The sequence below is a fragment of the Polynucleobacter sp. 30F-ANTBAC genome (assembly GCF_018882385.1).
Taxonomy (GTDB): domain Bacteria; phylum Pseudomonadota; class Gammaproteobacteria; order Burkholderiales; family Burkholderiaceae; genus Polynucleobacter.
This window is the reverse complement of record NZ_JACVON010000001.1, coordinates 281,956-397,298: the sequence shown is the minus strand read 5'-3', so window position 1 is coordinate 397,298 and position 115,343 is coordinate 281,956. Positions and strand designations below refer to the sequence as shown.

96 protein-coding genes, 1 tRNA gene, 1 other RNA gene and 2 pseudogenes (2 of these 100 only partly in view) are annotated in these 115,343 nt (G+C 44.2%); 74 read left to right on the top strand and 26 right to left on the bottom strand.

Features of this window, described 5'->3' with window-relative positions; genetic code table 11:
- Window positions 1–1,247 carry the 3' portion of a PD-(D/E)XK nuclease family protein gene (locus tag ICN28_RS01630; protein WP_216285746.1) on the top strand. It extends 1,531 nt beyond the left edge of the window, so only the last 1,247 of its 2,778 coding nucleotides appear in the window; its start codon lies beyond the left edge, outside the window; it ends in the stop codon at window positions 1,245–1,247.
- Window positions 1,244–4,600, top strand: coding sequence for an exodeoxyribonuclease V subunit beta (locus ICN28_RS01625; protein ID WP_216285744.1), 3,357 nt, complete (start codon window positions 1,244–1,246; stop codon window positions 4,598–4,600). The genes ICN28_RS01630 and ICN28_RS01625 overlap by 4 nt, the downstream gene beginning before the upstream one ends.
- A gap of 61 nt (window positions 4,601–4,661) precedes the next feature.
- Here ICN28_RS01625 and ffs read toward each other — a convergent pair.
- An RNA gene (ffs, locus tag ICN28_RS01620) (signal recognition particle sRNA small type) lies at window positions 4,662–4,759 on the bottom strand.
- 39 nt (window positions 4,760–4,798) lie between these two features.
- On the opposite strand from ffs, the gene dnaX reads away from it, so the two are divergent.
- The 9 genes and pseudogenes from dnaX (at window position 4,799) to rlmD (ending at window position 13,193) form a co-directional block, all read left to right on the top strand.
- Window positions 4,799–6,493, top strand: coding sequence for a DNA polymerase III subunit gamma/tau (dnaX, locus tag ICN28_RS01615; RefSeq protein ID WP_216285743.1), 1,695 nt, complete (start codon window positions 4,799–4,801; stop codon window positions 6,491–6,493).
- Between the two features lie 21 nt (window positions 6,494–6,514).
- The gene (locus tag ICN28_RS01610) at window positions 6,515–6,838 is read left to right on the top strand and encodes a YbaB/EbfC family nucleoid-associated protein (RefSeq protein WP_216285742.1); all 324 of its coding nucleotides are present in this window, start codon (window positions 6,515–6,517) and stop codon (window positions 6,836–6,838) included.
- A 54-nt stretch (window positions 6,839–6,892) separates the two neighbouring features.
- Entirely contained in the window at window positions 6,893–7,519 is a 627-nt protein-coding gene (gene recR, locus ICN28_RS01605; RefSeq protein ID WP_216285741.1) for a recombination mediator RecR, read from the top strand.
- A gap of 182 nt (window positions 7,520–7,701) precedes the next feature.
- On the top strand, window positions 7,702–8,484 hold the full coding sequence (gene surE, locus ICN28_RS01600; protein ID WP_216285740.1) for a 5'/3'-nucleotidase SurE: 783 nt from the start codon (window positions 7,702–7,704) through the stop codon (window positions 8,482–8,484).
- 56 nt (window positions 8,485–8,540) lie between these two features.
- Window positions 8,541–9,173 (top strand): annotated as a pseudogene (locus tag ICN28_RS01595) (protein-L-isoaspartate(D-aspartate) O-methyltransferase); the annotation flags it as partial.
- Window positions 9,174–9,197: 24 nt separating this feature from the next.
- Window positions 9,198–9,998, top strand: coding sequence for a peptidoglycan DD-metalloendopeptidase family protein (locus tag ICN28_RS01590; RefSeq protein WP_216285738.1), 801 nt, complete (start codon window positions 9,198–9,200; stop codon window positions 9,996–9,998).
- 3 nt (window positions 9,999–10,001) lie between these two features.
- Entirely contained in the window at window positions 10,002–10,958 is a 957-nt protein-coding gene (gene rpoS / locus ICN28_RS01585; RefSeq protein WP_216285736.1) for an RNA polymerase sigma factor RpoS, read from the top strand.
- A gap of 46 nt (window positions 10,959–11,004) precedes the next feature.
- A complete protein-coding gene (locus ICN28_RS01580; protein WP_216285734.1) occupies window positions 11,005–11,838 on the top strand; it encodes a 3'-5' exonuclease in 834 nt (277 codons plus the stop codon).
- Window positions 11,835–13,193, top strand: a complete 1,359-nt coding sequence (rlmD, locus tag ICN28_RS01575; protein ID WP_216285732.1) for a 23S rRNA (uracil(1939)-C(5))-methyltransferase RlmD — start codon at window positions 11,835–11,837, stop codon at window positions 13,191–13,193. Before ICN28_RS01580 ends, rlmD begins: the two co-directional genes overlap by 4 nt.
- Window positions 13,194–13,286: 93 nt before the next feature.
- On the opposite strand, the gene ICN28_RS01570 is transcribed toward rlmD, so the two are convergent.
- Window positions 13,287–13,988 (bottom strand): Bax inhibitor-1/YccA family protein, encoded by a 702-nt coding sequence (locus ICN28_RS01570; RefSeq protein WP_216285730.1) that lies wholly within the window; start codon window positions 13,986–13,988, stop codon window positions 13,287–13,289.
- Between the two features lie 262 nt (window positions 13,989–14,250).
- Between ICN28_RS01570 and ndk the strand changes: the two genes are divergently transcribed.
- The 15 genes and pseudogenes from ndk (at window position 14,251) to rlmB (ending at window position 31,498) form a co-directional block, all read left to right on the top strand.
- Entirely contained in the window at window positions 14,251–14,676 is a 426-nt protein-coding gene (ndk, locus tag ICN28_RS01565) for a nucleoside-diphosphate kinase (protein WP_216285728.1), read from the top strand.
- A 19-nt stretch (window positions 14,677–14,695) separates the two neighbouring features.
- Window positions 14,696–15,853 (top strand): 23S rRNA (adenine(2503)-C(2))-methyltransferase RlmN, encoded by a 1,158-nt coding sequence (rlmN, locus tag ICN28_RS01560; RefSeq protein WP_216286830.1) that lies wholly within the window; start codon window positions 14,696–14,698, stop codon window positions 15,851–15,853.
- Window positions 15,850–17,100, top strand: coding sequence for a flavodoxin-dependent (E)-4-hydroxy-3-methylbut-2-enyl-diphosphate synthase (gene ispG, locus ICN28_RS01555; RefSeq protein WP_216285726.1), 1,251 nt, complete (start codon window positions 15,850–15,852; stop codon window positions 17,098–17,100). The genes rlmN and ispG overlap by 4 nt, the downstream gene beginning before the upstream one ends.
- 13 nt (window positions 17,101–17,113) lie before the next feature.
- Complete coding sequence (hisS, locus tag ICN28_RS01550; protein WP_216285724.1) at window positions 17,114–18,448, top strand: histidine--tRNA ligase; 1,335 nt, start codon at window positions 17,114–17,116, stop codon at window positions 18,446–18,448.
- 11 nt (window positions 18,449–18,459) lie between these two features.
- Window positions 18,460–19,107, top strand: a complete 648-nt coding sequence (locus ICN28_RS01545) for a tetratricopeptide repeat protein (RefSeq protein WP_216285723.1) — start codon at window positions 18,460–18,462, stop codon at window positions 19,105–19,107.
- Window positions 19,104–20,252 carry an outer membrane protein assembly factor BamB gene (bamB, locus tag ICN28_RS01540; protein ID WP_216285722.1) on the top strand — a complete coding sequence of 383 codons (1,149 nt, stop codon included), beginning with the start codon at window positions 19,104–19,106 and terminating at the stop codon, window positions 20,250–20,252. The genes ICN28_RS01545 and bamB overlap by 4 nt, the downstream gene beginning before the upstream one ends.
- Window positions 20,253–20,254: 2 nt before the next feature.
- Window positions 20,255–21,613, top strand: coding sequence for a ribosome biogenesis GTPase Der (der, locus tag ICN28_RS01535; RefSeq protein WP_216285721.1), 1,359 nt, complete (start codon window positions 20,255–20,257; stop codon window positions 21,611–21,613).
- 99 nt (window positions 21,614–21,712) lie between these two features.
- Entirely contained in the window at window positions 21,713–21,958 is a 246-nt protein-coding gene (hfq, locus tag ICN28_RS01530; protein WP_216285720.1) for an RNA chaperone Hfq, read from the top strand.
- A gap of 6 nt (window positions 21,959–21,964) precedes the next feature.
- Window positions 21,965–23,188, top strand: a complete 1,224-nt coding sequence (gene hflX, locus ICN28_RS01525; protein WP_216285719.1) for a GTPase HflX — start codon at window positions 21,965–21,967, stop codon at window positions 23,186–23,188.
- Window positions 23,181–24,515: an FtsH protease activity modulator HflK gene (gene hflK / locus ICN28_RS01520; protein ID WP_216285717.1), complete on the top strand. Its 1,335-nt coding sequence runs from the start codon at window positions 23,181–23,183 to the stop codon at window positions 24,513–24,515. The genes hflX and hflK overlap by 8 nt, the downstream gene beginning before the upstream one ends.
- 11 nt (window positions 24,516–24,526) lie before the next feature.
- Entirely contained in the window at window positions 24,527–25,423 is an 897-nt protein-coding gene (gene hflC / locus ICN28_RS01515; RefSeq protein ID WP_216285715.1) for a protease modulator HflC, read from the top strand.
- A complete protein-coding gene (locus ICN28_RS01510) occupies window positions 25,423–26,589 on the top strand; it encodes an ATP phosphoribosyltransferase regulatory subunit (protein WP_216285713.1) in 1,167 nt (388 codons plus the stop codon). The genes hflC and ICN28_RS01510 overlap by 1 nt, the downstream gene beginning before the upstream one ends.
- Before the next feature lie 48 nt (window positions 26,590–26,637).
- On the top strand, window positions 26,638–27,984 hold the full coding sequence (locus tag ICN28_RS01505) for an adenylosuccinate synthase (RefSeq protein WP_216285711.1): 1,347 nt from the start codon (window positions 26,638–26,640) through the stop codon (window positions 27,982–27,984).
- 167 nt (window positions 27,985–28,151) lie between these two features.
- Window positions 28,152–30,698: pseudogene (gene rnr, locus ICN28_RS01500) on the top strand (ribonuclease R); the annotation flags it as partial.
- 65 nt (window positions 30,699–30,763) lie between these two features.
- A complete protein-coding gene (gene rlmB / locus ICN28_RS01495; RefSeq protein ID WP_255536142.1) occupies window positions 30,764–31,498 on the top strand; it encodes a 23S rRNA (guanosine(2251)-2'-O)-methyltransferase RlmB in 735 nt (244 codons plus the stop codon).
- A gap of 92 nt (window positions 31,499–31,590) precedes the next feature.
- Here the strand turns inward: rlmB and tal are convergent, their stop codons facing one another.
- Window positions 31,591–32,538 (bottom strand): transaldolase, encoded by a 948-nt coding sequence (tal, locus tag ICN28_RS01490; protein WP_216285705.1) that lies wholly within the window; start codon window positions 32,536–32,538, stop codon window positions 31,591–31,593.
- 116 nt (window positions 32,539–32,654) lie between these two features.
- On the opposite strand from tal, the gene rpiA reads away from it, so the two are divergent.
- Window positions 32,655–33,347, top strand: coding sequence for a ribose-5-phosphate isomerase RpiA (gene rpiA / locus ICN28_RS01485; RefSeq protein ID WP_216286829.1), 693 nt, complete (start codon window positions 32,655–32,657; stop codon window positions 33,345–33,347).
- 84 nt (window positions 33,348–33,431) lie between these two features.
- On the opposite strand, the gene ICN28_RS01480 is transcribed toward rpiA, so the two are convergent.
- Complete coding sequence (locus ICN28_RS01480) at window positions 33,432–33,704, bottom strand: oxidative damage protection protein (RefSeq protein ID WP_216285703.1); 273 nt, start codon at window positions 33,702–33,704, stop codon at window positions 33,432–33,434.
- Window positions 33,705–33,735: 31 nt separating this feature from the next.
- Window positions 33,736–35,073 (bottom strand): amino-acid N-acetyltransferase, encoded by a 1,338-nt coding sequence (gene argA, locus ICN28_RS01475; RefSeq protein ID WP_216285701.1) that lies wholly within the window; start codon window positions 35,071–35,073, stop codon window positions 33,736–33,738.
- A gap of 31 nt (window positions 35,074–35,104) precedes the next feature.
- On the opposite strand from argA, the gene hrpA reads away from it, so the two are divergent.
- From hrpA to ntrC, 11 genes are all read left to right on the top strand, one after another.
- The gene (hrpA, locus tag ICN28_RS01470; RefSeq protein WP_216285700.1) at window positions 35,105–39,079 is read left to right on the top strand and encodes an ATP-dependent RNA helicase HrpA; all 3,975 of its coding nucleotides are present in this window, start codon (window positions 35,105–35,107) and stop codon (window positions 39,077–39,079) included.
- Window positions 39,080–39,204: 125 nt separating this feature from the next.
- The gene (locus ICN28_RS01465) at window positions 39,205–39,480 is read left to right on the top strand and encodes a DUF1640 domain-containing protein (RefSeq protein WP_216285698.1); all 276 of its coding nucleotides are present in this window, start codon (window positions 39,205–39,207) and stop codon (window positions 39,478–39,480) included.
- Between the two features lie 66 nt (window positions 39,481–39,546).
- Complete coding sequence (locus tag ICN28_RS01460) at window positions 39,547–39,843, top strand: coiled-coil domain-containing protein (RefSeq protein WP_216285696.1); 297 nt, start codon at window positions 39,547–39,549, stop codon at window positions 39,841–39,843.
- A gap of 124 nt (window positions 39,844–39,967) precedes the next feature.
- Window positions 39,968–40,993: a YncE family protein gene (locus tag ICN28_RS01455; protein ID WP_255536078.1), complete on the top strand. Its 1,026-nt coding sequence runs from the start codon at window positions 39,968–39,970 to the stop codon at window positions 40,991–40,993.
- A gap of 43 nt (window positions 40,994–41,036) precedes the next feature.
- Window positions 41,037–41,810 carry a polysaccharide deacetylase family protein gene (locus tag ICN28_RS01450; RefSeq protein WP_216285694.1) on the top strand — a complete coding sequence of 258 codons (774 nt, stop codon included), beginning with the start codon at window positions 41,037–41,039 and terminating at the stop codon, window positions 41,808–41,810.
- On the top strand, window positions 41,811–42,767 hold the full coding sequence (locus ICN28_RS01445; RefSeq protein ID WP_216285692.1) for a sterol desaturase family protein: 957 nt from the start codon (window positions 41,811–41,813) through the stop codon (window positions 42,765–42,767).
- Window positions 42,768–42,782: 15 nt separating this feature from the next.
- On the top strand, window positions 42,783–43,586 hold the full coding sequence (locus tag ICN28_RS01440) for an EI24 domain-containing protein (protein ID WP_216285690.1): 804 nt from the start codon (window positions 42,783–42,785) through the stop codon (window positions 43,584–43,586).
- Complete coding sequence (locus ICN28_RS01435) at window positions 43,579–44,415, top strand: molybdopterin-binding protein (RefSeq protein ID WP_216285688.1); 837 nt, start codon at window positions 43,579–43,581, stop codon at window positions 44,413–44,415. The genes ICN28_RS01440 and ICN28_RS01435 overlap by 8 nt, the downstream gene beginning before the upstream one ends.
- A gap of 196 nt (window positions 44,416–44,611) precedes the next feature.
- Window positions 44,612–46,030, top strand: a complete 1,419-nt coding sequence (glnA, locus tag ICN28_RS01430) for a type I glutamate--ammonia ligase (RefSeq protein WP_216285686.1) — start codon at window positions 44,612–44,614, stop codon at window positions 46,028–46,030.
- A gap of 31 nt (window positions 46,031–46,061) precedes the next feature.
- A complete protein-coding gene (gene glnL, locus ICN28_RS01425) occupies window positions 46,062–47,186 on the top strand; it encodes a nitrogen regulation protein NR(II) (RefSeq protein WP_216285684.1) in 1,125 nt (374 codons plus the stop codon).
- Window positions 47,187–47,204: 18 nt separating this feature from the next.
- Window positions 47,205–48,653, top strand: coding sequence for a nitrogen regulation protein NR(I) (ntrC, locus tag ICN28_RS01420; protein ID WP_216285682.1), 1,449 nt, complete (start codon window positions 47,205–47,207; stop codon window positions 48,651–48,653).
- A gap of 18 nt (window positions 48,654–48,671) precedes the next feature.
- On the opposite strand, the gene ICN28_RS01415 is transcribed toward ntrC, so the two are convergent.
- Complete coding sequence (locus tag ICN28_RS01415) at window positions 48,672–49,079, bottom strand: acyl-CoA thioesterase (protein WP_216285680.1); 408 nt, start codon at window positions 49,077–49,079, stop codon at window positions 48,672–48,674.
- A gap of 74 nt (window positions 49,080–49,153) precedes the next feature.
- Here ICN28_RS01415 and xth point away from each other — a divergent pair, with 74 nt between their 5' ends.
- Complete coding sequence (gene xth, locus ICN28_RS01410; protein WP_216286827.1) at window positions 49,154–49,984, top strand: exodeoxyribonuclease III; 831 nt, start codon at window positions 49,154–49,156, stop codon at window positions 49,982–49,984.
- Here the strand turns inward: xth and ICN28_RS01405 are convergent, their stop codons facing one another.
- From ICN28_RS01405 to ICN28_RS01390, 4 genes are all read right to left on the bottom strand, one after another.
- Entirely contained in the window at window positions 49,985–52,084 is a 2,100-nt protein-coding gene (locus ICN28_RS01405) for a M3 family metallopeptidase (RefSeq protein WP_370626452.1), read from the bottom strand.
- A 77-nt stretch (window positions 52,085–52,161) separates the two neighbouring features.
- Window positions 52,162–53,007 carry a bifunctional methylenetetrahydrofolate dehydrogenase/methenyltetrahydrofolate cyclohydrolase FolD gene (folD, locus tag ICN28_RS01400; protein ID WP_216285677.1) on the bottom strand — a complete coding sequence of 282 codons (846 nt, stop codon included), beginning with the start codon at window positions 53,005–53,007 and terminating at the stop codon, window positions 52,162–52,164.
- 7 nt (window positions 53,008–53,014) lie between these two features.
- On the bottom strand, window positions 53,015–53,638 hold the full coding sequence (locus ICN28_RS01395) for a response regulator transcription factor (protein ID WP_216285675.1): 624 nt from the start codon (window positions 53,636–53,638) through the stop codon (window positions 53,015–53,017).
- Between the two features lie 5 nt (window positions 53,639–53,643).
- A complete protein-coding gene (locus ICN28_RS01390) occupies window positions 53,644–56,142 on the bottom strand; it encodes a PAS domain S-box protein (RefSeq protein ID WP_216285673.1) in 2,499 nt (832 codons plus the stop codon).
- 238 nt (window positions 56,143–56,380) lie between these two features.
- On the opposite strand from ICN28_RS01390, the gene aceE reads away from it, so the two are divergent.
- Genes aceE through lpdA form a run of 3 tightly spaced genes read left to right on the top strand, consistent with a single transcriptional unit; the run spans window position 56,381 to window position 62,492 of the window.
- On the top strand, window positions 56,381–59,077 hold the full coding sequence (gene aceE, locus ICN28_RS01385) for a pyruvate dehydrogenase (acetyl-transferring), homodimeric type (RefSeq protein WP_216285671.1): 2,697 nt from the start codon (window positions 56,381–56,383) through the stop codon (window positions 59,075–59,077).
- 10 nt (window positions 59,078–59,087) lie between these two features.
- On the top strand, window positions 59,088–60,686 hold the full coding sequence (gene aceF / locus ICN28_RS01380; protein WP_216285669.1) for a dihydrolipoyllysine-residue acetyltransferase: 1,599 nt from the start codon (window positions 59,088–59,090) through the stop codon (window positions 60,684–60,686).
- 12 nt (window positions 60,687–60,698) lie between these two features.
- Complete coding sequence (lpdA, locus tag ICN28_RS01375) at window positions 60,699–62,492, top strand: dihydrolipoyl dehydrogenase (protein ID WP_216285667.1); 1,794 nt, start codon at window positions 60,699–60,701, stop codon at window positions 62,490–62,492.
- Between the two features lie 190 nt (window positions 62,493–62,682).
- Here the strand turns inward: lpdA and ICN28_RS01370 are convergent, their stop codons facing one another.
- Window positions 62,683–63,219, bottom strand: a complete 537-nt coding sequence (locus ICN28_RS01370) for a phasin family protein (RefSeq protein ID WP_216285665.1) — start codon at window positions 63,217–63,219, stop codon at window positions 62,683–62,685.
- Window positions 63,220–63,398: 179 nt separating this feature from the next.
- Between ICN28_RS01370 and ICN28_RS01365 the strand changes: the two genes are divergently transcribed.
- The 3 genes from ICN28_RS01365 (at window position 63,399) to ICN28_RS01355 (ending at window position 66,287) form a co-directional block, all read left to right on the top strand.
- Entirely contained in the window at window positions 63,399–64,241 is an 843-nt protein-coding gene (locus ICN28_RS01365) for a histone deacetylase (RefSeq protein WP_216286826.1), read from the top strand.
- Window positions 64,242–65,132 (top strand): DMT family transporter, encoded by an 891-nt coding sequence (locus tag ICN28_RS01360; protein WP_216285663.1) that lies wholly within the window; start codon window positions 64,242–64,244, stop codon window positions 65,130–65,132.
- 99 nt (window positions 65,133–65,231) lie between these two features.
- The gene (locus tag ICN28_RS01355; RefSeq protein WP_255536077.1) at window positions 65,232–66,287 is read left to right on the top strand and encodes a serine hydrolase; all 1,056 of its coding nucleotides are present in this window, start codon (window positions 65,232–65,234) and stop codon (window positions 66,285–66,287) included.
- A gap of 38 nt (window positions 66,288–66,325) precedes the next feature.
- Here the strand turns inward: ICN28_RS01355 and ICN28_RS01350 are convergent, their stop codons facing one another.
- From ICN28_RS01350 to ICN28_RS01315, 8 genes are all read right to left on the bottom strand, one after another.
- Window positions 66,326–67,090, bottom strand: a complete 765-nt coding sequence (locus ICN28_RS01350; RefSeq protein WP_216285661.1) for an IclR family transcriptional regulator — start codon at window positions 67,088–67,090, stop codon at window positions 66,326–66,328.
- A gap of 55 nt (window positions 67,091–67,145) precedes the next feature.
- Entirely contained in the window at window positions 67,146–68,174 is a 1,029-nt protein-coding gene (locus ICN28_RS01345) for a quinone-dependent dihydroorotate dehydrogenase (RefSeq protein WP_216285658.1), read from the bottom strand.
- Window positions 68,171–68,932, bottom strand: coding sequence for an arginyltransferase (locus tag ICN28_RS01340; RefSeq protein ID WP_216285656.1), 762 nt, complete (start codon window positions 68,930–68,932; stop codon window positions 68,171–68,173). Before ICN28_RS01340 ends, ICN28_RS01345 begins: the two co-directional genes overlap by 4 nt.
- Entirely contained in the window at window positions 68,929–69,669 is a 741-nt protein-coding gene (gene aat / locus ICN28_RS01335) for a leucyl/phenylalanyl-tRNA--protein transferase (RefSeq protein WP_216285654.1), read from the bottom strand. Before aat ends, ICN28_RS01340 begins: the two co-directional genes overlap by 4 nt.
- Window positions 69,666–70,247 carry an NUDIX hydrolase gene (locus tag ICN28_RS01330; RefSeq protein ID WP_216285652.1) on the bottom strand — a complete coding sequence of 194 codons (582 nt, stop codon included), beginning with the start codon at window positions 70,245–70,247 and terminating at the stop codon, window positions 69,666–69,668. The genes aat and ICN28_RS01330 overlap by 4 nt, the downstream gene beginning before the upstream one ends.
- Window positions 70,248–70,262: 15 nt before the next feature.
- Window positions 70,263–72,119 (bottom strand): bifunctional chorismate-binding protein/class IV aminotransferase, encoded by a 1,857-nt coding sequence (locus ICN28_RS01325; RefSeq protein WP_216285650.1) that lies wholly within the window; start codon window positions 72,117–72,119, stop codon window positions 70,263–70,265.
- A gap of 2 nt (window positions 72,120–72,121) precedes the next feature.
- Window positions 72,122–72,673 carry a peptidylprolyl isomerase gene (locus ICN28_RS01320; protein ID WP_216285648.1) on the bottom strand — a complete coding sequence of 184 codons (552 nt, stop codon included), beginning with the start codon at window positions 72,671–72,673 and terminating at the stop codon, window positions 72,122–72,124.
- Window positions 72,674–72,773: 100 nt separating this feature from the next.
- Window positions 72,774–72,850 (bottom strand) — tRNA-Met (locus ICN28_RS01315).
- A gap of 260 nt (window positions 72,851–73,110) precedes the next feature.
- Here ICN28_RS01315 and ICN28_RS01310 point away from each other — a divergent pair.
- The 3 genes from ICN28_RS01310 (at window position 73,111) to radA (ending at window position 76,922) form a co-directional block, all read left to right on the top strand.
- Window positions 73,111–75,003, top strand: a complete 1,893-nt coding sequence (locus tag ICN28_RS01310; RefSeq protein ID WP_370626451.1) for a potassium transporter Kup — start codon at window positions 73,111–73,113, stop codon at window positions 75,001–75,003.
- Between the two features lie 66 nt (window positions 75,004–75,069).
- Window positions 75,070–75,558, top strand: a complete 489-nt coding sequence (locus ICN28_RS01305) for a hypothetical protein (RefSeq protein WP_216285644.1) — start codon at window positions 75,070–75,072, stop codon at window positions 75,556–75,558.
- The gene (gene radA, locus ICN28_RS01300; RefSeq protein ID WP_216285641.1) at window positions 75,558–76,922 is read left to right on the top strand and encodes a DNA repair protein RadA; all 1,365 of its coding nucleotides are present in this window, start codon (window positions 75,558–75,560) and stop codon (window positions 76,920–76,922) included. The genes ICN28_RS01305 and radA overlap by 1 nt, the downstream gene beginning before the upstream one ends.
- Here the strand turns inward: radA and prmB are convergent.
- From prmB to dapD, 3 genes are all read right to left on the bottom strand, one after another.
- Window positions 76,919–77,803, bottom strand: coding sequence for a 50S ribosomal protein L3 N(5)-glutamine methyltransferase (gene prmB, locus ICN28_RS01295; protein ID WP_216285639.1), 885 nt, complete (start codon window positions 77,801–77,803; stop codon window positions 76,919–76,921). The genes radA and prmB overlap by 4 nt on opposite strands.
- 23 nt (window positions 77,804–77,826) lie before the next feature.
- Window positions 77,827–78,984 (bottom strand): succinyl-diaminopimelate desuccinylase, encoded by a 1,158-nt coding sequence (dapE, locus tag ICN28_RS01290; RefSeq protein ID WP_216285638.1) that lies wholly within the window; start codon window positions 78,982–78,984, stop codon window positions 77,827–77,829.
- Between the two features lie 67 nt (window positions 78,985–79,051).
- Window positions 79,052–79,885, bottom strand: coding sequence for a 2,3,4,5-tetrahydropyridine-2,6-dicarboxylate N-succinyltransferase (gene dapD / locus ICN28_RS01285; protein ID WP_216285637.1), 834 nt, complete (start codon window positions 79,883–79,885; stop codon window positions 79,052–79,054).
- A 122-nt stretch (window positions 79,886–80,007) separates the two neighbouring features.
- Between dapD and smc the strand changes: the two genes are divergently transcribed.
- Genes smc through ligA form a run of 3 tightly spaced genes read left to right on the top strand, consistent with a single transcriptional unit; the run spans window position 80,008 to window position 86,636 of the window.
- Window positions 80,008–83,523, top strand: a complete 3,516-nt coding sequence (gene smc / locus ICN28_RS01280; protein ID WP_216285636.1) for a chromosome segregation protein SMC — start codon at window positions 80,008–80,010, stop codon at window positions 83,521–83,523.
- Complete coding sequence (locus ICN28_RS01275) at window positions 83,523–84,614, top strand: cell division protein ZipA C-terminal FtsZ-binding domain-containing protein (protein WP_216285635.1); 1,092 nt, start codon at window positions 83,523–83,525, stop codon at window positions 84,612–84,614. The genes smc and ICN28_RS01275 overlap by 1 nt, the downstream gene beginning before the upstream one ends.
- A 12-nt stretch (window positions 84,615–84,626) precedes the next feature.
- A complete protein-coding gene (gene ligA / locus ICN28_RS01270) occupies window positions 84,627–86,636 on the top strand; it encodes an NAD-dependent DNA ligase LigA (RefSeq protein WP_216285634.1) in 2,010 nt (669 codons plus the stop codon).
- Here the strand turns inward: ligA and ICN28_RS01265 are convergent.
- A complete protein-coding gene (locus tag ICN28_RS01265) occupies window positions 86,633–89,197 on the bottom strand; it encodes a [protein-PII] uridylyltransferase (RefSeq protein WP_216285633.1) in 2,565 nt (854 codons plus the stop codon). The two genes, ligA and ICN28_RS01265, sit on opposite strands and share 4 nt — an antisense overlap.
- Window positions 89,198–89,205: 8 nt before the next feature.
- Complete coding sequence (gene map / locus ICN28_RS01260; protein ID WP_216285630.1) at window positions 89,206–90,036, bottom strand: type I methionyl aminopeptidase; 831 nt, start codon at window positions 90,034–90,036, stop codon at window positions 89,206–89,208.
- 173 nt (window positions 90,037–90,209) lie between these two features.
- On the opposite strand from map, the gene rpsB reads away from it, so the two are divergent.
- The 16 genes from rpsB (at window position 90,210) to ICN28_RS01180 (ending at window position 105,042) form a co-directional block, all read left to right on the top strand.
- A complete protein-coding gene (gene rpsB, locus ICN28_RS01255; protein ID WP_216285628.1) occupies window positions 90,210–90,959 on the top strand; it encodes a 30S ribosomal protein S2 in 750 nt (249 codons plus the stop codon).
- On the top strand, window positions 90,959–91,840 hold the full coding sequence (gene tsf, locus ICN28_RS01250; RefSeq protein ID WP_216285626.1) for a translation elongation factor Ts: 882 nt from the start codon (window positions 90,959–90,961) through the stop codon (window positions 91,838–91,840). The genes rpsB and tsf overlap by 1 nt, the downstream gene beginning before the upstream one ends.
- Before the next feature lie 98 nt (window positions 91,841–91,938).
- Window positions 91,939–92,649 carry a UMP kinase gene (gene pyrH, locus ICN28_RS01245; RefSeq protein WP_216285624.1) on the top strand — a complete coding sequence of 237 codons (711 nt, stop codon included), beginning with the start codon at window positions 91,939–91,941 and terminating at the stop codon, window positions 92,647–92,649.
- A 21-nt stretch (window positions 92,650–92,670) separates the two neighbouring features.
- Window positions 92,671–93,231 (top strand): ribosome recycling factor, encoded by a 561-nt coding sequence (gene frr, locus ICN28_RS01240; RefSeq protein ID WP_216285621.1) that lies wholly within the window; start codon window positions 92,671–92,673, stop codon window positions 93,229–93,231.
- Between the two features lie 22 nt (window positions 93,232–93,253).
- On the top strand, window positions 93,254–94,069 hold the full coding sequence (locus ICN28_RS01235) for an isoprenyl transferase (RefSeq protein WP_216285619.1): 816 nt from the start codon (window positions 93,254–93,256) through the stop codon (window positions 94,067–94,069).
- Window positions 94,070–94,075: 6 nt separating this feature from the next.
- A complete protein-coding gene (locus tag ICN28_RS01230) occupies window positions 94,076–94,921 on the top strand; it encodes a phosphatidate cytidylyltransferase (protein ID WP_216285617.1) in 846 nt (281 codons plus the stop codon).
- Between the two features lie 50 nt (window positions 94,922–94,971).
- A complete protein-coding gene (gene ispC / locus ICN28_RS01225) occupies window positions 94,972–96,165 on the top strand; it encodes a 1-deoxy-D-xylulose-5-phosphate reductoisomerase (RefSeq protein ID WP_216286821.1) in 1,194 nt (397 codons plus the stop codon).
- A gap of 2 nt (window positions 96,166–96,167) precedes the next feature.
- The gene (locus ICN28_RS01220; protein WP_216285615.1) at window positions 96,168–97,238 is read left to right on the top strand and encodes an RIP metalloprotease; all 1,071 of its coding nucleotides are present in this window, start codon (window positions 96,168–96,170) and stop codon (window positions 97,236–97,238) included.
- Window positions 97,235–99,559, top strand: a complete 2,325-nt coding sequence (gene bamA / locus ICN28_RS01215) for an outer membrane protein assembly factor BamA (RefSeq protein ID WP_216285612.1) — start codon at window positions 97,235–97,237, stop codon at window positions 99,557–99,559. Before ICN28_RS01220 ends, bamA begins: the two co-directional genes overlap by 4 nt.
- A gap of 18 nt (window positions 99,560–99,577) precedes the next feature.
- Window positions 99,578–100,117, top strand: coding sequence for an OmpH family outer membrane protein (locus ICN28_RS01210; RefSeq protein WP_255536076.1), 540 nt, complete (start codon window positions 99,578–99,580; stop codon window positions 100,115–100,117).
- A 26-nt stretch (window positions 100,118–100,143) separates the two neighbouring features.
- Window positions 100,144–101,199 carry a UDP-3-O-(3-hydroxymyristoyl)glucosamine N-acyltransferase gene (gene lpxD / locus ICN28_RS01205; protein WP_216285610.1) on the top strand — a complete coding sequence of 352 codons (1,056 nt, stop codon included), beginning with the start codon at window positions 100,144–100,146 and terminating at the stop codon, window positions 101,197–101,199.
- A 10-nt stretch (window positions 101,200–101,209) separates the two neighbouring features.
- Entirely contained in the window at window positions 101,210–101,662 is a 453-nt protein-coding gene (gene fabZ, locus ICN28_RS01200; protein ID WP_216286817.1) for a 3-hydroxyacyl-ACP dehydratase FabZ, read from the top strand.
- Between the two features lies 1 nt (window position 101,663).
- Window positions 101,664–102,464: an acyl-ACP--UDP-N-acetylglucosamine O-acyltransferase gene (lpxA, locus tag ICN28_RS01195; protein WP_216285608.1), complete on the top strand. Its 801-nt coding sequence runs from the start codon at window positions 101,664–101,666 to the stop codon at window positions 102,462–102,464.
- The gene (gene lpxB / locus ICN28_RS01190; protein ID WP_216285606.1) at window positions 102,424–103,635 is read left to right on the top strand and encodes a lipid-A-disaccharide synthase; all 1,212 of its coding nucleotides are present in this window, start codon (window positions 102,424–102,426) and stop codon (window positions 103,633–103,635) included. The genes lpxA and lpxB overlap by 41 nt, the downstream gene beginning before the upstream one ends.
- On the top strand, window positions 103,628–104,227 hold the full coding sequence (gene rnhB / locus ICN28_RS01185; RefSeq protein ID WP_216285604.1) for a ribonuclease HII: 600 nt from the start codon (window positions 103,628–103,630) through the stop codon (window positions 104,225–104,227). The genes lpxB and rnhB overlap by 8 nt, the downstream gene beginning before the upstream one ends.
- A complete protein-coding gene (locus ICN28_RS01180) occupies window positions 104,224–105,042 on the top strand; it encodes an RNA methyltransferase (protein WP_216285602.1) in 819 nt (272 codons plus the stop codon). Before rnhB ends, ICN28_RS01180 begins: the two co-directional genes overlap by 4 nt.
- A gap of 13 nt (window positions 105,043–105,055) precedes the next feature.
- Here the strand turns inward: ICN28_RS01180 and ICN28_RS01175 are convergent, their stop codons facing one another.
- A complete protein-coding gene (locus ICN28_RS01175) occupies window positions 105,056–105,880 on the bottom strand; it encodes a pyruvate, water dikinase regulatory protein (RefSeq protein WP_216285600.1) in 825 nt (274 codons plus the stop codon).
- Between the two features lie 128 nt (window positions 105,881–106,008).
- Between ICN28_RS01175 and ppsA the strand changes: the two genes are divergently transcribed.
- A complete protein-coding gene (ppsA, locus tag ICN28_RS01170; protein ID WP_216285598.1) occupies window positions 106,009–108,390 on the top strand; it encodes a phosphoenolpyruvate synthase in 2,382 nt (793 codons plus the stop codon).
- Window positions 108,391–108,430: 40 nt separating this feature from the next.
- Here ppsA and smpB read toward each other — a convergent pair whose 3' ends face one another.
- Window positions 108,431–108,889: an SsrA-binding protein SmpB gene (smpB, locus tag ICN28_RS01165; RefSeq protein WP_216285596.1), complete on the bottom strand. Its 459-nt coding sequence runs from the start codon at window positions 108,887–108,889 to the stop codon at window positions 108,431–108,433.
- 27 nt (window positions 108,890–108,916) lie between these two features.
- On the opposite strand from smpB, the gene ICN28_RS01160 reads away from it, so the two are divergent.
- From ICN28_RS01160 to ICN28_RS01135, 6 genes are all read left to right on the top strand, one after another.
- Window positions 108,917–109,351, top strand: coding sequence for a type II toxin-antitoxin system RatA family toxin (locus ICN28_RS01160; protein WP_216285594.1), 435 nt, complete (start codon window positions 108,917–108,919; stop codon window positions 109,349–109,351).
- Window positions 109,341–109,691 carry an RnfH family protein gene (locus ICN28_RS01155; RefSeq protein ID WP_216285592.1) on the top strand — a complete coding sequence of 117 codons (351 nt, stop codon included), beginning with the start codon at window positions 109,341–109,343 and terminating at the stop codon, window positions 109,689–109,691. Before ICN28_RS01160 ends, ICN28_RS01155 begins: the two co-directional genes overlap by 11 nt.
- 43 nt (window positions 109,692–109,734) lie before the next feature.
- The gene (gene guaB / locus ICN28_RS01150; protein ID WP_216285590.1) at window positions 109,735–111,198 is read left to right on the top strand and encodes an IMP dehydrogenase; all 1,464 of its coding nucleotides are present in this window, start codon (window positions 109,735–109,737) and stop codon (window positions 111,196–111,198) included.
- 24 nt (window positions 111,199–111,222) lie between these two features.
- Window positions 111,223–112,830, top strand: coding sequence for a glutamine-hydrolyzing GMP synthase (guaA, locus tag ICN28_RS01145; RefSeq protein ID WP_216285588.1), 1,608 nt, complete (start codon window positions 111,223–111,225; stop codon window positions 112,828–112,830).
- A gap of 174 nt (window positions 112,831–113,004) precedes the next feature.
- Window positions 113,005–114,741: a ShlB/FhaC/HecB family hemolysin secretion/activation protein gene (locus ICN28_RS01140; RefSeq protein ID WP_216285586.1), complete on the top strand. Its 1,737-nt coding sequence runs from the start codon at window positions 113,005–113,007 to the stop codon at window positions 114,739–114,741.
- 97 nt (window positions 114,742–114,838) lie between these two features.
- Window positions 114,839–115,343: the beginning of an S-layer family protein gene (locus ICN28_RS01135; protein ID WP_216285584.1), read on the top strand. 10,508 nt of this gene lie beyond the right edge of the window; the window shows 505 of its 11,013 coding nt (coding positions 1–505); its start codon is at window positions 114,839–114,841; its stop codon lies beyond the right edge, outside the window.

Sequence of the window (115,343 nt, the reverse complement as noted above, 5' to 3'; positions counted from 1 at the left end):
ATGCCAGTTATATCGAAGTCTCTCCTAGGGGGCATGCAAGCGTGACGATTTTGCCCCTAAGTGCCACGAGATTGAGGCATTTTGATGCATGGGTGATGGTGGGTTGTGATGACAGCCAATTGCCTTCGCTTTCTGAAAGCCCGATGTTTTTATCCGCGGCACTTAAAAAAATAATTGGATGTAAAACAATCGAAGCTGAGTTCTCACAGCAAGCGATGGACTTGTCACAAGTTATGACAACTCATGATGCTTGGACAATGATTTGGCAATCAAAGGGTGCTGCAGGTGAGCCAAGACAACCATCTCCGTGGTTACAGAGGCTTTATATGAGGTCGCCTGAATTACTTCACCAAAATAGCAGAATAGAGCCGGTTCATTTTGAAGAGAAAGTGGTGCGGGCGCCAATGCCCTCATTGGCTTCTGATTATGAAAGACCTCAGCGGATTAGTCCAAGCGCATACAAAGCGCTAAGAGAGTGCCCGTATCGCTACTACGCAACCAGAATATTAGGGCTTCGAGAACAAGCTCAATTGGATTCAGAGGTGGATCTTAGTTTGGTGGGGCAGACGCTGCACGCGGCGCTTAAAAGTTTTTATCAAGGCTTAAAAACAAAGCCATTTCAAGGTGATTTAGTGACCAAGAAAAAGCATCTTGAAGAACTTCTTAAAAGCATTTCATTGAAACACTTTCAACCTTTGCTCGATGCAGATGGTCGATGGCTAGCGGCTTGGGTTCAGTGGGAGCTTCAAATTCCTCAATGGATTGAATGGCAGTTAAAGCGCGAAGCCGATGGATGGCAATTTTTTGACGGTGAAGTTTCCGTTGAGTTTGATTTGGAAACACAATTTGGACCGCTTCAGGTATTTGGTCAAGTTGATCGCATAGATCGCCATCCCGAGCAAGGGGTCGCTGTTATTGATTACAAATACTCCTCTGAGGCTTCTATTAAAAAGAAGCAAAAGAATCTTGAAGATGACCCTCAATTGGTTATTTATGCCAAGGCTTTGGATGGGCAACCCTTCATCAATAGGGATACAGTCCATCAGGCATCTTGGGTTTCGATTAAAGAGTCTGACATTGAATTGTCTGTTGATGATATTGAGAGTCATATGGTGGCATTGCCGGCGCAAATCATTTCTGATATTGAAAAAGTTTGGGGTGGTGAGGTTCTAAAAGCCACTGGCCCAGACAGCGTTTGTCAGTACTGCCAAGTTCGGGGCTTATGTAGAAAAGGGATGTGGTCATGAGCCAAGAATTGATCCATGCCTCCTGTCATCCAGGCCAATCGGTTGTGGTGAAAGCGTGTGCTGGTAGCGGTAAAACTTGGTTATTGGTTTCCAGAATGGTTCGCTTACTCTTGTCTGGAAGTGAGCCGCATGAGATTTTGGCAATCACCTTCACCAGAAAAGCAGCGCAAGAAATGCGCGGCCGTTTGGATGAGGTTTTATTGCATTTTGCCAAATGTGAAGAAAATATTTTGTTAGACGAGTTAATGCAAAGAGGTTTAACTCAGGAAGAAGCACAAGAGGCAATTCCAGTCGCTAGAGGATTATTTGAGAAAGTTTTATCAAGCCCCCGCGGTTTAACAATTGACACATTTCACGGATGGTTTGCTCGCTTATTAGGATCTGCGCCAGTTGGCAGCGGTGTGCCTCAGGGCTTAAAGCTTCGCGATGATTTGAAGCGCTTGCAAGATGACTGCCTGGAGGATTGGTGGACTACGTTGCCTCAGCCAGATAAAAGGCATTTAAGAGAGGCATACGAGTTGTTAATTCGTGAATTAGGTGCACATCATGCCAATGAATTATTGGTTGGGCGCAAAGGTTTTTTAAGTGCTAAATCCGAATGGTTTAGATACATCGATGGTGCTAAGCAAGCTCAGCGTGATGTTCTCAGTGCGATTTCAGATTTATCGAATTTGCTAGATAAAGAAAGCCCGCTAAAAACGGCTATGGACACGCCTGAATCAGTGCAAAGCTTAGAAAAAATAGCTAGCCTACTTGAGAGCGGTACCGCCACCGATCAAAAACATGCGCGATTGTTAAATGAGGCATTGGTTGTTCGGACTCAATCTGCCACTATCAATTTACTGGCTGAGATTTTAAGGCCTGCCTTTTTAACGGCTGAGTTGGAATTGCTTAAAAAGCTTCCTGCTTCTGCCGAGTTGCAAAAGGTCTTAAAAAAACAGGCGAATGGTGAAAATTTAATAACTCAATTCAATGAGTCACGTTTGGCTTGGGCAGAAGTTTTGTTAGGGCACTTTCAATGGCAAGCCGATCATCGGGCCCATCGTATTCACCAGGCATGGGTACTTGTTGGTGCAGACATTCTGAGGCATTACCAAACCAAAAAGGAAGCTCTTCGAGCGCAAGATTTCTCGGACTTAGAGTCTTATACCGCTCAGTTGATGCTGTCGACCGATACAGCTGCTTACCTGCAGGCGAGATTAGATGCTAAATACAAACATTTATTAATTGATGAGTTTCAGGATACGAATCCTATTCAGTGGCAAATTCTGCTCTCATGGTTGAACGCTTATGATCAGGATGACTCAAAACCCTCTGTTTTTTTGGTGGGTGATCCCAAGCAGTCGATTTATCGATTTAGGCGCGCCGATGTTCGCTTATTTGAAGAAGCTCAAAAGTATTTAGTTAATCATTTTGGCGCAAAGGTTTTTTTACATAACGAAACGCGACGCAACAGTCCTGCGGTTCTTCATGCTGTGAATCAAACTTTTAGTTTGGCAGAGTTACCAAAGGCTTACCCATTCGAGTCCCAAACCAGGAGCCCTTCGGTGAAAAACGAATGGGGGGAGGGTGAGGCCTATCGACTGCCTTTAATTCCTTATCCGGAAATTAAAAAATCAAGCTCAAGAAATGCTCTTGATGATGCCTACATCGATTTTAGTTCTGAGGCTAGGCAAATTCAGAGTTACCAAGAAGCGCTTGAAGTGGGGCGGTTAATTGTAAGTATCCAGCAGAAAAAACAAGTTCCATGGAACGAGTTTCTTGTTTTATTGAGGTCTCGTACCCCTCTAGCTTCAATAGAAAAAGCATTTAGAGAGTTGGGTATTCCTTGTGATAGCCCTAGGCAAGGCGGTCTTTTAAAGACTTTAGAGGCTGAAGATTTAATTGCCTTGCTCTCGGTCTTGGTGATGCCAACAGATGACTTATCGTTGGCTCAAGTTTTAAAGTCACCTATCTATGGCTTAAGTGATACAGATCTGATGCAGCTTGTTCAAGAGCGACGTCAAAATAATATGGACTCTCTCTGGCAGTTATTGCAATCGGAGAATTCACCTCATCATTCGATAGAGCGCCAAATGGCTGGCTGGATGGAGAAATCCAAGCATCTGCCAGTTCATGATCTTTTAGACCATATTTACGATGCTGCTCAGATCAGGCGTTGTTATGTCGAGTCTGCACCTCGATTGCAGCGAGAACAAGTCCTATCGAATCTGGATGCGTTTTTGGGGCTTGCCTTGGATTTGGATGGCGGTCGATATCCAAGCTTGACTCGTTTTATTGGTGAACTGAAAAAGATTAAGCGAGGGGCAGAAGAGGAAAGCCCTGATGAGGGTGAGTCATTGTTGGAGGAGGATCGTGAAGATGATGTGGATTCAAACTCTAAACAAGTCCGCATTCTTACGATTCATGCTGCAAAAGGTCTTGAAGCCAGATTTGTTTTCTTAATGAATGCCAACAGTGCCAGAAGTAATCAAGATCATGTGGGCGTTTTGATGAGCTGGTTGCCTGATCAGCCGGCGCCTAGCCACATGTCGCCTTTTTTCTCTGGCAAGCCTCGTGATTTAGCGCGCCAACATTTAAGAGATCAAGAGGATGCCATTGCTGAAATTGAAAATTGGAACCTTCTTTATGTGGCGCTCACGAGGGCTAAAGAGTCGGTCTATATCAGCGGGGTTGCAGCCAAAGCTAATCAAGTTATCAGTGAGTCGAGTTGGTATGGCCGTTTATCACGCGCGGGGATTCCTGAGTTAGAAGCATCTTCTTCTCAGGCAGCGATCCAGGTGCCCGATCAAAAAAATGATCAGGCATTCAAAGATTTTGTAGTGAGTTGGCACGGACAAGCAAGATCACCTCTATTTGCTGAGGATGTTGTTTTAAGCCAGGATCAGCAAATGATTGATCTAGGTGTGGCTTTTCACTTGGTGATGGAGCATGTCACCCGGTTATCGTTAACGCATGTAGATCAGTTACCAAGCGCTGAGGCCTTAATGTCTTGGCTTAATTTGCCAAAACCCCTGGCTGTTGAAGCGCGAGCTTGTGCTTTAACCATCTTGCAATCGCCCGCCACTGAGCCGTTCTTTTTTGATTCTCGTATTTTGAAGCGTTGGTCGGAGTTAGATATTGCTGACTCCGAAGGTCGTTTGCTCAGAATAGATGGTTTGGTTGAGTATCCAAACGAGCTCTTGATTCTTGACTATAAGTTAACTATTCCAGAGTCAGATACGGATCTTTTTAAAAAATATCAAAAACAATTGTCTATTTATAAAGCTGCGGTAAGGACTTTGAGATCTGATAAACCTATAAAAAGCTACTTGATCAGTGCTAAAGGCGAGGTTTTGGAGTTAATCGAGTGAATTTTAGCCTTATCGGACAATTAATTTTGCCTAAAATAATGCTCAAAAACAGAGGGGGGAGGTGGACGAGCCCGACCCCCGGCACTGGCAGTACTTGGCTTTGGCTGCTTCGTTCCCGACCTGACCAGATTACCAAGCCACCATGCGAGGAGGCCCGTCCAATGACATTCTACCGCCATCTACTTGTAGAATGACAATATGACAGCTTTAGCCTTAGCCCGAAAGTGGCGCCCGAGAGATTTTTCAACCCTAGTTGGCCAAGAACACGTGGTCAAAGCCTTGACGCATGCATTGGATCAACAACGCTTGCACCATGCCTGGCTCTTTACTGGAACGAGAGGGGTTGGTAAAACAACGATCTCCCGAATCTTGGCAAAAGCACTCAATTGCACAGGTGCTGATGGTCAAGGTCAAATGACATCTCAACCTTGCGGGAAATGTCCTGCTTGCACTGAAATTGATGCGGGTCGTTACGTTGACTATATTGAAATGGATGCCGCCAGTAACCGAGGTGTTGATGATATGGCTCAGCTTTTGGAGAAAGCGATGTACGCTCCAAGTAGTGCCCGTTTCAAGGTCTACATGATTGACGAGGTTCATATGTTGACGGGGCATGCATTTAACGCAATGCTCAAGACATTAGAAGAGCCACCACCGCATATTAAATTTATTCTGGCAACCACAGACCCTCAAAAAATTCCCGTAACGGTCTTGTCGCGCTGTTTGCAGTTCAATTTAAAACAAATGCCAGTTCCTTCTATTGTGGAACATTTGCAAAAAGTATTGGATGCTGAAACAGTGACCTATGACATGGGTGCTTTGCGTATTTTGGCGAAAGCGGCTCAAGGTTCAATGCGCGATGCTTTATCTTTAACTGATCAGGCGATTGCTTATGCAGCAGGCCCTGTCAGCGAAAGTGCTGTTCGAGCCATGTTGGGAACCTTGGATGAAGCCTATTTAATTGGTGCATTAAATGCCCTTCAGGCTAAAGATGGCGCCTCATTGGTCGCTATTGCAGACGAGATGGCCATTAAGAGTCTCTCATTTTCTTTGGCTTTGCAGGATCTGGCCTCGCTGTTGCAAAAAATAGCTTTAGCTCAAACTGTTCCGTCAGCCGTTTTAGATGATTGGCCAGAGGCTGCTGAAGTGAGACGCTTGGCTTCTTTGTTTAATAAAGAAGAAGTGCAGTTGTATTACCAAATCGCTATTACCAGTAGGCCTGACTTATCCTTAGCTCCTGATGAGCAAACGGGCTTCACGATGGCTCTTCTTAGAATGTTGGCCTTTAAACCGGGAGATGGTTCAGGGTCACCTCGATCGGCTGGCCCAGCAAAATCAGGATCACAACTTAGTGGCCCGGCAGCAGCAAAAGCTGCGACGATGGCAGCAAGACCTGCGGTAGCAGCTCCTGTCTCAGCTCCTGTACCACCTGCAGCAAGCTCTGCAGCTTCAATGCCCGCACCAACCCCTGTATCGCCGCCAGCAAGAGCTAACGTAGTGATTGATTCAAGCGACCCGGATTGGCAGTCATGGATGAAGGCTTTACCCGTGCGTGGTTTGGTTCAGCAATTGGCTTTTCAAACCGAGTTGCAAAAGTGGGAAGAAACGCCATCAGGTATCCGAGCTCAAGTTCTCGTTGGGATGCCTCAGCTAGCAAGTGTTGAAAACGTGAATCGCTTGCAAGAAGCTTTATCTAATTACCTGGGTCAAACGATCAAAATTTTGACTGAAACTGGCAAAGCCAGTCAGTCGATTGCTGCAGTCGAGGCTAAAGTTAAACAAGAGAAGCAAGAGGATGCTGAGCATTCAGTAGCTAATGATGATTTTGTTAAAACAATTCAAGCAGAATTTGGTGCTACGGTAGTACCCGGTAGCATTCGCCCCATTCAATAATTTCATTAAAGGAAATCTGTCATGATGAAAGGTAATATCGCTGGCTTAATGAAGCAAGCTCAGCAAATGCAAGAGAACATGAAGCGTGCTCAAGCTGAATTAGAGGCATTGGAAGTGGTTGGTTCAGCAGCGGCTGGTGCGGTCAAAGTTACGATGACAGGTAAGCATGCTGTAAAACGCGTTGAGATATCTGATGCCGTCATGGATGACCGTGAGACTTTAGAAGACCTCTTGGTCACTGCTTATGCTGACGCTTTCCGTCAAGCAGAAGAAACAGCTAGTCAAAAAATGTCAGGTGCGACAGCAGGTATGCCAATGCCTCCTGGATTTAAGTTGCCGTTCTAAGATTTCATTCAAGAGTTCACCCGATCAATTAAAACGAAAAAATAAAGATAACGCATGTCAGAAAACGTCCCAGTTGATTCATCTCAGGATGCGCTCCAAAGAATGGTTCAAGCATTAAGAGCACTTCCGGGAGTGGGGCCTAAGTCTGCGCAAAGAATGGCATTTCATCTTTTGCAGCATGACCGCAACGGTGCGGCAGTTTTAGGGCAGAGCTTGTTAGATGCTGTGAATCATATTCAGCACTGTACGTCTTGCAATACCTTTTCAGAGTTGGATCTGTGCAAGACCTGCTCGGATGATCGCCGTGATGCAGGTATTTTGTGTGTGGTTGAAACGCCTGCAGACCAATTGATGGTGGAGCAGACTTTAACCTATCGCGGTTTATATTTTGTCTTGATGGGACGTTTGTCGCCCTTAGATGGTTTGGGGCCTAATGAAATTCATTTGGATCGACTTATACAGCGTGTTGAGCAAAGCAAAGAGCCGGTTAGAGAGGTTGTGTTGGCGACCAATTTCACAAGTGAAGGCGAAGCCACCGCCCATTACATTGGTGAAATGATGAAAGTGCGAGGCATTAAGGTATCGCGTATTGCTCGAGGTGTTCCTGTTGGCGGTGAATTGGAATACGTGGATGCCAGCACGTTAGCAAGAGCGATGATGGATCGCCGCTCCGTTAGTTAACTGGATAGTTAGATGAATTTCTCCTGGTTAAAGCATTTTTTGATTGGCTTGGCACTCTTTTTGGCGGGTTATTTCTCTTTTGGTAGCGTAGAACTATTTAAGGAAAAACCCAAAGCAGTAGCAGCCCATCAATCTTTCGCCATACTCACTACTGCAACTCACTTATAAATGGATACCACTTCATGCACATACTAGTTGCAAACGACGACGGTTATTTGGCTCCGGGTTTACTGGCGCTGGTTAATGCGCTTCGCTCATTGGGCAAGGTCACAGTGATTGGTCCAGAGCAAAACCATAGTGGTGCTTCGAATTCATTAACCCTTTCAAGACCTCTTACGGTAAATCGTGTCAACGGTGGTGAGCGAGATGGTTTTATTTACATTAATGGCACGCCCACGGATTGCGTTCATATTGCATTAACCGGCTTGCTTGAGTCAAAGCCCGATATCGTGGTCTCAGGTATCAATCAAGGTGAAAACATGGGTGAAGATGTTCTTTACTCCGGAACTGTTGCTGCTGCGATTGAGGGTGTGATGTTTGGGATTCCAGCGATTGCTTTTTCTCAAGTGGATAAGGGTTGGGTAGGGCTCGAAGATGCTGCTTTAATCGCTAGGGATATCGTGCTTCAGCAAATCAACCATCCAGTGGATGGTGATTTAAAGCCTGGTGCCAAGCCAACTCTGCTCAATGTCAATATTCCGAACCGCTCATACAGCGAACTTCAGTCTTGGCGTGTGACGCGTTTGGGTAATCGCCATCACTCGCAAAATGTGATCATGCAAAATAACCCGCGTGGTGAACCCATTTATTGGATTGGTCCTCCGGGGATTGCTAAGGATGCAACTGAAGGAACAGACTTCCATGCGATACAAAATGGGCAGGTATCAATTACTCCTTTGCAGCTAGACTTATCTCATTTGGCAATGCGTGAGCAAATGAAGATGTCCAATTGGAATAAAGATTAAATTATCAACATCAGTCAATAGTTAGGTTTTTGGTGCATAAGAAAGATCCTGGATACGAAAAAGCGCGATTGCAGCTAGCAGAAAAAGTAGCAGCTAGCGGTGTGCGTCATTCCAAAGTGCTTGAAGCGATTGCAACGGTCCCTCGTCATGCTTTCATTGATCATGCATTGGATGCGCGAGCCTATGAAGACTCGGCCTTACCAATTGGTCATCAGCAAACCATATCCAAACCATCGGTTGTTGCCAGAATGGTTGAGCTACTCTTTAAGCCCAAAAAAGAATTAGGTAAGGTTCTGGAAATTGGCACAGGCTGCGGCTATCAAGCTGCCGTATTGAGTTTGGTGGCTAGCGAGGTTTATTCGATTGAGAGAATCCGTCCGTTACACGATCAGGCTCGAGCAAAATTACGCCCCTTCCGAATTCCCAACTTACGATTGATTTATGGGGATGGGATTCGCGGTTTACCTCAAGCAGCACCTTTTGATGGCATTATTCTTGCCGCTGCGGGCTTGGGCATTCCTGACCCATTGCTTGACCAGTTAGCTATTGGCGGTAGATTGGTAGCGCCAGTTGCAAGAAATGAAGAAGAGCAACAATTGGTAGTTGTTGAGCGGGTCAGTTCTCAGAGATATCAGAGAACTGTTTTGGAGGAGGTTTTCTTTGTCCCTCTCCAATCCGGTACTGTATAAGGTAATTATTACTATAATTACCTTATGAATTTAACTCGCATCAGCCTTTCAGCACTATTAATAGCACTCTCGGTTAGCCATTACGGTTGTGGTACACGTTTAGGTCCAGCACCCGTTGTAGATCGCACTAGTGGTTCTAGCTATGATCCAGTAGCTCCGGGCTACTATCGCATCAAACGTGGCGATACCTTATTAAGAATTGCTCTTGATCATGGCCAGTCGCATCGTGAGCTAGCAGATTGGAATAACATTTCTGATCCTAATGTGATTGAGGTGGGGCAGGTAATCCGTATTGAGTCACCTAAAGGTTCAAGATCAATGGTGAGTAAGGCTGAGGTCAAACAAGAAAAGCCTGCTGATAAAAAGACTCTTAATACAGCTCAACAAGACAAGCTGAAGCAAGAAAATCTATCTCAGGAAAAGTTAAGTCAAGAGAAGCCGAAACAAAGTTTGGCAACCGATACGGGAATTCGTTTGTCATGGCCATCTAAGGGTGAGGTGATTGAGCGTTTTGACGAGGGTAAAAATAAAGGTATTGGAATTGCTGGTAAATCTGGTGATTCTGTTCAATCAGCTGCAGATGGCAAAGTGGTTTACGCCGGCAACAGCTTAAGAGGTTATGGTAATTTGGTTATTGTTAAGCATGACAATACTTATTTAACAGCTTACGCTCATAACAAAACCCTATTAGTGAAAGAGGGTGATGTTGTGAAGAAGGCCCAAAAAATTGCAGAAATGGGCAATACCGATTCAGATCGAGTGAAGCTGCATTTTGAGCTTCGTAAGAATGGCAAACCAGTTGATCCAAGTGCTTATCTCCCCTAATCAATGAAGCCGCTAGATTCAGATAAGCATTCTTCCAATGATATTTCTGATCTGAGTGAGTTTGATGATCAGGGGATGACCCCTGAGGAAATCAAAGAAGTTTTAGCTGCTGAGTTAAGTGCTGATCTAGTTCAGCGTTACCTGCAGCAAATTTCAAGTAAACCGCTGTTAACACCCGCTGAAGAATTAGAAGCAGCCACAAAAGCTAAGGCGGGTGATTTTCTGGCACGTCAAGCCATGATTGAGCATAACTTGCGCTTGGTGGTTAGCATCGCTAAAACGTATATGAACCGTGGCTTGCCTTTTCCTGATTTAATTGAAGAGGGTAATTTAGGGCTCATGCATGCTCTGGATAAGTTTGAGCCTGAACGAGGGTTTAGGTTTTCAACCTATGCTACTTGGTGGATACGACAAAGTGTTGAAAAAGCATTGATGAGCCAAGTGAGAACTGTGCGCTTGCCCGTTCATGTGATTCGAGAGATCAATCAAGTATTAAGAGCTAGGCGTTACTTGGAGCAAGCTTTAGCCTCCGAGGCACGTAGCCCACATATTGAAGATATTGCCAGCTTAACCGGTAAGTCAATTGAAGATGTGGTGGATGCGCTGGCAATGGCAGAGCACACGACCTCCCTTGATGCTCCAACGAACTTAGACCCTGGATCAAGCTTGTTAGATTTTATTTCTGATGAGCGCACGGCCGGTCCCGATCAAGGTGTGGAGCGTTCACAATTAGATGAGATGGTCTACAGTTGGTTAAAAGGTCTCAAGGACGATCAGCGTGTGGTTGTGATTCGACGTTTTGGTTTAGATAACCAAGAGCCAGCTACCCTCGAAGAAGTGGCTAAAGAAATTAATCTATCTAAAGAGCGTGTTCGCCAAATACAGCAAGAAGCTTTAATCAAACTAAAGAAATATTTACATAGCCATGGTTTAGATAAAGACGCTATTCTCGATAAGTAAATCAACGTTTAAGTAAACTTATAAATTAAATCACCGAAAGAAATTTATGGCAGGCGTACTAGTTTTTGATATTGAAACCATCCCCGATGCAGCCGGCATTCGTCGCTTAGAAGGTATTCCTGATTCGGTCAGTGATTTGGATGTGGTTACTCAAGCATTAGCGGATCGCAAAGAAAAAACAGGCACAGAGTTTATGCCGCTTCACTTGCAAAAAGTTGTGGCGATCTCCTGCGTGATTAGAAGAACAACCAAAGAGGGTTTACCTCAATTTAAAGTAGGTAGTTTGGGGGATGCCCATAGTTCGGAGAAAGAAATTGTTCAGGCATTTTTTGATTTAATTGAAAAATACACGCCTCAATTGGTTTCGTGGAATGGTAGTGGTTTTGATCTGCCGGTTCTTCATTACCGTGCGCTGTTAAATGGTGTTACCTCATCGAGGTACTGGGAGATGGGTGAGAGCGGTGATAGCGATAGCCGTGACTTCAAATGGAATAACTACATCAGTCGTTACCACATGCGCCATATTGATCTGATGGATTTGTTAGCGAAATTCTCAGGTCGTGCCAACGCACCATTGGATGCCTTGGCCAAAATGTGTGGCTTCCCAGGAAAGATGGGGATGGATGGTGGCCAAGTTTGGCAAGGTTTCTTGGACGGCAAGATTAAAGAAATTCGAGATTATTGCGAAACGGATGTTGTGAATACCTATCTCTTGTATTGCCGTTTCCAACGCATGCGTGGCGGGGTTACGCCAGAAGAGTACGAGGATGAAATTAAATTCGTCAAAGCCGAGTTGCTTAAAGAATCCAAAACACCATCCGGTGCTTTTTGGCAGCAGTATCTTGAGCTTTTTGCATCTGACCCTAAAGATACCCTGTGACCAGAGTCTTTGTTGAATCGCTTAATTTAGAGGCTCAAGGGGTTGCAAGACCTCTTGATGAAAATGGACGACCTGGTAAGGTGGTTTTTATTAGCGATGCGTTGCCTGGTGAAGATGTCGAGTATGAAACCACCAAGGTGAAAAGTAAGTTTGAAATGGCTCGTCTATTAAAAATTTATAAAGCTTCACCAAGTCGAATCACGCCAAAGTGCCCGTCTTTTGGAGTTTGTGGTGGGTGCTCCATGCAACACTTAGAAACCCGTGCTCAGTTGGCGATGAAGCAACGCGTGCTAGAAGATAACTTAAGGTATTTGGGAAGAACAAAAGCTGGTGTGCTATTGAGACCGATTGCAGGTCCCTCCTGGGAGTATCGCTACCGCGGGCGACTTTCTATTTTTAAAATTCCGAAGGGACGAGTTTTGGTGGGTTTCCATCAAAAGAAAGCTAGCCGGATTACCGATATGGTGTCGTGTGACATCTTGCCGAAACAGCTTTCTGATCTTTTACCTCGTTGGCGCGAGTTAATTGAATCGCTCTCTCAACCCGAGAATTTCCCTCAAATCGAATTTGCCCTGGGAGAGGGTGCCAATTCTGAAGAGCCCATTGCGGCATTTGTTTTAAGGCACATGGCTCCGTTAGGTAAAAAAGACCAAGAGCTGATTAAAGATTTTGCAAAGACCCATGGGATTCACTTGTGGTTGCAACCGGGTGATCTGGATTCAGCACAGCCTTTTTATCCTGAGCAAAGTCAGCTTTGTTATCGCTTGCCTGAGTTTGATATTGAGATGCCTTTCAAGCCAACAGACTTCACTCAAGTGAATCACCAGGTTAATCGAGTCTTGGTTAGCAGGGCGATTCGTTTGCTGGCTCCTGAGCCCCATGAAAGAGTCTTGGATCTATTTTGTGGGATCGGTAACTTTACCTTGCCCTTGGCGCGAGTATCTAAGGAAGTATTTGGTATTGAGGGTAGTGAGGGTTTAACTCAAAGAGCTTTAGAGAATGCTCGGCACAATGAGCTATCTGATCGAGTGACATTTGCTTGCGCCAATCTATTTGAAGTCACTCCAGAAATTATTCGGTCATGGGGTTGCGCCGCCAAATGGTTAATTGATCCGCCAAGAGACGGGGCAATGGCCTTGGCAACAGCCTTAAGTGATTTGGCAAAATCAAGCGACCCTGAGGATCATGCCTATTTACCAAAGCGGATTGTTTACGTTTCTTGCAATCCAGCAACTCTTGCAAGAGATGTCGGTATTTTGGTGGGGCAGGCAGGTTATCAGCTCAAATCAGCAGGGGTGATTAACATGTTTCCTCATACATCTCATGTAGAGTCGATAGCCGTCTTCGAGCGTTGATAGTTGTCAAGCAGTGAAGAAGTGAAGAGTAAAGTGCCAATAAAAAACGGCTTAGAAGACTAAGCCGTTTTTCTTTGATCGCTGATGATCGAGTTACTCTCTATCACCACCAAAAATACCCAAAATAGCTAGTAAGTTGCTAAACACGTTGTAAACGCTTAGATAAATACTTAGGGTAGCAATGACATAGTTTGTCTCACCACCATTGATCACGCGTTGCACGTCAACCAAGATAAATGCTGAGAAAATCGCTATCGCTGCAACGCTGATTGTTAACATCAACGCAGGCATCTGCAACCAAATATTGGCTACTGAAGCAACAATCAATAAGATCACGCCAGCAAACAACCATTTACCAAGACCGACAGATAGGTCTTTTTTAACGGTACCAGCTAAAGTGGCCATACCGGCAAAAATGATCGCTGTGCCGCCAAAGGCAGTCATGATCAGGTTAGCGCCATTGCTAAATCCAAGGATTGAGCCAATAAGACGAGATAACATCAAGCCCATGAAGAAAGTGAAGCCCAAAAGCAATGCAACGCCTAAGCCGCTATCTTTGTTTTTTTGGATGGCCCAGAAAAAACCAAAAGCGATAGCCATAAAGGCAATCAATCCAATGAATGGATTGCCAGCAAATAGTGAAAAACCTGTTGCAACACCAATCCAAGCACCTAAAATCGTAGGAACCATAGTTAATGCCAATAGGGCATAGGTGTTACGTAACACCCGGTTACGGACTTGAACGCTCGTTGTAGCGCCGCCGTGCCCAAAACCATAAGTGTTGAAATCGCTCATTTGAACTCCTTTATGTATTAAACATGTGTCGCCCATTGCTGGACTTGAGTCTTAAGTATAGCCATTTCATAGAAAATTCAAGGGGTTTTCAGATTGTTGATACCTAAATAGGGGTGTTTCTAACCTCTAAGAGCTGGCTCAATTTGAGATTTTGGCGACTTTTCCTTAAAAATCAATGCTTCTAGGCGGCTAAGCTAGGGTTTATGCCCAGTAAAACCTGTATAATTTCCCCTTTTAATCTATCAATTATTGGAGTCTATTCATGGCGATTGAGCGCACACTTTCTATTATCAAACCTGACGCAGTAGCAAAAAACGTTATTGGTCAAATTTACGCACGTTTTGAAGCTGCTGGCTTGAAAGTGGTTGCTGCCAAGATGGCTCATCTTTCACGTCAAGAAGCTGAGCAGTTTTACGGTGTTCATAAAGAGCGTCCTTTCTTTAAAGATCTAGTTGATTTCATGATTTCTGGTCCTGTGATGATTCAAGCTTTGCAAGGTGAAGGCGCGATTGCTAAGAACCGTGACTTGATGGGTGCTACAGATCCTAAGAAGGCTGATAAAGGTACGATTCGTGCTGACTTCGCTGACAGCATTGATGCAAACGCTGTTCACGGTTCAGACGCTCCTGAAACTGCTGCTGTGGAAATTGCATTCTTCTTCCCAGGCATGCAAGTTTTTGCACGTTAATTTTTAATTTGTCACATTGATTGATTCACGCACCAACCTGCTAAATTTTGATCCTGAGGGGCTTAGTGAGTATATTGCTAGCCTCCAGGAGAAGCCTTTTCGCGCCAAACAGTTGTTGCGTTGGATCCATCAGCGAGGTGAGGCCGATATCACTCAGATGAGTGATTTGGCTAAGACCTTTAGAGCAACACTTCTTGAAAAAGCTGAAATCACAGCTTTACCGATTATCAGTGATCAGCACGCAGCCGATGGCACCCGTAAGTGGTTATTGGATGTTGGGGCTGGTGACGCGGTTGAAATGGTTTACATCCCAGAGGACGATCGAGGCACTTTGTGCATCTCTTCTCAAGCAGGATGTGCTGTTAATTGTCGATTCTGTTCTACCGGCAAACAAGGCTTCTCCAGAAATCTCAGCTTGGGTGAAATTATTGGCCAGTTGTGGATGGCTGAGCACACGCTTCGTAGAGAGCCTCATGCAATTCGTCGTATTGATAGTTATGACGGTACACCGATTGTGGAGCACGAAGGTCGTGTGATTTCCAACGTGGTCCTCATGGGCATGGGTGAACCCTTATTGAACTATGAGCCAGTGGTTGGTGCAATGCGATTGATGTTGGATGACCATGCTTATGGTTTATCGCGTCGCCGAGTGACTTTATCAACTTCGGGTGTTGTGCCTATGATGGATCGCTTAGCTAATGATTTACCAGTAGCCTTAGCCGTTTCTCTTCACGCGCCAAACGATGCGTTACGAGATGAGTTGGTACCTATTAATAAAAAATACCCGTTAAAAGAATTGATGGCAGCTTGCATGCGCTATCTACCTTTTGCGCCGCGAGATTTTTTAACATTTGAATACTGCATGTTGGATGGTGTGAATGACACAGATCAACATGCGAAAGAATTGGTTGAGTTGCTCAAGAGAATTCCTTGCAAGCTCAACCTCATTCCTTTTAACCCATTTCCAGAATCAGGCTTGAAACGTTCTTCAACAGCGAGAGTGCAGGATTTTGCTAAGCGTTTAATGGATTCTGGAATTATCACTACCGTTCGTAAAACACGTGGCGATGATATTGCTGCTGCATGTGGTCAGTTAGCTGGTGACGTGCAAGATCGAACAAATGTACGTGAGCGCATGCAGGTTGTTAAGTTTGATCGTGGAGTCTTGGACTCGTGAGTAACTCTGTGAATTCAGCATCGAAGCGCCGCGTATCTCGGCAAGCTGTTGTGCAGTGGCGCGATCAAGTTATCACAGTGGGTGGTGATGCGCCGGTACGTGTTCAGTCCATGACGAATACCGACACAGCTGATGCTATTGGTACTGCCATTCAAATTAAAGAACTTGCTCGAGCAGGGTCTGAAATTGTTCGAATCACTGTCGATACGCCAGCTGCTGCAGCTGCTGTTCCCGCGATTCGTGAGCAGTTAGATAAATTAAATGTTCATGTGCCACTAGTTGGTGATTTTCACTATAACGGCCATACCTTATTAACCGACTATCCTGATTGCGCTCAAGCGCTCTCTAAGTACCGAATTAATCCTGGCAATGTGGGGCAGGGTGCTAAGCGAGATACGCAATTTTCACAAATGATTGAGTTAGCTTGTCGTTATGACAAGCCGATTCGTATTGGTGTGAACTGGGGCAGTTTGGATCAAGACTTATTGGCTAAGTTACTGGACGACAATGCGGCGAAGTCTGAACCATTGGATTTGCGTCAAGTTATGTCTGAAGCATTGATTCAGTCGGCGTTGCAGTCAGCTGCTAGAGCCGAAGAGATTGGTTTATCTGGAGACAAAATTATTTTGTCATGCAAGGTCAGTGCGGTTCAAGATTTGATTGCGGTTTATCGCGATTTGGCGATGCGCTGTGATTACCCTTTGCATCTAGGTCTGACAGAAGCGGGTATGGGAAGTAAAGGCATTGTCGCCTCAACTGCGGCTTTAGCCATTTTGTTACAAGAAGGTATTGGCGATACGATTCGAGTTTCATTAACGCCTGAGCCGGGAGCTCCTCGTGAAAATGAAGTGATCGTCGCTCAAGAGATTTTGCAAACTATGGGCTTGCGTCATTTCACACCAATGGTCATTGCGTGCCCTGGATGTGGTCGCACAACCAGCACATACTTCCAAGAGTTAGCCTCAAATATCCAAAGTTATTTGCGTCACCAAATGCCGATCTGGAAAAAAGATTACCCTGGTGTTGAGGCCATGAATGTGGCTGTGATGGGTTGTATTGTGAATGGGCCTGGTGAAAGCAAGCATGCCAACATTGGTATCTCTTTGCCCGGTACTGGTGAGTCACCAGCTGCTCCTGTTTTTGTGGATGGCGTCAAAGTTAAAACTCTTCGGGGTGACAACATTGCACAAGAGTTCCAAATTATTGTCGATGAGTATGTCAAAAATACTTATCAAACTAAACGTTAAGCGACATCCATTTATGAGTTCTAGTAATCAAAACAATCAGGGTAACCAGGATAAGCTAGCCAAGATCACTGGTGTTAGAGGCATGAATGATCTATTGCCGGCTGAGGCTCCTTTGTGGTCGCATCTAGAGCAGTCCATTCAGAGCTTGGTGAGATCATATGGCTACCAACAAATTAGAACGCCGATTGTTGAGCAAACTGCATTGTTCAAGCGTGGTATCGGTGAGGTGACCGATATCGTTGAAAAGGAAATGTACTCCTTTGAAGATAGTTTGAATGGAGAGCAATTAACGCTGCGCCCTGAGGGGACTGCTGCTGCTGTTAGGGCCGTTATTGAGCACAACTTGTTATACGAAGGACCTAAGCGCCTTTGGTATACCGGACCGATGTTTAGGCATGAGCGTCCTCAGCGTGGTCGTTACCGTCAATTTCATCAGTTAGGTATTGAGGCTCTTGGTTTTGCGGGTCCGGATATTGATGCTGAAATTATTTTAATGTGCCAGAGGCTTTGGGATGATCTTGGTTTATTTGGCGTTCGTTTGGAGTTGAATTCTTTAGGTCAAGCGAATGAACGTGCTGCTCACAGAGAAGCTCTGATTGAGCACTTTAAAAAGCATGAGTCAGAATTAGATGAGGATGCTAAACGTCGCTTGCACACTAATCCTCTACGTATTTTGGATAGTAAAAATCCTGCTATGAAGCCGATTGTGGAGTCTGCCCCACAGTTATTGAACTTTCTAGGTGAGGAATCTCTTAAGCACTTTGAAGGCGTTCAGCGACTACTCAAGGCAAATAATCTCCCCTTTACGATTAACCCACGCCTTGTGCGTGGTCTTGATTATTACAACCTCACTGTTTTTGAGTGGGTGACTGATCAACTTGGTTCTCAGGGTACGATTGCTGGTGGTGGTCGTTACGATCCTTTGATGGCTCAAATGGGGGGTAAACCCTCTCCAGCATGTGGCTGGGCAATGGGTATGGAGCGCGTGATTGAATTAATGAAAGAGCAGGGCCTCACTTCAGATCTTGAAGCTGGTTGTGATGTTTATGTGTTGCATCAAGCAGGTGACACTTTAGAAGCAGCAATGGTAGTTGCTGAGAGGCTCAGAAGTGCTGGTATTGAGGTGATTTTGCATTGCTCACCAGACGGTGCTGCTGCTAGCTTTAAGTCTCAAATGAAAAAGGCGGATGGTAGCGGGGCCGCATATGCGATTATTATTGGACCTGATGAGTTGCAAGCGGGGCAGGCTCAGTTAAAAGATTTACGGGGTAATGGTCAGCAATCGACCGTTGCACTTGACGGTTTAGTTGATGCAGTCATCAACCAATTGGTATCTATTTCAGAATAAGCGATCAAATTATGCATTTCAATCTAGAAGAACAAGAGCAGTTGGCGGAACTAAAAGCCTGGTGGAAGCGATATGGTAAATGGTTGTTGTCGGTGGTTTTAGTGCTGGCAGTCAGTTATGTTACTTATGCAGGATCTGCTTGGTGGAGCAAAAAGAACTCTCTTGGTGCTAGCAAAGTCTATGAGACATTGTTGACTAGTGCTCAAAAACAAGATGTTCCTTCGCTTTTGAAGGCGGTTGGTGAGTTGCAAGATCAATATAAATCGACTAGTTATGCTGGTATGGCCTCATTGGTTGCAGCGCAAGTTGCCAATGCCGCTGGTGATTTAGCTAACGCAGAGAAGAATCTTCGTTGGGCAATGAGTCATGCCAAAGTAGATGCTCATCAAGATGTCGCAAGAGCGCGCTTAGTCTCTTTATTAATTGATCAAGATAAGATGGATGAGGCTCGTAAAGTGTCTGCTGAATCCGTTTCTAAAGCTTTTGAGCCATTAATGCTTGAAAGACGTGGGGATGTTGAATTAGCGCAACAAAAGGTCACTGATGCTCGCCAGTTCTACCAAAAAGCTTGGGATCAGTTACTCAAAAATCCAGATGCTTCAGATGAATCAAAGCGCTTGTTAAAAATTAAATTAGATGCAGTTGGAGGTCGTTCATGAGCCGTTCTATAAATCGTATCTCAGCATTAACTATTCTCACAGCCTTATCTATAGCTATCGGCCTAGCTGGTTGTTCAAGCTCTAATAAAAGAGAGCCTAGTAAATTAGTCTCTGTTGAAGAGAAACTTAGTGTGACCTCTGTTTGGTCAACCAGTGTGGGCAAGTCAGAAACTTTCATCATGCGTCCAGTTGTTGCTGGTGACTATATCTACACTTCTGCAGGTAATGGTTTGATCAGCAAGATCGATATCCTTAGTGGTAAGAAGGTTTGGGAGGTAAAAGCACCTTCTGATCTATCTTCAGGCCCAGGCAGTGATGGCGCTGTGATTGTGGTAGGTACCGCTAAGGGTGTTGTCTACGCTTACAGTGCGCAGGGTGAAAAAATTTGGGAAGAGACCGTTGGCAGTGAAGTCTTAACTGAGCCTTTAGTATTAGGCGGTGTCGCTGTTATTAGAACAATTGACAACCGTTTTTTCGGCCTAGATGCTAAAACTGGAAAGCGTCGCTGGTCCTATCTTCGCCCTCAAACAGCCTTAGCTTTGAGAACAAGTTTTGCGATGGTACCTGTTGCTGTTGATGCTTTTGTGACTGGGTTTTCTGGTGGAAAAATTGGCGTCATGAGTTTGAGCACTGGTAACGTTCTTTGGGAAACCTCATTGGCTTACCCAAAAGGTTTTTCTGAAATTGAGCGCATGACGGATGTTGCTGCGAGACCAACTTTGGTGGGTCGTAGATTGTGTGCGGTAGCCTTTCAGGGGCGTATTGGTTGTGGTGATTTAAACACAGGTAATTTCACTTGGACTAAAGACTTTTCAAGTTATACGGGTACTGCTCAATCGCAAGAGTTTGTCTTTGCTGCGGATGAAAAATCACATTTAGTAGCCTATCGTGCTGATGATGGTGTTGAAGTTTGGCGCAATGAGACAATGACTTGGCGGGATTTAGGCGAGCCTTTAGCCGCCGGCCGCTTGTTAGTGATGGGTGATAAACAAGGTTATTTGCATTTTTTAGAGCAATCCAGTGGTAATCCAATTGCCCGTATTCGAGTCGATAGTAGTGCGATTAGTGCTGCACCGATTATTGCAAATGGCTTATTAATTATTCAATCTAGAAGTGGTTCTTTAGCTGCTTATAAGCCTAACTGATTATGAAACCAGTTATTGCGATTGTCGGCCGCCCTAATGTGGGTAAGTCGACTTTATTTAATCGCCTCACACGTTCTCGTGATGCCTTGGTAGCTGACTTTTCAGGTTTAACTCGTGACCGACATTATGGTAACGGTCGTGTCGGTGAGCGCGAGTTTATTTGTATTGATACAGGCGGTTTTGAGCCTGTTGCTAAGACAGGTATCTTGGCAGAAATGGCCAAGCAAACCAAACAGGCTGTTGTTGAGGCAGATGTGGTTATTTTCTTGGTGGATGCGCGTTTAGGTATGGCACCACAAGATCGAGTGATTGCAGACTTTTTACGTAAAACAGGTCGCCCGATTATTTTGGCTGTGAACAAAGCCGAGGGTATGGCCTACTCCACTGTGACTGCAGATTTCTATGAGTTGGGAATGGGCGATCCTATCGCCATTTCTTCAGCGCATGGTGATGGTGTACGTCAGATGATTGATGACGCATTAGATGCGTTAGGTATCCCTGATGAACCTGAGGAAGAGGATCGCACAGATCGACCCATGCGCATTGCTGTAGTCGGTCGTCCGAACGTAGGTAAATCTACCTTTATTAACACCTTGATTGGTGAAGAGCGTGTGATTGCTTTTGATATGCCTGGAACAACAAGAGACGCTATTGATGTTCCTTTTACCCGCAATGGCAAACCCTATGTGATGATTGATACGGCAGGTCTGCGCAAACGCGGTAAAGTCTTTGAAGCGATTGAGAAGTTCTCAGTTGTTAAAACCTTGCAAGCCATTGCGGATGCTAACGTGGTCATTTTGATGTTGGATGCTCAGCAAGATATTTCTGAGCAAGATGCTCATATCGCTGGATTTATTGTAGATGCAGGTAGAGCGCTAGTCTTAGCGGTTAATAAATGGGATGGCATGGATGATTACAACAAAGAACGTGCCCGTACCGATATCGCTCGAAAGTTACGTTTCTTAGATTTTGCGAATGTTCATCCGATTTCAGCGATTAAAGGCTTTGGCATTAAAGAACTATTTAAAGATGTGGATGCTGCTTATGCCGCAGCCATGTCAAAGTTGCCAACGCCAAAACTGACCAGAATATTAGAGGAGGCTGTGGAGTTCCAGCAGCCTAAACGTGTGGGTATGTCTCGGCCGAAGATGCGCTACGCTCACCAAGGTGGCTCGAATCCTCCGATTGTGGTGATCCACGGTAATGCTCTGAGTGGTGTAACAGATAGTTACCGTCGGTATTTGGAAGGGCGTTTTAGAGAAGCATTTAAATTGCGCGGTACGCCACTTCGACTTGAATTCCGAACTGGTCAAAACCCCTTTGTTGACCAGGATAAGAGTAAGAAAAAACGGGGTAAGTAGCAAATTTTTACAGCTTCGTTATAGTAGCAACTTGCAGTAGACGTTATTAAAAAATAATAGAGTAAGACTCCCAATAAATAAAAAGAAAGAAGGAGCGGCATGAACCCTAATAAAAGCCAACTTTTGCAAGACCCATTTCTCAATGCTTTACGCAAAGAGCATATCCCCGTTTCCATTTATTTGGTAAATGGTATTAAGTTGCAAGGCAACGTTGAATCTTTTGATCAATACGTTATTTTGTTACGTAATACAGTCACCCAAATGGTCTATAAGCACGCTATCTCTACGGTTGTACCAGCAAGAGCTGTGGAGTTCCGAATGGATGAAGGAACTCCTAATTCTTAATTAGGTATGGAAGCCGTTAAAGCAGCCTTAATAGGAATAGATCCTGGCGGTAAACCTGATTTTGCCGACAGTATGGCGGAGCTAAGTTTGTTGGCATCCAGTGCCGGATCGCGGCCGGTTATGACTATGATTGCAAAGCGTTCAAAGCCTGACCCAGCTCTTTATATGGGCTCTGGAAAGGCGACCGAGCTTCGTGAGCAAATGGCTGCTCATGAGGTTGAGTTGGCTATCTTCAATCATGCGTTATCGCCGGTCCAGCAAAGAAATTTAGAGCGACACTTGAATTGTCATGTGATTGATCGCACGGGCTTAATTTTGGATATTTTTGCTCAGCGAGCTAAGAGCCATGTTGGTAAAACACAGGTTCAGTTAGCCAATGTTCGCTACCAGGTCTCAAGGCTAGTAAAAGCTTGGAGTCACTTGGAGCGCCAAAAGGGCGGTATTGGTATGCGTGGTGGTCCTGGTGAAACCCAGATGGAGTTGGATCGCCGAATGCTTGAAAATAAAGCCAAACGACTTCAGGCTGAGTTAGAGAAGTTGCAGCGCCAACAAGCTACTCAAAGACGATCTAGGGAAAAAGGTGGGGTTTTTTCTGTCTCCTTGGTTGGTTATACCAATGCGGGTAAATCCACCTTATTCAATGCTTTGACCAAGGCGGGTTCTTATGCGGCTGACCAGTTATTCGCAACCCTGGATACAACTTCAAGACGAGTGTACTTGCCTGAAGTTGGTAATGCAGTTGTCTCAGATACCGTCGGATTCATAAGGGATCTGCCTCACCAATTGGTGGAGGCTTTCAGAGCTACATTAGATGAAACTGTTCGAGCTGACTTGCTGCTCCATGTTGTGGATGCTTCTAGCTTAGATCGTGAGCAGCAAATGTTAGAGGTCGATAAGGTTTTAGCTGAAATTGGTGCCGATCAAAGCCCTCAGTTAATTGTGGTTAATAAAATTGATCAAGTTCCTGCTTTAATGGAGCGAGGACCAACTCTGCGCTATGACAGAAATGGCAAGGTTGTCGCTATTTATATTTCAGCTAAAGAAGGTTTGGGTTTAGATCTTCTCAGGGAGACTTTGGCGGATTTAGCAAAGAACACTGATAGAATTGAACCCACTGTAGAGCTTGTCCCATCAGTTGCAGATTTAGATCCACAGGCCCCGACAAAGCGTTGGGAATCGTTAGATATTTTTCATACTCGTACAGGAATGTATTCTCCCTTTGATGCGTAAATTACTACAAATATTCTCTGTTAATGATCCCGGTTGGGGTAATAACCATCAGTCAGACCCGCAGCGCGGTCGTGGCGATAAAGATACCAATACTTCTAAGCCGGAGGAGAGACCTCGTCAGCCAGAAAGACAAGATGGTCCTCCTGATCTGGATCAGTTATGGAACGACTTTAATCAGCGTTTAAATGGTTTATTCAAAGGTAAGGGTAAGGGCGGTGGCAATCCTCCTCCTGGATCTAGAGGTCCATCTGGAGATGGTATGAAGTCTGGCATTGGTGCCGGCATCATTGTTTTGGTTGCAGTCGTGGTTTGGGTTTTCAGTGGGTTCTTCATGATCCAAGAGGGCCAGACTGGCGTTGTGCTTCAATTTGGTAAGTACAGCAATACAACCTTACCTGGTATCAACTATCGTTTACCTTGGCCGATTCAATCTCATGAAGTGGTTAACTTATCAGCCATTCGCTCTGTCGAAGTAGGTCGTTCATCGGTGATCAAAGCTTCAAATCTTAAAGATTCATCAATGCTGACAGAAGATGAAAATATTATTGACGTGAAGTTTGCTGTTCAGTATCGCTTAAAGGATGCTTCGGAGTATTTGTTTAACAACAAAGAACCGGATGCTGCCGTTGTGCAAGCTGCAGAAACAGCTGTTCGTGAAATCGTTGGCAAGAGCAAGATGGACAATGTTTTGTACGAGAATCGTGAAAAGTTAGCGATTGATTTGAGCTTGTCTATTCAGAAAATTTTAGACAGTTACAAGGTGGGTATTTTTGTAACTAGCGTGACGGTTCAAAACGTTCAGCCACCAGAGCAGGTCCAAGCTGCATTTGATGATGCTGTTAAGGCAGGTCAAGACCGCGAACGTCTAAAGAATGAAGGCCAAGCTTATGCTAACGACATCATTCCTAAGGCTCGAGGTGCCGCTGATCGTTTGATGCAAGAGGCCGAAGGTTACAAAGCAAAAGTAGTAGCTACTGCAGAAGGTGATGCAACACGCTTCAAGTTGATTCAGACTGAATATGCTAAAGCACCTCAGGTCACTCGTGAGCGTATGTATATCGATACGATGCAAGAGATCTATAACAACGTAACCAAAGTCATGGTTGATCAAAAATCAAACGGAAATAGTTTGCTGTATTTGCCTTTGGATAAACTAATTCAGCAAGTGACACCTTCGACTGTGCCAATGGTTCCTTCTTCCAACACTGTAGGCAATACACCGGCTAACACCACATCACCTGTGGTTAGCGCCCCGAATTTAAACTCTACTCCCGCAGCTGGTAATCCACGAGATGGTTCTAGCGGCTTGCGTAGTCGTGAGCGCTAGGAGTTAAAAAAATGACTAATCGTATATTTCCAATCATCGCTGGGTTTTTTATCATTCTCGGCCTGTTTTCATCGACTATTTTTGTTGTGGATCAGCGTCAATATGCAGCTGTTTTCGCCTTCGGTGAATTAAAGAGAGTTATTGAAGAGCCAGGCTTGCAATTTAAGTTACCGCCACCATTTCAGAGCGTGCAGTTCTTTGAGCGTCGCATTTTGACGATTGATACTCCCGATGCTGAGCGTTTTATTACGGCTGAAAAGAAAAACTTATTAGTGGATTCTTATGTCAAGTGGCGCATTGTTGAGCCACGTCGTTTCTTCATCAGCTTCCGTGGTGATGAGCGTATGGCTCAAGATCGTTTAAATCAGTTAGTTAAGTCAGCATTGAATGAAGAATTCACGAAGCGTACCGTTCGTGAACTTATTTCAGAGCAACGCGAACAAGTGATGCAAAACATTCGTAAAAAAGTTGCGGAAGAAGCCGCTGATATTGGTATTGAGATTGTGGATGTTCGCTTAAAGCGCATCGATTTATTGGCTGAGATCAGTGAATCAGTTTTCCGTCGTATGGAAGCGGAGCGTAAACGCGTCGCGAATGAGTTACGTTCAACAGGTGCTGCTGAATCAGAAAAGATTCGAGCGGATGCAGAACGTCAGCGCGACGTTATCTTATCCCGTGCTTATCGTGATGCACAGAAGATCAAAGGTCAAGGCGATGCTCGCGCAACAGCTTTGTACGGTGAATCTTTTGGACGCGACCCTCAGTTTGCTCAGTTCTATAGAAGCTTAGATGCTTATCGCAATAGCTTTAAAACTAAGCAAGATTTAATGGTGATCGAGCCTAACTCTGAATTTTTAAAGTTCATGAGAGGTAGTCGCTTAAATGGTTCTTCTCCGGTGGCTAAATAATGAATCGTTGGTTATTACCTGAAAACATTGCTGATGTCTTGCCCTCTGAGGCAAGAAAGATTGAAGAACTTCGCCGTATCTTATTAGATCGATTCCAAACTTATGGTTTTGAGTTAGTGATGCCGCCGATGTTGGAATATTTGGACTCATTGTTAACTGGCGCTGGACAAGAGTTGAACCTTAAAACGTTCAAGTTAGTTGATCAGCTCTCAGGAAGAACATTAGGTCTTCGTGCGGATATCACCCCTCAAGTTGCACGAATTGATGCGCATTTATTAAACCGTCAGGGCGTGACAAGACTTTGTTATGCCGGTTCTGTTTTACACACCTTAGCAGCTCCGGGGGCAATGTCTCGTGAGCAACTGCAGTTGGGTGCGGAGATCTATGGACATGCTGGCTGGGAAGCTGATCTTGAGGTTCAAAAACTACTCAATGAGGTATTAACTCTCAGCCAAGTGGGCGAGATTACCTTGGATATGAGTCATGCAGGTTTATTAACAGCTATTTTGGGGGATTTTGAGCCCGGACAAGAAGCTTTGAGTACCCTCTATGGCGCTTTGCAGACAAAAGACCTCCCAGGCTTAAAAGCTTTGTTAGCTAGTTGGCCTGCGCCGATTCAAGCGGCTATTTTGGCTTTGGTAAGCCTCAGTGGTGAACCTACTAGTGTTTTAGCCTTAGCTAGACAAAATTTACCAAAAGTGGCGGGTGTAACAGCCGCTTTAGATGATCTGGAGCGCCTATGCCAGGCTTTGAAGGCCTTGCCTAATGCCCCTAGACTCAACCTAGACCTTTCGGATTTAAGGGGTTATCAGTACCACAGCGGGGTGATGTTTGCCGCCTACGTGGCAGGTTTACCTGCAGCGATTGCTCGAGGTGGGCGATATGACATGGTGGGAGCTGCATTTGGCCGTTCACGTCCAGCAACAGGTTTCTCCTTAGATATCATGACGTTAGCGCGTCTTTCCAATATTAATTCCAAAAAGTCAGCGATTTTGGCTCCTTGGTCTCATGATGCTGCTTTAACTCAAGAAATATCAAAACTACGTGCTCAGGGCGAGGTTGTGATTCAATTGTTGCCAGGTCATGAGCAGGATGGCGATGAGTTTCATTGCGATCGAGAACTTGTTGAGCAAAAAGGTGCTTGGGTCCTCAAGACAAGAGCGTAAAATGCTCTTTTTTGCAGTTTCTAATTAATTCTTTCTTTTTTGGTTTATATGTCAGCTCAGAAATCAGCCAGCAAGTCTGGCCGCAATGTTGTTGTAATTGGTACCCAATGGGGTGATGAAGGTAAAGGCAAGATTGTTGACTGGTTAACAGATCATGCTGAAGGCGTTGTTCGTTTCCAAGGCGGTCATAACGCTGGTCACACGCTTATTATTAATGGCCAAAAGACTATTTTGCGTTTAATTCCTTCTGGCATCATGCGTCCAGGGGTCACTTGCTATATCGGCAACGGCGTTGTGCTTTCCCCAGAGGCTCTTTTCAAAGAGATCGGTGAGTTAGAGGCTGCTGGTGTAGATGTTCGCTCAAGACTGAAGATTTCTGAAGCGACAACTTTGATTTTGCCGTATCACGTGGCGATTGATCATGCCCGTGAAGCGAAACGTGGCAACGCTAAGATCGGTACAACTGGTCGCGGTATTGGCCCTGCTTACGAAGACAAAGTGGCTCGTCGTGCTTTGCGCGTTCAAGATTTATTCTTCCCAGAATCTTTTGCTGAGAAGCTAAAAGAAAACTTGGAATATCACAACTTCGTGTTGACTCAGTACTTTAAAGCGCCAGCTTTGGATTTTGTAGAAGTTAGAGATAGCATGCTGGGCTATGCTGAGCAATTAAGACCTCTCGTTGCAGACGTTTCTAGTGATTTAGATGCCGTTCAAAAAGCAGGTAAAAACCTCTTGTTTGAAGGTGCTCAAGGTGCCTTATTGGACATCGATCACGGCACATATCCGTTTGTCACTTCATCTAACTGCGTGGCTGGTAATGCTGCAGCTGGTTCAGGTGTGGGTCCTGGAAGTCTTCACTACGTTTTAGGTATCACGAAAGCTTATTGCACGCGTGTGGGCTCAGGACCATTCCCAAGTGAACTTTATGACCATGACAATCCTAAGGCACAAGATCCAATTGGCTTGCGCTTGGCTCAGGTTGGTAAAGAGTTTGGCTCTGTGACCGGTCGCCCTCGTCGTACAGGTTGGTTGGATGCTGCTGCACTAAAGCGTTCTATTCAGATCAGCGGTGTTTCAGGTCTGTGCATGACTAAATTAGACGTTTTAGATGGTTTAGAGAAAATTGGTTTATGTGTTGGTTACAACCTAGACGGTAAGAAGTTGGATGTATTGCCACGTGGTTCTGATGCTGTTGCTCGTTGTGAGCCAATTTACGAGACTTTCCCAGGTTGGAAAGGTAGTACTGTTGGAATCCAAGACTGGAATCAGCTACCGAAAGAAGCTCAGAATTATTTGAAACGCGTTGAAGAGGTGGCTTGTGTGCCTATCGCCATGGTTTCAACCGGTCCAGATCGTAATGAAACCATTTTGCTTCAGCATCCTTTCGAAGCTTAATTAACCTACGATTTAAAAAAGCGCGTTGATATAACGCGCTTTTTTATTGCCTCAAATTAATTCGGGGTAAAACCATCTGGCAAGGGTATTCAGGCTTAAATCTAAGTCCTTTATGGATTCCATCATAAATTATTGTGAAATTTCACATTAATATAAGACAATGAGGTATGACTAAAAAAAGCAATAAAGGGACTTTAGCCTTATCAGAAGCAAAAGCCCGCCAACTACCCGAAAAACAAGGAACTGTTCAAGGTCATCGAGATGGCTTTGGGTTTGTTATTCCTGATGACGGTGGAGAAGATGTTTTCTTGAATGAGCGTGAAATGTCACGTGTCATGCACCAAGATAAAGTGGTTGTTAAAGTTTCGGGTTTAGATCGCCGCGGCAGACCAGAGGGTCAAATTAGTGAAGTGATTCACCATGCTAACAAGTTTGTGATTGGACGATTGCTCAACGAGAATGGCGTTTTAATTTGCGCACCTGAAGATAAACGCATCGGTCACGACATTCTGATTCCGCCTAAAGGGCAGGGAAATGCCAAATTAAACCAAGTGGTTTCAGTTGAAATCATTGATTATCCAGATAGCTATCGACAGGCCGTTGGTCGAGTCGTTGAAGTGCTTGGAGAGATTGATGATCCAGGTATGGAAATCGAAATTGCCGTTCGTAAATATGGTGTGCCACACGAATTTTCACCAGCGGCTCTCAAAGAAGCTGAATTGTTGCCAGATGAGATTCGTGAAGAAGATCTTGAGGGCAGAATTGACCTCAGAGACATTCCTTTGGTCACGATTGATGGTGAAGATGCCAGAGACTTTGACGATGCGGTTTATTGTGAGCCTGTGATGTGGGGCAAAGATAAAGCCTGGCGTTTAATTGTGGCGATTGCTGACGTATCGCACTATGTCAAACCAGATCATCCGCTAGATACTGATGCGATTACTCGCGCCACATCCGTGTACTTTCCGCGTCGTGTGATTCCGATGCTCCCAGAAAAAATTTCTAATGGTCTTTGCTCGTTAAAGCCGGAAGTTGATCGTTTGTGCATGGTTTGTGATGCGGTGATTGATCTTCACGGTGAAGTGCAAGCTTATCAATTCTATCCAGCGGTGATGCATTCGGCCCAACGCTTCACTTACAACACCGTTTGGGAAATTCTAAGTAACTCAAATGGCCCTGAGGCTGCAAGATTTAAGCATCTTAAAAAGAATCTAGATCGTCTGTACAGTTTATACAAAATCTTAAGGTCAGCCAGGGATAAGCGCGGGGCAATTGATTTTGAGACTACGGAAACCCAGATTATTAGTAATTCACTAGGTAAGATCGAACGCATTGAGCCTAGGATCCGTAATGAAGCGCATCGCGTTATCGAAGAGTGCATGTTGGCAGCTAACGTTTGCGCTGCTGATTTCTTAGATAAAAATGGTCATGCCTCCTTGTTCCGAGTTCACGCTGAACCTTCTGTGGAGAAGTTGATGACTCTAAAGCAGGTTCTTCGAACTGCGGGTCTTCATTTGGGTGGCTCAGATAAACCAAGACCAAAAGATTTTGCAAAATTGATTGAGGAGATCAAGCCAAGACCTGATGCAAGCATGTTGCAGTCAGTCGTGCTTCGATCCATGCAGCAAGCTGTTTATCAACCTGACAATTATGGCCACTTCGGATTGGCGTACGATGCTTATGCTCATTTCACGAGCCCCATTCGTCGTTATCCTGACTTGCTGGTGCATCGCTCGATCAAAGCTATCTTAGCTAAAAAGAAATACTCCCCAGTTATACCTGGAGATGTGGTTTTGAACTTGGCAATGCCTAAGAGTGGTCCTGGTCGTGTGAATGCGGTGAATGCTAAAAAATCACATGAAGACGCCAAGACTAATCCTGCTGTAAAAACAACTCGTGGCGCTAAAGCCAAGCAAGATGCATCGAAAGCTGTTGCTGCTTGGTCACAGTTGGGGGTTCATTGTTCCTCCAATGAGCGTCGTGCGGATGAAGCTTCACGGGATGTGGAAGCTTGGTTGAAGTGTTACTACATGCGCGATCACTTAGGTCAAGAATATGCAGGCACGATTACGGGTGTTGCAACATTTGGATTATTTGTTCAATTGGAAAGCCTTTTTGTTGAAGGCATGATCCATATTAGCGAATTGGGTGGCGATTATTACCAGTACGATGAAGCCCGCCAAGAGCTAAGAGGGGAGCGAACAGGTATTCGTTACCGTTTAACAGATCGTGTTCATGTGCTTGTAAGTCGCGTTGATTTGGATGCTAGGCGTATTGAATTTAGTCTAGTGAAGCCTGGTGATAAACCAGGCGCTATTGGGGTGGCTACAGCAGGGTCAATCAATCGATCAGGTGAAAGATCTTCTGGTAAGGATCGTAGTCACGATAAGTCATCGACACGCGGCTCAGGATCTGGTTCGCGCTTTGGACAAGGGCCTAGTGCCAAGAAATCATCTTCACGCTCACGAAGCAGTTCCAGATCGAATCCAATCTCCAGCGCTACTCACGCTAGTGTTAAAGGGCCTGGATCAAGCGGTGTTTCAGTAGCTGGTTTTGATAGCCCAGCGGTCAAACCTGCGAGCAAATCAGTCTCTAAGGGTGTAGACGCCGGAACAAAAAAACCAACTGCTGCTAAAGCAGGTAAAAAACCAAAAAAAGCCAGTAATGCCAAATCAAAAGGGCATGAACTTAGTATTCGTAAAGGTCGTCGTTAATGTCTGATAGAGAACAAAAAAACAATTCAAAGCAAGAGTCCAAGCAGGGCAGTGATGGCAAGCAAATGATTTTAGGCTTTCATGCTGTGATTGCTAGATTGCGCCAAGATCCAGAGTCTTTGAGAACGGTTTATGTTGATCCGGCTCGTCGCGATCGACGCATGCAGGACTTCATCAAGTCTGCTGAGCCGATCTTGGGTAGAAGGTTACATCAAGCCGATACGGAACGTTTAAGAACATTGGCTGGTAATGATCGCCACCAAGGTGTCGTAGCCTTTGCTGACAGCATTTCAAAGGTGCAAACCTTGGATGAGCTCTTGGATGCGTTGCAGGGTCCAGCGCTTTTATTGATCTTAGATGGTGTGACAGATCCTCATAATTTGGGAGCTTGCCTCCGTGTTGCCGATGGGGCCGGAGTTGATGCCGTGATTGTGCCTAAAGATCGCTCAGCCCATTTGAATGCGACGGTTAGTAAAGTCGCTAGCGGAGCTGCAGAGACTATGCCTTTAATTGCTGTGACCAACTTAGCAAGAACAATGCGTGAACTTCAAGAGGCGGGTGTTTGGTTGATCGGTACCGATGATCAATCGGAGAAAACTCTCTATGACGTGGATTTGAGTGGACCTGTTGCATTGGTTATGGGGGCTGAAGGTGAAGGCATGCGACGTTTGACGCGTGAAACATGTGATGAGCTGGTGCAAATCCCGATGTCAGGCGGGGTTGAGAGTCTGAACGTTTCTGTAGCGAGTGGTGTTTGTCTTTACGAAGCAAGACGCCAAAGGATACTAAAGGGCATTTAACTTGCTTGATACCAGCGGGAGTTAAGTATTAAAAAAATGGGCTGACTTTTTATCAAAGTCAGCCCATTAACTTTTGAAGCGTTGGAGCTAATTTACGCTTGCAAAACTTTTTCAAGTTTTTCGATATCTACACAGAAAAGGCGGATACCTTCTGATAGCTTTTCAGTTGCCATAGCATCTTGATTCAATTGATAACGAAAAGATTTCTCATCAGCGTTGATAGGTTGAATGGCCATGGATTGGGATGAGGCGACGCTTAAAGCTGGTTGAAGTTCATGGCTATGACCTTGAAGTTCACCTAATAACTCTGGGCTAATGGTTAGTAGATCGCAACCTGCTAAGTGCGTAATTTGCCCAATGTTTCTAAAGCTAGCGCCCATAACTTCGGTTTTAATGCCGAACTTCTTATAGTAATGGTAAATATTTTTAACTGAGACAACCCCTGGATCATTCGGGCCACCATGTACTTCATCGCGCCATTCTACTCCAATGGCTTTTTTATGCCAGTCAGTAATACGGCCCACGAACGGGGAAATTAGTTGCGCTTTAGCATCTGCACATGCGACTGCTTGAATCAAGCTAAATAAAAGCGTCATGTTGCATGAGATGCCTTCAGCTTGAAGTACCTTGGCAGCTTGTATGCCTTCCCAAGTACTAGCAATTTTGATCAGGACTCTATTTTTAGAGATACCGTTTGCTTCATAAGCAGCAATGATTTCGCGTGCTTTTTGAATGGTTGCATCTGTGTCAAATGAGAGGCGTGCATCGACTTCAGTAGATACGCGACCAGGTACGATCTTTAAAATCTCAATGCCAAACGCAACCAGTAAGGCATCAATCACTTGATCCACTGGCTGGCCAGAAGTTGACGTTTTAACTTGGTTGATGAGATTTTGATAATTGGGTAGCTGGGCTGCTTTTAAGATCAGCGATGGATTGGTCGTCGCGTCTTGAGGTAAAAAAGCTTGCATTCGTTCAAAGTCGCCAGTGTCTGCAACGACCTTGGTATATTGTTTTAATTGTTCTAGTAGTGTGCTCATGTATCTATTTTAGAATGTATCTGTGTATAAAATGAAATTTGTCTTTTTTAAAAGGCATTTTTGAGAAAATTTCGACGGCAGTTTTAATCCAACAACCCTATAAGCGACTAATAACCATGTTTACTCAGGATCAATTAAAGCAAATGGTAGCAGACGCTGCTAAAGACGAAGTTCTTAAAAACATGGCTCCTGGCGGAATTTTAGGTATTGGTACAGGATCTACAGCCAATTTATTCATTGATGCTTTGGCACCTCATCAGAAACATTTTTCAGGGGTGGTCTCTAGTTCTCAAGCAAGTACGGACCGCCTAAAAAAGCATGGCTTTATTGTTTTGGATAGCAATGCTGTGACTGGTTTGCCGATGTATGTCGATGGTGCGGATGAGATTAATCCAGCGGGTCATATGCTCAAAGGGGGTGGTGGTGCGCTCACTCGCGAGAAAATTGTGGCACAGCTAGCTCATTCATTTATTTGCATTTGTGATGCAAGTAAAGAAGTAGATGTGATTGGCAAGTTTCCTATCCCAGTAGAGGTTATCCCCATGGCGCAAGCCCAGGTAACCAGGTTTCTGGAGGAACTTGGAGGTAAGGTGAGCTTGAGGAAGGTGAAGGGGAGCGACCAAGTATTCGTAACCGACAACCAAGCTTGGATTTTGGATGTGGCAGGTTTGAATGTTGTTGATCCTGTTCGAATGGAATCTGAAATTAACCAGATTCCTGGCGTGATTTGTAATGGGTTATTCGCTAGAAGAAAAGCAGATGTACTTTTAATTGGTGGCGCGAATGGTGTTCGACGTCAGACTTATTAAATGCTAGTTCAATCATAAGAGCAAAGAGCTCTAAAACAATAAGGACGCTACGGCGTCCTTATTGTTTTAACAGCAAGTAAATTGTTATTTGGCTTCAGGAACGAAGCCCTGAACAGCATCTGCGCCGTCGCCATAAAAGTACTTCTCAACTTGCTTGAGTAAGTATTGACGGGCACGTGTGTCGGCCATATTAAGGCGATTTTCGTTAATCAACATGGTTTGTTGCTTTAACCAACCAGCCCAAGCTTCTTTAGAAACTTCTTGCCAAATTTTCTTGCCAAGATCGCCAGGAAGTGGGGCGAAATCCAAGCCTTCGGCCTCTTTGTTTAATTTGATACATTGAACCATACGAGTCATCTTGCTACTCCGTTATTACTTAAGTGATTAATTATAAGTTTTTAATTAAAACCATGGATTTACGTTCCCAGTTGTAGAGCTCTTTACGCTCTGCTGGAAGGTCATCAACGCTGGCACGAACAAAGCCACGTTTTAAAAACCAATGTTCTGTTCTGGTTGTCAGAACAAAAATCTTTTTAAGGCCGGCAGCTTTGGCTCTTGCTTCGATACGCTTTAATAAACGTTCACCGTCACCTGATTCTTGAGCCTGTGGATCGACCGCTAAGCATGACAACTCACCCACACCATTAGAGTAGGGGAATAGTGCTGCGCAGCCGAACAAAACCCGGTCGTGTTCAATCACGGAGAAGTGGGTGATGTCACGCTCAATCACGTCACGACCCCGAGCCACCAAAATGCCTTCGTCTTCTAAAGGTTCAATCAGTTGCAAAATGCCACCGACATCATCTAAATTGGCTTCGCGTAAATGTTCGATATCGGATGCTGCAATCATGGTGCTAATACCATCGTGTGTGAATAGCTCTTCTAATAAAGCGCCATCACGGTCATGTGGAAGTAGATGAACACGGCTTACCCCTGATCTAATAGCCCGAATCGCATTTTGCAAAAGAACCTTCAGATCCGCCTCACTCAAAGTAAGGCCAGTGATATGTTCTTCAAGTTGACGTAAAGAGAACTCTTTAATCAATTCACCTTCTAAATCAGTAATGCCGTTGTATTCGGTTAGGAAAATCAATTTATCCGCTTTAACAGCCATAGCAGCAGCTGTTGCAACATCTTCGTAAGCAATATTGAATGCCTGGCCTGTTGGTGAAAAACCAAGAGGTGACATTAAAACAATCTTGTTATTGGCTAACGAGTGCTGAATTGACTCCGAGTCCACTTTGCGGACCAAACCGGTATGCATGAAGTCAACGCCATCCACAATGCCAACGGGTCTAGCAATAATGAAATTACCTGAAATGACAGAAATACGTGAGCCAGCCATGGGCGTATTGGGCAAACCTTGACTAAAAGCAGCCTCAATATCCAACCGTAACTCACCAGAGGCTTCTTTAGCGCACTCTAGGGCAGCTGGATCGGTAATACGGTAACCGCTCATGGCACCTGTGCCATAACGACTAGTAACTTTTCTAAGGTCTAATTGTTCCTGTACTTGCGGACGGGAGCCATGAACCAGCACAATACGCATGCCCATGGCATGCAGCATGGCCACATCTTGTATCAGAGCTTCTAAACCGCCTTTTTGCACCAGTTCACCGGCAAACCCAATCACAAAGGTTTTACCTCTAAAACTGTGGATGTAGGGAGCTACATCGCGCAGCCAAGCAACGAAGGGAAAATTATTTTGGACTTGATTAGTAGGCATAGTGGAAAATTATAGGGTGCAACCAGTAAAAATGACCAAAAATTTGAAAATTCAGTTTCCTGAGGCTTTGCCCGTATCCGGGCAGCGGGAGAAGATCACCCAGGCTTTGGAGCAGAATCAGGTCATTATTGTTTGCGGCGAGACTGGCTCAGGAAAGACAACCCAGCTCCCGAAGATCTGCCTAGCCATGGGCAGGGGACGTGCCAATGGGACTGAAAAACTCATTGGACACACTCAGCCAAGGCGTATTGCAGCGACTTCCACCGCTAAAAGAATCGCCCAAGAGCTTGGTAGTCCGATTGGTGAGGATGTCGGTTACCAAGTCCGTTTTGCGGATAAAACTAGCTCTAGTGCCTCTATTAAGCTGATGACTGATGGTATTTTGCTAGCTGAGACGCAGCGAGACCCAATGCTTCAAGCGTACGACACCATCATCATCGATGAGGCTCATGAGCGAAGTTTAAATATTGACTTTCTCTTAGGTTATTTAAGACAGTTATTGCCAAAACGACCGGATCTAAAAGTCATTGTCACATCTGCCACCATTGATGCTGATCGTTTTGCCAAACACTTTGGGACGCCAGAGCATCCTGCCCCGGTGATTGAGGTCAGTGGCCGTTTATTTCCAGTGGAAGTCCGATATCGGGCTCTTCAAGAGGAAGGTAAGAAAGAGGTTCGAGAAATCCCTGAAGCAGTCTTGGACGGAATCAATGAGTTATGGGGGCATGGTGCTCAGAGCTCTGGGGATATCTTGGTTTTCTTGCCAGGAGAGCGGGAGATTCGAGATTGTGCCGAAGCGATTCGCAAAGATCATGTCCTAAATCAAAAATTCCATGCAGAGGTTTTAAGTCTATTTGCTCGCCAATCAGTGGCAGAGCAAGAGAGGGTTTTCCAAGGCGGTGGGGGTCGTCGCATCATCTTGGCCACGAACGTCGCAGAAACTTCTTTAACAGTGCCTGGTATCCGATTTGTGATTGATGCAGGGCTTGCCCGAGTTAAACGCTATTCCTATCGCAATAAGGTGGAGCAGTTGCAGGTAGAGGCTATCTCTCAGGCTGCTGCGAATCAAAGGGCGGGTCGCTGTGGTCGTGTTTCAGATGGTATTTGCATTCGGCTTTATGCCGAGAGTGATTACTTGGCTCGACCTAAATTCACCGATCCAGAAATTCTAAGAAGCTCCCTAGCGGCCGTTATATTGCGTATGCGAGCCTTGAAGTTACCGCGTATTCAAGAGTTCCCTTTTATAGAACCACCATTGGGGCGAGCGATAACCGATGGTATTCAATTGCTCGAAGAGTTGGGGGCAATGGAGTCTGAAGGTCCTCGTCAAGGCGCATTAACCCCGATCGGCAAACAGTTGGCAGCTCTCCCATTGGATCCGCGTGTTGGGCGAATGTTGTTAGCAGCAAGAGAGCATCAAGCTTTACGCGAAGTTTTAATCATTGCTACTGCTATGGCCAGCCAAGATCCTAGAGATCGTCCAATGGAATTTTCTCAAGCGGCAGACGCAGCCCACAAAACTTTTGCCGATGAGCGTTCTGAATTTTTATCTTTTGTAAAAATTTGGGATTGGTATCAAGATGCTTTGGTTCATAAACAAAGTAATCGCCAGTTAGAAAATCTTTGTAAAAGTAAGTTTATTTCTCCAAGGCGAATGCGCGAATGGCGAGATGTCCATGGGCAGTTGCATCACTCATTACTGGAGCAAGGCTGGAAGGAAAACGCTACGCCGGCAACTTTTGAACAAATCCATTTATCACTTCTAACAGGCTTATTGGGCAATATTGCCAAAAAAGCTGAAGATGATAAGAATGGTCCCGGCATCTATGAAGGTGCTAGGGGCATTAAGCTAAATATTTGGCCAGGTTCTACGATTGGTAAAAAAGCTGGTGCCTGGATATTGGCATCCGAGTTAGTAGAAACCAGTCGCCTATTTGCAAGGACCATTGCCAAGATTGAACCTCAATGGGTTGAGAAAGTTGCGGCACACCGCTTGGTTAAATCTTGGAGTGACCCATTTTGGGATAGTCGCCAAGGCGAGGTCATGGCACATGAGAGGGGAACTCTTTATGGCTTGCCAATTTACCATGGTCGCAAAGTACGTTTCTCTCCAAAAGATCCCGAAGAGGCACGTCGTATTTTTATTCAAAGAGCTTTGGTGGAAGCTGAGTTATTAGGCCAAGCAGAGGCTGCTAGCTCCCAAAAACAATCTGGTTCGATCCTATCTTTTTTCTGGCATAACCAGTCGCTAATTAAACAAATTGAAGCCTTGGAGCATCGCTCACGACGTCAAGACGTTCTGGTTGATGAAGAGCTCTTATTTGCTTTTTATGATCAGCATTTATCGAGCGATGTATTGAGTAGAGCAAGCCTCGAAGCTTGGTTAAAAGCAGACTCTAAGAATCCGAGTTTATTGAAACTGGATAAGTCTGATTTGATGCGCCATGAGGCAGCGGGTATCACTTTGGATCGCTACCCAAAAACCATGAAGATGGCGGGTGGCGAAGTTCAGTTGAGCTATCACTTTGAGCCAGGCAGTCCTAAGGATGGCGTCACTATGATTGTTCCTTTGGCGCTATTAAATCAAATTGACCAACGACGTTGTGAGTGGTTAGTCCCTGGACTTTGTATTGAAAAAGTACAGCTGTACCTCAAGTCCTTGCCTCAAAAATTAAGAAGAAATTGCGTCCCATTACCAGAGTACGCTAAAAAATTTGTTGAGCGCTTAACGCAAGCTAATTCATTTGGAGAGGGTGATTTTTTAGAAGCGCTGATTGCAGATATACGTGCTAACACGCAAGTCCAAACGCATCGTGCAGACTATCGTCCAGAAAATCTTCCAACCCATTGTTTTATGAATTTTCGTTTGGTGGATGAATATGGTCGACAAATTGACTTGGATCGCAATCTTGGCAAATTGCGTGCTGAGTATGCTCAGTCTGCGAGAGAGGTATTCCAAGAAGTGGCGGCTAGTGCGGTTAGTCAATTGGGTTCTAAGGTAATACCACCTCAAACAAAAGGGCAGGGTCTTCAGTCCTTACAATCTCTTAAAAGCTTAAAGCTTTTGGATGACCGTCAAGAAGGTGCGTCTCTTCCGGTTCAGTCAAAGCAAACAGTACCAGTATCTGCATCATCTTTATCTCAAATAGAGCAGCTTAAAGATTGGTGTTTTGGTGAGTTGCCTGAAATGCTCGAGATCAAGCGAGGCAAACAAACATTGTACGGATATCCTGCGCTAGTTGATCATCAAACGCACTGCGATATTGAGGTCTTTGACGATCCTGAGATAGCTAGAAAGATTCATCGTCAAGGTTTAAGAAGGTTATTTGCGATACCCATGAGAGAGACGATCAAGTCTCTCCAGAAACAATTACCAGGTTCTAGAGATATTGGTTTGCTCTTTATGAACATTGGTTCGTCGGATGTGCTGATGACCCAAATTATTGAGTTGGCTTTGGATCGATCTTGTTTAATGGAACCTCTGCCAACCAATTATGTGACATTCAAAGTGCGTCTTGATGCGGGCAAGCCAAAGTTAGCTCTCATTTCTCAAGAGATTGCGCGACATGCTTTAGCAAGTCTTCAAGCTTTTGCCGATGTGCAGAAAAAGATGTCGTCATTGAAGGCCTTATCCACTTCTGCTCATGCAGATGTTACACAGCAAATTCAGAAATTGATTCATGCTCAATTTATTGCTGAAACACCCTATGAATCATTAGTCCACATTCCTAGGTATCTCAAAGCGATACTGTTGCGTATTGAGAAATTGCGAGCCAATCCGAGTAGGGATGCGCAACTCCAAACTGAGTGGCAGTCTATTTATAACCCTTGGATAAAGTTGATTCAATCGCAAAAAGTTTATGGCGGGTCTGTAGATGGAAGGCTTGATGATATTCGCTGGCAACTGGAAGAGTTACGCGTTGCACTTTTTGCCCAAGAGTTGAAAACACCAACTCCAATGTCAACCAAGCGTCTTCAGAAAATCTTAGAAAGCCTTCGCAAATAAGGTGCCTTTTTTCAGTAGGGTCTTTTCGCACGCATATACTTATAAAAATCATAACAAATAAGCCTGATTTACGAAAATATAGTGATGACAGATGCATACATTCCACAGAAAACTAAAGGAGAAAAATGATATTTTTTGATACTTTGCAATCCGTTAATGACTTAACGGAATCTGGAATGGAGTTGCAGCAGGCTAAATCAATAACGCAGCTCATAAAAAAACTGATTGAAAGTCAATATGCCAATTTGGCAACCAAACAAGATCTCGATAAATTGTCATCCGAATGCCAATTTGAAATAGGATCGATTAAGTCTGAGATCAAGTCTATCAAGTGGATGTTGAGTGCGTTTGGGGCCATTGTGATTGTGGCGATAGTTCAGCATAACTTCATTCATTCATAAAAATCTACAAGCCAAAAACGGAGGGTCAGGGCTGAGGAAATGATTTTTATTAACTAAAGGAGAAAAATGATATTTTTTGATACTTTGCAATCCGTTAATGATTTAACAGAATCTGGAATGGAGTTGCAGCAGGCCAAGTCAATAATGGGCCTCTTTAAAAAACTGATTGAGGGTCAATACAGTCATCTTGCAACCAAGCAAGATTTAGAGAAGCTATCAACTGAGTGCAAAGCTGATATTTGTGAGCTAAAGTTTGAAATAGGATCCATTAAGTCTGAAATCAAGTCTATCAAGTGGATGTTGAGTGCGTTTGGGGCCATTGTGATTGTGGCGATAGTTCAGCATAACTTCATTCATTCTTAGATTTTTGGTGGACAACAAGATTAGCGAGAGCTAGTTGGTCTGGTGAACTGTGGAAATAATTGGGTTAATAAATAATCTAATGGGTTTTTAAGATTTTTGTCATTTTGGGTCTTAGAATATGGGGATGTCCAATGCCTCCCCTATATCCCTTCATAAAGTACTAGCTTTGATGCTGGTTTTTGGCTCGACTGTTCTGGCCAACCATGAGGTGGAAGCCAAAGAAGTTGCGCCAAATTCAGGTAATAGAAAAACAGCAATTGTTCTAAATTCCGGTGAGGCAAGCGTTAGTTTAATTGATATGACGACGCGCCAAGTTTATAAAACCTTTCCGGTTGGTAAAGAGCCCCATCATCTAATGATCACTCCGGATCAAAAATCTGTGTTGGTAGCTAATGCTGCTGGTAACGATGTTGTGTTTTTAGATCCAAACACGGGTGAGATGCAACGCCGATTACCTGATATTGCTGACCCTTATCATATTGGTTATTCGCCGAACAAGAAGTGGTTTATTGCTGCAGGCAATCGATTGGATAGAGTGGATATCTATCAAGCCAAAGGCCAAGATCTGACTTTAACAAAAATTGTTAAAGCCTCCAAAACACCAAGCCATATTGCTTTTACATCCAATAGCAAAATCACATTTGTGACATTACAAGACTCCAATGAGTTAATTGCTATTGAATTAGACACTCAAGAAATTCTTTGGCGCATGCCAATAGGGAAAATGCCGGCTGGGGTTTGGATGACTCCAGGAGATAAATATTTATTAGTCGGATTAACTGGCTCTGACCATGTTCAGGTCATTGATTGGAAAACCCAAAAAATTATTAAAGAGATCAAAACTGGTAAAGGTGCTCATAACTTCAGGCCCATGGGAGATCAACGCCATATTTTCTTGACGAACCGCGTTGATTCAACAATCAGTATCATTGATATGTACAACCTTGAAAAGGTGGCGGATATCACTGGTTTACCATCGGGACCGGATTGCATGGATGTGACGCCTGATGGTAAAGAATTGTGGGTCACTTTTAGATTCTCAAAGAAAGTGGGTATTATTGATATTCCAAGTCGAAAGCTTATTTCGACCATCCCAGTAGGAAAAAGCCCTCATGGTATTTTCTTTTACCCAAGTGCCTCGTGGAAGTAAACATCACCTATTGGCCCTTGCAACTTAAGTCATTGGATAAAAGATGCGTATGAAGATTTTTTTCCTATCTTTTTATTTCATAAGTACCGTCACTTACGCTTCCACTTGTTCAAAACCGCTTTATCTCACTTTTGATACTGGCAACATGGCTGTTGCTGAGTTAGTGGCCGATACATTGCGAAAAAACCATATCAAAGCCACATTTTTTTTGGCTAATGAAAAAACAAAGCGCGGTGATTATTCTCTAGATGACTCTTGGGCATCTTTTTGGAAAAATTTAAAAAGCGACGGCCATGCTTTTGGCAACCATACTTACCATCACACTTATTTTGTTCGTGATTTGGAAGGTTATAAGGTTTTGACTCGCCCTCAATTTGGTCCAAGTGCCGGTAAGAAGGTGGTAACAGACCAAGCAAGCTTGTGCCAAGAGTTACAGTTGGTTAATCAGCGCTTCAAAAAAATGACAGGTTCACCTTTGGATCCTATATGGCGAGCACCTGGGGGAAAGGTTTCATCTGGTTATATTGAAATGGGACATATTTGTGGGTATACCCATGTGGGTTGGTCCCCAGCTGGTTTTTTGGGTGATGAGTTGTCATCTGAAAAGTTTTCTAACAACTATTTATTAGATAAAGCACTTAAAGACATTCGAGCTGGCGATATATTGATGGCGCATTTAGGTATTTGGTCACGGCAGGATGCTTGGGCACCTACCGTTTTGGAACCCTTGATTGTGGGCTTAAAAAGTCAAGGGTACTGTTTTGAAACAGTTCGCTCAGCCAAGCAAAATTCTCAAATTTCAAGAATAATTGAGTAGATGAGTTTATTGGTAACCTGGTATTCAAGTATCCAAGAATGGATGATGCAAAACATTGTTTTGCCTATTCTCTATGCTTTTAACGGTATGGGTTTCGCTGATGATGCTATGACCGGACTTGACTGGTTTCTCTTGGGTTTCATCCAAGTTTTGGTCATTGCTTTGGTTTTTAAGCCGATTGAAAAATTAATTCCCGCAGAAAAAATTGCTGGGGATCCGGGTCATCAACAGTTAACTGATGTTTTTTATACCTTGATCCATCGCTTGGGTGTTTTTAAGTTGGCTCTCTTTCTACTTTTTTCAGACTTGTTTTTTTGGTTTGATGCACAACTTCATGACTTTGGTTTTCAGCGCTTAAATGTTGAAAGTTGGTTGCCTGGTATCACATCCATTCCACTTGTTAGTTTTTTGATTTACTTGATCATCATTGATTTCTTTGAATACGTGTATCACCGTGCATCACATCATTGGAATTGGTGGTGGCAGTTACACGCACTGCATCATAGCCAGCAAAGGATGACGGTTTGGACCGACAATAGAAATCATGTTTTTGATGACTTAATACATTCTGCTTTTTTTGCAGTTATTGCATTGATGATTGGAGTTGAACCGATTCAATTTTTATGGATCATTGCTTTAGGGCAACTTATCCAAAGTTGGCAACATGGCAACTTAAATTTAGATCATGGTTGGTTTGGGTATGTTCTGATATCCCCCAAATTTCATCGTTTTCATCATGCTGTTGGCATGGGTCATGAAGTAGAAGGGCGGCCAGGGGTTCTGGGTGGATGTAATTTTGGCGTTCTGTTTCCTTGGTGGGATATGCTGTTTAGAACGGCTCGATTTAGTCAGGATATTTATCCGACAGGGGTTAGGGGTTTAACGGTTTCAAACAATCTGATTCGTCATCAATGGCAGGGTTTAGTCCACAGTTTCAAATCTTTACTCTCAAAATAATTTTTAAGGTAGAACGTGTTTCGATCATTTGGTTTGGCACTCATTGGCTTATTGCATCCTAGAATTATTTGGCTCACTTTTAGGCCATTTATTCTTATTAGTTTGTTATGGGGCCTGATTTTCTTTTTCATTTGGGAAAGATCAATTGCACTCATGAGTGAATTGATTACCAACTCATTCATCACTTCATGGCTGGCTGACTTAATGACTGCCGCTGGTTGGGAAGAGTTGCGTGCCGTAGTTGCGCCACTGCTATTTGTTGGGCTGATGATTCCATTGATTACCATCTCACTATTGATTTTTGTTGCATTTACATCCGTGCCTGCGGTAGTTAGGCACCTAAGCAAACAAAAAAATTACTCAACACTTTACGAAGCTAAAGGCGGTGGTTTGCTAGGTAGTATTGGTTACGCTTTCATTTCTATATTAATGTGCCTGCTTCTGCTTTTGATGACGTTGCCATTTTGGTGGATACCACCCATGGTCGCTATCATTCCTCCTCTGTTATGGGGGTGGCTCACCATGCGTTTGATGACCTATGATGTCCTTGCTCAACATGCTAGCGAGGAAGAGCGCATATCGTTGATCACTAAACATAAATGGTCCTTATTGTCGATGGGTGTTATTTCTGGATTGATGGGGGCTGTTCCAACTTTCTTCTGGGCAACTTCAGCCTTCGCTTTGGTTTTCTTTCCTGTAGTTTCATTTTTTGCGCTATGGATTTACTCCATGGTTTTCATTTTTTCAGCTCTCTGGTTTGCGCATTTTCTCTTGGAGGCTTTGCGACTCGAGAGATTAAATGGAGTCATTGATGTCTAATCATCCTACCCTTAGAAAATTTAGACTGATTGTGATTGGCGATGAGATTTTGTCAGGTAAGCGCCAAGATAAACATATGACCAAGCTCATTGAGCTTTTATCAGATAGAAGCCTTTCCTTAAGTCATGTGGAGTATGTGGCGGATGATCGTGAGGCGATTACCCATGTTTTGAAACGAAGTTTTGCGAGTGGAGATATTGTTTTTAGTACGGGTGGTATTGGTTCTACGCCTGATGACCACACGCGGCAATGCGCAGCCGCGGCTTTAGGGGTTGAGTTGGTCTTGCATCCTGAAGCTAAAACATTGATTACCCAGAGAATCATTACGAATGCCGAGGGTGATCCAGTTAAGTCAGACTTGAGTACCCGCGAAAATCTACAGCGTATGAAAATGGGGGAGTTTCCCATTGGTAGTGAGATCATCCCGAACTCCTACAATCAGATTCCTGGTTTTAGAATTCATGAGCATCACTTTTTACCTGGGTTTCCTGTCATGGCCGAGCCCATGATGGTTTGGGTTTTAGACCATCTTTATCCAGAGCTTTGTCATCAGCAAGATCATTTAGAGCGAAGCTTTATTGTTCCTTTAGCTATGGAGGCTAATTTAACCCCTTTAATGGAGCATATTGAGAGTTCTTATCCTGGGGTTAGGGTTTTTAGTCTGCCATCGGTTGGGGACCCTAATCGAGGGGGTATTTTTGCTCGACGCCACATTGAATTGGGTTTAAAGGGTTCGTCAGATGATGTTCTGGCAGTTTTACCACTGTTACGGCAGGGTGTTCAGGATTTAGGACATGAAACCCATGACCTGCCCATAAATGGTGCTTAAAAAGGGAAAAGTCTATTCTGGTGCTTAATTGCACTAAAATGGTGCAATTAAGTTTTTCTCTTAGGATTTTATTAGCCTAAAATGCTGGAAAGTCATGAAGTTTGTTTTGGCATGCTTTGTGCATAATTTGTAATAGCTGGTTATTTGATAAGGTTAGTCGAATAACTTATTTGAGATTGTTTAACAGGAGATTTGCATGACCACGAAGACCGTCGCAGATGTAATGAAGCTTGCGAAAGAAAAAGAAGTTACTTTTGTAGACTTCCGTTTTACAGATACCAAAGGTAAAGAGCAGCACGTTTCAGTGCCTGTTTCACACTTTGATGAAGATAAATTTGAGAGCGGTCATGCATTTGACGGTTCTTCAATTGCTGGTTGGAAAGGTATTGAAGCATCAGATATGTTGTTGATGCCTGATCCTTCAACAGCTTACATTGACCCATTCTATGAAGAGCCAACTTTGGTTCTTTCATGTGACGTTATTGAGCCATCAGATGGCAAAGGTTACGACCGCGACCCACGTTCTATCGCTAAGCGTGCTGAAGCTTACTTAAAGAGCACAGGCATTGGTGATACAGCTTACTTTGGTCCAGAGCCAGAGTTCTTTGTATTTGACAGCGTAACATGGGGCAACGACATGCAAGGTTGTTTCTTCAAAGTTGAATCTGAAGAAGCACCATGGTCATCAGCAACAACATTTGAACATGGCAATACAGGTCACCGTCCAGGTAAAAAGGGTGGTTACTTCCCAGTAGCACCAGTAGATACATTCCAAGACATGCGTTCTGAAATGTGTTTAATCCTTGAAGCGCTTGGTATTCCGGTTGAAGTTCATCACCATGAAGTGGCTGGTCAAGGTCAAAACGAATTAGGCACAAGATTTAGCACATTGGTTCAGCGTGCTGACTGGACTATCTTGCAAAAGTATGTGATCCAAAACGTGGCTCATGCTTACGGTAAGACAGCAACATTTATGCCTAAGCCAATCGTTGGCGACAACGGTTCAGGTATGCACGTTCACCAGTCTATCTGGAAAGATGGTCAAAACTTGTTCGCAGGTAATGGCTATGCTGGTTTGTCAGATCTCGCTTTGTATTACATCGGCGGTATCATTAAGCACGCTCGCGCATTGAATGCAATTACAAACCCAGGTACTAACTCATACAAGCGTTTAGTTCCAGGTTTCGAAGCACCAGTTAAATTGGCTTACTCAGCACGTAACCGTTCTGCTTCAATCCGTATTCCTCACGTATCAAATCCTAAGGGTCGTCGTATTGAGACTCGTTTCCCAGATCCTTTGGCAAACCCATACCTCTGTTTCGCTGCATTGATGATGGCTGGTTTGGATGGTATCCAAAACAAGATTCATCCAGGTGAAGCTGCTGACAAGAACTTGTATGACTTGCCACCAGAGGAAGATGCAAAGATTCCAACAGTATGTAACAGCTTGGATCAAGCGCTTGAGGCATTGAATGCTGACCGTGAGTTCTTAACTCGTGGTGGTGTGTTCACAAACTCTATGCTTGATGCATACATCGAATTGAAGATGGAAGAAGTTACTCGCTTCCGTATGGCTGCTCACCCAGTCGAATTCGATATGTACTATTCACTCTAATTGAGAGAGTAGAGCAAAGGGAAGCGCAGAAATGTTGCGCAAACCAGCAGAAGGGGCAGCTAAAGCTGCCCTTTTTTCTCCCTACTCAGCATGGGATCAGTTACCTAATGCTGTGTTGGTGGTTGATTACGACCATCAAATGGTGGTTTATGCCAACCCAATGGCTGAGGTTAGCCTTGATCTTTCAAGGAAAATTTTAGAGGGATTGAGTATTCATGATTTATTTGGTCATCACCCAGAATTAATCAAAATGTTAGATGCTGTGAAGATCGACCAGATCGAAGCGCAGCGTCAAGATTTGCAGCTTGGTCCAGGACCTTCGCGTGCGGATCACCAGCCTATTACGGCCCACATGGTTGTAGGCGCCTTAGAAGACCCTAATTTAGTTCTCATGGAGTGGTTACCGCTTGATCAGCAATTGCAAAGCGAAAGAGATGCCAGGTTACTTCAGCAAGTAGAAGCCAATAAAAGCTTAATGCGTAATCTAGCTCATGAAATTAAGAATCCTTTGGGCGGCATTAGAGGTGCTGCGCAGCTCTTGGAATATGAGCTACCAGATCGAAGCCTTCATGAGTACACGCAAGTCATTATTAAAGAATCGGATCGACTTCAAACTCTAGTGGATCGTCTATTAGCACCTCACAGAAAACAACATATTGATGATTACGTCAATATCCATGAGGTTTTAGAACGTGTTCGGAGTTTGGTTTTGGCGGAGTTTCCTCAGGGGTTGACGATCAAACGTAATTACGACACTAGCTTGCCTGATCTTTTAGGAGATAAGGAAGCATTGATTCAGGCGGTATTGAATGTGGTTCATAACGCTGCGCAAGCTCTTAGGAATCAAATTGCTGAGGGAACAGCTGTGATTGAGTTGTATACCAGGGTGGCCAGAAATGTAACGATTAGTAAGCAACGATACAAACTGGCATTGGACTTGCATGTAAAAGATAACGGTCCTGGAATCCCAGAGGAAATTAAGGATAAGATATTTTTTCCCTTGGTTTCAGGTAAGGAAGGCGGTAGTGGTTTAGGTCTGACATTGGCTCAAACTTATGTTCAACAGCATTTTGGCTTCATTGGATGTTCAAGCGTGCCTGGATCAACCGACTTTCAGATGCAAATGCCTTTCCGCATGAAAAGCGGGGATGCTTAAATAGTATTGGATATGAATATGAAACCAGTTTGGATTGTGGATGATGATCAATCAATACGCTGGGTATTGGAAAAGGCACTGCAACGTGAACAAATTCCTTACCGCAGCTTTAGTAATCCACAAGATGTTCTGGATGCATTTGATGAAAAACAAGAGCCACAAGTGCTAATTTCTGATATTCGCATGCCAAGAGGTAATGGCATTGATCTATTGCAGCAGGTTAAAGCTGAGCACCCCAATGTGCCGGTCATTATTATGACGGCCTACTCAGATTTAGATTCAGCTGTTTCATCATTTCAAAGTGGGGCTTTTGAGTACATTACCAAGCCATTTGATCTAACGAAAGCTATTGAATTAATCCGTCGCGCAATTGATGAAAGTTTACGCTTACAAAATCAGACAAAAGATGTTGCTGATAAGATGCAAGAGTCTACAGAGATTTTGGGTCAAGCACCGGCGATGCAAGATGTCTTTAGAGCAATTGGTCGTTTATCTCAGTCCAATGTCACTGTTCTTATTACGGGTGAATCTGGGTCAGGTAAGGAGTTGGTAGCAAAAGCCCTTCACAAGCATAGCCCAAGAGCTTCAGCGCCTTTTATTGCATTAAATACCGCAGCAATTCCAAAAGATTTGTTGGAGTCTGAACTGTTTGGTCATGAACGTGGCGCATTTACTGGCGCTCAAACAATGCGTAGAGGTCGATTTGAGCAGGCTGAAGGCGGCACATTATTTTTAGATGAAATTGGCGACATGCCTTTTGATCTACAAACTAGATTATTACGTGTTTTATCCGATGGTCATTTTTATCGTGTTGGTGGCCATGATCCTCTTAAAGCCAATGTGCGGGTGATTGCGGCAACACATCAAAATTTAGAAACTCGTGTGGCAGAGGGCTTATTTAGAGAAGATTTGTACCATCGACTCAACGTCATTCGATTGCGCCTTCCGTCACTTCGTGAGCGTCGAGAAGATATTCCATTGTTGGCGCGTCACTTTATGCAAACATCTGCCAAGTCTTTGGGTATGGATCCTAAGCGCCTAGCCGATGATGCTTTGAATGCTATTGCTCAACTTCCTTTCCCTGGTAACGTGAGGCAGTTAGAGAACCTATGCCATTGGTTAACGGTTATGGCTCCAGCTCAGGTGATTGGCGCGCAGGATCTACCTCCGGATGCAGTAGTGATGGGAGCTGACCTCCCCGAGGGAGCAGTCATTCCGGAGGTAAATGTTACGTTTAACTCTGGTGCTGCTAGTGACTGGGAGTCTGGTTTGGCTTTGGTTGCTAAGCAACTTTTGCAAAACGGTACCAGAGAGGTTTTTGATGTCTTGGAGTCCAAGTTTGAAAAAGCTATTCTTACTGCTGCTCTTGAAGTAACAAGAGGTAGGAGAGTTGAAGCAGCCGAACGTTTAGGTATTGGTAGAAATACGATTACGCGTAAATTGCAAGAATTAGGAATTGACGCGTAATCAAAGAGCTTGAGTGATTTAAGTTTGAATAACTCGCTTATTACCGAACTCATCAATAGCAACATAGGTTAGTGTCGCATCTGTTACCCTCACAGTAATAGGGTTTTCTGGTTGTCTTTCAGCAATCACATCAACGTGAACTGTAATTGATGTTTTACCAACTTTTTGAATGGTGCAATAAAAGCTTAATTGATCCCCAACTGAAACTGGCTGTTTAAATGTAAATGAATTGACGGCAACCGTGGCAACTTTACCTTTTGCTTTTTTCATTGCTATGATGGCTCCTGCAACGTCGACATTTGCCATGATGTATCCGCCAAAAATATCTCCATTCCAATTAACATCTGCTGGCATTGGCACCACCCTGAGGACTAACTCTGCTCCTGGATGAGGTTTATGGATATTGATTGCGTGATCTTCATTCATATTTGAGACTTTACACTGATTTGGCGTTCATAATAAGCCCTTTAGATTAATTCAATTTTATTTTTATGTCTTCAATTCGGATTGCTACTTGGAATGTTAACTCTATTAAAGTACGTTTACCGCACCTGCTGCAGTGGTTGAGTTCTCAAGAAAAAAAGGGTGCACCTATTGATGCACTTTGTCTTCAGGAGTTAAAGTTAACGGAAGATAAATTTCCATTTTCAGAGTTGGATGCCGCTGGTTATTACGCTCTAGTCGCTGGTCAAAAAACATATAACGGTGTTGCTTTACTCTTAAGAAAAAGCTCCTTGGCTGCAACGGCACAAGATCCTGAAACAGCATTTTTATCTGCTGTAAAGAATAATCCTAAGTTTCAAGATGAGCAGCAGCGTTTAGTTGCTGCAACAGTTGCCTTTAAAGGTCGCGCACCGATGAGATTGATTTCAGCCTATTTTCCTAATGGGCAGGCTCCTGGAACTGAAAAATTCACCTACAAAATGAATTGGTTGGCGGGGCTTTACGACTGGCTGTCTGAAGAACTCGAGGAGCATCCTAGACTGGCTCTTTTAGGCGACTACAACATAGCACCTAACGATGAAGATGTTCATGATCCGAAGGCTTGGGAAGGACAAAATTTAGTTTCTCCAGAAGAAAGAGATGCCTTCACCGGCTTTATAGAATTAGGTCTTCATGACAGTTATAGAATGTTTGAGCAGTTGCCTAAAAGCTTTAGTTGGTGGGATTACCGCATGATGGGATTCCGTCGAAATGCAGGCGTTCGAATTGATCACATTCTATTGAGCGAGGAGCTTAAGAATGAATGCACGGCTAGCTTTATTGATAAGGTGCCAAGAGGATGGGAGCAGCCTTCGGACCATGCTCCCGTAATTACTACTCTTGCTTAGTTAAACTAAACCACCATGTCGCAGTAAAGCGTCAATTTTCGGCTCTCTACCTCGGAAGGCTTTAAATGATTCCGCTGCGGAGCGGCTACCACCCACTTCTAAGATTTCTTCGCGGTAACGTTCCCCGGTAGCTTGGTCTAAAACGCTACCGGTTTTTTTAGCGGCTTCTTCAAAAGCCGCATAAGCATCAGCTGAAAGAACTTCAGCCCACTTGTAGCTGTAATATCCCGCAGAGTATCCTCCAGCAAAAATATGACTAAAGGTATTTGGCCATCGAGAGATCTCTGATTGAGGGATTACGTGGATATCATCATTGATTGATTTAGATAAAGCGAGGACATCCGTTGCTTGGGCATTTTCTGGTGTGAACTCGGAATGCAATTTCCAATCAGCCATGGAGAAAACAAGTTGTCTCAAAGTTCCAAGACCATTTTGAAAATTTTTGGCAGCAATCATTTTGTCAAAAAGTGATTGAGGTAGAGTTTCTCCTGTTTCAACGTGAGCGGTCATTTTTTGCAACACCTCCCATTCCCAGCAGAAGTTTTCCATAAATTGACTTGGAAGTTCAACGGCATCCCACTCAACACCATTGATGCCTGACACACCCAAAGCGCTCACTTTTGTCAGCATGTGATGCAAACCATGACCACATTCATGGAACATCGTGATCACATCATCATGAGTGATAGTTGGTTGTTTGGTAATACCATTAATCGTTACAGGGGCAGGGAAGTTGCAAACCAAATAAGCAACCGGTGTCTGGATATCGCCATTTGGTAGTACGCGGCGACCTCTTGCGTCATCCATCCACGCTCCACCACGTTTACCTGGTCTGGCATAGGGATCCAAGTAAAACTGAGCAACTAACTCGCCTTTTGTATTTGAAACCCTAAATGATTGAACATCTTTATGCCATTTAGGTAATGAATCTTCTTCAATTTTGACGCCAAATAAGGTTTGAATGATCTCAAATAGACCATTGAGGACCTTGGAAAGAGGAAAGTATTGTTTGACTTCGTTTTCAGAGAACGCATAACGATCTTGCTTGAGTTTCTCTGAAGCATAAGCCATATCCCATGGTTCTAATTGATCAATTCCAAGCGATTTTTTAGCAAAGCTTTGTAAATCAGCCCAGTCTTGTTGTCCATGCCCTACAGCTCGATGAGCGAATTCCTGTAAAAACTGATCGACTTCCGAGACTGTGCGAGCCATTTTAGGTGCAAGGCTCAAAGCGGCGTAGTTATCAAAGCCGAGCATTTTAGCTTCTTCACTTTTCAAGCGAAGTTGAGCCAACATATTGCTAGTGTTATCCCATTCCGGTTTGCTGCCGCTGTATTGAGGACCTAAATCAGATGCTCTGGTGATGTAGGCTTGGTATAGTTTTTTTCTGAGAGGGCGATTCTCGGAAAATTGCATCACAGGGAAATAGGATGGGAAGTGAAGCGTAAAAGCCCAACCTTCTAGTTCCTTGGATAGTGCTAGCTCTTTAGCGGCTGCTATGGCGTCTTCAGGCAAGCCCTTTAGGTCTAATGGATCGGTAATTAGATGCACAAAACTATCTGTGGCATCGAGAACATGATCAGAGAATTCTTTTGCCAATTTGGCTTGCTCATCTTGAATTTCAGCAAATCGTGGTTTTTGATCATCTGCCAATTCAGCCCCCCCAAGACGAAAGTCCCTCAAGGAATTCTGAATGACTTTTTGTTGAGCAGTGCTTAAAGATTTAAATTCTTTTGATTCGCTCAAGGATTTATATTTTTTATACAAGTCCAAGTTTTGACCAAGCGCGCTCCAAAAAGCAGTTACCTCAGGTAGCATCACACCATAAGCATCTCGCAATTCTGGGCTGTCAGCAACACTGTTCAAGTGGCTAATAACTCCCCACGAGCGACCGAGTGACTCTGTGGCACTTTCCAATGGTTCAACTAAATCTAGCCATGTACATGGGGTGCTTGGTGCTAGAGAATGATCAACAGCGCTTTGAGCTTGTTTTAAAAGCTCTTGAATAGCTGGTTGGATATGTTGCGGTTGAATCGCTGAATAGTCAGGTAAACCGTGACCAAAGGATAGGAGTGGATTTGTCATAACTTTATTATCTATCGAAAATTAAAAAAATTCAGGCGCTTCAAGAAGCGCCTGATTGTTGACATTGGAGTGGTGTCTATTCCAAATACCGATTAGAGTCTTTCAGCAGCTTCTAAGGTATTCAGTAGCAACATCGTAATGGTCATAGGGCCAACACCGCCTGGCACAGGAGTAATTGCGCTCGCTACTGTTTTAACAGACTCAAAGTCGACGTCGCCACATAGCTTGCCATCATCCAATCGATTGATTCCCACATCGATCACCACAGCGCCTGGCTTAACCATCTCAGCTGTGATCATTTTTGGACGTCCCGTAGCAACGACTAGAATGTCAGCTTCTTTGGTGTGGGCGGTTAAGTCTTTAGTTTTGCTATTGCAGATGGTAATCGTTGCGCCTGCCTGCAAAAGTAACATAGCCATAGGCTTGCCAACAATGTTAGAGGCACCCACAATCACTGCACGAGCCCCTTTGATTGGGTAGTCTATGCTTTCTAGCATTTTCATGCAGCCGTATGGGGTACAAGGTCTAAATAGTGGTGCGCCAATCATGAGTGCGCCGGCATTAGCCACATGGAAACCATCGACATCTTTTTCGGGAGCAATCGATTCGATTACCAGGTGACTATTGAGATGCTTCGGTAGTGGTAGTTGAACCAAAATACCGTGAATGCTTGGATCTAAATTGAGTTCGTGGATTCTTTTCAATAAAGCGGCTTCGCTTAAATCAGTTGGTAGTCGCTCCAATAGAGAATGCATGCCAGCTTCTTCACAAGCTTTGACTTTATTTCGTACGTAAACCTGGCTCGCAGGATCTTCTCCAACTAGAAGTACTGCTAAACCTGGTTTGATGCCTTTTCCAACTAACGTTGAAGTTCTACTGGCAATTTCTAATCTAATTTTTTTGGCAAGGGCATTACCGTCAATAATTTGAGCTGACATAGATTTTTTAGGAGTTGGTTTCAGATAAAGCTAAACGTAATAAATCGGCAACCGTGTTCACACTCAATTTTTCCATGATGTTAGCGCGGTGTGCTTCGACTGTTTTGATAGAAATATTCAGATCGTCAGCGATTTGTTTATTCAAGCGACCTGCCACAATTCTTTCTAGAACCTGTTTTTCACGACCCGTCAGTTTACTGAGTAAATTTTGAGTGTTCTTTTGAGTGTCGGCTTTAGCGTAGTCAACGCGGGCACGAGTGAGCATCTTTTCCACAAGAGTTTTCAACTCAGATTCTTTGAATGGTTTTTCAATAAAATCAACAGCACCTTTTTTCATGGTCGATACAGCCATTGAAACATCGCCATGACCTGTAATAAAGGCAATCGGCATCGGAATATTTTCAGTTAAAAGACGTTCTTGAAGTTCAAGACCAGACATGCCTGGCATACGAACATCCAAAATCAAACAGGCAACTGTTTCCTTATCATCCCCTTGAAGGGATTGAAGGAAACGCTCCGCACTGGGTTGGCACCTTACAGTATAGCCATTGCTTTCTAATAGCCATGTTAGAGAGTCTCTTACTGCTTCATCATCATCGACGACGTAAACAATTTCAGTTTTATTGTTCATGATCTTTATTTATCCGTTGGAAGTAGTATTGTAAAGGTGCAGCCGGTATTGCCGGGTTCTTTTTCAGTGGCATGGTTAGTCACCCAAAGCCTGCCACGGTGTGATTCAACAATAGAGCGGCAAATGTTGAGACCAATACCCATTCCATCTTGTTTTGTACTGAAAAATGGCTCGTAGAGGCGTTCTAGAGCATCATCAGGGATGCCGGGACCATGATCAGAGACTCTAACTCGGAGCATGCTTGGGTTAACACTTTGATCAATATCGACTTTTATTTCAATAATTTTGGCGTTAGAGATGTGTGGCGGGCTGGTTTTTACAGCATCAATGGCATTTTTTAATAGATTGACAAGCACCTGTTGAATCAAGATAGGGTCTAAATGAACAGGTGGAAGGTGATCTGCAAAGGATTTGCTCAACTGAACACCATGGCGCTGTGCTTCAATTTCAGCTAAGCCAACTGAATCTTCAATAATTTGGTGAATATCCACTAATTGACTCTGCGGCTGACTGCGTTTAACAAAGCCACGAATGCGTTGAATAATTGTTCCAGCTCTGTGAGCCTGTGTCGTTGCTTTTTCAATTGCTGGCAGGATATCCTTTTGAATATCAATGGTTTGATTAGATTTCAGGCGGTTAGCAATCCCAGTGCAATAGTTGCTAATTGCGGCCAAGGGTTGATTAAGTTCATGAGCCAAGGACGATGCCATCTCCCCCATTGTTGTTAAACGGCTGGAGAATTGCATTTTTTCTTCTTGTTGACGAGTCACTTCATCAGCATTCTTACGGGCGGTAATATCCGTTGCAACAATTAATTGCGCAAGATGTCCGTCAACCCAAGAAATATATCGGCGTCTGACTTCGTACCAAGACTTCGAATTTTTAATTTGGACTTCTCGGAAATCGGAACGAGCAGGGGTCAGTTCAGATGCGGGGAGACCAACAAAGCCGTCTACACTGTCAATGTCAGACTCATCCATTTCACTTGGCTCAATTTCATGTCCAGCTAAGTCGAGATGAACTTGGGTGGTTGAACCAAAATGATCGCGGTAATACTTATTTGCAAATAGTAACTGGCCACTCTGTAAAGAGATTACAGATACTGCTGCATCCAAGCTTTCTAATACGGTTGTAAAACGTTCTTGAGCTAAAGCTAATTCTTGTCGAGCCTTAACTGGTTCTGAAATATCAACAATTGAACTCACCCAGCCAATTTGTTGACCTTTCTCATTATTGAGTTTTGACACGAAAGTTCGAATGTTTATCTTTGCCCCTTCTCGTGTTCGAAGCATCGCTTCGAAGCCAGCTTTTGGACTATTGCCAGTTAAAGCTATAGACATCTTTTGATTAAGGTCCGAGATCATTTCGTCCGGCCAGAAAGGAAAGGGCGGTGACATTCCAACTAGCTCTTGGTCGGTCCAGCCCACCATCTCGCAGAATGCAGGATTGACGTAAGTAATCTTGCCATCCATGTCGTGTGCGCGCATACCAATCGTGATGGATTCCTCCATTGCTCTTCTAAAATTAGTCTCAATCTGAAGATCTTTTTGAATGGAAAAGCGCTGCGTTGTTTGTTTCCAAACAGACCATAAGCTCCATAAAACAAAGGCGCATAAACCAATTACCAGCCACAATAAGGTTCTATAGGTCAGATTTGTTGGTGGAGGGTAAGTGCTGATATTGAGGCTGAGCGGGGTGCCTAATTTATCAATAGTGACATTGTGCTCAATAGATCTCGCATTTGTTTTTCTGGTGTTGGATGTTGCAATGGCCGTTCCGTTGTTATCAACTAAAGTAAAGCGGTACAAGCCACTTAATTCAGTTGGGACCATGTGCTTTAGCATTCTTCGTGATGAGTAAATGACGGCGATAGCGCCAATGACTTCACCTCGCTGAATGACTGGAGTGACATGCCAAAATATATTTTCACGATCTAGGCTGGCGTTATCTTTACCGGCATATTCGAAATTCAGAATTTGGCCATACTCGGCTTTATTTGTTTCTGAAGCTAAGGCATAAAGAGTATTTAATTCTTTTTCAATTTTCCCTCGAACAGGCGTACGTTCAAACCATTCTGTATTGCTTAAAGAAACAGGAATATTCCATAATTTTTTCTTATGGTTATCAATCCATCTTAAATGCAAAATTTCCGGACTATCTTGAATCAGCGTTGTAGCTCGTCTTAAAAAGACATCCGGGTTTTGCATTTGATCAATTGAATTACTGATTTCACGGCTTAGCTCTAATAAGGTGTCTTCATTTGAGTTAAAGCGCATCATGATCCGTTGCTTAGCGTAAGCGCTCTCTCTATAAAGAGTGTATTGCTGTTGGTTTTTATCTTGGTAGTTCAGTGTCCACAGAATTAATGCCATCACACTTGTAAAAATGACGATGGCAAGTATGGGTATGAACAGATAGGTGTAAGACCTAGTTTTATGGTTCAAAGCTTTTGGCAAAAGCTTATCAAGAACATACTCAAATTTTGTGACGATGCGGTTGATCAACTGTTATTTCTCATTGACTAGGGAAAACCATAGAAGACACGAGTTTAATTCGAGCAGAGAGTGGTAGATGGTTTTTTATTGCCCTTTCTTGTTGCTAAGCAATAATATTCCATATTATGAGAAACACATTCGTTATGTGGTAAATAGCTTGCGACTACCAGTTGTGCTTTTTAGAATTTAGCTAATAACTAGAGAGCGACAACGATGACCAGTCTGACTGGCTAATGAGGAGATAAAGATGGCTGATTTACCGGGACAAAGCATGGGTACAAATCAACAGCAGGATATTGACCCAATTGAAACAAAAGAGTGGATTGATGCTCTGAATGGCGTCATTGCTAAAGAGGGTGTTGATCGTGCAGCATTCTTAATAGATGAGCAAATCTCCCACGCACGAGTGAGTGGCGTGGTTCAGCCGTTTCATGCTGAGACCCCTTACATCAATACGATCCCGGTTGAACAGCAGGCTAAATTACCTGGCAATCATGAGGTAGAAGAGCGTATTCGAGCTTATACCCGATGGAATGCTATGGCCATGGTTCTCAGAGCCAACAAAGACACCAACGTCGGTGGACACATTTCTTCTTTCCAATCGGCAGCAACGCTTTATGACGTTGGTTTTAACCATTTTTGGCATGCACCCTCAGATAAGCATGGTGGTGACCTTGTGTTTGTTCAAGGCCACGTAGCAACTGGAGTTTATGCGCGTGCTTATATGTTGGGACGTTTGACAGAAGAGCATTTGAATAATTTCCGTCAGGAGGTTGATGGCAACGGTATTTCAAGTTATCCGCACCCATGGTTAATGCCAGACTTCTGGCAGTTCCCAACAGTATCTATGGGTTTAGGCCCGATCATGGCAATTTACCAGGCTAGATTCATGAAGTATCTGGACGATCGCGGCTTTGCTAAAACCGAGGGTCGCAAGGTTTGGGCATTTTTAGGTGACGGTGAGACGGATGAGCCTGAGTCACTTGGCGCGATTGGTATGGCTGGTCGTGAAAACCTGGATAACTTATGCTTTGTTATTAACTGTAACTTGCAACGTTTAGATGGTCCGGTTCGCGGTAACGGTAAGATCATTCAAGAGCTTGAAGGTGAGTTCCGTGGCGCAGGCTGGAATGTGATCAAGTTAGTTTGGGGTACGCATTGGGATGCTTTGTTTGCACGTGACAAAAAAGGCATCTTGATGAAGCGTTTGGGTGAGATCGTGGACGGTGAATACCAAACCATGAAATCTAAGAATGGCGCCTACGTTAGAAAAGTCGTTTTCAATACACCAGAGCTTCAAGCGCTAGTTGCTGATTGGAGTGATGATGAGGTGTGGAACCTCAATCGCGGTGGTCATGATCCTTATAAAGTTTATGCAGCATTCCATGCGGCTAATAATCATAAAAACCAACCAACAGTTATCTTAGCTAAAACCATTAAAGGTGATGGCATGGGTAGTTCAGGTCAAGCCATGAACATTGCCCACCAAGCTAAGAAAATGAACATTGAAGACGTTAAAGCATTTAGAGATCGTTTCAAGATTCCTGTCTTGGATGAGCATATTGAAAAATTGCCATTAGTGAAATTTGAAGAAGGTAGTGAAGAGCTTAATTACATGCGAGAGAGACGCATGGAGTTGGGTGGATACTTGCCTCAGCGTCGAACCAAAGCCGAGAGCTTGGATGTGCCTGCCTTAGAAACTTTTGCTCCATTGCTTGAGCCAACGGTTGAAGGTCGTGAGATATCAACAACTATGGCATTTGTTCGTATGTTGAATATCATTGTTAAAGATAAGGGCATTGGTAAGCGTGTTGTACCTATTGTTCCAGATGAGTCAAGGACTTTTGGTATGGAAGGTATGTTCCGCCAATTAGGTATTTGGAATCAAAAGGGTCAGCTTTACACCCCACAAGATCATGATCAGTTGATGTTCTACAAAGAGGACAAGCACGGTCAAATTTTGCAAGAGGGTATCAATGAAGCGGGGGCGATGTGTGACTGGATTGCTGCGGCAACGTCCTACTCCACACATGGTGTGCCAATGTTACCTTTCTATATTTTCTACTCCATGTTTGGTTTCCAGCGTATCGGTGACTTGGCGTGGGCGGCTGGCGATATGAGAAGCCGTGGCTTCTTATTAGGCGGTACCGCTGGTCGAACAACGTTGAACGGTGAAGGTTTGCAGCACGAAGATGGTCACAGCCATCTATGGAGCGCAGCTATTCCGAACTGTATTAGTTATGACCCAACATTTGCTTTTGAGTTGGCTGTGATTATTCAAGATGGTATGCGTCGAATGATGACAGAGCAAGAAGATGTCTACTACTACTTAACGCTCATGAATGAGAACTATGCTCATCCAGCCATGCCAAAAGGTGCTGAAAAAGATATCTTGAAGGGTATGTATAAGTTGAGCAGCGTAGGTGATGCTAAAGCTAAGCAGCGGGTTCAGTTATTAGGTAGCGGTACGATCTTCCGCGAGGTTATAGAGGCGGCCAACATGTTGCGTGACGACTGGGGCGTAGCTTCTGATATCTGGAGTTGCCCAAGCTTTACAGAGTTAGGGCGCAACTGGAATACAGTTGCTCGTCACAACATGTTGAACCCAACAGATAAACCAGTTTTGTCTCATGTAGAGACAATGTTGAAAGATACAACCGGTCCTGTGATTGCTGCAACGGATTACGTCAGAATGTTTGCTGAGCAAATTCGTCCAGCGATTCAAAATACGGGTAAGCGTTACAACGTATTGGGAACCGATGGTTATGGTCGTTCCGACACTCGTGAGAAATTAAGACACTTCTTTGAAGTTGATCGTCGCTGGGTAACTGTTGCTGCTCTTAAGTCTCTTGCTGATGATGGTCAGATTGAACACAAGAAAGTAGCTGAAGCCTTGAAGAAATATGGCTTAGATCCTAAAAAACCTAACCCAATGACAGTGTGAGGATGGCCCTATGAGTCAAGCAATTGAAATTAAAGTACCTGACATTGGTGATTACAAAGATGTACCTGTCATTGAAATCCACGTTAAACCAGGTGACCGTGTTGAAAAAGAACAGACCCTTGTAACCTTGGAGTCTGATAAGGCAACAATGGATGTGCCTTCATCAGAAGCAGGTGTTATCAAGGAAGTTAAAGTTAAAGTTGGTGAGAACATCTCGGAAGGAACTGTTGTGGTTCTTTTGGAATCTGAGAGTGTTTCTGCTGCTGCCCCAGCACCAGCACCAGCACCAGCACCACAAGCAGCTGCACCAGCAGCATCAGGTGGAACTATTCAGGTCAAGGTTCCTGATATTGGTGACTACAAAGGTGTGCCTGTCATTGAGGTTCATGTCAAAGTGGGTGATCGTGTGGAGAAAGAACAATCCATCGTTACGCTCGAATCAGATAAGGCCACAATGGATGTGCCATCTTCGGATGCTGGCATCGTTAAAGAAGTTAAAGTTAAAGTAGGTGATAGCATTTCTGAGGGCGATCTTGTGATTGTTCTTGAGTCCTCAGGTGCTGCAAGTACTGTTGCGACCTCTGAGAAATCAGTACCAGCTACACCGATGGTTGCGCCAGCATCGGCACCTAAGGCAGCTCCAGCGCCCGCCACAGCTCCTGTAGCCCGGACTGAGTCAACGCCAATGGGTGGTGTAAGTCATGCGAGCCCATCGGCTCGTAAATATGCTCGTGAGCTGGGTGTGGATGTATCCAAAGTAATTGGAACAGGTCCTAAAGCCCGCGTTACTCAAGAAGATGTCCAGGCTTATGTGAAGAACATCATGACGGGGCAGGCGGCTTCTCCAGCAGGTGCTCCAGTGTCTGCAAGTGGTGGTTTGAATCTGTTGCCATGGCCAAAAATTGATTTCACTAAATTTGGTGAAGTTGAGACCAAACCTCTTTCACGTATTCAAAAACTATCTGCTGCTAATCTGTCGCGCAACTGGGTCATGATTCCAGCGGTAACGTATCACGAAGATGCAGATATTACTGAATTAGAAGCGTTCCGTGTCATGACCAATAAAGACAATGAGAAGCAGGGCATTAAGGTCACCATGTTGGCTTTCTTGATCAAAGCATCAGTCAATGCTTTGAAGAAGTTCCCTGAATTCAATAGTTCATTGGATGGTGATGATTTGGTTTTAAAGAAATACTTCCACATCGCATTTGCTGCCGATACACCTAATGGTTTGGTTGTTCCCGTTGTGAAAAATGCGGATAAAAAAGGTATTTTTGAAATCGCTAAGGAAACAGGTGAATTAGCCAAGTTGGCACGGGAAGGTAAGTTGAAGCCCGATCAAATGCAGGGTGCTTCATTCACAATTTCTTCTTTAGGCGGTATTGGTGGAACCTATTTTGCACCGATTATCAATGCGCCTGAGGTTGCCATTTTGGGCGTTAATAAAGCATCTATGAAGCCTGTTTGGAATGGTAAAGAGTTTGTGCCTAAATTAATTTGTCCTCTATCTTTAACTGCAGATCATCGCGTGATTGATGGGGCTTTAGCAACTAAATTTAACGTTTACTTATCTGAACTTTTGGCCGACTTCCGTCGCGTCGTTCTATAAAAGGAAATCGACATGGCCACTCTAGAAATTAAAGTTCCTGATATTGGTGACTTCCATGACATCCCAGTCATTGAAGTCTTAATGAAGGTTGGTGATCAAGTTGAAAAAGAGCAAGCGCTCTTAGTTCTTGAATCGGATAAGGCCACTATGGAAGTGCCAAGCGAACAAGCTGGCACGATCCTGAGCGTTGCAGTTAAAGTGGGTGACAAGATCAATCAAGGGATGGTGATTGCTACGATCGAGACTGCTGCAGCAGCAGTATCAAGCGCTCCTGCTCCAGCAGCACCGCCGAAAGCTTCAGTACCTGCTGCTCAGGTTGCATCAAGTGCACCTGTAAGCACGCCAGTGGCAGGAAGCTATTCTGGCAAAGTGGATCATGAGTGCGAGATGTTGGTTTTAGGAGCCGGCCCTGGTGGTTATAGTGCCGCTTTTAGAAGTGCTGATCTTGGTATGAGCACAATCATCGTTGAGCGTTATTCAACCTTAGGTGGTGTTTGTTTGAATGTGGGTTGTATTCCATCTAAAGCACTTTTACATACTGCAGCTATCATGGATGAAGTCAAAGCGATGGCTAAGCACGGCATCAGTTATGGCGAACCCAAGATTGATATTGATCAGCTTAGATCCCATAAAGAGAGCGTGATTGGCAAGTTAACGGGTGGTTTAGCTGGCATGGCTAAAGCTCGTAAAGTAAAAACAGTTCGCGGTATTGGTCGTTTCTTAGATGCTAACCATGTGGAAGTCGATATCACTGAGGGAACATCAAAAGCAACGACTGGTATCAAACAAGTAATTCGTTTCCAAAAAGCCATCATTGCTGTTGGTAGTCAAGCTGTGATGTTGCCTTTCTTGCCAAAAGATCCGCGGATTGTCGATAGTACCGGCGCCTTAAAACTTACATCTGTACCTAAGAGAATGCTAGTCATTGGTGGCGGCATTATTGGTTTGGAAATGGCCACGGTGTATAGCACCTTAGGTAGCAAAATTGACATTGCTGAAATGTTAGATGGCTTAATGGCTGGTGCAGATCGTGATTTGGAAAAGGTCTGGGAGAAAGTGAATGCGCCACGTTTTGACAACATCATGTTGAAAACACGTGCCAGCAAAGCTGAAGCTAAGCCAGATGGTATTCATGTCACTTTTGAGGGTGATAAAGCACCTGCAACACCACAGGTTTATGACTTGGTCCTAGTGGCAGTGGGTCGCACGCCAAATGGTAAAAAAATTGACGCTGATAAAGCGGGTGTGTTGGTTGATGAGCGTGGGTTCATTCAGGTGGATAACCAGTTGCGTACCAATGTTCCTCATATCTATGCGATTGGTGATTTGGTTGGTCAACCGATGTTGGCTCATAAAGCGGTTCATGAGGCACATGTGGCTGCTGAAGTTGCGGCTGGTCAGAAATCATATTTTGATGCGAAGCAAATTCCTTCTGTTGCCTATACCGATCCCGAAGTGGCGTGGGCTGGTATCACAGAAGAGCAATGTAAAGCTCAAGGCATTGAGTACGAAAAAGGCTTATTCCCCTGGGCAGCAAGTGGTCGTGCGATTGCTAATGGCAGGGATGAAGGTTTTACCAAGCTTATTTTTGATAAAGCGACACACCGAATTATTGGTGGTGGCATTGTTGGTACACATGCCGGTGACTTAATTGGTGAGGTTTGTTTAGCTATTGAGATGGGCGCTGATGCGGTCGATATTGGCAAAACAATTCACCCACATCCGACCTTGGGTGAGTCAGTGGGCTTAGCAGCTGAAGTGGCGCATGGTAGTTGCACCGATCTACCGCCACAAAAGAAAAAATAAAAAAGTCGCATAAGAAAAAACTCCGAATGTAATTCGGAGTTTTTTTATGGATCTACTCAAAAAAAACCCCCGCACAAGGCGGAGGTTGAAGGGTACTTGCAGATATGATCTGACTGGGTACCGAGGAGACAATCGTTACTACTTCAATTCTTTACAACCATCATCATGAATCAGATGGCTTTCATACGCCTTACTTCTTGCCGCGAGCTGCTTTAACTGCTGTATTAGCAGCTGCATTGAAGTTATTTTGTGCCAAGTCAACAGCTTGCTTGATTGACTTTTGAGTTGTTTCATAAGCATTATTTGCTGCAGCCATGGCTTGTTTCATAGCTTGAATCGCTGCTTCTGAGCCAGCTGGTGCATTTTTAGTCATTTCTTCAACCATACCATTCAAGTTACCGTTGCTCTTTTTCAATTGTGATTCAGTCACTGCTGTAAATGTTGAGTTAGTTTCATTAGCGATGTCATATAAATGACGGCTGTATGACATGATTTTCTCTGCCAAAGGTTGAACCATACCGGCTTGCATCGCCATTAATGCTTGTGCATCACGCACTGATAGAGCTTGCTTAGCATTTTGTACATTTTCGTTCATCGATGCTTTTGCAACGGCCATGTTCAATTCAACTAATTTTTCTACGCCTTCAAAAGCCTTGTTTGTAAGACCTAAAAGAGTCTCAAGGTTAGCTTTATTAGCTGCTGCGATTTGTTCTGGGGTTAATGTCATTTGTTTTCTCCAATGTTAAAAGGTAAGTGAAACTAAATTGTTGCACTGCACAAATATAAGTATAGGTGCTAAACGCATGAAGTCAAGACCACATTGTGAAAAAAAGGCAAAATCAGGGGGTGAAAGCCTTTTATACCGATCATTTTGTCCTCCCATTACCCGATGGGCATCGATTTCCGATGCAAAAATACCGTTTATTAAGAGACAGAGTCTCAAAAATTGACGGCATTCACCTCATAGAGCCTTCTGGAGCCAGCGATGAAGACTTGCTTAGAGTGCACACCTCTGATTATGTTCGGGCCGTCACAATGGGTCTATTAGAGGGATCTCAAATCAGGGAAATTGGCTTTCCGTGGTCAGAAATGATGGTGGAGAGATCGAGGAGGTCAGCTGGTGCCACCATTCAAGCCTGTTTAGCAGCTCTACAAGAAGGGGTGTCAGTCAATCTGGCTGGTGGCACTCATCATGCTTATGCCGATAAGGGTAGTGGGTTTTGCGTATTTAATGATGCAGCCATTGCGACAAAGTATGTACAAGCCTTGCAGCCCAATATGCCAGTTGCGATTATTGACTTGGATGTTCATCAAGGAAATGGCACGGCTGCCATCTTAGGGAAAGAATCAAGTTGTTTTACGCTATCTCTACATGGTGAAAAGAACTTCCCATTTCGAAAAGAATCAAGTCACTTAGATATAGGGCTTGAGGATGGTCTTGGTGATCAAGATTATCTGCAAACGCTGCACCGAGCTCTTGAATCCTTAGAAGCACAATTTAATCCAGAGTTGATCATCTATTTAGCAGGTGCTGACCCTCACGAAGGTGATCGATTGGGGCGCTTGAAGTTAAGTATGTCCGGCATGGCGAAGCGGGACAGCATGGTCTTGAGCTTTGCTAAGGAGCATCGTTGCCCAATTGCCTTAGCCATGGCAGGTGGTTACGGTACAACTATTGAAACTACTGTGGATGTCCACGAACAGACCATACAATTAGCTTTTCAGCATTTCCTTCAAAAGGCGCATTAGATGTCAAACACCCTGTGGGCGAATCGCTTAGCACCATGGATGGCACCCATTTTTGTCATCATTTGGAGTACCGGTTTCATAATTGCTATTTATGGTATGCCCCATGCTGAGCCAATGACTTTCTTGGTCATGCGTTTTTCAGGGGTGGTGATTTGTATGCTGCCGATTGTTTTGTTATTTAAAGCACCTTGGCCGTCTTTTTCGCAAATGCTTCACATTGCTATCGCCGGTATCTTTTTACAAGCAGGTTATGTGGGTGGTGTTTGGGTGGCAGTTAAAGACGGTATGTCTGCTGGATTAATTGCCCTCATTGTTGGTTTGCAACCAATCTTAACGGCATGGCTTGCGGCATTTATCTCAGAGAAAGTTACCCGCGAACAATGGCTTGGTTTACTGATAGGACTCTTAGGAGTTGGTTTGGTGGTGTGGACCAAGCTGTCATTAATTGGTCTTAGTTTCTATTCGTTAATTTTTGGTTGTTTTGCTCTTTTGAGTATTACAGCAGGCACTCTTTATCAAAAGAAATTCTGTTCTCAATTTGATATCCGAACGGGTAGTGTGATTCAGTTTGTGGCGTCTGTTTTAGTTTGTGCGCCATTCATGTGGTTCTTTGAAACTATGGAAGTAGAGTGGGTGCCAGAAATGATTGGCGCAATGTTATGGGGTATTTTTGCGATTTCAATAGGGGCGATATCCTTATTGTTTATATTGATTCGCAATGGTGCTGCTACAAAGGTGACCAGCTTAATGTATTTAACGCCACCAACAACTGCTTTAATGGCTTGGATATTATTTGATGAGCCGATTACTTGGGTGATTGTGCTGGGTATATTATTGACCAGCTCAGCAGTGTTGCTTGTAAATCGAGCTAGCACAAAAGCTCTGGTTTAAATTTGTTATTGAAGAAGTCAAAGGATTGTTATTTTTAGTAAATTTTCACTTTTGCACTATCATTCACCTATCTACTAAACATTAGGTCATTGTCCTTACATGATTCAACCCAAGATCTTTTTACGCGCTATTTTTATAGCCATGGTCACTGTGAGTTTGGTGCTACCAGCCCCAGCGATTCTTGCGCAAGAAAAAAAGACAACAATTAAACCAGCGCAAAAAAATAAGCAGGCCCCCAACGCCAAAGCAAGTAAGCCAGCTAAACAGCCAAAAGCGCCCAGAAAAAATAAAACCGTTCGTACCAGTACGACACGTCAGAACGCTGAAGATAAACATGTTGAAAAAAGACCTTCCTTCGCTGCAGCGATGGGTTTACGTGGTAATCACGATTCTCTGAGTTTGAAGTCCAGTGTGGCTTTGATTGTTGATCGTCAAACACACGAAGTTTTATTTGAGAAAAATGCTCACGCATCTTTGCCGATTGCTTCTATTACCAAGTTGATGACCTCGTTAGTGGTGATGGATGCAGGTTTACCTCTTGATGAAAATTTAACCATTCACCAAGACGATGTGAATACCTATCCAGGCAGAACTCGATCAAGGGTCACTCAACATGCCAAAATGACTCGCGAAGAGGCTCTACTTTTAGCTTTGATGTCTTCCGAAAATCGAACGGCTTATGCCTTGGGTCGAAATTATCCTGGTGGCGTTAAATCTTTTGTAGATGCGATGAATGCTAAGGCGCAAATGCTCGGGATGACACAGTCTAAGTTTGCTGACCCAACTGGACTCTCTAGTGAGAATGTTTCAAGCCCTGAAGATTTAACACGATTGGTGGAAGCCGCTTATCAACATAAAGTTATTCGTGAATTTTCAACACGGGCAGATTTCAGTATCATGATTGATAATCGTCAGCAAAAATTTGTGAACACCAATCGTTTGGTTAGAGCAGGTGATATGGATATTGGTCTTCAGAAAACTGGCTATATCTCTGCAGCTGGCAGGTGTTTGGTGATGCAGGCGAAGATTCAGGATCGAGATGTGGTGATGGTATTTCTAGACTCAGTAGGAACACAGTCTCGCTTTGCGGATGCCGTTCGCGTTAAAAAGTGGTTGGAAAGTAACCCGGATGTCACGCCATTGCGCAAACTTTAAATTCAGCGCAACAATTAATCTAGAAAATTCTTTGGTTCTTACTTAATGGGTTGTTTGTAGCCCAAGCTCTTGGAAATTTGAATGGCAGTCTCTTTTAGAGACTTAAGCCATTCCTCTTGGATTCTCTCAGTTGGAGCTGATAGAGAAAGTCCAGCAACCAGTTTGCCAGTGTCATCCAATATGGCTGCTGCCATACAACTCACACCCACTTCCAATTCTTCATCATCTCTAGCATGACCAACGGTTTTTACAAGATCGAGTTCTTTTTCCAGTTGTGCCAAGTCATGAATGCTATTGGGGGTATGCCCATGCAATCCAGATTTAGTGGCATAAGCTTTAATTTTGGCTGCATCATCATCGGCTAGGAAAAGTTTTCCAACAGAAGTGAGGTGAAGTGGTGCTCGACCACCAATGGCACGAACTACTTGCATGCCTGAACGCTCGCTATAAGCTCTATCAACGTAAACAATCTCATCGCCTTGGCGGACAGATAGATTGACAGTTTGGCCAGTTAACTTGTGCAAGGCTCTCATTGGAAGTTGAGCAGCATCTCGTACCGATAGGCGGGCTTTAACTAAATTACCAAGTTCTAGCAATTTCAGGCCTAATCGATATGTGCCGCTATCAGCACGCTCTACCAAACGGCATGCCACCATATCATTCAAAATTCTATGGGCAGTGGAAGGGTGCAATTCGGTTATTTCTGAGAGTTTTTTCAAACTTTCAGGCTCATCACTTAGAGCGAGTGCGTCTAAAAGACTCATCATGCGATCTAAAACTTGGATGGCTGTTCTGCTAGTCATGGGTTCATTTTAGCCATAAAAAGTACTAAATTGCACAATGTGAAAAGTATTTTTCTTACTTTTTTAAGGCTGCAGCGCACTCGGATACGAGGTCAGGGCCTTTGTAGATGAGGCCTGTGTACAACTGTACCAAGCTAGCACCGGCCTCTATCTTATCTTTTGCGTCCTGACCGCTAAGGATTCCTCCCACCCCGATAATGGGAATTTGGCCTTTGAGTGTTTTGGATAGCTCGTGAATTACTTGATCAGAGGCTTTTTTCACAGGGGCCCCAGATAAACCGCCGGCCTCTTCAGCATGAGGAAGACCTTGTACAGCATCTCTCGCAATCGTCGTATTGGTCGCAATGACTGCATCGATACGGTGTTCAATAAGTAGTTCTGCAATGCTCTCGATCTGGTCGTTTTCTAAATCAGGCGCTATTTTTAAGAACAAAGGAACCTGTTTTTTATAGCGATCGGATAACTTGAGCTTCTCTACAGCAATCTGGCTTAACAATGAGTTGAGTTCATCACCACTTTGTAGTTGACGAAGATTTTTTGTATTGGGAGAAGAGATATTCACGGTAATGTAGGAGGCAAGCTCGTAGACTTTTTGCATGCAGTGAAGATAATCATTGGCTGCAGATTCAATAGGGGTCGTGGCATTTTTACCAATATTAAGACCAACTATGCCACCCGACTGCCAAAAAGTGGATTTTTTTAAGCGTTCAACGCAAGCATCGACGCCATCGTTATTAAAACCCATGCGGTTGATCAAAGCATTCGCATCTGGAAGCCGAAACATGCGCGGTTGAGGGTTACCGCTCTGGCCACGCGGTGTGACGGTGCCAATTTCAATGAAACCAAAACCCAAGTCACTCAGCGCATCGATATGTTTGCCATCTTTATCAAGACCTGCTGCTAAGCCAACAGGGTTAGGTAGGCGAAGACCACAAAAGTGGCGCTCATCACGAGGAATTTTTTTGTTCGTTAAAGAACCTAAACCTAGCTGATGAACGCGATCAAGACTGCTTAATGTGAAATTGTGCGCACGCTCGGCATCCATAGCAAATAAGCATGGCTTAATAAAAGGGTAAAGATTCATAACTCGTGTTCTTTAATAGGGGAATGAAGATGCCATTGGCTATCAACCAAAATTTCTAATGGTTCAAAGTTAGCCTTGTATGACATTTTAGGGCTTTCTTGGATGTAGTAGCCTAAATACACATAAGGTAAGCCCAATTCTTTAGCCTGTTGAATCTGCCACATGATGGCGAATGTGCCGTAGCTCGCATTTTGTACGGTGGTGTCAAAAAAAGTATATACAGCAGATAGACCATCTTGAATAATGTCAATGATGCTCACCATTCTTAATTTGCCGGGCTCGGATGCTTGGGGGCCGTCTCTAAATTCAATGAGTCGGGTATTCACTTTACTTTGCAATAAAAACTGCTTGTACTGATCCTCATCATCAAAGTCCATGCCGCCACCCTGGTGGCGCTGCTGCTGGTATTTGAGGTAAAGCTCGTAGTGATCCTCGAAGTAACCGAGGTGACCAATTTTGACAACCAAGTCTTGATGTTTGTGGAATGCTCTTTGTTGGTATCTTTTAGCTTTAAATTGTGTCACTTCTACGCGACAGGCGATGCAAGATTTGCAACCATCGCAATAAGGACGGTAGGTATACAGCCCGCTGCGACGAAACCCGTTTGAAACCAAGTCACCATAAACATCGGCATGGATCAAATGAGTCGGTGTGGCTACTTGTGATCTAGCTTGGCGATTAGGGATGTAGCTGCATTCATAGGGAGCCGTTGCATAAAACTGCAAGGTAGTAAACGGAAGTTCTTTGAGTTTGCTCATGAATGTGTAGTTAGCCAATGACTTAAAACATTCTTATTAAACCCCCATTTAGGATTTTTTGCTGAACATTGTTTTTTAATATGGGCTAAAAATTCATCTCTGGGGATGGCTTTTCCACCCAAGGACGTGAGGTGATTTGTTTCTTGCTGACAGTCAATCATTTCAATGTCTTGTGCAATACACCAAGCACATAGGCTCGCTAAAGCAATTTTTGAGGCGTTTATTTTCTTGGAGAACATTGACTCCCCAAATACCATTTGACCAATGTTGACGCAATATAGTCCTCCAACTCGATGACCTTGATGGAATATTTCTACGCTGTGAGCATAGCCTTGCTCATGAAGAACACCATAAGCATGAATGATGGCATGCGTGATCCAGGTGCCATCTTGACCATATCTAGTTTGAGTTGCACAAGACAGAATCGTTTCATGGAAATTTTCATCTACTTTAATTTCCCAATCACGATCCAATAAAATATTTTTAATATCTTTTTTAAAACTTCGGCTAATTTTTAGATTTTTTGGTTTTAACACCATCCTGGGGTTGGGTGACCACCATAGAATTGGTTGACCATCGGAATACCAGGGGAAAATCCCATGGCTATACGCTCTTAACAATTGCTCAGGACTAATCTCCTCACTAATGGCGATGAGACCAGGCATTTCTGGTTCGGGGTTGAAGTTCTGATGTAGTGTTGGAAATGGTTCATCAGTAGATAGCCATGGAACGCTCATGACTTTTTATATTGCTTATCAATACGTTCATCAAAACCAATATCATGTAGATGAGTTGCTAAAGCATCCTCATTAACTAACTTGCCGCTAGAGCGATCTTCAAAAAACCATTGCAAGGTTTTTGTCACTGTTGGGAAAGCGAGCTCATCCCATGGAATTTCAGATTCATCGAATAAACGAACTTCTAAACTTTCAACCCCTGCACTAAAGGTGGGCTCATACATCTTGGCTAAATAAAATAAATGAACTTGTTCGGCGTGCATGACATTCAATAAAGAAAAGAGCGGCCCCACCTCAACATGAGCGCCAGCTTCCTCTAGTGTTTCACGTTGTGCACCATCTTGAGTACTTTCATTCACTTCTAAGAAGCCAGCAGGTAGTGTCCAAAAGCCTAATCGAGGTTGAATAGCTCTTTTGCATAAGAGCACTTTGTCCTCCCATAGGGGAATTGTTCCCACCACATTTCGAGGGTTTTCATAATGAATGGTTTGACAGTGCGAACAAATGTGACGTGTTCGGGTATCACCTTCGGGGATTTGTAGGTGCACTTTAGAACCACATCGTGAGCAAAATTTCATGATTTAACTTTTTTATTAGGGTAGTTGAACTGAAAGGATGCCACGTAAGGCATTGCAAAAAATAATTTCATCAGCAGATAAAACATCTTCACGCTTGATAGGCATTTCAATGGCATTCATGTTTTTTAATAGTAAGGAGCGCATCACGCCCGGCAAGCAACCTGAATCAAGAGGGGGTGTTTGCCATTGACCATTTTTTTTAATGAATAAATTAGAGCGCCCACCTTCGGTGACATACCCCAGTTCATTCACAAATAAAGCATCAAATGAGCCTACTTGTTCAGCTCGTTTCCAGGCTTCATCGTAAATCGCTCTTTGAGTGACTTTGTGTTTAAACCAAGGGTTTTTGGAGTCGCTGGTCACATCTTGATCAAATAAATCTTGAGCCCAAAGTAGCTTGATGTCAGAAGGTGGTGGGCTTGCAGGGTGAACTACTACCGATACATGACCTTGTGCATTTAAGTCTAATCGCATGCGTTGAACGGATTGAGCATCATCTAAATTCGCACAAGCATTAAATACTAATTCCATGGCATTCTTGCGATCAAATTGAATGCCAAGCGTCTTGGCTGATTGTTCCAATCGTTGAAGGTGATGCTCAAGGTGACAAGCTTGTCCGTGTTCTATCCGAATCGTTTCAAATAGCCCTGGGGTTGTTTGAAGTTGGTATAAGAAATTCGCTTTAGTCTGGCATTCATGCCATTCAGATTTTCCAACTGAATCAATTGTGATGCCCCCACCAACCCCCATTGTGAATTCTTGCTCTTGATTAATCTCCAGTGTGCGAATCACTACACTCATGCCAATATCACCTAAGCGAGCAGAGGGGGAGTCATGCCCAACAGATTCCTCGGCATTCATTACAGGATCAAACCAAGCGATAGATCCGCAATAAAGATTTCTAGGTCGATCTTCTAAGTCCTGGATGATCTCCATAGTTCTCTTTTTAGGAGCGCCTGTAATCGAGCCACATGGGAAGATGGCACCGAGTAACTCTTTTAAATTAAGTTGATCTTTGGCAATCGATTCAATGGTGGATGTCATTTGTAAAACATCGCCGTGCTGATCGACTTGAAACAGTTGGGGTACTTTGACAGAGCCCGGTTTCGAAATCTTGCCAAGATCATTTCGAAGCAAATCCACAATCATCAAATTCTCGGCGCGATTCTTAGGATCCATCTCTAAAGAGGATGGGCTTATTTCGCCAACTTTACCAGTGCCTTTCATTGGTTTTGTGACCAAGCGCTGTCCCTGTTTGCTTAAAAACCATTCTGGCGAGCAGGATAGAACCCAACCATCGGAGTGCTCGATGTAGGCTCCGAAAGGACCGGGCTGTTTATTTCTTAAAGATTGATACAAAGATAGTGGAGCACCATCTATGACGCCATCGATTCGGTACGTCAAGTTAACCTGGTAGGTGTCGCCATTTTTAATGAGCTCTTGAACGGCATCAATTTTCTCCGTAAACCCAACTTCTGTGATGCTGGGTATTAAAGCTTCATGAATAGGGGTTGCTTGTCGATCTTGATTGGAAACTGTACTTTCTGAATGTTGCTTAAGCCAGGCATCCGCCTGGTCTTTGCTGAGTTTTTTAACGCTATCAAATACCCAGGCTCTGACCCAAGGCGTTGTGGATGCACGTGGCGTGATGCCGACAAGATGTTCACCGAGCTCATAACTCAAGCAACTCACAACATATTTTTTATTTGCAATAGAAGTTTCAATCGCAAGTAAAGCAGCATCTAAATCAATTGAGGTACGCGCTTCGATATAGTGAGTTGGATTCTGGTAAAGGCGACTACTCGGGTTAGTAGGCGCACTATGAGCATCATCTAAAAGAATGCTGCAAGATGAATGCTCATGACTCAACATAGTTATTTTGTAATCAACGTGGCACTATGGATGATGATCGGTTGAACAGGCACATCTGAAAATGGCCCTTTTCTGGTGGTCACAGTTTTCTTAATCTTATCGATTGTGTCAGTACCTTTAACGACCATGCCGAAAACAGCATAGCCATGACCATCGGGTCTTGGGTAATCTAAATTCTTATTATTGGTGACGTTAACAAAGAATTGGGCTGTTGCTGAATTAGGGTCACTGGTTCTAGCCATCGCAATGGAATAGTTCACGTTGCTCAAGCCATTATTAGATTCGAGTGGAATTGGAGCGTTGGTCGGCTTTTGATCCATGTCTTTTGTAAAGCCACCGCCTTGAACCATAAAGTTATTGATCACGCGATGAAAAACGGTGTTGTTATAAAAACCACTTTTTACATAGCCTAAAAAATTCTCAACTGTTTTCGGTGATTTTTCAGGGTTTAATTCAACGGTGAAGTCGCCGGCGGTTGTTTTAAATTCAACCATGGGTCCTGCCCAAACGAAGCTTGAATAGGCAAAAAGGAGTGCGCCAAGTAGTTTTTTCATAAGAGTAACCATTAAATAAGAACTAAGAAGGCTCTCAGTATGCCAAAGAACCCCGGAAAACAAAAAACCCCTTGATAAACAAGAGGTTTTTGCAGGTATTTGGTTGCGGGGATAGGATTTGAACCTATGACCTTCGGGTTATGAGCCCGACGAGCTGCCAGACTGCTCCACCCCGCGTCTGAGATTGAAACTATATCAGGTTAAACCCTAAATAGCAAGGTGAACCCCTGAATGACAGTAGAAGCAGGCTGGTGCTTGTTCTTTATCTTCCATTGGGGCATGGTTTGTTTATAAAATTATGAAATCAAACAAAAATAGCCATAAATGTTTATATTGCATTGCAATAAGCAAGGCATATAATTAAATGACAGCAATTAAGGGAGTACCTGTTGAGTATTAGCGACCCAATTTATTCGCAATCGTCATTGTTAAAGCCTGTGGATCTGCACGGCAATGAACATGGCAAGAAAGGCAGCACGGCTGCTTTGGTTCTAGCCGCTATTGGTGTTGTATTTGGCGATATTGGTACTAGCCCACTTTATGCTCTTAAAGAGTGTTTTAGTCCCGAGCATGGAATTCCATTTAGCGAAGCAGCAGTTTTCGGCATCATCTCCATGATGTTTTGGGCCATTCTCCTCGTAGTAACAGTTAAATACATCGTATTTGTAATGCGCGCTGATAACAAAGGTGAGGGTGGCGTCCTTTCTTTGATGGCTTTGGCTCTTCGATCTCTTCAGAGTGGTACCAAATCCTATTTGATTGTGATGATGCTTGGGATGTTTGGTGCGTGCATGCTTTATGGTGAGTCTGTCATTACCCCTGCGATTTCAGTTTTATCAGCAGTAGAAGGTTTGGAAATTGCAACGCCTGAAATGAAGCGCTTTGTGATTCCTATTACCGTCACTATTTTGGTAGCCTTATTTGTTATTCAAAAATTTGGTACTGCAGCTGTTGGTAAGTTATTTGGCCCCATTACCTTGCTTTGGTTCATCTCACTCGCTGGATTAGGCGTTCTTAATGTCTTTAAGAACCCTGAGATCTTCGCGGCAATCAACCCCATGTTTGCGGTCAACTTTATTTCAGAGCACACCTTGATGGCTTACATTGTGATGGGCTCTGTGGTGTTGGTTGTAACTGGTGTCGAGGCTCTTTATTTAGATATGGGACATTTTGGCAAGAGTCCTGTGAGAATGGCCTGGTTGTTTTGTGTGCTGCCTAGTTTGCTCATGAACTACTTTGGTCAGGGTGCTTTGCTACTAGCTGATCCTGAGGCAATTAAAAACCCCTTTTATTTAATGGTTCCTGATTGGGCTTTGTGGCCAATGGTGGGATTAGCCACAGCAGCAACTGTGATTGCATCACAAGCTGTTATCTCAGGCGCTTTTTCATTAGCTAATCAAGCGATTCTGTTAGGCTTCTTGCCAAGAATGGGTATTAAACACACCTCAGATAATGAGCGCGGTCAGATTTATATTCCAGTTGTTAATTGGTCTTTATTAGTCATGGTTATTTTTACCGTGATTGAGTTTAGAGAGTCTGGTAATTTGGCTGCAGCCTACGGCATCTCAGTCACAACAACGATGTTGATCACAACTATCTTGTTAAGTATTGTGATGAGAAAAGAATGGCATCTCAATCCTGTATTGATTGTCAGTTTGTTTATTGGTTTTTTAGCCGTTGATCTTGCTTTCTGGACAGCAAACCTGATCAAAGTAAAAGATGGTGGTTGGTACCCATTGATGCTCGGTCTATTGATTTTTGTGTGTTTGATGACATGGTACAAAGGCAGAAAACTGTTAAGAGAACGCATTTTAAAAGAGTCAATCCCTTTGGAGCCCTTTGTTAAGAGTCTATTGGCACATCCCCCGCATCGTGTGGAAGGAACCGCGATCTTCTTAACAGCTCATATTGACTATGTGCCTGTTGCCATGTTGCACAACCTGAAACACAATCGCGTGTTGCATCAACGCGTTTTCTTCTTGAAGCTCAGTACATGGGATGTACCTTATGTGAACGATGATGAGCGCTTGACTCTCAAAGACATGGGCGGTGATGTTTACTTGGTTCGTTCTGTCCATGGTTTTAAAGAAACCCCGGATATCAATAAAGTTCTAGCTCTGATTCAATCCAAGTACCAACTTGAGTTCGATCTAATGGAAACTTCCTTCTTCTTGGCAAGAGATACCGTAGTGCCTTCTAAACTTCCAGGCATGGCTTTATGGCGAGAGCGTTTGTTTGCGTGGATGTTCCAAAATGCCGCCAAGCCTTCCGACTTCTTCCAGATCCCAACCAATAGAGTGGTGGAGCTGGGCGCTAAGATTGAAATATAGAGGGTAAATAACTTAACAACGTAACGGATTGAGCTGTTTGTTCTTGAATAGCTTATCCTAGAGCCTATGAACTTAATTCGTTATGTCACCCTTTCTATCAGTTTGGCAATTTTGCCAACTTTTGTATATGCTGGCCCCGCTGAGCAGGCTGAGCTAAGTGATATTTCCAGTCGCCAAGAGCAGTTGAACTTAAAGAGAGATTGGGCGAAGTATCGATTAGAGAAAAGTCAGCATGACTGTTACAGTCAATTTTTCACCAGCCGTTGTCTAGAAAAAGCTCGCTTGGCACATCGTGAAGAAATAAAAGAAATTCGTGCGCAAGAAATACCAATGCATGAGCGGGAGCGAGTACTCAAATCCATCATCAAAGATGAGCGTGAAGCAGAACGAGCTGCTAGCCAGGCTGATCCTGCTAAAGCCGAAAAGCGCGCTGAGAATGTGAAAGACTTTGAACAGAAAAAAATCGATCAAGATCAGCGTCAAAAAGATCTTGAAAAGCGACGAGCTGAATCAGAAGCAAGAGCTAAAGAAAATAAGAAGTCAGGGCCTTTCTAATGGCCAAAATCAAATCAGTCTACGTCTGCCAATCTTGTGGCGGCATGTCTGCCAAATGGCAGGGTCAATGCCCCAACTGTGATGCTTGGAACTCGATGGAAGAATCGGTTGAAGATAAACCCTCAACCAGTCGCTTTCAGAGTTTGGCAAAAGCTGCACCGAAGCAACGATTGGCGGTTATTGAAGCAGAGGATTTACCGCGCTTAAGTACCGGTATTGATGAATTTGATCGGGTGCTAGGTGGGGGTTTAGTTACTGGTGGTGTTGCTTTAATAGGTGGTGATCCTGGTATTGGTAAATCAACTCTATTGCTTCAAGCTTTAGCAGTGATGAGTGCTCGTGGCGATTCTGTTCTATATGTCAGTGGTGAAGAATCTGGTTCGCAAATTGCTCTGCGTGCAAAACGTTTGGGTGTTCAAGCGCCAGACCTGGAAGTCTTAGCAGAAATTCAGCTTGAAAAATTATTGGTGACGATCGAATCATCTCGACCCACCGTGGTGGTGATTGACTCCATTCAAACCATTTATTCAGAAGCCTTGAGCTCAGCCCCTGGATCAGTGGCGCAAGTAAAAGAGTGTGCTGCCCAATTAACACGCCTTGCGAAGTCCACGGGTGTTTGCATGATCATGGTGGGACATGTGACCAAGGAAGGCAATTTGGCTGGTCCTCGCGTTCTAGAGCACATCGTCGATACAGTGCTTTACTTTGAGGGGGACACTCACTCATCCTTCCGATTGGTGAGAGCATTTAAGAACCGTTTTGGTGCGGTGAACGAGCTTGGTGTTTTTGCTATGACGGATAAGGGGCTCAAGGGGGTTTCCAACCCATCCGCTTTATTCTTATCGCAACACGATCAAACGGTTCCAGGCTCTTGTGTTTTAGTGACTCAAGAGGGAAGTCGTCCTTTATTGGTTGAAATTCAAGCATTGGTTGATGCGGCGCATGTTCCCAACCCCAGACGCTTGGCTTTAGGTTTAGAGCAGCATCGTTTAGCTATGTTGCTAGCAGTTTTGCATCGTCATGCTGGGGTTGCTTGTTTTGATCAGGATGTCTTTTTGAATGCTGTTGGCGGTGTCAAAATCAGTGAACCTGCTGCTGACTTAGCGATTCTTTTGGCGATTCAGTCCTCGATGAAAAACAAAGCGCTGCCAAAAACATTAATTGTTTTCGGTGAGGTCGGGCTTGCTGGTGAAATTAGACCTTGTCCAAGAGGTCAAGAGCGTCTTAAGGAAGCTGCCAAGCTAGGCTTTACGATAGCGATTGTGCCCAAAGCGAATGCGCCTAAAGCCAAAATACCAGGCATGGAAATCATTGCAGTGGATCGCATTGATCAAGCCATTCAAGCCGCTAGAAATCTAGATTAAAGATCTTCTGCTTGAATCAAGAGAACTTGATCATCTCCAGCAGATACTTCCAACCAGTTAATCGCTAGCTCGGGGAAGGCCGCTTCGAAATTTTTGGCTTCATTGCCAATCTCCAAAACCAAGGCCCCTTCAGGGCGCAAATAATCTTTGGCGTTTTGAAGAATTTTTTTAATCAAATCCATACCGTCTGCGCCACCCGCTAGAGACATCTCTGGTTCAGCATGGTATTCAGGGGGTAGATTTGTCATCGTTTGTGCATTGACGTAAGGCGGGTTGCAAATGATTAGATCAAATTTACTATCGTCATCCGTGCCCGGTAGGGCCTCAAACAGATCACCTTGGAAGACTTCAATTTGATCTGTGAGGTTGTGGCGATCCAAATTTTTAGCTGCGAGTGATAGAGCTTGCATACTGAGGTCGGAAGCGCTGACTTGGACATCGGGACAAGATAAAGCCATCAAGATAGCCAAGGATCCATTACCCGTGCATAAGTCAAGTACTCGTGCGCTGGGTGGTAACCAAGGTTCTAGGTGACCATCCACAATTAATTCAGCAATAAATGAGCGGGGCACGATGCTGCGCTCATCCGAATAAAAAGGAACGCCCATCAACCAAGCTTCACCCAAGATATAAGCCAGTGGCTGGCGGGTCTTGATTCGCTCATCAGCCCATTGTTGCGCCTGCTGTTGAATATCTGGTGTGATAGGCGTATGAAGAGACTCTAAGGTGTCTTCAGGTGGGTAGCCCAGTGCTGTAGAGATGATCCAGAGAGCCTCGCTCTCTGCATTGATGGCTCCGTGCCCGTAACTTAAACCGGCTTGATCAAGTTGCGAGCTGAGTTGTTTCCAAAAGTCTTCAAGCGTTAATTCAGAAGGCGTCATAGCAAATTTATGAAAAGTGCTATTTAAGCGATTAGCTTTTCAAGAACACCTTTGTAGATATTCTTTAAAGGTTCAATATCTGCCAGTTCAATGCGCTCATTAATTTGATGAATCGTGGCATTACGTGGGCCAAACTCGATGACTTGAGGGCAGATCTTGGCAATAAATCGTGCATCACTGGTGCCGCCGGTAGTCGATAGCTCTGCTTTCATCTTAGTGACTTCAAGGATGGATGCTTGCATGGCAGCAGAAAGGTTACCAGGAGCAGTCAAAAATGGTTCGCCACTCAAGTTCCACTCAATGGTGTACTTTAATCCGTGACTTTTCAGAATAGCTTCTAATTTTTCTTTGAGCTTGTCGGCTGTATTTTCAGTGGAGAAGCGGAAATTAAAATCAATAATCACTTCGCCAGGGATAACGTTGGTGGCACCGGTGCCGCTATGGATATTCGAAACCTGCCAACTTGTTGGCGGGAAATAGTCGTTGCCATGATCCCAAACAACTTCAGCCAGTTCAGCTAAAGCTGGTGCCATCAAATGAATGGGGTTTTTAGCGAGGTGAGGGTACGCAATGTGCCCCTGCAAACCAATAACCTTTAGCTTGCCAGATAGCGAGCCGCGGCGACCATTCTTAATCGTGTCACCTAAAGTATCTACTGAAGTAGGTTCGCCGACGATGCAGTAATCCAGCTTCTCGCCACGCTTTTTGAGTTCGTTACAAACAACTACCGTACCATCATGAGCAGGACCTTCTTCATCACTGGTGATGAGAAAAGCAATCGAGCCTTGGTGTTCTGGATGACTTGCTACAAACTCCTCAGAGGCAACCACGAATGCGGCCAAAGAAGTTTTCATGTCCGCTGCACCGCGACCATGCAAGAAACCATCTTTTTGTGTGGGTTCAAAAGGATTGGATGACCATTGATCCAAAGGTCCTGTTGGTACGACATCTGTGTGACCAGCAAAGCTCAGCAATGAGCCTGTTTTACCAGCGCTACCGCGCTTCACTGCCCATAGGTTCGTTACTCTGAAGTGATCTGGACCGCTGACGATCGTTTCACATTCAAAGCCCAGCTTCTTTAAGCGAGATGCAATCAAATCTTGGCAACCGCCATCTGCAGGCGTGACCGAATTTTGTGCAATCAATGATTCTGTTAAAGCAAGGGTAGCGTTTGTATTCACAAGGGTTTCACAAATAATCGTTTAAAAATGAGCCTTTAAAAAAGGCTCAATCCATGCCGTTAGATTTTTAATCGCGTAACAAATCGTTGATAGCAGTTTTAGCTCTTGTTTGAGCATCTACTTTTTTCACAATGATGGCGGCGTAAAGGCTGTATTTGCCGCATGCCGAAGGAAGTGATCCTGGAACCACCACGGAGCCAGCTGGTACACGGCCGTAATGAACCTCACCTGTTTCACGATCGTAAATCTTAGTGCTTTGACCAATGTATACACCCATTGATAAAACAGCATTTTCTTCAATCACGACACCTTCAACTACTTCAGAACGGGCACCAATAAAGCAGTTATCTTCAATAATTACAGGGCCAGCTTGAACAGGCTCTAAAACACCACCAATACCAACGCCGCCAGATAAGTGAACATTCTTACCAATTTGAGCGCATGAGCCAACTGTAGCCCAGGTATCTACCATAGAGCCTTCGTCGACATAAGCACCAATATTCACGTAAGAGGGCATTAAAACCACGTTTTTGCCAATAAATGAGCCACGACGAGCTGTTGCAGGTGGAACAACGCGGAATCCACCTTTAGCAAAGTCAGCGGCAGTGTAGTCGGCAAACTTAGTAGGAACCTTATCGTAGAACTGAGGGAAGCCACCTTGGCCATTAGCTGACATCACCTGGTTATCTTCTAGACGGAAAGAAATGAGAACGGCTTTCTTAACCCATTGATTTACATGCCATTTTCCAACAGACTCGCGCTCTGCAACGCGGATTGAGCCATCATTTAATCCAGCTAAAACAGTGGCAACTGCCTCGCGAACCTCAGCTGGGGCTGCAGATGGAGATAGGTTGGCACGATCTTCCCAAGCCTGGTCAATAACGTTCTGTAGTGTTGCCATAAATCTTTTTTCCTTTAAAAATAACAACTATTAAGCTTAGATTATATCGGTGAGGACAGAGAAGTGCTCCATATCACTCTGCCCTTGGTATCATCATGAGATTCCATTAAAAGAAGTTAGCCGTGCGACTCAAATCAATCAAACTTTCGGGCTTTAAATCCTTTGTAGACCCTACTCATTTCGAGCTTCCGGGCCAATTAATTGGCGTTGTAGGCCCTAACGGGTGTGGTAAATCCAACATTATTGACGCCGTCCGCTGGGTTTTAGGTGAATCTAGAGCCAGTGAATTGCGTGGCGAATCCATGCAGGACGTCATTTTTAACGGTTCCGGTCAAAGAAAACCTGCCGGGCGCTCCAGTGTTGAACTGATTTTTGACAACACGGATGGTCGTGCATCAGGTCAGTGGAGTACCTTTGCTGAGCTTTCAGTCAAACGTACCTTAACCCGTGATGGTGCCTCAAGTTATTACATCAATAACCAATCGGTCCGTCGTAAAGATATTCATGACATGTTCATGGGTACCGGTTTAGGCCCTCGTGCCTATGCGATTATTGGTCAAGGCATGATTTCTAGAATCATTGAAGCCAAACCAGAAGAATTGCGTATCTTCTTAGAAGAAGCAGCGGGTGTTTCGAAATACAAAGAGCGCCGTAAAGAAACCGAATCTCGTCTTGAAGACACGCGTGAAAATTTAACGCGAGTGGAAGATATCTTAAGAGAGTTAAACCAAAACCTAACCAAGTTAGAAGGTCAGGCAGAAGTTGCAGAAAAATATAAGCAACTGAATACTCAAATGACTGAACAGCAACAGTTGTTGTGGTTGGTGAGACAAACAGAAGCGGGTAAAGAGCAAGAGCGTCATGCGAATGCGATTCGTGATGCACAAGTTCAATTGGAAGAACAAACAGCTAAATTACGTCATGCAGAGGCTGAGTTAGAAGAGCTACGTTCTTCTCATTACGCTTCACAAGATTTAGTATCTACTGCTCAAGGCGAGTTGTACGAGGTTAATGCGGAAGTTGGTAAGCTTGAAAATGAGATTCGTTATGTTCAAGAATCGCGTGCTCGTTTGCAGCAACAAATATCGGATCTGCAAGCTCAGTTATCACGTTGGTCTTCTCAAGAAGTAGCGGCTGCTGATGCGCTCCGACAAACAACTATTGATCTTGATGCTGCTAGAGAAAACGAAGAGCGCTATTTAGAGGCATTACACAGTGTTCAAGAAAAAATTCCAGCACATGAGGTAACTTATCTTGAAGCTCAAAAAGCCCTTGATGTTGCAAGGCAAGCTGTTTCTTCAACGGATCAACGTTTAGCCAGCCTCGCAGAACGAGTTTTAGCAGCGGGTCGTCAGCTTGACCAATTACATCAAAGACAAGAGCGATTAAAGGCGGATTTGGCAAGTTTGGTTCAGCCAGATGTGGAGGCTTTGAGTTTGGCAACCGATCGCCAAAGCATGGCTCAACGTAAGGCCGATGAAGCTCAACAAATTTCTGAGGAAGCTCAGGCAAAAGTTCCAGAGACGGATGCTGCTAGAGCAAGTGCTCAGCAAACATTGCAAGAATCTTCTGCGGCGCTTAGCCAAACTCAAGCCAAACTTAGTGCGCTACAAGCTCTGCAAGAGAAAGTGCAATCTCAAACGAAAGTTGGTCCTTGGTTAGAGCAGAAAGGTTTGAATAAGAAGCAACGTCTATGGCAAGACATCCATGTAGAAAAGGGCTGGGAAACTGCTCTAGAGTCTGTTCTACGTGAGCGTGTGACTGCGTTGCAAGCAACAGATTTAGGTGAGGCGATTCGTTTGGCTCAAGATGCCCCGCCTTCACGTTTGGCGTTTTACTCAGGTCAGTCGGTCAGTAATACGGATGCGGCAACATCGGGTCTAACTAGTTTAATGAGCCGGGTTCAAATAAAAGATCAAGCGATTAAAACGGTTGTTCAAGAGTGGTTGGGACATGTGTATATTGCTGATCACTTGGATGATGCGATGCGTCGCAGAGACCAATTGCCTCAAGGTGGTGTTCTGGTTGTCAAAGAAGGTCACATTGTTAGTCGTGTGAGTTTGCAGTTGTATGCCGAAGATTCTGAGCAGGCAGGTTTGCTTGCCCGTGGTCAAGAGATTGAGAATCTAGATCTTCAGCTCAAAGCGCAACAGTTGATCTTAGATGAAGCACAGAGTGCAGCATCGCAGACACAATATGCTTACCAGCAAGCTCAGCAGTTGGCTCAAGAAGCAAGGCAAACAGCCGAGCAGGCAGTTCGTGAAGCACATAATTTAGAAGTCGAACGTTTGCAGTTAGCTCAAGCTGATGAAAAGTACAGAACGCGTGCTGATCAAATCACCCATGAGTTACAAGAGTTAACGCAGCAAGCTGAAGAGATTCAAACGGTTCGTGATGAAGGTCAGGGTCAGTTGGATCAAGCTCAAGATGAAAAAGGTGTTCATGGCGATAGCCTGGCGAATGCCCAAGATACCTATCAAGCTGCCCAGCATGCTTTAGAGCAGGCTCGTGAAGCACTTCGATTGGCAGAGCGTGAGGCTAGTGAAGCTTCCTATAACACTAGAACATTGGCTCAACGCATCACTGATTTAACTCGTGATCAACAATCAGCTCAGCAACAAGTTTCGGATATTCAGGTGAGCTTGGGTAATTCTCAAGAAGAGTTGCACACCTTATCTGATGAAGTGGCTCAAGAGTCATTGCAAGGTTTATTGATTCAGAGAAGTGCGAAAGAAGCAGGTCTTGCAAATGCCAGAACGGATATGGATGCTATTTCGCATCGCTTGCGTGAAGGTGATGAGCTTCGTTTAACGTTGGAGCGCAGTTTGCAACCTTTGCGTGACAAGGCAATGGAGCTTCAACTCAAAGAACAAGCGGCTCGCTTGAACGTTGAGCAGTTCGCTACGATGTTGATGGATGCAGAAGCTAATGTGGAAGAGCTTAAAGCTCGTTTAACACCTGACATGAAAGTCAGTGGCTTGCAGTCCGAGGTGAATAAGCTCAATTCTGAAATTCAGAGTTTGGGCCCGGTCAATATGGCTGCATTGGAAGAGTTAGCTAGCGCGCAAGAACGTAAAACATTCTTGGATGCTCAGTCTGCTGACTTGAATGAAGCGATCAATACCTTAACAGCTGCGATTGCGCAGATTGATGGTGAAACAAGAGAGTTGTTGCAAGGTACCTTTGATCAGGTGAATGAGCACTTTGCCAAGTTGTTCCCAGATTTATTTGGTGGTGGTAATGCCAAGTTGATGATGACTGGTGAAGAGATCCTCGATTCAGGCGTTCAAGTGATGGCTCAGCCACCCGGCAAGAAGAACTCAACTATTCACTTGTTGTCCGGTGGTGAAAAAGCGTTAACGGCGATTGCATTGGTGTTCTCTTTATTCCAATTAAATCCAGCCCCATTCTGTTTGCTCGATGAGGTTGACGCACCTTTGGATGACGCTAACACAGGCCGTTATGCCGACATGGTGGCTCGTATGTCCAAAAATACGCAGTTTGTATTCATTTCTCATAACAAGATCACCATGGAAATCGCCCATCAACTCATCGGTGTGACCATGCAGGAGCAGGGTGTCTCAAGGATTGTTGCGGTTGACTTAGAGGCTGCTGCTAACTTGGTGGAGGCTGCTTAATGTCTGGATTTGCTGAATTTGCTGCTTCGATTGGTTTGTCAGAGCTTCAGCTTTCTCTTGGACTGATTGGGTTTTCTCTCCTTCTTGTTTTAATGATTTATAACGCTTTGCGTATTCGTAAAGCGGAAGTTGAAGAGCTAGATCAAGCTAATGAGCCATCTCATTATTCAGACGCATCGCCAGATTCTCAGCAATCAGGTTCAGATTTAAGGTCTGAGCCAACTCTCAGCAATATGGCTGCTTCAACTCCTGTGATCATGCCTCCAGTTGAAAAGATTGATTCTCTGATTGACTGCATTTTTGCTTTACGTTTTTCGCAGGCGATCAGCGGTCAAGAAATTCTTGCTGCGCTGGAGTCTTGGCCTACAAATTCTCAACATATTTGGTTATGTGAAGGATTGGTTTCTCAAGCTCCTGGTGCGGAGCCGATTTGGCAAGCCCCTGAAGCTGAAGGTAGTTACCTTGAACTGCAAGTAGCTATTCAATTAGCGAATCGGTCTGGCCCTATTGGTGTTGTAGATCTTTCAGACTTTGCTTCAAGAGCTCAAGCTTTAGCGAACACGCTGGATGCTGAAATTGATTTACCTCCAATTAATGATGTCTTAGAAGGGGCTAAAGCCATTGATTCGTTTGCGGCGCAATGCGATATTCAATTGGGTATTACGATTCAGCCTAAAGTTGATCGTTGGACTTTGGGTGAAATTAGAAGTGTGGTTACTAAGGCCGGCTTTCAATTATCCCGTGACGGTCGTGAGTATCTTCGCATTATTAGCAATCTGACCAATTACAAACTGATTGCCGAGCAATCTAATTTTTTGCGTGATGATTTATCTAAATCTACTATTTCATCTGTCACTTTATTGCTAGATCTGCCTAAAGTTCCTCAAGAACTAGAGCCATTCAAAGCCATGCTCAATGATGCACATCTTTTAGCTGAGTCATTGAACGGTCATTTGGTTGATGATGCAGGACGTCCTTTGGTTGAAGATGCTGTTGTAGCAATCCAGGCACAACTGGATCAAATTTATCAATCCATGTCTCAACATGGCATTGCGGCAGGTAGCTTGGCTGCAAGCAGACTTTTTTCTTAAAGGTTTCAAGGCATGACTGATTCGGCCCGATACGCTTGGCTGAAGGACGAGTTAGCAAGGCTTGATCATGCTTACTATGTCTTGGATGACCCCATTCTTCCGGATATTGAATACGATCAGTTCTACCGCGAGTTAATTGCAATTGAGCAATCTCATCCGGATTGGGTCACTCTTGATTCACCATCGCAACGGGTCAGCGGACAAGCCAATAATTTATTCACAGAGGTCAAGCATGTGGTTCCTATGCTGTCTCTTAATAATGCTTTGGAAAATGATGAAGCTATCGCTTTTGACCGTCGTTGTCGCGAGGGTTTGGAGCTTCCTGAAATCAACTATGCTGCTGAGCTCAAATTTGATGGTTTAGCCATTTCTCTGAGATATGAGAACGGTATTCTGATGCAAGCGGCCACCAGAGGTGATGGGTTTAGCGGTGAAGACGTCACAGCTAATATTCGAACGATTAAGGCGATTCCTCTTAAATTAAAGGGATCTCACTTTCCGGAAGTGATGGATGTGCGTGGCGAGGTGTTCATGAGTCATAAGGACTTTAATGCCCTTAACCAACAAGCAATCGATAAATCAGAAAAAACTTTTGCTAACCCCAGAAATGCCGCAGCTGGAAGCTTGCGTCAGTTGGACCCCAAAGTAACAGCGCAGAGAACCTTATCCTTTTATGCTTACGGTATTGGTCAATGCGAACCTCCACAACAAATGCCGCAAAGTCATTCTCAGTTATTGGACGCCTATCAGCAATGGGGTTTACCGGTCTGTGAGCACCGGGCTGTTGTAAAAGGAATCGATGGTCTGATTTCTTTTTATGAGAAGGTCGGGCAGTTACGTGACCAATTGCCTTATGACATTGATGGCGTTGTTTACAAAGTCAATTCCCGTGAGCAACAAGAGGATTTGGGCTTTGTTTCAAGAGCACCGCGTTTTGCCGTGGCTCACAAGTTCCCGGCACAAGAGGCTTTAACGACCGTTTTAGGTATTGATGTACAGGTTGGTAGAACGGGTGCTATTACCCCTGTTGCAAGATTGGCACCTGTAGTTGTCGGGGGTGTCACCGTCACCAATGCCACTCTTCACAATGAAGATGAAGTGAGAAGAAAAGATATCCATATCGGTGATACGGTTGTCGTGAGACGAGCTGGGGATGTGATCCCTGAAGTAGTCTCTGCCATATTGGAAAAACGCCCAGTTGCTGCGGCTAGCTTCATCATGCCAACCGAGTGCCCAGTTTGTGGTTCTCATATTGAAAAACTTGAAGGTGAAGCTATCGCACGTTGCTCTGGTGGCTTGTTCTGTCCAGCTCAGCGTAAGCAAGCATTGCTCCATTTTGCCCAGCGTCGTGCCATGGATATTGAAGGCTTGGGTGAAAAAATCGTTGATCAATTGGTGGATCTTCAAATTGTCAGAACGCCAGCTGATCTTTATCAGCTTGGTTTAATGGCATTAGCCAATTTAGAGCGTATGGGTGAAAAGTCTGCTGAAAACTTATTGGTAGCTATCCAAAAATCCAGAAGCAATACCTTGGCGCGTTTTATTTTTGCCTTGGGTATCCGCCATGTTGGCGAGAGCACTGCTAAAGATTTAGCGAAATACTTTGGCAGCATTGAAGCGCTGATGGATGCCAAAGAAGAAGACTTACTTCAAGTTAACGACGTCGGACCAGTAGTTGCCAAGTCACTCATAGGCTTTTTACAAGAGTCTCACAATCGTGAAGTGATTGAACAGTTGCTTGCTGCTGGTCTTCAGTTAGAAGTTGAGCAATCACAGATCAATCCTGCCTTAGTTGGTAAAACTTTTGTTCTGACGGGTACCTTGCCAACCATGTCACGAGATCAAGCCAAGGTGCTACTCGAAAATGCCGGCGCCAAAGTTGCCGGTTCTGTATCCGCTAAGACATCTTATGTGGTTGCTGGAGAAGAGGCGGGTTCTAAGCTGGAGAAAGCCCAACAGTTAGGTGTGCCTGTGATTGATGAAGCGGAACTACTAAAACTACTAAACTCTTCATCAAATTAAATCGCTAGAGCGTCTAGCAATTCTGTTTCTAGTTTGATTTGCAGCTTAGGATCGCTATTCAAATGATGAGCTGTTAACAAGAACACGTCTTCGATTCGCTCACCCAATGTATTCACTCGAGCTGTATGTAAAGAGATCTGGTGCTCAGCGAGTATCTTAGCTACCGTATAAAGTAAACCGGCTCTATCGCTTGCTGAAATCGACAATACAAAGTGTTGACCACGCTCATCGGGTCTTAAGCTCACTCGAGGTTGAATTGGGAAACTGCGAGACTGACGAGATAGGCGACCTTGGTTGGGTGTTGGTAGAGGGTTATGTGTTTTTAATAACTCTGTTAAACCGTGTTCAACTAATTGAATGATGTCACGGTAGTGACCACCTTCACGCAATAAGTTCGTGCCCGATATTTGGAATGTATCCAATGCATAGCCATGTTGCGTTGTATGAACTCGAGCATCAAGAATAGAAAAACCTTGCTGATCAAAGTAAGAGCAAATCTTGGCAAATAAATCTGCTTCATCTTTGATATAAACAGCTACCTGTAAACCTTCTCCAATAGGAGAGAGTCTTGCTCTGACAATGGGGTCTTCCGAATGGGTGCGACTGTATAGATGTTTGGTCAGCCATGCAATATCACTTGGCTCATGTCTTAAAAAGAAAGAAATATCCAATTGTTGCCAGAGCTTCTCATGGGCATCGGTTTGAAGTCCAAATAAACGTAATAGCTTCTTAGCTTCATCCTGATGTTGCTCTAATTCCGAGCTCAGGTCATGTTCACCACCGCCAATCACTCTGAGGGTGAGCTTATAAAGATCCTCTAAGAGTTTGCCTTTCCAAGCATTCCAAACCTTTGGGCTGGTTCCTCTAACATCGGCAACAGTGAGAAGGTATAAAGCTGTTAGGCGTTGATCTGTTTTAACGCGTTTAGCAAATGCTTTGATGACATCAGGGTCACCAATATCTTGCTTTTGAGCAACCTGACTCATGGTGAGATGTTCACTAACTAACCAGACGAGTAACTCGGTCTCTTCTTTATCTAAACCATGGCTCTTCGCAAAAAGTCGGGCATCTCGTTTGCCGAGTTCGGAGTGATCGCCACCACGACCTTTCGCAATATCATGAAAAAGGGCAGCAAGAATCAATAACCAAGGCTTATCAAAGTTAGCCGCAAGTTGACTGCAATACGGGAACTCGTGGGTATGCTCTACGATCAAAAATCTTCGAACGTTGCGAAGTACCATCAGAATGTGCTGATCCACGGTGTAAACGTGAAACAGATCATGTTGCATCTGACCCACAATTTTTCTGAATGCCGGTAAGTAACGACCTAGTACGCTGGTTTGGTTCATTAGGCGAAATGCCTGAGTCACACCCTCTGGTTGTTTGACGATCTCGATAAAGCAGGCTTTATTTTGAGGGTCATTACGCCACTGAGCATTCATCAAATTTCTGGCGTTATAAAGACCGCGCAAAATCTGCGCTGAAAAACCTTTAACGCCAGGTGTTTTTGTATACAGTAAAAACGCTCTTAGGATTTGATCGGGATGCTTTTCAAATAGAAGTGGATCCACAATATCCAATACATCTTGTTTCTCAACAAAGTGCTCTGAGACAGGTCGTGTTCCTCTGGATTCTTTTGGGAAAAGAATCGCCTCAATGTTTTGCAGCAAAATTTCATTAAGCTGGGTAACAGCCTTTGCGGCCCAGTAATACCTGCGCATGATCTTTTCGCTGGCGCGGTGTCCGCTGTCAGGCTCAAGTCCAAAGGACTCAGCAAGCTGTGTTTGCAAATCAAAGACCAAAACGTCTTGGCGTCTTTTTGCGATCAAATGCAATTGGGTTCTTAGTGTTTGTAAAAACTTCAGATTACGATTGATCTCAAGAGATTCACGCTTGGTTAGCAATCCTTTTTTGTGAAGATCAGAAAAGCTATTACCCAGCTTGGCGGCTTTGGTCATCCAGAGAATCACTTGCAGATCTCTCAGGCCTCCAGGGCTTTCTTTGCAGTTCGGCTCTAAAGAATAGGGTGTGTCGTTATATTTGTGATGTCTTTGGCGGAGCTCTAATAACTTGGCTTGATAAAACGCTTTTGAATCCATCGCAGCATCAAACTGAACTAAGAAATCGCGATAGACTTTTTTATCGCCACCAATCCAGCGTGACTCCAGCATCGATGTCCGGACTGTAATATCTCCAGCAGCCTCATGAAGGCATTCATCGATATTTCTGACGGAGGAGCCAATCTCAATGCCTAGGTCCCAGCAGCGCGTGATGAACGCTTCAATCTTTGGATTAATCAGGGCAAGATCTGCCTCGCTCAGTTTGTTTGAGAGCAGGACTAGGATATCTACGTCGGAGTAGGGGAAGAGTTCCCCTCGACCAAAGCCGCCAACGCCAACGAGTGCCGCTTGATTGCTTAAACCACTTTCATTCCAAGCGATTAAAAGTTGTTGATCCGTTAAATCACAGCTGACTTTTGTGAGTTTGTTGACGTTTAAGTCGCTCTTGAATTGGGTGAATAAGGCCTCCCTTTGCATCTTGAGTTGAGCAAGGGTATTCATGAGCAACCTTAAGGTCTAAATTTCAAACCAGCGACGCAGTCAGGTGGTGGTGGGCTACCTGCTGAATAAGTTAAAACCTCAACTCCTGTGGCTGTAACCAAGCATGTGTGCTCCCATTGCGCTGACAAGCTACGATCCTTTGTTTTGACTGTCCATTGATCAGGCATGGTTCTGATGTCTCTTTTACCCGCATTGATCATGGGTTCAATCGTGAAAGTCATGCCTTCATAGATCTTTTGACCCATACCAGGCTTACCGTAATGAACTATTTGTGGATCATCATGGAATACTTGACCGATTCCGTGACCGCAATACTCTCTAACGACCGAGTAACCGGCATTTTCAGCGTGTGTTTGAATCGCGTAGCCAATATCACCCAACGTGCAGCCCGGTTTGACCTGAGCAATACCTAGCCACATAGCTTCGTACGTGATTTGAGCTAAGCGTTTGGACAAAATAGACGGCTCACCGACCAAGAACATGCGGCTGGTATCGCCAAAATAGCCCGCTGGCGTAATCACAGTGATATCTAAGTTAACGCTATCACCGTCTTTTAGGATGCGATCCCCAGGGATGCCATGGCAGATCACGTCATTCACGGAGGTACAAATTGCTTTTGGGAATGGCGGATAGCCGGGCGGTTGGTAATTAAGAGGGGCGGGAATCGTATTTTGAACATTCACCATGTAGTCGTGGCAAATACGGTCAATTTCACCCGTGGTGACCCCGGCTTTTACAAAAGGGGTCACGTGGTCAATGACTTCGCTGGCTAAACGGCCAGCTTCACGCATACCGGCGATGAATTCTTCAGTGCTTGGTTTTTTGGTTTCGGTCAACATGATGTGATTATCCAGCATAAATCCAATGTTTTCATGGCTCTGTTACTAATTTTGAGGTACAATTTGGGCACTGGTTCAGATAGTCTGGATCAGAATAGCGAGCCAAGCCGTCCAGGGTGGCACTTTTTAGTGCAGTCAGGACTTGGTTCTAGACCTAACCCTCAGGAGTTTATATGTCAGTAACGATGCGTCAAATGATCGAAGCCGGTTGCCACTTTGGCCACCAAACACGCTTCTGGTCCCCAAAGATGGCCCCTTATATTTTCGGCCAGCGTAACAAAATCCATATTATTAACCTCGAAAAAACGCTACCAATGTATTTGGAAGCGCAAAAAGTTGTTCGTCAAATCGCGGCTAACCGCGGAACAATCCTTTTCGTAGGTACAAAACGCCAGTCTAAAGAGATCATTGCTGAAGAAGCGACTCGTGCTGGTATGCCTTACGTTGATGCTCGCTGGTTGGGCGGTACATTGACTAACTTCAAAACAGTTAAAGGTTCTATTAAGCGTTTGAAAGACATGACAGCTGCTCGTGAAAACGGCGACTGGGAGCGTTTATCAAAGAAAGAAGCTTTGACAACTAGCCGTGATATCGAAAAACTCGAGAAGTCACTTGGCGGTATTCAAGATATGGCTGGTTCTCCTGATGCGATTTTTATCGTTGACGTGGGCTACCACAAGATTGCTATCACTGAAGCTAAGAAATTAGGTATTCCAGTGATCGCTGTGGTTGATACGAATCACTCTCCAGAAGGTGTTGATTACGTTATTCCAGGTAACGACGACTCAAGCAAAGCTGTTGCACTATACGTTCGCGGCATGGCAGATGCCATCCTTGAAGGTAAAGCAAATGCGGTTCAGCAAGTTTTAGAAGCTGTTAAGGGTGATGCTGAAGAGTTCGTTGAAGAAGGAAAGGGCGAGTAATGGCTGCAGTAACTGCTGGAATGGTTGGCGAATTACGCGCCAAAACAGATGCTCCAATGATGGAGTGCAAAAAAGCTTTGACTGAAGCTGATGGCGATATGGCCAAAGCTGAAGAAATTCTGCGTGTTAAGTTGGGAAGTAAGGCTGGTAAAGCCGCTTCTCGTGTAACAGCAGAAGGCGTGATCACTGCATTTATCAACGGCACAACAGGTGCTTTGCTTGAAGTGAACTGCGAAACAGACTTTGTCTCAAAGAATGATGACTTCTTAGCGCTAAGCAATGCTTGCGCCAAGTTGGTCGCAGAGAGCAATCCTGCTGACGTGACTGCTTTGTCTGCTTTGCCATACGCTGGTAAGACAGTTGAAGAAGTTCGCGCTGAGTTGATCGGTCGAATTGGTGAAAACATGTCTTTGCGTCGTTTCACTCGCTTTGCTGGTGATAGCAAATTAGTTTCATATTTGCACGGCACGCGTATTGGTGTGATGGTTGAATACGCCGGTGACGAAACTGCTGCTAAAGACGTTGCAATGCACATTGCTGCGATGAAGCCAGTTGCTTTATCTGCTGCGGATGTACCTGCAGACAAAATTGCAACTGAAAAGAGTGTGGCTGAGCTAAAGGCTGCAGAGTCTGGCAAGCCTGCTGAGATCGTTGCAAAAATGGTTGAAGGTTCTATCCAGAAGTACTTGAAAGAAGTGTCTTTGTTGAATCAAACTTTCGTTAAAAACGACAAGCAGACTGTAGAGCAAATGTTGAAAGAGAAAAACACAACAATTAAGAGCTTTACGATGTATGTGGTTGGTGAAGGTATTGAAAAGCGTCAAGACGACTTTGCAGCTGAGGTTGCTGCACAAGTAGCTGCTGCAAAAGCCACGGCCTAAGTAGTACGAGTAGTTCCACAAGGGCACGGGGTTTTAACCTTCGTGCCCTTTATACTTTTAGAACTTGAGATTCACCGACATTGAGAGAGATAAATAAGATGCCAGCATACCAACGAGTGTTATTGAAACTATCAGGTGAAGCCTTAATGGGTGATGACTCTTATGGCATTAATCCTACGACGATCGATGCGATGGTCAAAGACATTGCTGATGTTGTTGCTAGCGGTATTCAGTTAGCGATCGTGATTGGTGGCGGTAATATTTTTAGAGGTGTGGCCGGTGGTGCTGCAGGTATGGATCGCGCTACAGCCGATTACATGGGTATGCTAGCGACGATGATGAACGCCTTGGCCTTGCAGGATGCCCTGCGTCAAAAAGGTGTGGAGGCTCGAGTTCAATCGGCTCTGCGTATGGATCAAGTGGTTGAGCCTTATATCCGTCCTAAAGCGATTCGCCATATGGAAGAGGGCAAGGTGGTGATTTTTGCTGCAGGTACAGGTAATCCATTCTTTACAACAGATACAGCTGCAGCGCTACGCGGTGCAGAAATGGGAGTTGAGATTGTTCTGAAAGCCACGAAAGTTGATGGTATTTACACCAGCGATCCTAAGAAAGATGCTTCAGCAACTCGATATGACACCATCAGCTTTGATGAAGCAATCATCAAAAATTTACAGGTGATGGATGCGACAGCTTTTGCTTTATGCCGCGACAGAAAATTACCTATCAAGGTATTTTCTATATTGAAGCCTGGGGCTCTCAAACGCGTAGTCATGGGCGAAATTGAAGGTACTTTGGTACACGTTTAAGAAATAAAAGGGGAAAAGATCATGCCAGCTATGGAGATCAAAAAAAATACAGAGCAAAAAATGACCAAATCGATTGAGTCATTAAAGTCCAATTTACAAAAAATTAGAACGGGTCGTGCGCACCCTGGCATCTTGGAACAAATCAATGTGGATTACTACGGCAATCCAACGCCTTTAGCTCAAGTCGCGAATTTAGGTTTGGCGGATGCACGAACTTTGACAGTTCAGCCTTGGGAAAAGAGCATGATGGGTGCTGTTGAAAAAGCGATTCGTGAGTCAGACTTGGGATTAAATCCTGCTACTCAGGGCAACATTATTCGTGTGCCAATGCCGGCTTTAACTGAAGAGCGTCGTAAAGAGCTCACTAAAGTAGTTAAAGGTGAGGGCGAAGATTCTAAAATCGCGGTTCGTAATTTGCGTCGTGATGCAAACGAAGCGTTGAAAAAATTAGCAAAAGACAAAGACATCTCTGAGGATGAAGAGCGCCGTTCACAAGACGAAGTTCAAAAAATGACAGATCGCTTTGTTGCTGAAATCGACAAAATCATTGTTGAAAAAGAGAAAGAGATCATGACTGTTTAGGTTTTTAACCTGAATAGAGCTTATGACTCAATCATCTTCATCTTCGCAGTCCAACCATATTAGCTCCACGCAGGGAGTACCTGCAGTAGCTGGTATTCCCAAACACGTTGCCATCATCATGGATGGTAATGGTCGTTGGGCGACGAAACGTTTTCTGCCTCGAGTGGCTGGGCATTCTCAAGGGCTGGATACAGTCAGGGATATCGTCAAGGCTTGTGGTGATCTTGGTGTGGAGCACCTGACATTGTTTGCATTCAGTTCTGAGAACTGGAGAAGACCTGCTGAGGAAGTGGGTTTCTTGATGAAATTGTTTTTAACGGCCTTGGAAAAAGAAATTTCCCGTTTACATCGGAATAATGTTCGTTTACGTTTGATTGGTGACTTGAGTCGTTTTGATCCAGTGATTCAAGAAAGAGTTTCAACGGCTGTAGGCCAGACCTCTAACAACACAGGCTTGAACTTAACCATTGCAGCTAACTATGGTGGTCGTTGGGATATTCTTCAAGCCATGCGTTCTTGCTTGAAGCAGCATCCAGGGTTAAGTCCGGATGAGTTATCTGAAGAACTATTAACACCTTATTTATCGATGTCTTATGCGCCAGAGCCTGATTTATTTATCCGCACAGGTGGTGAGCAACGCATCAGTAATTTCTTGCTTTGGCAATTGGCTTATACAGAGCTCTATTTCACGGATGTTCTTTGGCCAGATTTTGATGCCAAAGAATTAGCCAAGTCTTTTGCTTGGTACCGCGATCGCGAGAGGCGCTTTGGCAGAACCAGTGCGCAGGTTAGCTCTTCTGATCCTGCTGCCAATCCGTCCCATAAGGCTAACTCTTAGGTTCCCATGTTAAAAGCTCGCGTGATAACGGCAGTGGTTTTATTAGGTATTTTTTTACCAGTTCTTTGGTTAGCCCCATTAATCTGGTTAGGAGCTCTGTTAGCGTTGGTTATCACGTTGGCCTCATGGGAATGGTGGCGACTTCTATTCCCTAATAATAAAAAGAGAGCAATCTCTTACGCGGGCATTTGCCTTCTTAATTTAGCTACCTGGTTCATGTACGCTGGAATGGATGCTGTGCAACTTTTGCTCTGGATTACTCTTGGTTTTTGGATTGTGATCGTGCCACTGATCATGAAGCAGTCTTTAGAATTTGATCTGAAAAAATGGCGTTGGCCATTGGTTATTTCAGGTTTATTCATTTTTCCAGCTTGCTGGTTTGCCTTGATGTATTTACGTGGCATCAGCATGACATTGTTTTTATCGGTTTTAGTTTTGGTTTGGGTTGCTGATATTGGCGCCTATTTTGCAGGTAAAGCGTTTGGTAAAAATAAGTTGGCGATTCGATTAAGTCCCGGTAAATCGATTGAAGGTGCTGTTGGTGGCTGTATTTTGGTTTTAATCATTGCATTGCTTGGTGGCTTAGTTTTAGATAATGTTGAACTATTTCAATTGAACTATTTTGCGTTGCTAACGGAAAAATTGGGTTGGTTGGGTATGGTAGCTATCACAATACTTTGCGTCGCCATGAGTATCCAGGGTGATCTATTTGAGTCGCAGTTAAAACGCATTGCTGGTGTGAAAGATAGTAGCCACCTATTGCCTGGTCACGGTGGATTTTTGGATCGCATTGATGCTTTATTACCAGTGCTTCCTGTGGCAGGTCTGATCGTGATCTTGATCACTCAATAACGAAGTAATAAACCCAAGTGATCATCCATCAAACAAGTAACCCGTCGGCTATGAGAGCTATCTGTGTTTTAGGCTCAACAGGATCTATTGGAGTGAACACACTCAATGTGGTGCGTGAGCATCCTGAGCTATTTAAGATCCAAGCACTCACAGCTCACCGGCAGGTTACCTTGCTTGCAGAGCAATGTGCTGAGTTTCATCCGGAGTTAGCTGTTGTTGGAACAGCCGAGGCTGCCCAAGAGTTAGAAAAGCTACTGCGCCAACAAGGACTTAAAACACAAGTGCTTTATGGTCCAGATGCATTGGTGACTGCTTCAACGCTGTCATCGGTCAATACGGTGATGGCAGCGATTGTTGGAGCGGCTGGTTTATTACCAACCATTGAAGCAGCCAAAGCAGGCAAACGAATTTTGCTTGCTAACAAAGAAGCTTTGGTGATGTCAGGCGATATTTTCATGAAAGCCATAGCTACAAGTGGCGCTGAGCTTTTGCCGATTGACAGTGAACACAATGCGATCTATCAATGCCTACCCGATGCCAATACGTCGAATGGTGGTTCAAGAGGTCGGTACACCCAGCTTGGCATCAAAGAAGTTTTATTGACGGCATCTGGTGGCCCATTCAGAACCATGGCACTATCTGATTTATCCCATGTTTCACCCGATCAAGCATGTGCACATCCTAACTGGGTGATGGGACGAAAAATATCGGTGGATTCAGCCACCATGATGAATAAGGGTTTGGAACTTATTGAGGCTCATTATTTATTTGGACTTGATGCCACTCACATTCAGATATTGATTCATCCGCAAAGCGTGATTCATTCGATGGTCAGGTATCTCGATGGCTCTGTGATTGCTCAGCTTGGACAGCCTGATATGAGAACGCCGATTGCCTATGGTTTGGGTTGGCCCCATCGAATCCATGCTGGTGTTCAAGAGTTGGACTTCAAGTCTCTCAAAGGTTTAAGCTTTGAAGAGGTTGATACAGAGCGCTTCCCATGTATTAATTTGGCTTATGGTGCTCTGGCAGCGGGAGGATTATTGCCTACGGCTTTAAACGCGGCTAATGAGATTGCGGTTCAGGCCTTTTTAGATGGACGCTTGAAATTTACTGATATTGCCGTCGTGGTGCAAAAGGTTTTAGACCGATTCCAGTCCGGCGCAGCCAATAGCCTTGAGCTGGTTTTACAGGCTGACCTTGAATCAAGGCAAATTGCTCAACTGATATTGAAAGATTATTAAGTATGGATGCTATTTGGAGTTTGTTGGCGTTTTTGGTGGCAATTGGCGTGCTGGTGAGCTTTCATGAATTTGGCCATTATTCAGCTGCTAAGTTATGTGGCGTCAGAGTTCTTACTTTTTCTGTAGGTTTTGGTAAATCGATTTGGTCCTATCAAAAAAACCCAGAGTCGACACAGTGGTCGTTGGCCAGCTTGCCTTTGGGTGGCTACGTGAAGATGGATGATGAGTCTTTTAAATCAAAAAAGCTATGGCAGCGCTCTTTTATTGTTGCTGCAGGTCCTATCGCCAATTTTTTACTGGCGATCTTCTTTTTGGCGGTGCTTTTTTCTTCGGGAGTTCCTCAATTGCCCGCCAAGATGGTGGAGCCCGCTCAAGATTCAGTCGCCCACCAAGCTGGTATTGTTGGTGGAGATCAGATTATTGGTTGGAAGCAAGCTGGTGATGACGAATTTAGGCTGATTGCTAGTTGGAACCAGTTGCGCTGGCGATTATTGGATGCGGTGACTGCAAAAGAGGGTTTTACGTTGCAAGTCAAAGATGCAAAAAATCAAGAGCAAGTCATTGTTTTTAAAAGTGAAAATTTTAAAAAGCTGACTCCTGAAACCGATCCTTTATTGTCTTTGGGGTTAAAGCCGGATGTGGCGGAACCCATCGCTTGGTTTCAGCTTCAACTAGACCCTTTAAAATCTGTTTCAGTCGCTTCTGAGCGTGTTTGGGACGTCAGCATCGTATCCATCAGGATGCTATTGGGTATTTTTACAGGGGAAGCATCAATTAAGCAGCTCGGCGGACCTCTTAGTATTGCGGATATGGCTGGAAAATCAGCCCAGATTGGCTGGCAGTCCTACTTAGGGTTCTTGGCCCTCATTAGTATCAGTTTAGGGATTCTTAATTTGATCCCTTTACCCATGCTTGATGGTGGTCAGCTCATGTATGATGTATGGGAGTTGATCTCAGGACGACGGATTCCAGAGTCCTGGCAGAATGTTTTACAAAGAGTTGGAATGGCTGGCCTGATGACAATAACGATTTTGGCTTTGTTTAATGATATTTCTAGATTGTTTTTACGTTGAAACCAAGTAAAAAATTACTACTGACTCCTCTAGCTGCGATTGCAGTTAGCCTTTTATCGGGCCAAGCATTTGCTGCTGACCCATTTGTGGTTAAAGACATCCGCGTAGAAGGTTTACAGCGTGTTGAGCCTGGAACTGTTTTTAGTTACTTGCCAGTGCGTGTTGGTGAGACTTTCACAGATGACAAAGCTGCTGATGCTATCCGCGCTTTATACAACACTGGATTCTTTAAAGATGTCAAAGTGCAGTCGGAGAATCAAGTTTTAGTTATCTCACTTGAAGAGCGCCCAGCTATTTCTTTAGTTGACTTCACGGGGCTGAAAGAGTTTGATAAGGAAGGTCTTAAAAAGTCGCTTAAGGCAGCCGGCATTACAGATGGTCGTTACTACGATAAGTCAATTATTGATAAAGCAGAGCAAGAGCTTAAGAAGCAATATGTTTCTAGAGGTTTTTATGCTGCCGAAGTAAAAACAACCGTAACACCCGTTGATCGAAATCGCGTTGCTATTGTGTTTAACGTTGACGAAGGTAATGTTTCAAAAATTAAACTCATTAACATCAATGGTGCGAATGCTTTTAAAGAGTCAGCTTTGCATGATGAGATGCAGCTATCCTCAGGTAATTGGTTGTCTTGGTATACCAAAAATAATTTATATTCAAAGCAAAAACTGGTTGCTGACTTAGAGTCTCTTCGTTCTTTTTACTTGAGTCGTGGCTACCTTGAGTTTGTCATTGAGTCGACCCAAGTTTCAATTTCATCTGATAAAACTGAAATGTATCTCAGTATCAATATCAAAGAAGGTCTTCAGTACAAAGTTTCTAGCATTAAGTTGGCCGGTGAGTTGTTGGGTAAGGAAGATGAGTTAACTAAGTTATTGCAGTTAAAAACGGGCGAGATTTTCTCTTCCAGCAAATTAACGGCATCTACTACTGCAATTGCGGATAAATTAGGCGCTTACGGTTATGCATTTGCATCGACAACACCAACGAATGCCTTGGATCGAGAAAAGCAATTAGTTGATTTAACTTTAACAATTGATCCTGGTAAGCGTACCTACGTGCGTAAGGTGAACGTAGTCGGTAACGTTAAAACCCGTGACGAGGTGATTCGCCGAGAGATTAGGCAGCTTGAAAGTTCTTGGTACGACAGTGAGAAGCTTAAGTTATCTAAGGATCGCGTGAATAGAACGGGTTACTTTACAGAAGTTGATATTTCCAATGAAGAGGTGCCAAATACCGCTGACCAAATTGATGTCAATATGAAGGTCGCTGAAAAGCCGACTGGCTCATTAAATTTGGGTGCGGGTTTTTCATCGACGGATAAGTTAATCCTAAGTGCGGGTATTTCTCAAGAAAATGCTTTTGGTACTGGTACAAGTATTGGCTTGAATATCAATACTGGTAAAACAAACAGAACGATTGCTGTTTCTAACTATGATCCATATTTTACAGAGGATGGTATCAGTCGATTTACAGAGCTTTATACAAGAAGTAGTATGCCTCTTTACTATGCTGGTGACACTGAATACAAGGTTCAATCAACGGGTGGTAGCTTTAAGCTTGGGGTTCCTTATTCTGAGATAGATCGAGTTTTCTTTGGTATTGGTGTCGAGCAACTTAAAATGACAACAACTATCAATACACCTCAGGCTTATCAAGCGTATTTAAAAGAATATGGTGAGACCAGTCTTAATATTCCTTTAACTGTTGGATGGGCTAGAGATGGCCGAGACAGTGCGTTAATTCCATCACGCGGAACCTATCAACAGGTCAGCCTAGAATTGGGTACAGCTTTGGGTGATTTAGAGTACTACCGTGGTTACTACCAGCATCAGTATTTTTATCCTCTTTTAAAAGGCAATGTAATTTCTCTGAATGGTGAATTTGGTTATGGTGATACGTACAACGGTAAAACCTTCCCGATCACCAAGAACTACTACGTTGGCGGCATTGGATCTGTGAGGGGTTATGAGCCAGGTTCACTGGGTCCGCAAACTGACCAATATTATGCTGGCACAACCACTCCAACGGGAGTTAAAAGTCCAACTGGGGGGTCTTCAAAACTAGTAGCTAATGCTGAATATACTTTCCCAATTCCTGGTTCAGGAGTTGATAAGACATTGAGGTTGTTTGGCTTCTTTGATGCAGGTAACGTTTTTGATGGTACTGTGAACTTATCTGAATTACGTAAGTCTTATGGTTTTGGTCTTTCTTGGATTTCTCCGTTGGGACCATTAAAATTCAGTTATGCTCTTCCGATTAATGACAAGCCAGATGATCGTTTGCAGCGTTTTCAATTCCAAATTGGCACAGCGTTTTAATTTTTTAAAGGTAGATGTATGAAACATTTAGTGATGAGTCGTTTAAATGCAACTTTAGTTGCATTGGTTATCTCAACTGGATTCTCAACAAGTCAGGCGGTTGCAGCTGATGAAAAAGATTTCAGCAGCAAAATTGGCGTTGTTAATTCTGAGCGTATTTTTAAAGAATCTAATGTTGCTAAAGCAAGTCAAGCAAAACTTCAGAGCGATTTTGCAAAACGTGAAAAAGATTTACGTGACGAAGCACAAAAAATTAAATCAGCAGCAGAGAAGTTGGATAAAGATGCAGCGGTGATGTCGGATACGGATCGTGTGCGCAAGCAGCGCGAACTGGCTGATGCTGATCGTGAGTTGCAACGTAAGCAACGTGAGTTCACTGAAGATGTAAACCAGCGCAGTTTCGAAGAGCGTTCAAAGATTGCTCAAAAAGCGAACCAAGCCCTCAAGTCAGTTGCTGAACGTTACAAATTAGAGTTGATCGTTCAAGAGGCTGCTTATGTTAACCCTCGTATTGACGTAACTGATGATGTGATTAAAGCTTTAAATAGCTCACGTTAATCATTTATTAGTTTTATTGGAATTGCATGCCATCTATCGCTGAGTTAGCTGCGCAGTTTTCGGCTCGCTTGGTGGGGGATGGCCAAGTTGAAGTATCTGGGTTTGCCCCGTTAAGCGACGCAAAGCAAAATCAGTTGGCTTTTTTAGCCAACCCACTTTACCGCAACGAAGCACTTAGCAGTCAAGCTGGCTGCTTAATTGTTTCTGAGGCGGACCATGAGTTCTTGAACTCACAAGCGAATACGAAAGCTCATAACTTTCTTATTACTCAAAATCCTTACGCACTCTTTGCCAGAATCTCTCAGCTTTTTGAAAAGCAGTCAGCAGAAGTTTCAGTGGCTGGTATTCATCCTAGCGCTGTGATTGAGGAGGGTGCTATTGTTGCCCCAAGCGCGACCATCGGACCTTTTTGCCATATCGGTAAATATGCCAAAGTAGGTGAAGCCACCGTATTGAAAGCAAACGTTGCCTTAGGTGATAACGCCACAATTGGTAATGGTTCGCTCATTTATCCGAATGTCACAATCTATCATGGCTGCCAATTGGGTGATCGAGTGATCATTCATAGTGGCACAGTAGTTGGTTCGGATGGTTTTGGCTTTGCTCCTGATTTGGCAGCGGGTGAGTGGGTGAAGGTGCCTCAAGTTGGTAAGGTTGTGATTGGTTCGGATGTGGAAATTGGATCGAACACTTCTGTGGATCGTGGCGCCATGGCAGACACCGTCATTGAAGATGGTTGCAAGATTGATAATCTCGTACAGATTGCGCACAATGTTCACATTGGTTCATTAACCGTTATTGCGGGCAATACAGCTGTTGCCGGCAGCACACGCATTGGTAAGATGTGCATGATTGGTGGTTCAACCAGTTTTTCAGGACATTTAACCATCGCTGATCGAACCACCATTTCAGGTGGCACGACGATCATTCGCTCAATTGATCAGCCTGGTCAGCACTACACCAGCATTTTCCCGATGTTGCCGCATTCCGACTGGGAAAAGAATGCCGCTATTTTGCGCAGCTTGGATAAAATGCGAGCAAGAGTTAAAGAATTAGAAAAGCAAATCAAGTTAATAAAGTAATCAAGGACAGATCATGACTGAGTTAGTAAATTTTGATATCAACCAAATTTTAAAGATGCTTCCGCATCGTTATCCCTTTCTTTTGGTGGATCGTGTTCTTGAGTTAGAGGCTGGCCAACGCGTTAAAGCACTTAAAAATGTGACGATGAACGAGCCGCACTTTACTGGTCACTTTCCTGAGTTTCCAGTCATGCCTGGCGTTCTAATTCTTGAAGCTTTAGCTCAAACTGCTGCTCTTTTGACATTTGGAAATGATGCTGTGGACGATTCTGTCTACTTTTTTGTCGGCATTGATAACGCTCGCTTTAAAAGACCTGTGACACCTGGTGATCAATTGATCTTGAACGCGTCGATAGAGCGCTTTAAAGGTGGCATTTGGAAGTTCAAAACATTTGCAACGGTCAATGATGTGATCGTGACGGAAGCTGACTTGATGTGCACAATTCGCAAAAAGGAAGCTTGAGATGTCTTTGATTCATGCTACTGCGATTATTGACCCTAAAGCTGAGATAGCTGATGGTGTAGAGATCGGTCCTTATGCAGTTGTTGGCCCTAATGTCAAAATTGGCAAGAACACCAAGATCGGTGCGCATACCGTTGTAGAAGGCTGCACCACTATTGGTATCGATAACAAGATTGGGCATTTTGCTTCAGTTGGTGGTGCCCCTCAAGACATGAAGTACCGTGATGAGCCGACCCAGTTGATCATCGGTGATCGCAATGTGATTCGTGAATTCACAACCTTGCATACAGGCACGACTCAGGATGCGGGATTTACGAAAATTGGTAACGATAACTGGATCATGGCTTATGTTCATATTGCCCATGATTGCGTGGTTGGTAACAACACCATTTTTTCAAACAATGCTCAAATTGCAGGTCATGTTCATGTAGGTGATTGGGCTATTTTGGGTGGTATGTCAGGCGTTCATCAATTTGTTCGAATTGGTGAGCACTCGATGATCGGTGGCGCTTCTAAGCTTGTTCAAGATTTACCGCCGTATGTGATTGCCTCAGGCGCTGTTGCTGAGCCACACGGTTTGAATGCTGAAGGTTTAAAGCGTCGTGGATTTACGCCGGAGTCGATTGCAGCGCTTCGTCAAGTTTACAAATTACTTTATAAGCAGAACCTCAGTTTTGAGGAAGCTAAAAAAGCGATTGATGAATTAGCGACAGAGAAGCAATCATCAGAGCCAGATACGGCTCAGAAAATAAGACTATTCCATGAGTTCATCGCCGCTTCACAGCGCGGCATTGCCCGCTAATCTGTCTGAAGGCTATCTGGCTTGCGTAGCTGGAGAGCCCTCAGGAGATATGCTCGCCGCTAGCGTATTGGCTGGCATGAAGGGTGTTTCTTCCATTGCCCATCTACCCACTCGTGGTGTGGGTGGCCCCAGAATGATTGCTGAAGGGTTTGATGCCGAATGGCCCATGGAGACTTTAGCTGTTCGCGGGTATGTCGAGGCGATTAAACAGTTGCCATCTATCCTATCTCTCAGGCGATCCCTTATTAAAGAGTTACTGGAGGATCGACCTAGAGCATTTTTGGGTATTGATGCGCCCGACTTTAATTTGGGTGTTGAGAAGCGATTAAAAGCAGCAGGTATACCAACCATCCATTTCATTAGTCCTTCGATTTGGGCATGGCGGGGAGGTCGCATTAAAGGCATTCAAGAGTCCGTTGATCGGATGCTTTGTATTTTCCCGTTCGAGCCGGAGATTTATCACAAGGTAGGCATGTCTGCCACTTATGTGGGCCATCCTTTGGCATCGCAGATTCCCATGGTGCCGGATACCGCAGCGGCCAAGCTGAAGCTTGGGGTTGGATCTGATAAAGCATTGATCGCCATCATGCCGGGTAGTCGCCAATCGGAAGTAGCCATGATTGCCCCTGGGTTTTTAAAGGCCATGGTACTCATGCATCAGCAATATGGCAGTGATATGGAATTTGTTTTACCGATTGCCACTCCCGCCTTGAAGCCAGCTATCGATGCTTTGCTTCAACCGATTCTTGCCCAGCACACTCAACTGACTATTCATTTATTAGATGGTCAAGCGAGTTTGGCTCTAGAGGCTTGTGATGTTGTCTTAATTGCCAGTGGTACTGCGACATTAGAGGCTGCGTTGTGGAAAAAGCCGATGGTGATTTCTTATCAGGTACCAGCTTTAACAGCTTGGATTATGAGGAAGCAGGCTTACTTGCCTTATGTGGGTCTGCCTAATATTTTGGCGGGTAAGTTCATTGTTCCAGAGTTATTGCAAGAGCAGGGACGTCCAGAAGCATTGGCTCAAGCGATAGTGAAATTACTGGATCAAAGCTCTGAAGTGAGTCTCCTCAAGGAACGTTTTACAGAGATGCATCACACTCTTAATTTACCAACTGGTCAGTTAGTGGCCGAAGTCATTGCTGAAGTAGTTGAGGGTTCTCATGTCTGATTCAATCGAGTGGATCTGCGGTGTTGATGAGGCTGGAAGAGGCCCTTTAGCAGGATCCGTTGTCGCTGCGGCAGTTATCTTGGACCCCAGTCGGCCGATTGCAGGATTAAATGACTCTAAAAAATTAAGCGCCAAAGTTCGTGAAGAGTTATTTGACATCATTATTAGAGATGCTAAAGCGTGGTGCATTGCTGAGGCAAGCCCAGCAGAAATTGATTCAATTAACATTCTTCAAGCCACAATGTTGGCCATGCAAAGAGCGATTGAAGGTTTAGAAAAAACCTTGGGCAGAATGCCCGATGGTGCATTGATTGATGGCAATCGTTGCCCTAAAGTCGATATCCCAATGGAAGCAATTGTGAAGGGGGATAGCAAAGTTCAAGCAATATCTGCCGCATCCATTTTGGCGAAGGTGACACGTGATAGGGATATGCAAATATTGCATGATCAATTTCCTATGTATGGTTTTAACCAACACATGGGGTATCCCACGCCGTTTCATTTTGAGACTCTTAAAGAGTTTGGTCCATGCCCCATGCACCGACGTTCGTTTGCCCCGGTTCGTGAAGTGATGGAGCAAAAATTATTATGAAATCACCTAAATCCATCATTTCACTAGATAACCCCTTATTTAAGAGAGTGAAGACCCTTTTGGAAGGTGGCGCTAAAGCGAGTAAGTTAAGGTCTGACTTAGGTTTAGCCGTTGCAGAGGGTGCTCACCTTGCGCAGTCTTGGTTGGGTAGCGAGGATTTGGTTGAAATACTCACGACCGAAGCAGGTTTAGTTTTACCTGAAATTGCGGCTGTTGTGGATATGCAACTTGCATTGGTGCCTAGTACCGAGCTATTTATCCTAGATGAAACTCTTTGGAAAAAATTATCTGATCTAGGTCATGCACCTCCAATTATTATCACGATCAAGATTCCAGAAAGAGAATTTCCAAGCAACCTAAGTCATGATGTTTTGATCTTAGATGGCGTGCAAGATGCTGGCAATGTTGGCTCTATGATGAGAACGGCTGCTGGTGCAGGTTTGCAGCATATCGTGTGCATGAAGGGCACGGCTCAGGCTTGGTCCCCCAAAGTTTTAAGAGCAGCGATGGGTGCTCATCGGCATTTAAAAATTCAGGAGGGCTGGTCGCTTAATCAGGTTCGTGACAAGATCACTTTGCCTATTTACTCTACCTGTTTGAACGCCGAGCAAGATTTATATGACTTGGGTGAGGCTCTTAAGGAACCTCATGCTTGGGTGTTTGGTAATGAAGGATCTGGAATTAATCCTGAGTTTTCAACCTTCTCAAAAGGGATCTCCATTCCTCAGGATCCCGCGATTGAATCCCTGAATGTCGGAGCTGCTACAGCGATTTGCTTGTTCGAAGCGAAGAGGGTTCGACGACAGACATCTTGATAAATTTCTGCAATCAATAATTACGGCGATCGGGCTTAATCTCTTGCAGGATGGTGGTGGCGATTTCTTCAATGGATTTATTGGTTGTCGATAACCATGGAATGCCATTTTTACGCATCATCGCTTCAGCCTCGCTCACTTCATAACGGCAGTTCTCAATTTTGGCGTAATTGCTACCAGGGCGACGTTCATTGCGGATTTCGCATAATCGCATCGGATCAATGGTTAAGCCAAATAACTTCTTGCGATAGGGTTGAATATCCACAGGCATCTGACTTCTTTCAAAGTCATCCGGAATTAAGGGGTAGTTGGCCGACTTTAAGCCATATTGCATAGCCAAGTAAAGGCTGGTTGGGGTTTTACCACTTCTAGATACGCCCACCAAGATAATGTCTGCATCCGCCAAGTTTTGATTGGATTGACCATCATCGTGAGCAAGAGAGAAATTAATGGCCTCAATGCGGTTTTTATACGATTCTGTATCGGCATTGTTATGAAATCGACCAATAGCGTGGTTCGACTTAACACCAAGGGCCTGCTCCAAGGGGACAATAAATGTTTGGAACATGTCCATCATCAAGCCCTTTGCGGCCGTAACAATGGCATTCACCTCAGGGTTAACAAGCGTCGTAAAAACGATGGGTTGCTGACCTGATTTCTCCGAATATTCATTGATTTCTCGAACCGCTTGGTGCGCTTTATCGACTGTATCAATAAAGGGAAGTCTGACTTGCCTAAAAGGCAGCTCAAATTGGGCTAGGATCGAGTGGCTAAAGGTCTCGGCGGTGATGCCAGTACCATCAGAAACAATGAAAACAACACGAGGTTTTGCGGTCATAAATAGGGGTGCGGTAATTTAAGGGAGCTAGTTTTAAACGGTTACAATTGAGATATATAGCGCTATGGACTCAAATTTACCCTAAGTCTTTGGCAGCAGTGCAGATTTTCTATTACTTGAGAGTTCTTATGACTAATCCTAACCATGCTAATGCATACGTTTTACCTTTTGAGGAGCTCCGCATGTCTGACGTTGAGTCAGTCGGCGGTAAAAATTCTTCATTAGGAGAGATGATTTCCCAATTAAATGCCACGGGTGTTCGTGTTCCTACTGGATTTGCGACAACTGCCTTGGCTTTTAGAGACTTTTTGGTTCATAACAAGTTAACCGAGCGCATCAATGCCCGTTTAGACGCTTTGAATGTGGATGATGTTAAAGCTCTAGCTCTTGCTGGCGCAGAGATTCGTCGTTGGGTTGAAGAAGCTCCATTCCAAGAGCGTCTTGAAAAAGAGGTTCGTGAAGCGTTTAAAGTTCTAGATGCTGATGGTAAGGGTTCTTTTGCGGTTCGTTCTTCAGCAACGGCTGAAGATTTACCGGACGCCTCATTTGCTGGTCAGCAAGAATCATTCTTGAACGTAGTAGGTATTGAAGATGTGTTGCACCGCATTCGTGAAGTGTTTGCTTCTCTTTATAACGACCGCGCTATTTCATACCGTGTTCACAAAGGCTTTGCGCATGCGGAAGTTGCTTTGTCTGCCGGTATTCAGCGAATGGTTCGCTCGGACAAGGCTTCCTCTGGTGTGATGTTCACATTAGATACCGAGTCAGGCTTTAAAGATGCCGTATTCATTACGTCAAGCTATGGATTAGGTGAAACCGTTGTGCAGGGTGCGGTTAATCCGGACGAGTTTTATGTTTTCAAGCCAACCTTGGCTGCTGGCAAATACGCCATCATTCGTAGAAGCTTGGGCTCTAAGTTAATTCAGATGCAATTCACAGCGCCAGGCGAGCCTGGTCGCGTTAAAACTGTGGATGTACCTTTAGAGCAACGCAATCGTTACTCGATTACTGATGAAGATGTTGCTGAGTTGGCAAGGTACGCGATGATCATCGAGAAACATTACGATCGCCCGATGGATATTGAGTGGGGTAAAGACGGTATCGATGGCAAGATCTACATTCTTCAGGCCCGTCCTGAGACAGTCAAGAGCCAATCTCAAGGTCAAGTTGAGATGCGTTACAAACTTAAAGGTCATTCAACAGTTTTAACAACTGGTCGTGCGATTGGTCAAAAGATTGGTACTGGTACTGTGCGTGTAGTCAAAGATGCCAGCGAAATGGACCGTGTTCAGCCAGGTGACGTCTTAGTTGCTGACATGACAGATCCTAACTGGGAACCTGTGATGAAGCGGGCAGCAGCGATTGTGACTAATCGTGGTGGTCGTACCTGTCACGCAGCGATTATTGCTCGTGAATTAGGTGTGCCTGCTGTTGTAGGTTGCGCCAATGCAACGGACGTTTTAAAAGACGGCGCAGTTGTGACCGTATCTTGTGCTGAAGGTGATGAAGGCCGTATCTATGACGGTCCGATTGAGACTGAGGTAACAGAAGTTAGTCGTGGCGTATTGCCTGAGATTCCTCTAAAGATCATGATGAACGTGGGTAACCCACAATTGGCTTTTGACTTCTGTCAGATTCCAAATGGTGGTGTGGGCTTGGCACGTTTAGAGTTCATCATCAATAACAATATTGGTGTTCATCCAAAAGCAATCCTAGAGTATCCAAACATTGATTTGGATTTAAAGAAGGCTGTAGAGAGTGTTGCTCGTGGCCATGCAAGTCCTAAAGCGTTTTACGTAGATAAACTAGCTGAAGGTATTGCTACGATTGCTGCTGCTTTTTATCCAAAGCCAGTTATTGTTCGTATGTCTGATTTCAAATCAAACGAATACAAGAAGTTGATTGGTGGATCAAGATACGAGCCGGACGAAGAGAATCCAATGCTTGGTTTCCGTGGCGCCTCTCGTTATATCTCAGAAGACTTTGCAGAAGCGTTTGCGATGGAATGCGAAGCGATGAAACGTGTTCGTAATGACATGGGCTTAACAAACGTTGAAATCATGATCCCATTTGTTCGCACAGTAAAACAAGCTGAGAAAGTAATCGGTTTGTTAGGTCAGCAAGGTCTTAAGCGTGGCGAGAATGGTTTACGCGTCATCATGATGTGTGAAGTACCTTCAAACGCTATTCTGGCTGAACAGTTCTTGGAACACTTTGACGGTTTCTCAATTGGTTCAAATGACTTGACGCAATTGACTCTCGGTCTTGACCGAGATTCAGGTATGGAGTTGTTGGCTATTGATTTTGATGAGCGTGACCCTGCGGTAGAGTTCTTAATTGCTCGTGCTATTGAGACTTGTATTGCCAAGGGTAAGTACATTGGCATCTGTGGTCAGGGTCCTTCTGATCATCCTGATTTTGCACAATGGTTGATGAATAAAGGAATTAAGTCTATCTCGCTAAATCCTGATAGCGTGGTGGATACTTGGACTTTATTAGCTAAGAAGTAATGGCTTGGCAGTCAGACTCTTTGATGGGGTCTGACTTGATTTACTCGCCCAACTTGGAGCCCGAACGCATAATTCGGGCTTTTTCTATTTGCCAGTCACGATCTTTGGTTGCTTCACGTTTGTCGTGTTGCTTCTTGCCGCGACCTAAGCCAATTTCACACTTCACACGACCTTTGCTGAAATGCAGATTGATCGGCATGAGGGTGTAACCACGTTGTTCCACTTTACCAATTAGTTTTTTAATCTCAATGGCGTTCAATAGTAACTTGCGAGTACGACCCGGATCAGCAAGAACGTGGGTTGAGGCTGAAATGAGCGGGCTAATATGGCAGCCAATTAAGTAAATCTCCGCATCACGAATAACCACATAAGCTTCTTTGATTTGGGCGCGACCTTCCCGAATGGCTTTAACTTCCCATCCTTGTAAGACCATACCGGCTTCAAAGCGTTCTTCAACGAAGTAGTCAAAGAAAGCTTTTTTATTATCAATGATGCTCATATAAATTTATCGTTAGAATGCATGATTATGGCAGACGTAAATAAGACCGTACTGATTCAGCACTCCGCCGAGCGAATGTATCACTTGGTAACGGATGTAGCTAAGTATCCCGAATTCCTCCCTTGGTGCGGTGGCACCGAGATCTATGAGCAAACAGAAGAAGTTTTGAATGCCAAAATACATATTCAATTTAAGGGTTTGAATCAGTTTTTCCATACCCGTAATACCAATACCAAGCCCACATCGATTGATATGGCCTTCGTGGATGGCCCATTTAAGAAATTTCATGGTCACTGGAAGTTTGTGCCGCTTCGTGAAGATGCCTGCAAGGTGGAGTTCTCACTGCATTATGAATTTGAGAGCATTCTTCTTGAAAAGGTGATTGGTCCGGTATTCGGCATGATTGCTGGGACCTTTGTGGATGGTTTTGTAAAGAGAGCGGATCAGATCTATGGCCAATAAGATCCATCTTTTGGTGTGTGATGCCCGGCAAGGTGACCCAGTAATGACGGATTTCATGTGGGAATTTTCTGGTATTGATGCCACAGTTGGAAACGCACTCATAGCGCTTGGGGTTGCGGACTCACCAACGGATCCCAGAATTGCCAGAAAAGGCTGCTACGGTGTCTTTGGGAAGCGTAAGGATTGGGATGCTCCCATCTATGATGGTGATCGCTTAGAGCTCTATAGTGAACTGCTGATTGACCCCATGATTGGGCGCAGAAAAAAAGCCAACAAAGACCATGATGCAAGGCTCCAAGCCAAGGCAGCGGTCAAAAAAGGGCGTTTTTCAGGCAAATAGTCATAAAACCTCTATAATTCGCTTTTGCGCATAGAGGTTTTGCATGAAACTCATTCAAAAAGCACTGACATTTGACGATGTGCTCCTAGTTCCCGCCTATTCAGCGGTCTTGCCACGTGATGCCCAGTTGGGTACTCAATTAACTCGCGATATTTCAATCAATATTCCTTTGGTGTCTGCTGCGATGGACACAGTGACCGAAGGTCGCTTGGCGATTGTGATGGCTCAAGAGGGTGGCGTTGGCATTATTCATAAGAATTTAACGCCTGCTGAGCAAGCTCGTGAAGTAGCTAAGGTGAAGCGTTATGAATCTGGTGTCCTGCGTGACCCGATTACTATTTCACCAGAAATGACAGTGCGTCATGTCATTGAGCTTTCAAAAGAGCATGGTTTCTCAGGCTTTCCAGTATTAGAAGGTAAGTCCGTGGTGGGAATTATCACCAACCGAGATCTTCGTTTTGAAGAAGATTTGGCAGCCAAAGTTCGTGACAAGATGACTCCAAAAGATCGTTTGATCACAATCAAAGAAGGAACCAACATCGAGGAAGCCAAGCGCTTGATGAACAAGCACCGCTTAGAGCGTGTTTTGGTTGTGAATGATGCGTTTGAACTTCGTGGTTTAGTCACCGTTAAAGATATCCTTAAAGCCAAAGAACATCCATTAGCCAGTAAAGACAGTCGTGGTCAATTGATCGCCGGTGCTGCTGTAGGTGTGGGTCCAGATAACGACGAGCGTATCGAGTTATTAGCTAAAGCTGGTGTTGATGTGATTGTGGTTGATACCGCTCACGGTCATAGCCAAGGTGTTTTGGATCGCGTGAAATGGGTTAAGAAGAACTACCCACAGATCCAAGTCATTGGCGGTAATATTGCTACCGGTGAAGCGGCTAAAGCTCTTGTGGCGCATGGCGCTGATGGCGTGAAGGTGGGTATTGGCCCTGGATCCATTTGCACCACGCGCATTGTGGCGGGTGTGGGTGTCCCTCAAATTACTGCGGTTGTGAATGTGTCAGAAGCTCTTAAAGGTACAGGCGTACCTTTGATCGCTGACGGCGGTATTCGTTACTCAGGCGACATTTCAAAAGCTCTTGCAGCTGGCGCTCATTGCGTGATGATGGGTGGTATGTTTGCGGGGACAGAAGAAGCTCCGGGTGAAGTATTCTTGTACCAAGGTCGTTCTTACAAGAGCTACCGCGGCATGGGTTCGGTTGGTGCTATGAAAGATGGTGCGGCAGATCGTTACTTCCAAGAAGACAACAGTGCCAACGTAGACAAATTAGTACCTGAAGGTATTGAAGGTCGAGTGCCCTACAAAGGTAGTGTGCTTGCAATCGTTCATCAGTTAACCGGTGGTATTCGTTCTTCTATGGGCTACTGTGGTTGCAAAACCATTTCTGAGCTTCATGACAAAGCCGAGTTTGTACAGATTACAGCTGCTGGTATGCGTGAGTCTCATGTGCACGATGTGCAGATTACCAAAGAAGCACCTAACTATCACATCGACTAATTAGTCACTTTATCTAGGACTGCTGTGCACGATAAGATTTTAATTTTGGATTTTGGGTCACAAGTGACCCAACTCATTGCTAGACGTGTGCGTGATGCACGCGTTTATTCAGAAATTCATCCCTACGATGTGGATGCTAGTTTGATTGAGAAGCTGGTTAAAGAGGGTGGCTGTAAAGGCATCATCCTTTCTGGCGGCCCTAGCTCTGTTACTGAAGGTGATACGCCAAGAGCGCCTGATATTGTTTTCCAATTAGGCGTCCCTGTTCTGGGTATTTGTTACGGTATGCAAACCATGGCGGCTCAATTAGGTGGTCAGGTAGCGACAGCAGAGTCTTTAGGTAAGTCGCGTGAGTTTGGCTACGCCGAAGTTCGTGCTCGTGGCCACACCAACTTACTTGAAAATATTCAAGATTTCACAACACCAGAGGGTCATGGCATTCTAAAAGTGTGGATGAGTCATGGCGACTCTGTCACAGAAATGCCAGCAGGCTTTAAGTTGATGGCTTCAACCGATTCATGTCCGATTGCTGGCATGGCAGATGAAGAGCGACGTTTTTATGCTGTTCAGTTTCACCCAGAAGTGACGCATACAGTTTTAGGTACGGCCATCCTTGAGCGTTTTGTTCATGATATTTGTGCCTGCGGCACAGATTGGGTGATGGGTGACTACATTGCCGAAGCGGTTGCTTCGATTCGCCAACAAGTTGGCAGCGATGAAGTGATACTTGGTTTATCCGGTGGTGTTGATTCGAGTGTTGCTGCAGCTTTGATCCATAAAGCGATTGGCAAACAATTGACTTGTGTTTTCGTTGACCATGGCTTGCTTCGTTTGGACGAAGGCAAGATGGTGATGGAAATGTTTGGTAAGAACTTGGGTGTGAAGGTCATTCATGTTGATGCGACAACTGAGTTCATGGGTGCTTTAACCGGTGTGTCAGACCCGGAAGCCAAACGTAAAATCATTGGTAAAGAGTTTGTGGAGGTTTTCCAACGCGAGTCTGCCAAGATTGAAAATGCCAAATGGTTAGCCCAAGGCACTATTTATCCTGACGTGATTGAGTCAGCTGGTAAAGGTAAAAAAGGTACGCACACCATTAAGAGCCACCATAACGTCGGTGGTCTTCCGGATGATATGAAGCTCAAGCTTTTAGAACCTTTGCGTGAGTTATTCAAAGATGAAGTTCGCGCTTTAGGTGTTGCATTAGGTTTACCTCATGACATGGTGTACCGCCACCCGTTCCCAGGACCTGGTCTTGGTGTTCGCATTTTGGGTGAGGTAAGAAAAGACTTTGCTGATTTACTACGTCGTGCAGATGCTATCTTCATTGAAGAGTTGCGCTCGACGATCGATGCTCCAACTGGAAAGTCTTGGTACGAATTAACCAGCCAAGCTTTTGCTGTATTCCTACCGGTTAAATCGGTTGGCGTGATGGGCGATGGACGCACTTATGAGTATGTTGTGGCTTTGCGCGCTGTGCAAACACAAGACTTCATGACAGCTCACTGGGCTCATTTGCCTCATGAGTTATTAGGTCGCGTATCCAATCGGATCATCAATGAAGTTCGCGGTATCAATCGCGTGGTTTACGACATCAGCGGCAAACCGCCAGCAACCATTGAGTGGGAATAGCAACTTTCATTTCATTTAAATTAAATGAAATGAAAGTTGCACACTGGAGCGGTGTTATACGGTTCCAGTGCTCGCCCTTAAGCTAATAGATAAGATTCCTCAAATCAACTAAATTTTTGACATATTTTCAATGTCACTTCTCCTTGGGGAGTGCTAACCCTTTGGACTTTTCTCATGTCAAACCATTTCCGCCTTAGACGCTCAAAATTTTCACCTATATGTTTAGCAGTATTGGGTACTCTTTTCGCATCATCTCTTTATGCTCAAGTTGGACCTGATGCCGGTGCGCTGCAGCAACAACTTCAACGTGAAGCTGAGCGAGAGCGCTCCGCTGTAAAGCCAGAAAAGCGCGTGAAACCCAAGAAAAAGGCAGATCCAGCTAAAACTACTAGCAAAGCAATCGACGTCAAATCATTTCAAGTTACAGGTTTGACGCTTATTGAGCAAGCTCAAGCTCAAGAGGTTCTGCAACCCTATACCAATCGTCAGCTAACACTTGATCAAATCAAAGAAGCTGCTTCAGCGGTAACCAATCTCTACACGCAAATGGGTCGGGTGGCTCAAGCTGTAGTCCCACCTCAAGATGTGGTCAAAGGGGTTATTACAATAAAAATTATTGAAGGCAAAGTCGGTGATGTCATCATTGAGCTCGATAAAGCCCGCCCCAGTCGACTCAAGTCTTCAATCAGTAAAAAAGTTATTAGCGCTAAAAATGCACCTGGAAAGTTAATTGATTTAAATGGTTTAGAGCGTAGCTTGGCTCTCTTGAATGAGGTTCCAGGCACTCAGGTGACTGGTGAGTTAACTCAAGGTGACAAAGAGGAAACAACAAATATCGTCGTAAATGCAAAAGATACTGGTTTGTTTGCCGGCAGGGTTGATCTGACCAACTACGGTGCTGCTAATACAGGAAGCGAGCAAGCAGTTGCCAGTTTGAGCTTGAATGATCTGAGTGGGTATGGAGATCAAACAACTCTTGATTTATTTGGATCTCAGGGATCCATCTTTGGGCAGTTCCGTTATGGATTACCTGTTGGCTATGATGGTTGGAGGGTTTCTGGTGGCGTTAGTGCCTTGGACTATAAAACCTTATCTAGTTTTTCAACTCCAGCACAACGCTCTCAGGGTACCGCTCAAACGTATGGCATCTATTCTCAGTACGCTCTAGAGCGAACAGGTAGTTCAAGCAAAAATATCACCATTAATTTTGAGAACAAGAACTACAACAACCAAACGGCTGGTGTGGAAAGTAGTAAATATCAAATTAACAATCTAGCTGCTGGCATCAACGGTAGCAATTATTTACAAAATGCTTATGTTAATTGGGGTAGTACAGTTACCTTGGGATCACTATCCATTAACAACTCCACCCAAGCTAGTAATGATGCTCAGAACGCATCAACAGAAGGCTCATTTGCAAAATTGGGCTTCAATGGTTCTATTACTCAGCCACTGCCGATTAATAAAACAAACTTAGTGGCTTCTGTTTACGGACAATTGGCAAATAAAAATCTAAACAGTGCAGAGCAACTCTACTTGGGTGGGCCGTATGGTGTCAGAGCCTACCCAGTAGCTCAAGGTGGCGGCTCACAGGGCGCAGTTGCGTCATTAGAGATTAATCACACGCCCATCCAAAATCTTCAGCTTGGCGCCTTTTTTGATGCTGGCATGATCCAACAATACGTGGACACATACAATGGGTGGCAGGGGCAAACTAATGCGGGCAACAGTTATTCTTTGTATGCAACAGGCTTATCTGCTAAGTACCAGTACCAACGCGTTCAACTATCAGGTTCATTAGCATGGCGCTTAGGTAACAATCCGCTTTACACTCAAAGTGGTCAGCAGTTAAACAGTGATAATCAGTATCGTGATGTTCAAGGTTGGATCAAGGGCAGCATCTTTTTCTAAGTCGCTCATGAATTAAGTTCATCAACTAGCTCTTCAGCTAATTTTCAGGAACGGGTAAAAGTATTAAATTCATTACCCCGTTTCTGAAAAGTTTCTTTTGTCACATTTTATTTCGTCATCCTCGCTAAGTAAAAACTGCAAACCGCAGTTCAGAGCTGCTAAGTTATTAGCAGCTTTAGCTATTGCTGGATTGGCTCATCAAAGTATGGCGGCAGCACCGGGCTCTCATGTATTACCAACAGGCGGAAAAGTTGTGGCTGGCGCCGCAACAATTGCAACTTCTGGTAATGCGATGAACATCAATCAATCATCGCAACGTGCGGTGGTTAATTGGAGTAGTTTTGATGTTGGTTCGCAGGCTACAGTGAACTTTAATCAACCTAACTCATCTGCAGCAACCCTTAACTATGTTAATAGTGCATCTAAATCGATGATTAATGGCGCAGTTAATGCCAATGGTCAGGTTATATTCATTAATAATAATGGCATAGTATTTGGTAGTGGGGCACAGATTAATGTGGGGGGTATGATTGCCACCACCATGAATACCTGTGCAACAGAGTTTATGTCTGGTAGAGATAATCTCGTATTTGAAGGTGGTA

Bases quoted from the DNA above. Each gene is read 5' to 3' on its own strand.
- ICN28_RS01580 (WP_216285734.1), top strand. From the start codon at position 11,005: ATGGCAGGCGTACTAGTTTTTGATATTGAAACCATCCCCGATGCAGCC.
- smpB (WP_216285596.1), bottom strand. From the start codon at position 108,889: ATGAGCATCATTGATAATAAAAAAGCTTTCTTTGACTACTTCGTTGAA.
- bamB (WP_216285722.1), top strand. From the start codon at position 19,104: ATGAGCCGTTCTATAAATCGTATCTCAGCATTAACTATTCTCACAGCC.
- aceF (WP_216285669.1), top strand. From the start codon at position 59,088: ATGAGTCAAGCAATTGAAATTAAAGTACCTGACATTGGTGATTACAAA.
- ICN28_RS01140 (WP_216285586.1), top strand. From the start codon at position 113,005: ATGTCAAACCATTTCCGCCTTAGACGCTCAAAATTTTCACCTATATGT.
- ICN28_RS01275 (WP_216285635.1), top strand. From the start codon at position 83,523: ATGTCTGGATTTGCTGAATTTGCTGCTTCGATTGGTTTGTCAGAGCTT.
- ICN28_RS01350 (WP_216285661.1), bottom strand. From the start codon at position 67,090: ATGACTAGCAGAACAGCCATCCAAGTTTTAGATCGCATGATGAGTCTT.
- ICN28_RS01460 (WP_216285696.1), top strand. From the start codon at position 39,547: ATGATATTTTTTGATACTTTGCAATCCGTTAATGATTTAACAGAATCT.
- ICN28_RS01625 (WP_216285744.1), top strand. From the start codon at position 1,244: ATGAGCCAAGAATTGATCCATGCCTCCTGTCATCCAGGCCAATCGGTT.
- recR (WP_216285741.1), top strand. From the start codon at position 6,893: ATGTCAGAAAACGTCCCAGTTGATTCATCTCAGGATGCGCTCCAAAGA.
- ispC (WP_216286821.1), top strand. From the start codon at position 94,972: ATGAGAGCTATCTGTGTTTTAGGCTCAACAGGATCTATTGGAGTGAAC.
- ICN28_RS01230 (WP_216285617.1), top strand. From the start codon at position 94,076: ATGTTAAAAGCTCGCGTGATAACGGCAGTGGTTTTATTAGGTATTTTT.
- surE (WP_216285740.1), top strand. From the start codon at position 7,702: ATGCACATACTAGTTGCAAACGACGACGGTTATTTGGCTCCGGGTTTA.
- aat (WP_216285654.1), bottom strand. From the start codon at position 69,669: ATGAGCGTTCCATGGCTATCTACTGATGAACCATTTCCAACACTACAT.
- ICN28_RS01160 (WP_216285594.1), top strand. From the start codon at position 108,917: ATGGCAGACGTAAATAAGACCGTACTGATTCAGCACTCCGCCGAGCGA.
- rlmB (WP_255536142.1), top strand. From the start codon at position 30,764: ATGATTTTAGGCTTTCATGCTGTGATTGCTAGATTGCGCCAAGATCCA.
- ICN28_RS01155 (WP_216285592.1), top strand. From the start codon at position 109,341: ATGGCCAATAAGATCCATCTTTTGGTGTGTGATGCCCGGCAAGGTGAC.
- hrpA (WP_216285700.1), top strand. From the start codon at position 35,105: ATGACCAAAAATTTGAAAATTCAGTTTCCTGAGGCTTTGCCCGTATCC.
- rnhB (WP_216285604.1), top strand. From the start codon at position 103,628: ATGTCTGATTCAATCGAGTGGATCTGCGGTGTTGATGAGGCTGGAAGA.
- ICN28_RS01415 (WP_216285680.1), bottom strand. From the start codon at position 49,079: ATGAATGAAGATCACGCAATCAATATCCATAAACCTCATCCAGGAGCA.
- ICN28_RS01570 (WP_216285730.1), bottom strand. From the start codon at position 13,988: ATGAGCGATTTCAACACTTATGGTTTTGGGCACGGCGGCGCTACAACG.
- hisS (WP_216285724.1), top strand. From the start codon at position 17,114: ATGAGTTCTAGTAATCAAAACAATCAGGGTAACCAGGATAAGCTAGCC.
- ICN28_RS01510 (WP_216285713.1), top strand. From the start codon at position 25,423: ATGAATCGTTGGTTATTACCTGAAAACATTGCTGATGTCTTGCCCTCT.
- ICN28_RS01370 (WP_216285665.1), bottom strand. From the start codon at position 63,219: ATGACATTAACCCCAGAACAAATCGCAGCAGCTAATAAAGCTAACCTT.
- ICN28_RS01340 (WP_216285656.1), bottom strand. From the start codon at position 68,932: ATGAGCAAACTCAAAGAACTTCCGTTTACTACCTTGCAGTTTTATGCA.
- ICN28_RS01360 (WP_216285663.1), top strand. From the start codon at position 64,242: ATGTCAAACACCCTGTGGGCGAATCGCTTAGCACCATGGATGGCACCC.
- ICN28_RS01305 (WP_216285644.1), top strand. From the start codon at position 75,070: ATGAACTTAATTCGTTATGTCACCCTTTCTATCAGTTTGGCAATTTTG.
- hflC (WP_216285715.1), top strand. From the start codon at position 24,527: ATGACTAATCGTATATTTCCAATCATCGCTGGGTTTTTTATCATTCTC.
- tsf (WP_216285626.1), top strand. From the start codon at position 90,959: ATGGCTGCAGTAACTGCTGGAATGGTTGGCGAATTACGCGCCAAAACA.
- der (WP_216285721.1), top strand. From the start codon at position 20,255: ATGAAACCAGTTATTGCGATTGTCGGCCGCCCTAATGTGGGTAAGTCG.
- ICN28_RS01505 (WP_216285711.1), top strand. From the start codon at position 26,638: ATGTCAGCTCAGAAATCAGCCAGCAAGTCTGGCCGCAATGTTGTTGTA.
- ICN28_RS01320 (WP_216285648.1), bottom strand. From the start codon at position 72,673: ATGAAAAAACTACTTGGCGCACTCCTTTTTGCCTATTCAAGCTTCGTT.
- ICN28_RS01235 (WP_216285619.1), top strand. From the start codon at position 93,254: ATGACTCAATCATCTTCATCTTCGCAGTCCAACCATATTAGCTCCACG.
- glnA (WP_216285686.1), top strand. From the start codon at position 44,612: ATGACCACGAAGACCGTCGCAGATGTAATGAAGCTTGCGAAAGAAAAA.
- ICN28_RS01545 (WP_216285723.1), top strand. From the start codon at position 18,460: ATGCATTTCAATCTAGAAGAACAAGAGCAGTTGGCGGAACTAAAAGCC.
- ICN28_RS01355 (WP_255536077.1), top strand. From the start codon at position 65,232: ATGATTCAACCCAAGATCTTTTTACGCGCTATTTTTATAGCCATGGTC.
- ICN28_RS01455 (WP_255536078.1), top strand. From the start codon at position 39,968: ATGTCCAATGCCTCCCCTATATCCCTTCATAAAGTACTAGCTTTGATG.
- ICN28_RS01210 (WP_255536076.1), top strand. From the start codon at position 99,578: ATGAAACATTTAGTGATGAGTCGTTTAAATGCAACTTTAGTTGCATTG.
- ICN28_RS01480 (WP_216285703.1), bottom strand. From the start codon at position 33,704: ATGACTCGTATGGTTCAATGTATCAAATTAAACAAAGAGGCCGAAGGC.
- rpiA (WP_216286829.1), top strand. From the start codon at position 32,655: ATGTTTACTCAGGATCAATTAAAGCAAATGGTAGCAGACGCTGCTAAA.
- hflK (WP_216285717.1), top strand. From the start codon at position 23,181: ATGCGTAAATTACTACAAATATTCTCTGTTAATGATCCCGGTTGGGGT.
- ICN28_RS01175 (WP_216285600.1), bottom strand. From the start codon at position 105,880: ATGACCGCAAAACCTCGTGTTGTTTTCATTGTTTCTGATGGTACTGGC.
- map (WP_216285630.1), bottom strand. From the start codon at position 90,036: ATGTTGACCGAAACCAAAAAACCAAGCACTGAAGAATTCATCGCCGGT.
- ICN28_RS01325 (WP_216285650.1), bottom strand. From the start codon at position 72,119: ATGTTGAGTCATGAGCATTCATCTTGCAGCATTCTTTTAGATGATGCT.
- ndk (WP_216285728.1), top strand. From the start codon at position 14,251: ATGGCGATTGAGCGCACACTTTCTATTATCAAACCTGACGCAGTAGCA.
- aceE (WP_216285671.1), top strand. From the start codon at position 56,381: ATGGCTGATTTACCGGGACAAAGCATGGGTACAAATCAACAGCAGGAT.
- prmB (WP_216285639.1), bottom strand. From the start codon at position 77,803: ATGACGCCTTCTGAATTAACGCTTGAAGACTTTTGGAAACAACTCAGC.
- ICN28_RS01345 (WP_216285658.1), bottom strand. From the start codon at position 68,174: ATGAATCTTTACCCTTTTATTAAGCCATGCTTATTTGCTATGGATGCC.
- ntrC (WP_216285682.1), top strand. From the start codon at position 47,205: ATGAAACCAGTTTGGATTGTGGATGATGATCAATCAATACGCTGGGTA.
- ICN28_RS01465 (WP_216285698.1), top strand. From the start codon at position 39,205: ATGATATTTTTTGATACTTTGCAATCCGTTAATGACTTAACGGAATCT.
- ICN28_RS01365 (WP_216286826.1), top strand. From the start codon at position 63,399: ATGCAAAAATACCGTTTATTAAGAGACAGAGTCTCAAAAATTGACGGC.
- ICN28_RS01330 (WP_216285652.1), bottom strand. From the start codon at position 70,247: ATGAAATTTTGCTCACGATGTGGTTCTAAAGTGCACCTACAAATCCCC.
- ICN28_RS01610 (WP_216285742.1), top strand. From the start codon at position 6,515: ATGATGAAAGGTAATATCGCTGGCTTAATGAAGCAAGCTCAGCAAATG.
- pyrH (WP_216285624.1), top strand. From the start codon at position 91,939: ATGCCAGCATACCAACGAGTGTTATTGAAACTATCAGGTGAAGCCTTA.
- frr (WP_216285621.1), top strand. From the start codon at position 92,671: ATGCCAGCTATGGAGATCAAAAAAAATACAGAGCAAAAAATGACCAAA.
- rpoS (WP_216285736.1), top strand. From the start codon at position 10,002: ATGAAGCCGCTAGATTCAGATAAGCATTCTTCCAATGATATTTCTGAT.
- tal (WP_216285705.1), bottom strand. From the start codon at position 32,538: ATGAGCACACTACTAGAACAATTAAAACAATATACCAAGGTCGTTGCA.
- lpxD (WP_216285610.1), top strand. From the start codon at position 100,144: ATGCCATCTATCGCTGAGTTAGCTGCGCAGTTTTCGGCTCGCTTGGTG.
- dnaX (WP_216285743.1), top strand. From the start codon at position 4,799: ATGACAGCTTTAGCCTTAGCCCGAAAGTGGCGCCCGAGAGATTTTTCA.
- radA (WP_216285641.1), top strand. From the start codon at position 75,558: ATGGCCAAAATCAAATCAGTCTACGTCTGCCAATCTTGTGGCGGCATG.
- ICN28_RS01435 (WP_216285688.1), top strand. From the start codon at position 43,579: ATGTCTAATCATCCTACCCTTAGAAAATTTAGACTGATTGTGATTGGC.
- guaB (WP_216285590.1), top strand. From the start codon at position 109,735: ATGAAACTCATTCAAAAAGCACTGACATTTGACGATGTGCTCCTAGTT.
- glnL (WP_216285684.1), top strand. From the start codon at position 46,062: ATGTTGCGCAAACCAGCAGAAGGGGCAGCTAAAGCTGCCCTTTTTTCT.
- lpdA (WP_216285667.1), top strand. From the start codon at position 60,699: ATGGCCACTCTAGAAATTAAAGTTCCTGATATTGGTGACTTCCATGAC.
- ICN28_RS01590 (WP_216285738.1), top strand. From the start codon at position 9,198: ATGAATTTAACTCGCATCAGCCTTTCAGCACTATTAATAGCACTCTCG.
- dapD (WP_216285637.1), bottom strand. From the start codon at position 79,885: ATGGCAACACTACAGAACGTTATTGACCAGGCTTGGGAAGATCGTGCC.
- lpxA (WP_216285608.1), top strand. From the start codon at position 101,664: ATGTCTTTGATTCATGCTACTGCGATTATTGACCCTAAAGCTGAGATA.
- ICN28_RS01220 (WP_216285615.1), top strand. From the start codon at position 96,168: ATGGATGCTATTTGGAGTTTGTTGGCGTTTTTGGTGGCAATTGGCGTG.
- hfq (WP_216285720.1), top strand. From the start codon at position 21,713: ATGAACCCTAATAAAAGCCAACTTTTGCAAGACCCATTTCTCAATGCT.
- hflX (WP_216285719.1), top strand. From the start codon at position 21,965: ATGGAAGCCGTTAAAGCAGCCTTAATAGGAATAGATCCTGGCGGTAAA.
- lpxB (WP_216285606.1), top strand. From the start codon at position 102,424: ATGAGTTCATCGCCGCTTCACAGCGCGGCATTGCCCGCTAATCTGTCT.
- ICN28_RS01180 (WP_216285602.1), top strand. From the start codon at position 104,224: ATGAAATCACCTAAATCCATCATTTCACTAGATAACCCCTTATTTAAG.
- folD (WP_216285677.1), bottom strand. From the start codon at position 53,007: ATGTCAGCTCAAATTATTGACGGTAATGCCCTTGCCAAAAAAATTAGA.
- rpsB (WP_216285628.1), top strand. From the start codon at position 90,210: ATGTCAGTAACGATGCGTCAAATGATCGAAGCCGGTTGCCACTTTGGC.
- ICN28_RS01395 (WP_216285675.1), bottom strand. From the start codon at position 53,638: ATGAACAATAAAACTGAAATTGTTTACGTCGTCGATGATGATGAAGCA.
- ICN28_RS01450 (WP_216285694.1), top strand. From the start codon at position 41,037: ATGCGTATGAAGATTTTTTTCCTATCTTTTTATTTCATAAGTACCGTC.
- ICN28_RS01445 (WP_216285692.1), top strand. From the start codon at position 41,811: ATGAGTTTATTGGTAACCTGGTATTCAAGTATCCAAGAATGGATGATG.
- ICN28_RS01265 (WP_216285633.1), bottom strand. From the start codon at position 89,197: ATGAATACCCTTGCTCAACTCAAGATGCAAAGGGAGGCCTTATTCACC.
- argA (WP_216285701.1), bottom strand. From the start codon at position 35,073: ATGCCTACTAATCAAGTCCAAAATAATTTTCCCTTCGTTGCTTGGCTG.
- ligA (WP_216285634.1), top strand. From the start codon at position 84,627: ATGACTGATTCGGCCCGATACGCTTGGCTGAAGGACGAGTTAGCAAGG.
- ppsA (WP_216285598.1), top strand. From the start codon at position 106,009: ATGACTAATCCTAACCATGCTAATGCATACGTTTTACCTTTTGAGGAG.